General features: G+C 70.3%; 89 protein-coding genes and 2 pseudogenes (1 of these 91 only partly in view). 46 read left to right on the top strand and 45 right to left on the bottom strand.

Annotation, left to right across the window (positions count from 1 at the left end; genetic code table 11):
* The 3 genes from ACZ4O3_RS35300 to ACZ4O3_RS35290 form a co-directional block, all read left to right on the top strand.
* The coding region (locus tag ACZ4O3_RS35300) for a sigma factor-like helix-turn-helix DNA-binding protein (protein ID WP_385003339.1) at positions 1–107 on the top strand (107 nt) is incomplete at its 5' end.
* A 61-nt stretch (positions 108–168) separates the two neighbouring features.
* Complete coding sequence (locus ACZ4O3_RS35295) at positions 169–474, top strand: DUF5133 domain-containing protein (RefSeq protein WP_467726250.1); 306 nt, start codon at positions 169–171, stop codon at positions 472–474.
* Positions 475–712: 238 nt separating this feature from the next.
* Entirely contained in the window at positions 713–1,147 is a 435-nt protein-coding gene (locus ACZ4O3_RS35290) for an ATP-binding protein (RefSeq protein WP_467726248.1), read from the top strand.
* Positions 1,148–1,393: 246 nt separating this feature from the next.
* Here ACZ4O3_RS35290 and ACZ4O3_RS35285 read toward each other — a convergent pair whose 3' ends face one another.
* Both ACZ4O3_RS35285 and ACZ4O3_RS35280 read right to left on the bottom strand, forming a co-directional pair.
* Positions 1,394–1,516: a hypothetical protein gene (locus tag ACZ4O3_RS35285; RefSeq protein ID WP_467726247.1), complete on the bottom strand. Its 123-nt coding sequence runs from the start codon at positions 1,514–1,516 to the stop codon at positions 1,394–1,396.
* 62 nt (positions 1,517–1,578) lie between these two features.
* Positions 1,579–1,947, bottom strand: coding sequence for a VOC family protein (locus ACZ4O3_RS35280; RefSeq protein ID WP_467726245.1), 369 nt, complete (start codon positions 1,945–1,947; stop codon positions 1,579–1,581).
* Positions 1,948–2,009: 62 nt separating this feature from the next.
* On the opposite strand from ACZ4O3_RS35280, the gene ACZ4O3_RS35275 reads away from it, so the two are divergent.
* Positions 2,010–2,462, top strand: a complete 453-nt coding sequence (locus tag ACZ4O3_RS35275; RefSeq protein WP_385003325.1) for a MarR family winged helix-turn-helix transcriptional regulator — start codon at positions 2,010–2,012, stop codon at positions 2,460–2,462.
* 102 nt (positions 2,463–2,564) lie between these two features.
* Here ACZ4O3_RS35275 and ACZ4O3_RS35270 read toward each other — a convergent pair whose 3' ends face one another.
* Positions 2,565–3,380: a class I SAM-dependent methyltransferase gene (locus tag ACZ4O3_RS35270; RefSeq protein ID WP_385003336.1), complete on the bottom strand. Its 816-nt coding sequence runs from the start codon at positions 3,378–3,380 to the stop codon at positions 2,565–2,567.
* Positions 3,381–3,535: 155 nt separating this feature from the next.
* On the bottom strand, positions 3,536–4,294 hold the full coding sequence (locus tag ACZ4O3_RS35265; RefSeq protein WP_467726258.1) for a hypothetical protein: 759 nt from the start codon (positions 4,292–4,294) through the stop codon (positions 3,536–3,538).
* A gap of 763 nt (positions 4,295–5,057) precedes the next feature.
* Here ACZ4O3_RS35265 and ACZ4O3_RS35260 point away from each other — a divergent pair.
* From ACZ4O3_RS35260 to ACZ4O3_RS35250, 3 genes are all read left to right on the top strand, one after another.
* Positions 5,058–5,657, top strand: a complete 600-nt coding sequence (locus tag ACZ4O3_RS35260; RefSeq protein ID WP_467726244.1) for a hypothetical protein — start codon at positions 5,058–5,060, stop codon at positions 5,655–5,657.
* Entirely contained in the window at positions 5,642–6,334 is a 693-nt protein-coding gene (locus tag ACZ4O3_RS35255; RefSeq protein ID WP_467726243.1) for a VOC family protein, read from the top strand. The genes ACZ4O3_RS35260 and ACZ4O3_RS35255 overlap by 16 nt, the downstream gene beginning before the upstream one ends.
* Positions 6,335–6,519: 185 nt before the next feature.
* Positions 6,520–8,022, top strand: coding sequence for an MFS transporter (locus ACZ4O3_RS35250; RefSeq protein WP_467726241.1), 1,503 nt, complete (start codon positions 6,520–6,522; stop codon positions 8,020–8,022).
* 105 nt (positions 8,023–8,127) lie between these two features.
* Here the strand turns inward: ACZ4O3_RS35250 and ACZ4O3_RS35245 are convergent, their stop codons facing one another.
* The 3 genes from ACZ4O3_RS35245 to ACZ4O3_RS35235 form a co-directional block, all read right to left on the bottom strand.
* Entirely contained in the window at positions 8,128–8,385 is a 258-nt protein-coding gene (locus ACZ4O3_RS35245) for a hypothetical protein (protein ID WP_467726240.1), read from the bottom strand.
* Between the two features lie 236 nt (positions 8,386–8,621).
* Complete coding sequence (locus ACZ4O3_RS35240) at positions 8,622–9,650, bottom strand: amidohydrolase family protein (protein ID WP_362732767.1); 1,029 nt, start codon at positions 9,648–9,650, stop codon at positions 8,622–8,624.
* Positions 9,651–9,698: 48 nt separating this feature from the next.
* The gene (locus ACZ4O3_RS35235) at positions 9,699–11,318 is read right to left on the bottom strand and encodes an FAD-dependent oxidoreductase (RefSeq protein WP_467726256.1); all 1,620 of its coding nucleotides are present in this window, start codon (positions 11,316–11,318) and stop codon (positions 9,699–9,701) included.
* A 283-nt stretch (positions 11,319–11,601) separates the two neighbouring features.
* Here ACZ4O3_RS35235 and ACZ4O3_RS35230 point away from each other — a divergent pair, with 283 nt between their 5' ends.
* The 3 genes from ACZ4O3_RS35230 (at position 11,602) to ACZ4O3_RS35220 (ending at position 18,845) form a co-directional block, all read left to right on the top strand.
* Positions 11,602–12,906: a cytochrome P450 family protein gene (locus ACZ4O3_RS35230; protein ID WP_362720757.1), complete on the top strand. Its 1,305-nt coding sequence runs from the start codon at positions 11,602–11,604 to the stop codon at positions 12,904–12,906.
* A 756-nt stretch (positions 12,907–13,662) separates the two neighbouring features.
* Complete coding sequence (locus ACZ4O3_RS35225) at positions 13,663–16,515, top strand: TIGR03767 family metallophosphoesterase (RefSeq protein WP_362720754.1); 2,853 nt, start codon at positions 13,663–13,665, stop codon at positions 16,513–16,515.
* A gap of 107 nt (positions 16,516–16,622) precedes the next feature.
* The gene (locus ACZ4O3_RS35220) at positions 16,623–18,845 is read left to right on the top strand and encodes a TIGR03767 family metallophosphoesterase (protein WP_467726238.1); all 2,223 of its coding nucleotides are present in this window, start codon (positions 16,623–16,625) and stop codon (positions 18,843–18,845) included.
* Positions 18,846–18,934: 89 nt separating this feature from the next.
* On the opposite strand, the gene ACZ4O3_RS35215 is transcribed toward ACZ4O3_RS35220, so the two are convergent.
* On the bottom strand, positions 18,935–20,791 hold the full coding sequence (locus tag ACZ4O3_RS35215; RefSeq protein WP_467726237.1) for a hypothetical protein: 1,857 nt from the start codon (positions 20,789–20,791) through the stop codon (positions 18,935–18,937).
* A 164-nt stretch (positions 20,792–20,955) separates the two neighbouring features.
* Here ACZ4O3_RS35215 and ACZ4O3_RS35210 point away from each other — a divergent pair, with 164 nt between their 5' ends.
* A complete protein-coding gene (locus ACZ4O3_RS35210; protein ID WP_362731720.1) occupies positions 20,956–21,180 on the top strand; it encodes a hypothetical protein in 225 nt (74 codons plus the stop codon).
* A 305-nt stretch (positions 21,181–21,485) separates the two neighbouring features.
* Here the strand turns inward: ACZ4O3_RS35210 and ACZ4O3_RS35205 are convergent, their stop codons facing one another.
* Together ACZ4O3_RS35205 and ACZ4O3_RS35200 are read right to left on the bottom strand one after the other, a co-directional pair.
* Entirely contained in the window at positions 21,486–23,462 is a 1,977-nt protein-coding gene (locus tag ACZ4O3_RS35205; RefSeq protein WP_467726235.1) for a hypothetical protein, read from the bottom strand.
* A gap of 295 nt (positions 23,463–23,757) precedes the next feature.
* The gene (locus tag ACZ4O3_RS35200; RefSeq protein ID WP_362720703.1) at positions 23,758–24,666 is read right to left on the bottom strand and encodes a LysR family transcriptional regulator; all 909 of its coding nucleotides are present in this window, start codon (positions 24,664–24,666) and stop codon (positions 23,758–23,760) included.
* A gap of 135 nt (positions 24,667–24,801) precedes the next feature.
* Here ACZ4O3_RS35200 and ACZ4O3_RS35195 point away from each other — a divergent pair, with 135 nt between their 5' ends.
* A complete protein-coding gene (locus tag ACZ4O3_RS35195; protein WP_467726233.1) occupies positions 24,802–25,521 on the top strand; it encodes a type 1 glutamine amidotransferase domain-containing protein in 720 nt (239 codons plus the stop codon).
* A 131-nt stretch (positions 25,522–25,652) separates the two neighbouring features.
* On the opposite strand, the gene ACZ4O3_RS35190 is transcribed toward ACZ4O3_RS35195, so the two are convergent.
* Positions 25,653–26,210 (bottom strand): hypothetical protein, encoded by a 558-nt coding sequence (locus tag ACZ4O3_RS35190; protein ID WP_467726231.1) that lies wholly within the window; start codon positions 26,208–26,210, stop codon positions 25,653–25,655.
* 109 nt (positions 26,211–26,319) lie between these two features.
* Here ACZ4O3_RS35190 and ACZ4O3_RS35185 point away from each other — a divergent pair, with 109 nt between their 5' ends.
* The 8 genes from ACZ4O3_RS35185 (at position 26,320) to ACZ4O3_RS35150 (ending at position 34,546) form a co-directional block, all read left to right on the top strand.
* A complete protein-coding gene (locus tag ACZ4O3_RS35185) occupies positions 26,320–27,009 on the top strand; it encodes a TetR/AcrR family transcriptional regulator (RefSeq protein ID WP_362732575.1) in 690 nt (229 codons plus the stop codon).
* A gap of 1,255 nt (positions 27,010–28,264) precedes the next feature.
* Entirely contained in the window at positions 28,265–28,537 is a 273-nt protein-coding gene (locus ACZ4O3_RS35180) for a hypothetical protein (protein WP_467726230.1), read from the top strand.
* Positions 28,538–28,852: 315 nt separating this feature from the next.
* A complete protein-coding gene (locus tag ACZ4O3_RS35175; RefSeq protein WP_362725023.1) occupies positions 28,853–29,593 on the top strand; it encodes a DUF1684 domain-containing protein in 741 nt (246 codons plus the stop codon).
* 49 nt (positions 29,594–29,642) lie between these two features.
* Complete coding sequence (locus ACZ4O3_RS35170; protein WP_362725020.1) at positions 29,643–31,157, top strand: ABC transporter substrate-binding protein; 1,515 nt, start codon at positions 29,643–29,645, stop codon at positions 31,155–31,157.
* The gene (locus ACZ4O3_RS35165; protein WP_362725017.1) at positions 31,157–32,122 is read left to right on the top strand and encodes an ABC transporter permease; all 966 of its coding nucleotides are present in this window, start codon (positions 31,157–31,159) and stop codon (positions 32,120–32,122) included. The genes ACZ4O3_RS35170 and ACZ4O3_RS35165 overlap by 1 nt, the downstream gene beginning before the upstream one ends.
* Complete coding sequence (locus ACZ4O3_RS35160; RefSeq protein ID WP_362725014.1) at positions 32,119–32,988, top strand: ABC transporter permease; 870 nt, start codon at positions 32,119–32,121, stop codon at positions 32,986–32,988. Before ACZ4O3_RS35165 ends, ACZ4O3_RS35160 begins: the two co-directional genes overlap by 4 nt.
* A complete protein-coding gene (locus tag ACZ4O3_RS35155; RefSeq protein ID WP_467726228.1) occupies positions 32,985–33,785 on the top strand; it encodes an ATP-binding cassette domain-containing protein in 801 nt (266 codons plus the stop codon). The genes ACZ4O3_RS35160 and ACZ4O3_RS35155 overlap by 4 nt, the downstream gene beginning before the upstream one ends.
* Positions 33,782–34,546 carry an ABC transporter ATP-binding protein gene (locus tag ACZ4O3_RS35150; protein WP_467726227.1) on the top strand — a complete coding sequence of 255 codons (765 nt, stop codon included), beginning with the start codon at positions 33,782–33,784 and terminating at the stop codon, positions 34,544–34,546. Before ACZ4O3_RS35155 ends, ACZ4O3_RS35150 begins: the two co-directional genes overlap by 4 nt.
* A 484-nt stretch (positions 34,547–35,030) precedes the next feature.
* On the opposite strand, the gene ACZ4O3_RS35145 is transcribed toward ACZ4O3_RS35150, so the two are convergent.
* Positions 35,031–35,384, bottom strand: coding sequence for a hypothetical protein (locus ACZ4O3_RS35145; protein WP_467726225.1), 354 nt, complete (start codon positions 35,382–35,384; stop codon positions 35,031–35,033).
* Between the two features lie 153 nt (positions 35,385–35,537).
* Positions 35,538–36,986, bottom strand: coding sequence for an amidohydrolase family protein (locus tag ACZ4O3_RS35140; protein WP_362723706.1), 1,449 nt, complete (start codon positions 36,984–36,986; stop codon positions 35,538–35,540).
* A gap of 274 nt (positions 36,987–37,260) precedes the next feature.
* On the opposite strand from ACZ4O3_RS35140, the gene ACZ4O3_RS35135 reads away from it, so the two are divergent.
* The 4 genes from ACZ4O3_RS35135 (at position 37,261) to ACZ4O3_RS35120 (ending at position 41,089) form a co-directional block, all read left to right on the top strand.
* On the top strand, positions 37,261–38,073 hold the full coding sequence (locus tag ACZ4O3_RS35135; protein WP_467726223.1) for an IclR family transcriptional regulator domain-containing protein: 813 nt from the start codon (positions 37,261–37,263) through the stop codon (positions 38,071–38,073).
* A gap of 80 nt (positions 38,074–38,153) precedes the next feature.
* Entirely contained in the window at positions 38,154–39,344 is a 1,191-nt protein-coding gene (locus ACZ4O3_RS35130; RefSeq protein WP_467726222.1) for a CaiB/BaiF CoA transferase family protein, read from the top strand.
* Positions 39,337–40,179, top strand: coding sequence for a citryl-CoA lyase (locus ACZ4O3_RS35125; protein WP_467726220.1), 843 nt, complete (start codon positions 39,337–39,339; stop codon positions 40,177–40,179). The genes ACZ4O3_RS35130 and ACZ4O3_RS35125 overlap by 8 nt, the downstream gene beginning before the upstream one ends.
* Positions 40,180–40,231: 52 nt before the next feature.
* A complete protein-coding gene (locus ACZ4O3_RS35120) occupies positions 40,232–41,089 on the top strand; it encodes a dioxygenase family protein (protein ID WP_362723694.1) in 858 nt (285 codons plus the stop codon).
* Here ACZ4O3_RS35120 and ACZ4O3_RS35115 read toward each other — a convergent pair.
* On the bottom strand, positions 40,986–41,348 hold the full coding sequence (locus tag ACZ4O3_RS35115) for a cytochrome P450 (protein ID WP_467726219.1): 363 nt from the start codon (positions 41,346–41,348) through the stop codon (positions 40,986–40,988). The two genes, ACZ4O3_RS35120 and ACZ4O3_RS35115, sit on opposite strands and share 104 nt — an antisense overlap.
* A 388-nt stretch (positions 41,349–41,736) precedes the next feature.
* Here ACZ4O3_RS35115 and ACZ4O3_RS35110 point away from each other — a divergent pair, with 388 nt between their 5' ends.
* A complete protein-coding gene (locus ACZ4O3_RS35110; protein WP_467726217.1) occupies positions 41,737–42,294 on the top strand; it encodes a GNAT family N-acetyltransferase in 558 nt (185 codons plus the stop codon).
* Positions 42,295–42,328: 34 nt separating this feature from the next.
* Here ACZ4O3_RS35110 and ACZ4O3_RS35105 read toward each other — a convergent pair whose 3' ends face one another.
* Positions 42,329–43,630 (bottom strand): cytochrome P450, encoded by a 1,302-nt coding sequence (locus ACZ4O3_RS35105; protein WP_467726216.1) that lies wholly within the window; start codon positions 43,628–43,630, stop codon positions 42,329–42,331.
* A gap of 300 nt (positions 43,631–43,930) precedes the next feature.
* Here ACZ4O3_RS35105 and ACZ4O3_RS35100 point away from each other — a divergent pair, with 300 nt between their 5' ends.
* Positions 43,931–44,965: a sulfotransferase domain-containing protein gene (locus ACZ4O3_RS35100; RefSeq protein WP_467726214.1), complete on the top strand. Its 1,035-nt coding sequence runs from the start codon at positions 43,931–43,933 to the stop codon at positions 44,963–44,965.
* 58 nt (positions 44,966–45,023) lie between these two features.
* Here ACZ4O3_RS35100 and ACZ4O3_RS35095 read toward each other — a convergent pair whose 3' ends face one another.
* Entirely contained in the window at positions 45,024–45,482 is a 459-nt protein-coding gene (locus tag ACZ4O3_RS35095) for a MaoC family dehydratase (protein ID WP_362731419.1), read from the bottom strand.
* Positions 45,483–46,337: 855 nt separating this feature from the next.
* On the opposite strand from ACZ4O3_RS35095, the gene ACZ4O3_RS35090 reads away from it, so the two are divergent.
* The 3 genes and pseudogenes from ACZ4O3_RS35090 to ACZ4O3_RS35080 all read left to right on the top strand — a co-directional run bounded on the left by ACZ4O3_RS35090 (position 46,338) and on the right by ACZ4O3_RS35080 (position 47,589).
* On the top strand, positions 46,338–47,006 hold the full coding sequence (locus ACZ4O3_RS35090) for a Type 1 glutamine amidotransferase-like domain-containing protein (RefSeq protein WP_467726213.1): 669 nt from the start codon (positions 46,338–46,340) through the stop codon (positions 47,004–47,006).
* A gap of 6 nt (positions 47,007–47,012) precedes the next feature.
* Positions 47,013–47,249, top strand: a pseudogene (locus ACZ4O3_RS35085) (sigma factor); the annotation flags it as partial.
* A gap of 178 nt (positions 47,250–47,427) precedes the next feature.
* Positions 47,428–47,589: a hypothetical protein gene (locus ACZ4O3_RS35080; RefSeq protein ID WP_467726260.1), complete on the top strand. Its 162-nt coding sequence runs from the start codon at positions 47,428–47,430 to the stop codon at positions 47,587–47,589.
* 86 nt (positions 47,590–47,675) lie between these two features.
* Here the strand turns inward: ACZ4O3_RS35080 and ACZ4O3_RS35075 are convergent, their stop codons facing one another.
* Entirely contained in the window at positions 47,676–48,164 is a 489-nt protein-coding gene (locus ACZ4O3_RS35075) for a GNAT family N-acetyltransferase (RefSeq protein WP_467726211.1), read from the bottom strand.
* A gap of 293 nt (positions 48,165–48,457) precedes the next feature.
* On the opposite strand from ACZ4O3_RS35075, the gene ACZ4O3_RS35070 reads away from it, so the two are divergent.
* A complete protein-coding gene (locus ACZ4O3_RS35070) occupies positions 48,458–52,171 on the top strand; it encodes a S8 family serine peptidase (protein WP_467726210.1) in 3,714 nt (1,237 codons plus the stop codon).
* Between the two features lie 120 nt (positions 52,172–52,291).
* On the opposite strand, the gene ACZ4O3_RS35065 is transcribed toward ACZ4O3_RS35070, so the two are convergent.
* A complete protein-coding gene (locus tag ACZ4O3_RS35065) occupies positions 52,292–52,870 on the bottom strand; it encodes a hypothetical protein (protein ID WP_467726209.1) in 579 nt (192 codons plus the stop codon).
* 394 nt (positions 52,871–53,264) lie between these two features.
* Between ACZ4O3_RS35065 and ACZ4O3_RS35060 the strand changes: the two genes are divergently transcribed.
* The 5 genes from ACZ4O3_RS35060 to ACZ4O3_RS35040 all read left to right on the top strand — a co-directional run bounded on the left by ACZ4O3_RS35060 (position 53,265) and on the right by ACZ4O3_RS35040 (position 59,134).
* The gene (locus tag ACZ4O3_RS35060) at positions 53,265–53,564 is read left to right on the top strand and encodes a hypothetical protein (protein ID WP_467726207.1); all 300 of its coding nucleotides are present in this window, start codon (positions 53,265–53,267) and stop codon (positions 53,562–53,564) included.
* 82 nt (positions 53,565–53,646) lie between these two features.
* Entirely contained in the window at positions 53,647–54,270 is a 624-nt protein-coding gene (locus ACZ4O3_RS35055; RefSeq protein ID WP_467726206.1) for a hypothetical protein, read from the top strand.
* Between the two features lie 47 nt (positions 54,271–54,317).
* The gene (locus tag ACZ4O3_RS35050; RefSeq protein ID WP_467726204.1) at positions 54,318–56,273 is read left to right on the top strand and encodes a PAS domain S-box protein; all 1,956 of its coding nucleotides are present in this window, start codon (positions 54,318–54,320) and stop codon (positions 56,271–56,273) included.
* Positions 56,274–57,480: 1,207 nt separating this feature from the next.
* Positions 57,481–58,332, top strand: a complete 852-nt coding sequence (locus tag ACZ4O3_RS35045; protein WP_467726203.1) for an SCO6745 family protein — start codon at positions 57,481–57,483, stop codon at positions 58,330–58,332.
* A 457-nt stretch (positions 58,333–58,789) separates the two neighbouring features.
* Positions 58,790–59,134 carry an ANTAR domain-containing protein gene (locus tag ACZ4O3_RS35040; RefSeq protein WP_362714730.1) on the top strand — a complete coding sequence of 115 codons (345 nt, stop codon included), beginning with the start codon at positions 58,790–58,792 and terminating at the stop codon, positions 59,132–59,134.
* A 5-nt stretch (positions 59,135–59,139) separates the two neighbouring features.
* Here the strand turns inward: ACZ4O3_RS35040 and phoU are convergent, their stop codons facing one another.
* From phoU to ACZ4O3_RS35010, 6 genes are all read right to left on the bottom strand, one after another.
* Positions 59,140–59,811 (bottom strand): phosphate signaling complex protein PhoU, encoded by a 672-nt coding sequence (gene phoU, locus ACZ4O3_RS35035; protein ID WP_362714733.1) that lies wholly within the window; start codon positions 59,809–59,811, stop codon positions 59,140–59,142.
* Positions 59,812–59,964: 153 nt separating this feature from the next.
* Positions 59,965–60,744, bottom strand: a complete 780-nt coding sequence (locus tag ACZ4O3_RS35030) for a polysaccharide deacetylase family protein (RefSeq protein ID WP_467726200.1) — start codon at positions 60,742–60,744, stop codon at positions 59,965–59,967.
* Between the two features lie 49 nt (positions 60,745–60,793).
* Positions 60,794–61,930: an acyltransferase family protein gene (locus ACZ4O3_RS35025; protein ID WP_467726198.1), complete on the bottom strand. Its 1,137-nt coding sequence runs from the start codon at positions 61,928–61,930 to the stop codon at positions 60,794–60,796.
* Positions 61,931–62,139: 209 nt separating this feature from the next.
* Positions 62,140–63,096: a transporter gene (locus ACZ4O3_RS35020; RefSeq protein ID WP_362714742.1), complete on the bottom strand. Its 957-nt coding sequence runs from the start codon at positions 63,094–63,096 to the stop codon at positions 62,140–62,142.
* The gene (locus tag ACZ4O3_RS35015; RefSeq protein WP_362714745.1) at positions 63,093–64,007 is read right to left on the bottom strand and encodes an ABC transporter ATP-binding protein; all 915 of its coding nucleotides are present in this window, start codon (positions 64,005–64,007) and stop codon (positions 63,093–63,095) included. The genes ACZ4O3_RS35020 and ACZ4O3_RS35015 overlap by 4 nt, the downstream gene beginning before the upstream one ends.
* The gene (locus ACZ4O3_RS35010; protein ID WP_362714749.1) at positions 64,004–64,435 is read right to left on the bottom strand and encodes a GntR family transcriptional regulator; all 432 of its coding nucleotides are present in this window, start codon (positions 64,433–64,435) and stop codon (positions 64,004–64,006) included. Before ACZ4O3_RS35010 ends, ACZ4O3_RS35015 begins: the two co-directional genes overlap by 4 nt.
* Before the next feature lie 170 nt (positions 64,436–64,605).
* Here ACZ4O3_RS35010 and ACZ4O3_RS35005 point away from each other — a divergent pair, with 170 nt between their 5' ends.
* Entirely contained in the window at positions 64,606–65,961 is a 1,356-nt protein-coding gene (locus ACZ4O3_RS35005) for an NAD(P)/FAD-dependent oxidoreductase (protein ID WP_362714751.1), read from the top strand.
* The gene (locus ACZ4O3_RS35000) at positions 65,958–66,356 is read left to right on the top strand and encodes a hypothetical protein (protein WP_467726197.1); all 399 of its coding nucleotides are present in this window, start codon (positions 65,958–65,960) and stop codon (positions 66,354–66,356) included. Before ACZ4O3_RS35005 ends, ACZ4O3_RS35000 begins: the two co-directional genes overlap by 4 nt.
* Here ACZ4O3_RS35000 and ACZ4O3_RS34995 read toward each other — a convergent pair.
* Positions 66,345–66,893, bottom strand: coding sequence for a hypothetical protein (locus ACZ4O3_RS34995; RefSeq protein WP_467726196.1), 549 nt, complete (start codon positions 66,891–66,893; stop codon positions 66,345–66,347). The two genes, ACZ4O3_RS35000 and ACZ4O3_RS34995, sit on opposite strands and share 12 nt — an antisense overlap.
* A 580-nt stretch (positions 66,894–67,473) precedes the next feature.
* On the opposite strand from ACZ4O3_RS34995, the gene ACZ4O3_RS34990 reads away from it, so the two are divergent.
* The 3 genes and pseudogenes from ACZ4O3_RS34990 to ACZ4O3_RS34980 all read left to right on the top strand — a co-directional run bounded on the left by ACZ4O3_RS34990 (position 67,474) and on the right by ACZ4O3_RS34980 (position 69,937).
* Complete coding sequence (locus tag ACZ4O3_RS34990) at positions 67,474–68,397, top strand: sigma-70 family RNA polymerase sigma factor (RefSeq protein ID WP_467726194.1); 924 nt, start codon at positions 67,474–67,476, stop codon at positions 68,395–68,397.
* 263 nt (positions 68,398–68,660) lie between these two features.
* The gene (locus ACZ4O3_RS34985) at positions 68,661–69,032 is read left to right on the top strand and encodes a cupin domain-containing protein (protein ID WP_362714776.1); all 372 of its coding nucleotides are present in this window, start codon (positions 68,661–68,663) and stop codon (positions 69,030–69,032) included.
* Between the two features lie 80 nt (positions 69,033–69,112).
* Positions 69,113–69,937: pseudogene (locus tag ACZ4O3_RS34980) on the top strand (IS5 family transposase).
* 27 nt (positions 69,938–69,964) lie between these two features.
* Here the strand turns inward: ACZ4O3_RS34980 and qcrB are convergent.
* The 5 genes from qcrB to ACZ4O3_RS34955 form a co-directional block, all read right to left on the bottom strand.
* Positions 69,965–71,605 carry a cytochrome bc1 complex cytochrome b subunit gene (gene qcrB / locus ACZ4O3_RS34975; protein WP_467726192.1) on the bottom strand — a complete coding sequence of 547 codons (1,641 nt, stop codon included), beginning with the start codon at positions 71,603–71,605 and terminating at the stop codon, positions 69,965–69,967.
* 199 nt (positions 71,606–71,804) lie between these two features.
* Complete coding sequence (locus ACZ4O3_RS34970; protein ID WP_467726189.1) at positions 71,805–71,975, bottom strand: hypothetical protein; 171 nt, start codon at positions 71,973–71,975, stop codon at positions 71,805–71,807.
* Between the two features lie 42 nt (positions 71,976–72,017).
* Positions 72,018–72,617, bottom strand: a complete 600-nt coding sequence (locus ACZ4O3_RS34965; protein ID WP_467726188.1) for a YceI family protein — start codon at positions 72,615–72,617, stop codon at positions 72,018–72,020.
* 113 nt (positions 72,618–72,730) lie between these two features.
* Entirely contained in the window at positions 72,731–74,461 is a 1,731-nt protein-coding gene (locus ACZ4O3_RS34960; RefSeq protein ID WP_467726186.1) for an L-aspartate oxidase, read from the bottom strand.
* A 323-nt stretch (positions 74,462–74,784) separates the two neighbouring features.
* Positions 74,785–75,258: a carboxymuconolactone decarboxylase family protein gene (locus ACZ4O3_RS34955; protein WP_384988549.1), complete on the bottom strand. Its 474-nt coding sequence runs from the start codon at positions 75,256–75,258 to the stop codon at positions 74,785–74,787.
* Positions 75,259–75,492: 234 nt separating this feature from the next.
* On the opposite strand from ACZ4O3_RS34955, the gene ACZ4O3_RS34950 reads away from it, so the two are divergent.
* A complete protein-coding gene (locus tag ACZ4O3_RS34950; protein WP_467726184.1) occupies positions 75,493–76,215 on the top strand; it encodes a sigma-70 family RNA polymerase sigma factor family protein in 723 nt (240 codons plus the stop codon).
* A 7-nt stretch (positions 76,216–76,222) separates the two neighbouring features.
* Here the strand turns inward: ACZ4O3_RS34950 and ACZ4O3_RS34945 are convergent, their stop codons facing one another.
* Both ACZ4O3_RS34945 and ACZ4O3_RS34940 read right to left on the bottom strand, forming a co-directional pair.
* On the bottom strand, positions 76,223–77,080 hold the full coding sequence (locus tag ACZ4O3_RS34945; RefSeq protein WP_467726182.1) for a helix-turn-helix transcriptional regulator: 858 nt from the start codon (positions 77,078–77,080) through the stop codon (positions 76,223–76,225).
* A 78-nt stretch (positions 77,081–77,158) separates the two neighbouring features.
* Positions 77,159–78,055 (bottom strand): RNA polymerase sigma-70 factor, encoded by an 897-nt coding sequence (locus ACZ4O3_RS34940; RefSeq protein ID WP_362725305.1) that lies wholly within the window; start codon positions 78,053–78,055, stop codon positions 77,159–77,161.
* Positions 78,056–78,419: 364 nt separating this feature from the next.
* Here ACZ4O3_RS34940 and ACZ4O3_RS34935 point away from each other — a divergent pair, with 364 nt between their 5' ends.
* A complete protein-coding gene (locus ACZ4O3_RS34935; RefSeq protein ID WP_467726180.1) occupies positions 78,420–78,722 on the top strand; it encodes a hypothetical protein in 303 nt (100 codons plus the stop codon).
* Here ACZ4O3_RS34935 and ACZ4O3_RS34930 read toward each other — a convergent pair.
* Both ACZ4O3_RS34930 and ACZ4O3_RS34925 read right to left on the bottom strand, forming a co-directional pair.
* On the bottom strand, positions 78,703–78,912 hold the full coding sequence (locus ACZ4O3_RS34930; RefSeq protein ID WP_467726179.1) for a hypothetical protein: 210 nt from the start codon (positions 78,910–78,912) through the stop codon (positions 78,703–78,705). The genes ACZ4O3_RS34935 and ACZ4O3_RS34930 overlap by 20 nt on opposite strands.
* 278 nt (positions 78,913–79,190) lie before the next feature.
* The gene (locus ACZ4O3_RS34925) at positions 79,191–81,116 is read right to left on the bottom strand and encodes an N-acetylmuramoyl-L-alanine amidase (protein ID WP_467726177.1); all 1,926 of its coding nucleotides are present in this window, start codon (positions 81,114–81,116) and stop codon (positions 79,191–79,193) included.
* Between the two features lie 317 nt (positions 81,117–81,433).
* Between ACZ4O3_RS34925 and ACZ4O3_RS34920 the strand changes: the two genes are divergently transcribed.
* Entirely contained in the window at positions 81,434–81,871 is a 438-nt protein-coding gene (locus tag ACZ4O3_RS34920) for a MarR family winged helix-turn-helix transcriptional regulator (protein WP_467726175.1), read from the top strand.
* On the opposite strand, the gene ACZ4O3_RS34915 is transcribed toward ACZ4O3_RS34920, so the two are convergent.
* Positions 81,868–82,356 carry a VOC family protein gene (locus tag ACZ4O3_RS34915; RefSeq protein ID WP_467726174.1) on the bottom strand — a complete coding sequence of 163 codons (489 nt, stop codon included), beginning with the start codon at positions 82,354–82,356 and terminating at the stop codon, positions 81,868–81,870. The two genes, ACZ4O3_RS34920 and ACZ4O3_RS34915, sit on opposite strands and share 4 nt — an antisense overlap.
* A 317-nt stretch (positions 82,357–82,673) precedes the next feature.
* Between ACZ4O3_RS34915 and ACZ4O3_RS34910 the strand changes: the two genes are divergently transcribed.
* Positions 82,674–83,144, top strand: coding sequence for a cupin domain-containing protein (locus ACZ4O3_RS34910; RefSeq protein ID WP_362715031.1), 471 nt, complete (start codon positions 82,674–82,676; stop codon positions 83,142–83,144).
* Positions 83,145–83,887: 743 nt separating this feature from the next.
* A complete protein-coding gene (locus tag ACZ4O3_RS34905; protein ID WP_467726172.1) occupies positions 83,888–84,679 on the top strand; it encodes a DUF427 domain-containing protein in 792 nt (263 codons plus the stop codon).
* Between the two features lie 227 nt (positions 84,680–84,906).
* Here the strand turns inward: ACZ4O3_RS34905 and ACZ4O3_RS34900 are convergent, their stop codons facing one another.
* Positions 84,907–85,437 (bottom strand): hypothetical protein, encoded by a 531-nt coding sequence (locus ACZ4O3_RS34900; protein ID WP_467726170.1) that lies wholly within the window; start codon positions 85,435–85,437, stop codon positions 84,907–84,909.
* Between the two features lie 363 nt (positions 85,438–85,800).
* Here ACZ4O3_RS34900 and ACZ4O3_RS34895 point away from each other — a divergent pair, with 363 nt between their 5' ends.
* Positions 85,801–86,568, top strand: a complete 768-nt coding sequence (locus ACZ4O3_RS34895; RefSeq protein ID WP_467726168.1) for a sigma-70 family RNA polymerase sigma factor family protein — start codon at positions 85,801–85,803, stop codon at positions 86,566–86,568.
* A gap of 83 nt (positions 86,569–86,651) precedes the next feature.
* Here the strand turns inward: ACZ4O3_RS34895 and ACZ4O3_RS34890 are convergent, their stop codons facing one another.
* From ACZ4O3_RS34890 to ACZ4O3_RS34850, 9 genes are all read right to left on the bottom strand, one after another.
* Entirely contained in the window at positions 86,652–87,146 is a 495-nt protein-coding gene (locus ACZ4O3_RS34890; protein ID WP_362715018.1) for a cupin domain-containing protein, read from the bottom strand.
* A 205-nt stretch (positions 87,147–87,351) separates the two neighbouring features.
* Positions 87,352–88,785, bottom strand: coding sequence for an aldehyde dehydrogenase family protein (locus ACZ4O3_RS34885; protein ID WP_362715015.1), 1,434 nt, complete (start codon positions 88,783–88,785; stop codon positions 87,352–87,354).
* Between the two features lie 104 nt (positions 88,786–88,889).
* Entirely contained in the window at positions 88,890–90,257 is a 1,368-nt protein-coding gene (locus tag ACZ4O3_RS34880; protein ID WP_467726254.1) for a phosphomannomutase/phosphoglucomutase, read from the bottom strand.
* A gap of 5 nt (positions 90,258–90,262) precedes the next feature.
* The gene (locus ACZ4O3_RS34875) at positions 90,263–91,903 is read right to left on the bottom strand and encodes a glycoside hydrolase family 13 protein (RefSeq protein ID WP_362715009.1); all 1,641 of its coding nucleotides are present in this window, start codon (positions 91,901–91,903) and stop codon (positions 90,263–90,265) included.
* Positions 91,903–93,117, bottom strand: coding sequence for a Gfo/Idh/MocA family protein (locus ACZ4O3_RS34870; RefSeq protein WP_467726167.1), 1,215 nt, complete (start codon positions 93,115–93,117; stop codon positions 91,903–91,905). The genes ACZ4O3_RS34875 and ACZ4O3_RS34870 overlap by 1 nt, the downstream gene beginning before the upstream one ends.
* Positions 93,114–94,187, bottom strand: a complete 1,074-nt coding sequence (locus ACZ4O3_RS34865) for a glycoside hydrolase family 130 protein (protein WP_362715003.1) — start codon at positions 94,185–94,187, stop codon at positions 93,114–93,116. The genes ACZ4O3_RS34870 and ACZ4O3_RS34865 overlap by 4 nt, the downstream gene beginning before the upstream one ends.
* A gap of 6 nt (positions 94,188–94,193) precedes the next feature.
* Positions 94,194–95,087 (bottom strand): carbohydrate ABC transporter permease, encoded by an 894-nt coding sequence (locus tag ACZ4O3_RS34860; RefSeq protein ID WP_362715000.1) that lies wholly within the window; start codon positions 95,085–95,087, stop codon positions 94,194–94,196.
* Position 95,088: 1 nt separating this feature from the next.
* Positions 95,089–96,048, bottom strand: coding sequence for a carbohydrate ABC transporter permease (locus ACZ4O3_RS34855; RefSeq protein ID WP_362714997.1), 960 nt, complete (start codon positions 96,046–96,048; stop codon positions 95,089–95,091).
* Between the two features lie 9 nt (positions 96,049–96,057).
* Positions 96,058–97,240 carry the 3' portion of an extracellular solute-binding protein gene (locus tag ACZ4O3_RS34850; RefSeq protein ID WP_467726166.1) on the bottom strand. Its footprint extends 89 nt past the window's final position, so only the last 1,183 of its 1,272 coding nucleotides appear in the window; its start codon lies off the right edge, out of view; its stop codon occupies positions 96,058–96,060.

Raw genomic sequence — 97,240 nt, 5'->3', positions numbered from 1 at the left:
TGACCCAGAGCAGGATCGCCGAGTCCCTGGGCATCTCCCAGATGCACGTCTCCCGGCTCATCAGCCGCAGCTGCGCCCGCGTCCGGGCCGAAGCCTTCCGTCAGTGACTCACCCCCGCACGCCGCACACCCCCGTAGCTCCGCAACCCGCATCCGAGGAGACCGTCCGATGCTCATGCCCCACCCCGCGACCCTGCGCAGACTTCTCACGGAGTACGAAACCGTGCTCGCGACCACGACGGGCGCCGACGCCACCACTGCCGGGCCGCGCCTGCAGGACCTGGCCTACACCCTCTGCGTGTCGACCGGCACACGGGAGATCGCACATGCCCTCCAAGTGGCCCACGACCACCTCGACCACACGATCGACACCGCCGAGGACGCGGGAGTGCCGACCGGCACCGGCCGAGCACGGGTAGTCGTGACCCCCGGCCGTCTCCCTCGCTCCGCGGGCGCCCCGCTCCTTCACAGCTGAGGCCGTGGCGCGTCCGTGACGACCTGCCGACGACGGGAGCGACAGGGCTGAGCCGACGTGTCGGGGGTATCCGGACCAGGTCCGGGCAAGGCGTTTGGGAGAAGCGTGCCGAGCCCTGGCACGACGGAACGTGTCAAGTCCCTGGCCGGGAGCCCCAGGGCGGACGTGCGATGCCCGTCGCCGGGGAAGCTTGGTGGCCGGCGCTCAGCGCGTGCGCCCTCAACGAGGAAGGATCGCCGTGGAAGGTTCGTCGCTCCGGGCAGTGGGCTGGGCCTGCACGCTGCCGCTGAACAGCGAAGTGAAGGCAGCTCGCGACTGGGCACGTGAGCATTTGGACGCTCGGGGATGGACCACCGCCGCTCCGCAGACGGTGGACGCGGTGCTGCTCACCATTTCCGAGCTGGTGACCAACGCGCACCGGCACGCCCACAGCAGCGCCCAGTTGGTGATGACCTGTGACGACCACTGCCTGCACGTCTCCGTGCACGACAAGTCCGGTGTCCTGCCGACTCCTCGGGAGGCCGACGCGGAAAGCCTCGGCGGCCGCGGCATGCTCCTGGTGGACGCCGTGGCGGACACCTGGGAGGCACGCCCCTGCCCCCACGGGAAGTCGGTCAGCGCGTGCTTCCGCGCCCCCGGCGCGGACGCGCCGGGGGCGCGGAAACACAAGTAGATCCGTCCTGCCCGGTGTTGCGGCCGTGCCACGCGAGTGGGTCTCGGGTGAGGTCTGCTCCCGCGGCGCGTTCCTGGGGGCCGATTCGTTCCAGGTGCGCGAGGTGACGCGCCTGCCGTCCTCGCAGGCGTCCAGCGCGGCGTCGTAGTCGATCAGGCCGCGGCTGACCTCCCAGCACTGTTCCGGCGGTGTCCCGTATGCCGTTGCCACGGGGGCCGTGGGTTCCGGGCTGGTGGCGCGCGTCCCCTACTCCTTGCCGAGCGGTGCGACGAGGGTGCTCACCGGGAAGTCCCCGTAGCCGGCGATCGCGTCGATCGGTCCGTCGAAGCTGTCCAGCTCGAGCCGGACGCGGTGGAGCAGGTCCGGCACGTTCACCTCGCCGTGGCGGTCTTCCCGGCCGGGTCGGTGATCGTCCGGTGGCTGTCGGCCGATCAGGCGCGGTCGTGGAGGGTGACCTGGTAGCCGTCGGGGTCGGCGAAGGTGAACGTGCGGCCGAAGGGGCCGTCGATCGGCGCGGAGGCGATGGTGTGACCGTCGGCGACGAGAGCATCGTGAATGGCCTGTACGTCCGTGGCGTGGAGCCAGATCGCGGCACCGATGCCGGGCTGGGCGACCGATGCGAGATCGGTGCCGGGAACGACCTCGCGGAGTGCGAAGGCGATCGGCTTCGTCTCGAAGACGACGGCGTGCGGAGGTCCGGCCTGCGCGCGGACGAGGCCGAGGTACTGCTCGTAGAACGTCCGCGAAGCGTCCAGGTCGCGTGCCTGGAGCGAGATGAAGTCGGGGCCGGTGGCGGGCATGATGATGCTCCTTCATTCCGTGTCAGGTTTCTGACACAGGCAACCTATGTCAGAATACTGACATGAATCAAGACGGTGTCGACCTGGAGACGTCGCTGGGCTACCTGCTGAAAGAGGCGTCGAGCGTCCTCCGCGCGGCCATGGAGGAGGTGCTGCGGCCGCTCGGGATGAGCGTGACGCACTACTCGTGCCTCGAACTGCTGGCTCAACGGCCGGGCTTGTCGAACTCCGAGCTGGCGCGGGGCGCGTTCGTGACACGGCAGACGATGAACGTGCTGCTCCAGAACCTGGAACGAGAGGGCCACGTGACCAGGCCTGCGGAGGCACCGGTCGGGAAGGCACTTCCCACGCGGCTCACACCTCGCGGCCGACGGAGCCTGGAGAAGGCGACCGTGGCGGTCAGGTCCGTCGAGGTCAGGATGCTGGCCGGCATGACCGAGACCGAGCGGTCAGGCGCGTTCCGGATCCTGCGGAGCATGATCCATTCCCTGCGCGAGGGCAACGACGGCGCTTAGCCGGTTCCCCGGCGCAAGTCGCCGCACGCCCGGCCGACCCCAGGGCCTACTCACCTGCCGCGTGCGGATTCGAACCGCTCCTCCGGAACCCCCGGAGGCGCTCTACCGGCGGACCGCCGAGATCAGTCCGCCGGGCCGCTCCTCGTCCCGTGGCGGGGTGCCCATCGGGCGACCGTAGGCGGCAGCCTGCTCGCGCAGGGTGTGGCTGCCGGCCTCCCAGCCGTGCCCGGCCAGCCAGCCCACCGGGTCGTCGGGCATCTCCGAGATCCACATGGACGCCGGCGATCCCGGTACGGCGTCCGCGCCGAAGCGCTCGATCACGCCCCGCGAGCCCAACGTCAGCCCCATCCGGCTGCCGGGCGCCGACTGCGCGCCGATCCGGGCCAGCAGCAGTTCCACCGCGTCCTCGGGCAGATAGATCAGCAGCCCTTCCGCGATCCACACGGTCGGCGCGGCCGGGTCGTGTCCGGCAGCGGCCAGTGCGGCCGGCCAGTCCTCCCGCAGATCCACCGCGACGGTGATCCGCTCGCAGCGTGCGACGGCGCGCTCCTGCCGCAGCACCGAAGCCTTGAACTCCAGTGGCGCGGCGGTGTCGACCTCGAACAGCCGGGTGCCCTCGGGCCAGTCCATCCGGAAGGCCCGGCTGTCCATGCCGGCGCCGAGCAGGACGACCTGCCGGACCCCGGACGCGGAGGCCTCCCGCAACAGGTCGTCGAGGAACTTCGTCCTGATGACGATGGAGAACGCCACACCCAGCCGTCGGCGCCGCGCGGCCTCGTCACCGGGTCGGGGCGGTGCTGAGGGGTCCAGACCGCCGGCGGTGGCGAAGGCCTGTGCCAGCGGGTCGCGGAACAACGCGTGCTCCCGCGCGGTCTCCATCGCCCGCACCCTGGCCACCCCCACGGCCGTGGCCCACACTCCCGACGGCTGCACCCGCTCCTGCTCATCAGTCACCGCGCCAGCGTAGACGACGGGTCCCAAGGGGCCTGGTGGGGGGAGCCGGGCCCGTCACAGGTCCCGGCTCGCAAAGAGGTGCCGCCGTCGTTTTTGACTTCCGGGCTCGGTTCGGTGGATCAGCAGCGGTAGCCGGGCCAGTGAGGGTCCTCCCAGCGATCGTCGCCGGTCAGACCGAGCAGCCGTATGCGGTCGAGCAGTTCCGCTGATGCGCCGTGGGCTCGTAGCCGGGCAGGAGCGTTGCGGACCAGCCAGGCGGTCAGCTCGGTGCGGGTCTCTTCCCCGTTCTCCCGGCAGTCCCAGGGGAGTTGGTCTCCGAGCAGGTCGTACTCCCACTTCGCGACCGCTTCGGCCAGGTGGGCGTCGGCCGGCCGGTCGGTCAGCGTCTCCCACGTGGTGAGCCACGGGGTGAGCGCGGCGGACGCCTCGGTGATCATTGCCAGGACCTCGTGCGCGGGTACCGGGGGATCGGGATCGGTGAGTGTGTCGGCCCACCAGGCCCGCAGGAACTCCGCGACTGCTTCGGCTTGCCCGGTGGGCCACTGCTGCCAGTGACCGCGAGCGAACGAGCGGCCGGCTTCCTCCAGGCCGGAGAACCCTTCGACGGAGCCTTTGACGAGCTCCGTGGCGAACTGGGGCAGGATCCGGCGCAGTACGGATGCGTGGTCACTCCAGTCGGGGGCCTGCCAGGTGCGGCGCAGGAGGTCAGGGTCCAGCTCGGTATACGCGACCTTGAGCTGGGCGAGTTCCTCGGCGCTGCCCCAGTGGCACTCGCAGTTGTGCTCGTCGGGGTGAGCCGTCATCCCGCCGAAGGTGGCGGCGAGACCGTCGAGCGCGGCAACGAGGCGAAGTCGTGCGGGGGACAGGGCGGGGTTCATCATGGCGTTCGCCTTCAGGGACTCCGGGGGCTTCCGCCCTCCGAAGATCGCCAACTTACCCGGGTGGACCTCGGGCCGCCATCGGCATAGTGCATCCCGACGCCGTCCTGAGCGGGATCACCCACACGAACCGCGGGTGGAAACGACGACGGGCCAAATCCGTTGGCTCGCCGAGCCGGTGGCGTGGCAGCCTTCGCCGGCATGGATGCGAATGCGTGGAACGAGCAGGTGGCGCAGGGCTACGACGAGTCATCCGCGCACATGTACGCACCCGAAGTACCGGACCCTGCTGTCGCCTCTTGCGCCGAGCGTGCGAGGCCTTCGCGTCGCGGGCATCGAGAGGTCGCAGCCCATGGCCCGGGTGCTTGCCGAAAAGGTGGGCGGTGACGCTGTAGCCGTGACCGCCGGCGACCTGACGACCTCTCGGGCTCCTGGCGCGTTCGGCCTTGTCCACCTGGTGTACAACGCGATCACCTGCCTGCTCTCACCGGAGCGACAAGCTGCGTGTTTCCGCAACGCATGTGGGTTCCGACACCTACGACCTGGTGAACCATCAGTTGGTTCGCACCACTGCACGATCATCGAGGGCCGAGTCTCCACCTTCCTTTCGCCTCGCCGTCACGTCTGGCCCTCCGAACTCGGCACACCGTCGACCGCCGACCCGTGATATTGCCGAATCCTGCCGACCTGGTGAGCCGTGCTGAGGTCCCTTCGAGCGTTGTCCAGGTGCGGGTCGGCACGCGAAGGCGCCGGAGTCACCGAAGTGACCTTGATGAACGTGCTCGCCGACTTCGCCCGGACCGGCCGTGTCGGTCCGCTTCACCGCGGCATGCCGCTGACCGAGGCCGAGGAACTCCTGGGCACGGGACGCCCGCACCCCGCCATCCGGCCGAGACCGGACATCGACGGCTGCCCGTACGCCTGGGACGGCCTGGAACTGGTCATCACCCAGCGCGCCGTCAGCGGAATCCGGATCGCACTCCGGCCCGCCTCGACGACCAGCTTGCCGCCGCTGGTGCCGCCGGACTCGCAGTCCTGCCCGTCCACAGTGCTCCGGGAGGACCTGATCGCCCGCCTCGATGCCGCCGGCTGCCGCCACGACATCGACGACCGCCTCACGTTCGGAGAGCAGTCCAGCGTCCTGACCCGACCCGCGCACGTCTGCGCGGTGTTCTTCGCGCCCGGCCGTGACGACGATGTGCCGCACCGGGAACGCCTCTGCCTCGGCGTGATGCACAAGCACGCCGGACCGCGCGGCTGCGACCCGGGTCGAACGGCGGCGTCTTCGGGCCGATCTGGGAAGTGCCGGCAGGCGGGGGTGCGGCGGGTGGCTGCGAGGATGCGGCCATGGAGCAGACACTGAGTCGGCAGGAAGCGTCGGAAGCGGTCCAGGACCACGGGTGGCGCTTCCTGCTGGGCACGTTGCGAACGTCGGTCCGGGTCAGTTCGCTGGCTCAGGCGACAGGCTTGGCGGCGGACACCGTCCAGGTGTGCGGCGAGGACGCCGACCGGCACCTTCGGGTGGATGTCCGCCCCGACAGGGTCGTCTTCACCCTGCAGTCGTCGGACCGCGCGGCGGTTACCACCCGGGACGTCGAACTCGCGCGTCGGATCTCCGCCACCGCTGACAGGTCCGGGCTCGTGGCGGAGCCCGAAACCGGAACGGGGGCGCCGCGGTCCGTCCAGCTTCTGGAGATCGCGATCGATGCACGGGACATCGCCGGGATTCGGCCCTTCTGGAAGGCGGTGCTGGGCTATACGGACGAGGCGGGAGCCGAGGGTCCGGAGGATCCGCTCGTCGATCCGGTCGGGCAGGGCCCGGCCGTCTGGTTCCAGCAGATGGAGCGGGAGCGCCCGCAGCGCAATCGCATCCACTTCGACATCTGCGTCCCGCACGACGAGGCACCCCGGCGTATCGAGACCGCACTGGCCGCCGGAGGCCGACTGGTGTCCGCGACCCGTGCCCCCGCCTTCTGGGTACTTGCCGACCTGGAGGGGAACGAAGCCTGCGTGACCACGTGGCAGGGCCGAGACGGCTGAACCTTCCTTCGGCGGTGCCGCTCACCGTCACGGCCCCGACGGTCCCGTCGGCCGGCGGCAACCCCGGCGGCAAGGCCGTCCCGCAGCCCGGAGGACCGTGACCGGGGCTCCCCGGTCCTCGATCCCGCGGCGCGGCGCCCGGTCCCCGGCTGGTGCGACCGGGCGTGGCTGCATAGCGTGATCACATGACCACAGAAATGACCCGGCCCGCTGTCGACGACCGGCGGTGGAAGGCTCTCGCGGTCTGTCTGACCGCGGGATTCATCTCGCTGCTCGACGTCTCGATCGTGAACGTGGCGCTGCCTTCGATGGAGCGCGGGCTCGGCGCCTCCGACGCCACCCAGTCCTGGGTGGTGTCCGGGTACGCACTCACCTTCGGGCTCGCGCTGGCGCCGGCGGGGCGCCTGGGCGACGTGCGGGGCCGCCGCCAGGTGCTGCTCTGCGGCCTCGCCGTGTTCACGGCGGCGTCGGTGGCATGCGGCCTGGCCACCGGCCCCACCTGGCTGGTGGTGTGCCGGCTGATCCAAGGTGCGGCCGCCGGTGTGGTCGCACCGCAGACCTCGGGGCTGATCCAGCAGATGTTCCAGGGTGCCGAGCGGGCCCGGGCGTTCGGCTTCCACGGCAGCGTCGTCGCCGTGTCCACCGCGGTGGGCCCGCTTGCGGGCGGACTGCTGATCCACGCGTTCGGTGCGGTGGACGGGTGGCGCTGGGTGTTCTTCGTCAACGTGCCGATCGGCGTGGCGGCCCTTGTCGCGGGGAACCGGCTGCTGCCCCGTCTCCCGGTGCCGAAGGACCGGCGGGAGAAGTTCGACCCGTTCGGCGTACTGCTGCTCGGTGCGGGCGTAGTCGCCCTGCTGCTGCCTCTGATGCAGGAGCAGCAGTGGCAGGGCCGGGCCAAGTGGCTGCTGATTCCGTTGGCCGCGCTGCTGCTCGGCGCCTTCTGGAGGTGGGAGAGGTCCCAGGGCCGTCCGGGGAAGGCGCCGCTGGTCGATCTCAGCCTCTTCTCCCTGCGCTCCTTCACGCTCGGCGCTCTCATCAGCCTCATGTTCTTCGCGGGGCTGACCACCATCTTCTTCGTCCTGTCACTGTTCCTGCAGAACACCGCGGGATACAGCGCGCTCGCCGCGGGCGTGACCATCCTGCCGTTCGCGGCCGCCTCGGCGGCCGGCGCGGCTCTGGGCGGCCGGATGGTGATGCGCTACGGCCGCACCCTGGTCGTCATCGGCCTGTGCGGGGTGGCTCTCGGGCTGCTCGGTGTCGTCGTCGCCGTCCAGCTGGTACCCGGGGAGGGCGTGGGCGCGGCCATGGCGCTGCCGCTGGTCATCGCCGGAATCGGGTCCGGACTCACGGTCTCGCCCAACACGACCCTCACGCTCACGCTCGTACCGGTACGAGGCGCCGGTGCGGCCGGCGGGGTGCTGCAGACCGGCCAGCGGATCGGCTCGGCCGTCGGTATCGCCGTGGTCGGCTCGGTCTACTTCGCGCATGTCGCCAACCACGGCCGCCCCACGACAGCTCTTCAGCTCGGGCTGCTCACCGCCGTGGCGATCATCCTCGTCGCCCTGGTCCTGGCGGTGGCCGACCTGCGGGAGCGGCGGGCGCATCCCGGACGCGACGACCTCGCGGCGGCGGTGCCGCGCGGCACCGGGGAGAGCGGGGCCGGCGAGAAGGCGGGACGCGGGGCCTGACACCGGGCGGGGGCCGCGGAAGGGCGCCACGCCGGGGGCAGGCGCTCCGACTCCGAAGAAGTGCCCGGCCGCGCGATGCGGCGGGCCGGAGAGGGGCGCCGGGTGTCAGACCTTCGACGTGAAAGGCCGCCGACGCGCTTCGAACAGGGCCAATGAAATCTTCACCGCGGTCGAAATGGTCAAAGCCTGCATGAAGGGCATGCCCATGAGCCACAGTGCCACCATCATGCCGGTGAGGACGAGGAATACCGGCAGCAGCATGGTTTCCCTGACCCCGGAACGGAGAATTCTCCGGAGCGTTCGGGGCCGATCCACGGTATCGATTGCGCTGACGCGGAGATCGTCCTCGTTTACCTGAGACATTCTGTGTCCTTCCCGCGAACTCGTTTCCGCTAGCGAGCCTAGGTACGGCCGGATCAGGCTGCCACCGCTGCTACTCCGTCACCGCCCGTACCCGGCTGTCCGATCGGAACGCCGTCGGCCGTGCGGCTCGGTGAGACGAGCCGCACGGCCGACATCGGTCCGCGCCGGACGAGCCGGGCGGGGGATTCTCCGTGGCACTCACACGCACCCGGACGGGTGCGGTCCGCCGTACGTGCTCAGGCGGACGCGAGGACGGGCAGGAGACGCAGGGCGTTCCCGCGGTTGATCTCACCGCGCTCCCGGTCGCCGAGGGCGGGATCCGCGTCCAGAGCGGGAGTTGTCACATCGGCGACCACCTGGGCGGGGGTCGGCGGCCAGTCGGTGCCGTAGAGGATGCGGGAGGAGCCCGCGGCGGCCAGCAGGGTGGGGGTGGCCGACGGGGACATGGGCGCGGCGGTGTCGTAGTAGAAGCGGTGGAGGTAGTCGCGGACGCGGCCGGGATCGACGGCGGGCACGAGCTGGCGCCCGAAGACCTCGATCCGGCTCGCGATGTAGGGGAGGTACCCGCCGCCGTGCGGGAGGATGAACGTGAGCCGGGGGAAACGGTCCAGAGTGCCGTTCATGATCAGGCTCAGTGCGGCGTAGGTCGTGTCCATCAGGAAGTCGCACACGAACGGCGGTACACCCTCGGGGGCGCCGGACGTGTTCACCTGCATGGGGTGCGTGCTGATCACAGCGGCGCGTTCGTCGAGCTCCGCCATGATCGGGTCGAGCTTGGGGTCGCCCAGGAACGTGCCGCCCGTGCTGGTGCGCGCGCTGACGCCCACCGCGCCGAGCTGGTCCATCCCATGGGAGACGGACCAGCGGGAGAGCTCGGCGTCGTCGAGGAAGACGGGCGTGAAGAAGGCGAAGCGGCCGGAGTGCCGGACCGCCAGGTCGCCCACGGCATCGAGGGCGACACGCGTGCTCTCCTTGCGTGTCGCCGCGTCCTGGAAGCGTCCCAGCATGGCGACGGTGAGGATGCTGGTGCGCGTGCCGGTCAGGTCCATCAGGTCCAGGGCGGCGGCCTCGTCCCAACGGCTCCACGGCGGCAGGCTCGCGCGGTCCGCGAACCCGTTCTTCTCGGCCCACCGCACCCATTCGGGGGCGGTGTAGTGGTGGTGGACGTCCACCCGTTCGTGCCGGGCGTCGTCGGCGCTCAGCGCGGTGCGCAGGCCTATGTCGCCCGGAGCCTGCGGGTCGGTGGTGTCGGCGGATTGAGGCATGGAAGGGCTCCCTGTGGTGGAACGGTGCGAGGGCCTCGCGGAGCGGGATCAGCGGCTGAGGAGGCCTTGCAGAACGTGCGTCAGCTCGTCCTCGGGGTTCGCGGGAAGGCCGCCGGAGCGCCAGGCGACCATGCCGTCGGGGCGCACGAGCACCGCGCCCTGCGGGGTGACGCCGTGCGTGGCGGCCCAGTCCTCGACACCGGCGGCCAGGGCGGGCGAGGTGTCGAGGTCGAAGTCCGGGCCGGCGCCGGCCCGGTAGCACACCAGGGGCACGCCGATCCTGGCCGCCGCGGCGTGGGCGGCCGACGGCCACGGGCCGTCCGTGACGCCGCAGAGCAGGACGAAGGACTGCTCGTACAGGTCGACGGTCGACTTGGTCTGACCGTTGTGGACGACGTCCATGTGCGGGGCCCGGGTACCGGGGTCCGCCTGCAGGCGAAGCTCCTGCGGAATGGTCGGCGCGTCGGTGTCGGCGCCGGACACCGCCGTGGAGACGTAGCGGTAGCCGAGGGACACGGTCATCAGGTCCGTGCTCTGGCCCCCGCCCTGCGCGGCGGCGTAGCCGGGGTGCTGCTCGCGTGCCGCCTGCTCGATGGCCCGGGCACTCGTGGCCAGGGCGACCGGGCGCCGTTCCTTCTCGTAGGTGTCCAGCAGCCCCTCACCCGCCCACCCGCGCAGTACGGCCGTGATCTTCCAGGCGAGGTTGTGCGCGTCCTGGATGCCCGTGTTGGATCCGAAGGCGCCGGTGGGGGGCATCTCGTGGGCCGAGTCCCCGATGAGGAAGACGCGTCCCTGCCGGTAGCGGTCGGCGACCCGGTCCGCCGCGTGCCACGGAGCGCGGCCGGTGACCTCGACGTCCAGGTCCCGTACGCCGGCGGCGGCCCGGATGTGGTCGGCGATGCGCGTGTCGGTGAAGGACTCGAGCGTCTGGCCGCGCTCGGGGAACCACGGGACGTGGAAGACCCACTTCTCCTCGTTGTCGACGGGCAGCAGGACCCCTTCGCCCTCGGTTCCGTTCAGGTAGCACACGAGGAACCGCTGGTCCCCCACCACCTGACGCAGGAGCTTGCTGCGGAAGGTGACGCTCACGTTGTGGAACAGGTCGCCGCCGCCGCTCTGCCCGATACCCAGCCGCTCGCGCACGGGGCTGCGCGGCCCGTCGGCCGCCAGGAGGTAGGCGGTACGCATCGAGCAGGTCCGGCCGCTCTCCCGCTCGCGCAGTTCGCACGTCACGCCGTCCTGGTCCTCGGTGAAGGAGATCAGCTCCGTACCGAAGCGAACGTCCCCGCCCAGTGCGCGGGCGTGGGTCAGCAGGACCGGCTCCAGGTCGTTCTGGCTGCACGCGCACCGCCGGGTGGAGCACACGTTCGTCTCGGGGGCCTGGCCGGTCAGACGGGCCGAGAGCCATCTGCTGTCACCGCCCGACAGCTTGTCCGTCTGCATGATGCCGTGGTTGCCGGACAGGACGGCCGCGGCCTTCCTGATGTCCGGTTCCAGCCCGGCGGTGCGGAACACCTCCATCGTCCGCATGTTGTTCCCCCGGCCCCGGGGATGTTCGGAAGTGGCGGCCCGGCGCTCGGCGACCATGTGGCTGACGCCCAGCCTCCCCAGGAACACCGACGCGGACAGTCCGACCAGCGAACCGCCCACGATCAATACCGGCACCATTTCGTTGTCGCGCGTTTCCACAGCCCGTTCTCCTCCAGTGGCCCAGCGGTAGTTCGGGCAGCGATACGCATTCATGGCGGCCCTGGATCCGAACCTGTCACAGGTGCCCGGGGTCGGCAATCGAGCATTCCCCCGGACGGCACACTCCGCTTTTCCGATTCCCTGCCGTTCCGACGTCACAGGTCCGCGTCAGGGTGAATCGCGTTTTCTCTATCCGGGAGGCGTCAATGGATTCCACGCTTGAGCCGACCTGTGCCACCGTGGGAAGAGAAGAGGGCCGTCGATGACTCAGATGCAGGAACAGGAGACCGCGGACGAGACAGCCCGGGCGGTGGACGCGGCCTCCCGTGGCTGCCCGGAGTACCGGGCCAACCCGCACCCCCTCTACCGGCACCTGCGGGAGAACGCGCCGGTCTGCCGCATCACCCCGCCCCACGGTGTGCACTCGTACCTGATCACCCGGTTCGAGGACGCGAAGGCCGCCCTTGCCGACCCCCGGATCAGCAAGGACATGTACGCCGCGATCGACGCCTACCGGTCCATCTTCGGCGACTCCTCCATCGCCCTCGACGACAACATGCTGTTCGCCGACCCGCCGAAGCACACGCGGCTGCGCCGGATCGTCAGCCGCGCCTTCGTGCCCCGCCGAATCGAGGCGCTGCGCCCACGGGTCCAGGAGATCACCGACACGCTGCTCGACAACTGCTCCACCCTTCAGCCCGTCGATCTGCTGTCGGCCTTCGCCTTCCCGCTGCCCCTGCAGGTGATCTGCGAGCTCATCGGCGTTCCCGAGGAGGAGCGGCCGGAGGTCCAGCAGTGGTGCAGTGTCGTGGCGCGGACCGGTTTCAGCAAGAAGGACAAGGATCGCCTCGCCGAGGCGGAGAACACCCTCCGGGAGTACTTCGAGGTCCTGATCGCCCGTAAGCGCAAGGACCCCGAGGACGACCTGCTCAGCGTCCTCATCCAGACGAAGGACGAGCAGGAGTCGTTGACCGACGGCGAGTTGCTGTCCACGCTGTGGGTGCTGCTGTTCGCGGGCCACAAGACGACCGCCTACCTCATCGGCAACGCCGTCTACACGCTGCTCACCCACCCCGAGCAGCTCAGGCAGGTGATCGGCTCACCCGACCTCCTCCCGAACGCGATCGAGGAGATCATCCGCTTCGAAGGCTCGGTCGAGAACGCGACCTTCCGCCACGCCCTCGAGGACATCACCATCGCGGGGACGCTCATTCCCAAGGGTTCGCTGGTACAGATCGCGGTCACCTCGGCCAACCGGGACCCCGCCGTGTTCGAGAACCCCGACACCTTCGACATCACCCGGCCGGGCGTACAGAGCAAACACCTGGCCTTCGGTACGGGACCGCACTTCTGCCTCGGTGCACCGCTGGCGAGGATGGAGATGCAGATCGCCCTGACCTCGCTCTTCCGCCGCTTCCCGGATCTCTCCCTGGCGCTGCCGGCGGAGGAGGCCAAGTGGCTCACCGTGCCCTTCCCCGCCTTCCGCGGCCTGACCGAACTCTCCGTCGTCCTGGACCCCTCCAAGATCCTGGACGACTGGGCCTCCGGGATGGTCGACATCGCGTGACCTCACGGGCGCAGCCCGCGGCCCCGGCGAAGTGCGCTGCCGTACGACCGGTGCGCCTCACCGGGGTCCAGACCACCCCCAGCCGGAGCATCAGGGCACCGCGCCCACGGCTGTCCTGCACTGCGCCCCATGGGGATCGTGACCGCGAACGTCGTTGAGGACGTGGCTTCGCAGGGCACTTCAGCGGAGCCTGCCGGCGTCACGGTGGACATCGCCCGCGAGATCGGCCGCCGTCCGGGAGTACCGGTGGAGCTCGTCTGCTTCGACGCCGCGCGAAAGTCGTCCGTCCCATGGCATCGAACCGGGCGGATCTGTGTTTCCTCGCGGTCGAACCGGCACGGGAGGCGGAGGCCGCCTTCACCGCGCCCCACGTGGTGAACTCTGTCTGAGTCGAACTCTTCGGCACGCAGCCGTGGTACGTGGTGAGGAGGGCGTGGAGGTCTTCCCGGCGCGGGGCCTGGAGGCCGCGGCAGGGATCCGCCAGCCGATGACGGCGTTCGTCGCGGAACACGCGGACCGGGTCCGGCTGACCGAGGACCGGTTCAAGGAGACCAGGCAGGCCGTCGGGGCTCCGCGGAAGTGCGCACCCGAGACCGTACGTTTCCTGCGCGCAGTGCTCGAGGAACTGAAGTCGGAGGGCTTTGCGGCCGACGCCCCTGGCGCCCCGGCCGCTGGCGGACACGCCTGTGGAACGAGGCGGAACGGAATGGAACGCCCAGGAGGAGACGGGGTCGGACCTCTCCTGGGAGACATGGCGTGGGTATCTCGCGAAGAACGCTACTGACGACGACCGGAGTGGCCGTGGTGGCGGCGGCCATCGACGCGGGCGGTTTTGGTGCGGCCGCCGAGGCCGCGAGTGCGGTCGGCACCGGCAAGGCGGCGGCCGCCTCCGCGGCGGACGTACGGGTGGTGACCACGTGGGACCAGACGGTGCAGCGGGCGAGTTACGCCCAGGGCGCCGGCTACCAGCGGATCGTCGCGGGGCCGGGGGAGCCGCACACCATCCGCACCGACCTCTGGAACCGTTTCGGCCCGCCGACGCTGGCGCTGGCGGCGTTCGCGCAGATGACCGACCTGCACATCGTGGACGACCAGTCGCCGGCCCGCCTGGAGTTCATGGACCGCTACGCCGACGCCGGTGCCCCGCACTACGGCTCGTACCCCACCGATTCGGCCTACCGCGGCCATGAGTTCCTCTCGACCCAGGTCGTCGACGCGATGTGCCAGGCCATCGCCGGGATCGGCAAGGGCCCGCGGAGCAGGAAGCCCCTGCAGTTCACCATCGTCACCGGCGACGCGATCGACAACTGCCAGCACAACGAGAACCGCTGGTACATCGACCTGCTGGACGGCGGCCAGACCATCGTCCCGGACTCCGGACAGATCGGCCTGGACCAGAGCTTCGCCGGCGGCGCCCTGACCAGCGGCGGCACCGCGGACAACCACTACTACTACCCGTCGGTGCCCCCGCAGCAGGTGCCGGGCAACCAGTACACCGGCACGTCAGGGCTCGGATTCCCTTACGTTCCGGGCCTGCTGGACGCGAGCGGAGTGGTGGGCGCGGCCCGTCGTCCGTTCGTCTCCCACGGCCTGGGCATGCCCTGGTACGCGGCGTACGGCAACCACGACGGCCTGTGGCAGGGCAACGAACCCATCGACAACAACCTCGTCGACGTGCGGGGCATGACGGTCGGATCGTCCAAGACCACGGGCACCTCCGCCGACCTGCCCGACAACTACAGCGACCTCGGCACCTTCGGCAAGCTGATGGTCGCCTGGGACCTGGAGGGGACCCGGGTCGCCGCGGACCCCAACCGGCGGCTGCTCACCCGCAAGGCGTTCATCCAGGACCACTTCAACACCGCCGGACTGCCGGTCGGCCACGGCTTCCAGGGCGTCGGGGTCGACAAGGCCTACTACGCCATTCCGTCCGGCTCCGGCGACCTCGTCCGCTACATCACCCTGGACTCCACCAACACCAACACCGACGGGTTCGGCTCCGGTGCCGCGGGCGGGTCGATCGACACCGATCAGCTCAACTGGCTGGAACAGCAGCTCAGGGCCAACAGCTCCCGGTACGTGGACACCAACAACCACATCGTCACGCAGAGCGGTGTGCAGGACAAGATGTACGTCCTGTTCTGTCACCACACGCTCAACACCATGGACAACCTCGACGACGGCATCTTCGGCGGCATCTTCGGGGACCGGCACACCGGCGACGAACTCAAGTCGCTGCTGCTGCGCTACCCGAACGTGATCGCCATGGTCAACGGGCACACCCACGCCAACAAGATCGTCCCCCATCCGACACCCGCCTCCAGCCCGATATCCGGCGGCTTCTGGGAGATCTCCACCGCCTCCCACATCGACTGGCCGATCCAGAGCCGCATCATCGAGATCATGGCGAGCCCGGACGCGCAGAACGCGGGTGAGTTCGGCTCCTCCGCCGGTCCCGCCACCCTCTCGATCTTCACCACCATGGTCGATCCCGCCGCACCCCTCTCCTTCGGCGGCGACACCAGCACCCCCGCGCAACTCGCCTCCCTGGCACGGGAGCTGGCCACCAACGACCCCCAGGAGGTGAGCCACGGCATCACCAACCGCATGGGCGTCGACCAGGACCGCAACACCCAACTCCTGCTGCCGGCCCCCTTCCCGCTGCACGCGCCGCTCCCGTTCGGCTCCCCGATCGCCACGGCCCGCAACAAGGACGGGCGGCTGGAGCTGTTCGGCACGGACGCACAGGGCAATCTGTGGACCACCAGCCAGCAGACCGTCGGCGGCACCCTCCAGCCCTGGACGAAGCTCGCGACCGGTCCGGGGTGGCGCTGCGTCACCGCCGGCACCCACCAGGACGGCCGGGTCGAGGTGTTCGCCATCGACCAGAACGGCTTCGTGAACCGTCGCGCGCAGACCGGCGTGGGCAGCGCCACCTACACGGCGGCCCAGTCGTTCGACTCCGCCTTCACCTCGGTGAGCGCCGTCCAGGACCAGTGGGGCGGCATGCAGGTCTACGCGACCCGCAACGACAACACCATCCGCCACCGCTGGCAGGACTTCCTCAACGACGACACCCCCTCCAACGGCTGGTTCACGCCCTGGACCCAGCTCGGCGGCACCGCGATCCAGCTCGCCGTCGAGACCGGCTCCGACGGACGCGCCGTGCTGGTCGCGATCAAGGAGGACGGCCTCCTCATCCAGCGCAGGATGAACGTCGCCAACGCGCAGACGGAGAGCGAATGGGGCGGGGTGTTCCCGGTCGACGGCATCCTCGACTCCATCGACATGGCCCGCAACCTCGACGGTCGCCTGGCGATCTTCGGCACCAATCCCGACGGGATGCTCTGGCGCCGCTTCGAGACCGCCCCCGCCGCCGGCACCTGGCAGTCCTGGGCCCAGATCTCCACCCAGTACGGCGGCACCACGCTGCGGATGCGCCACGTCGCCGCCGAGCGCAACGGGGCCGGGAAGATCGAGCTGTTCGCCGTCGACGACACGGGCACGCTCTACCACTGCACGCAGACCGACCCCAGCAGCACCGGCTGGTCGGCCTGGGAGTCCTGCCAGTTCCAGCTGCGTGCCACGCACAGCATCATCGGCCTGTGACCGGCCCGGCGACACCTGAACCGTCCCGCTCGTCCGCCTGAACGCGGGTGGCGGCGCCGCCCAGCGGCAGGGCCGCCACCCGCGCGGGTTACCGCGAAGGAATCGACATGGCAATCTCCCGACGCAGGATCCTGACCGCCGCCGGTGTGGCCGTGGTGGCCGCGGCCATCGACGTCGGCGGTCTGCGCGCCGTCGCCCGTGCCGTATCGCCGCCCCTGGGCACCGGCACCGCGTTCGGCCTCACCACCCTGGACCAGACCGTGCAGGTCGGCCCCGATCTGGGCCTGGGATACCACGGCGTGGTCAGCGGGCCCGGCGAACCGCACATCGTCCGGAACGACTTCACCCTCACCACCTCGCCGCAGGTCACCCGGTCCCTGTTCGCCTTCGCCCAGATGTCCGACCTGCACATCGTCGACGACCAGTCGCCGCTGCGGGTCGAGTGTCTGGACCGGCTCGCGGACTACGGACCTCCGCACTACAACTCGTACCCGACCGAATCGGCCTACCGAGCACATGAGTTCCTCTCGACGCAGACGACCGACGCGATGTGCCGCGCCGTCCGGCAGGTCCTGCGCGGGCCGCGAACGAGCGCACCGCTGGCCTTCACCGTGGTCACGGGCGACGCCGTCGACAACTGCCAGTACAACGAGTCGCGTTGGTACATCGATCTGCTCGACGGCAATACGGTGCGCCCGGACTCCGGTGACCTCACCAAGGACGAGAGCGTGTCCGGCGGCCAGTTCGGGACGGAGACCCACTACTGGCATCCCGAAGCACGGCAGACTCCGCCCGACAACAACGCCCAGCACGGCTTTCCCGTCGTGAGCGGCCTGCTGAACGCCGCCCGCAGACCGTTCACGGCGACCGGGCTGGGCATGCCCTGGTACGCCGCCTACGGCAACCACGACGCGCTCGTCCAGGGCAACGTACCGATCGACTTCCTCCCCTTCGACCCGCTCAAGAGCGTCGCCACCGGCTCCACCAAACTCACGGAGATCGAAGGCGTCCCGGACGTGTTCGACAACACCGCGACGTACTATCTGGACCTGCTGGAGGATGTACTGACGGGCGAGTTCACCCTCCGGACCGCGCACGTGACGCCGGACCCGTCCCGGCGGCTGCTCGCCCGGAGCGATTTCATCGCGGAGCACTTCAACACCACCGGTGTCCCGCGTGGTCACGGCTTCACCTCCGGCAGCGACAGGGGCTACTACGCGATTCCCTCGGGGACCGGCGACGTACTCCAGTTCCTGGTGCTGGACACGACCAACACCAGCGGCGGTGCCGACGGCGCCATCGACACGGACCAGTGGAACTGGCTGAACGCCCAGCTCAAGGCGAACAGTTCACGCTACGAACTCGACGACTCCGACGGCACCAGGGCCAGGACGGTGGTCACCCAGCCCGGCGTGACCGACAAACTCATCGTCATCTGCTGCCATCACACGCTCGACTCCATGGACAACACGGACAGCGGTTCTCCCTACGGCGGCACGGAACTCCGCGAGTTGCTGCTGCGCTTCCCGAACGTGATCCTCATGGTCGACGGCCACACCCACACCAACAACATCTCGGCCCACAAGACCTCCTGGCCGTCCGCCCTCGGCAACGGCTTCTGGGAGGTGAACACGGCGTCGCACATCGACTGGCCCATCCAGAGCCGGATCTTCGAGATCGCCGAGGGCGGCGGCCTCCTGTCGATCTTCACGACCATGGTGGACTCCGACGCACCGCTGTCGTGCAACGGGGACACCAGCACCCCCGCCGCGCTGGCCTCGCTGGGACGCGAGCTGGCGGCCAACGACCTCCAGGCGGTGGCGGCCGGCATCGGCAAGCGCCGTGGAACGGCCGACGCCCGCAACACACAGCTGCTCCTTCCCGCTCCCTTCTCCCTGCCCGCCGGCCGTGGTACCCCGCTTCCGAGCGCGGGCTGGCCGGTGGTTCAGCAGGGGGCGGGCGGTGAGCGGGTCTGGACCGCGCAGCACCTGCTCAACGCCCGGGGAGCCGCGCTGAGCGTGGACGGCGCCTTCGGACCCTCCACCGGCAGCGCGGTGCGGTCCTTCCAGTCCAGCCGCGGTCTGCCCGCCGACGGGATCATCGGCGCCGCGACCTGGCGGGCCCTGGCCGTCGCCGTGCAGCAGGGCGGCAGCGGGCCCGCGGTGACGGCGTTGCAGCGCCAGCTCAACGCCCACGGGGCCGCGCTGAGCGTGGACGGCGCCTTCGGTCCGTCCACGGGGAGCGCGGTGCAGGCCTTCCAGTCCGCCCACGGCCTGCCGGCGGACGGGGTTGTCGCGTCCACGACCTGGCAGACGCTGACCGCACTGTGACGCGGACCGCCCGCGGACTGCCGGCCGGCCGGGTACGTGCGCCACCACCGTCGGGCCCGAGGGATTCTCCATCCGGTCCTGGACGTACGTCACGTCGGCCAGTAGGAGCACCGTGAGCCGGTGTGCACGGTATGGCCGAGGTGCTCGCCGATCAACGGATCAGCATCCGTGATCCGTTGCAGCGCGCGGCGGATCGCCTTGCCCACGGCGATCCGCGCTCGTTCGTCGCTCCGCGGCTCCAGGCCGGCCGCCTCGGAACGCGGCCCTGTCAGGCGACGCCGGTACTCGTCCACCGCCACCCGGTCCGGCGCCGGCTGCTGCGCCAGGGCACTTCTCCCGGCGGCACCGTCGAGCAGGGACAGCCCCGCCACCAGGTCGACGGCCCGGATCTCCTGACGCGGGTTGGCGACGAGCACCGCGAGATGGAACATGCCGATGCTGTGCTCGACGAGCAGGCTCCTGCGGCCCAGACCGATGCGCCACTTCCGGCCCTGGCGGACACATGTCGCCTCCGCCTGCGGCGGCTCTTTGTCCGGCTCGCCGGGCCGCCCGGCGTCCCGCAGCGCCGCGGCCTCCTCCGCGGCGGCGGCCAGTTCGCGCCGGGCGGCGGTGTCGTCGTCCGGCAGGGCCCGGCGGGTGAGGGCCTGCGCGAGCATCTGCCGGGAGGCCGTGACCGCGGGCCAGTGCGCCAGTGCGAGGTTGTGCCGCACGGCCGCCCGGAAGTGCCCGACGGCCCTGTGCGGATCTCCCGTGGTCAACGAAGCGACCCCGAGAGCGTGCTGCACCGAGCCGAGACAGGTGACGGCGAGGCTACCCATCATGGGCAGGTGACCGAAGGGGCTCAGCAGGTCGTACGCGCGCGCCGCCGCCTCCCCGTCGTCGAGCAGGTACGCGGCCTGCACGATGCCGTTCATGGTGACCAGCCAGGTGCTCGAACGCGGCAGACCGGCAAGGTCGCGGCCGCACAGCGTGGCCAGCGCGCCGACCGCCGTGCGCCGGTCCCCGGCCACCGCCGCCACCACCGCGAGTGCGGCCAGGGCATGGTTGTCCACCGGGCTGAGCTCGGGGGAGTGCACCAGACCCCCGAGGAGCGGCAGCAGTTCGTGGACGCGCCCCTGATACCACCGGATGGTGAGCAGTTGCCCCTCCAGCCAGACCGTGGCGTCGACGTCACCTGCGGCCGCCCCGCGCTCGGCACACGCACGTGCCAGTGTCTCGGCCTGGTCGAGGCGGCCCGCCCGGATGGCGAGCATCACCTCGATCGCGCTCACCACGAAACCGACCGCAAGGTGATCCCGCTCGGCCAGCAGGTCCCGCAACTCGGCCAGGCGGCGCTCGGCGTGCGGATCGCCGTCGAGGAACAGGTCCACCGTCTGCCAGAGGAGGCCCATCAGCAGGTCGCTGTGGCGTGCGGTGCGGAAGCTCTCCGCGACGAGATCGACCGACAGCCTTCGGCGTAAGACCCCGTGGTCCGGGCCCAGCACGCAGTGATGAGCGAGGCTGAGGGCCTCGGCCCGCGCCACCGGGTCGGCCGACAGTCTGGCCTCGTCGAGCAGGGCGAGTACCGCTGCGTGCTCACCGGCCCGGTAGTCGGTCTCCCCGGCGAGCCTGACCCGCAGCCGCAGGGCGAGCGGGGAGTCCGGGGCGAGGAGCGACAACGCGTGACGCAGCCGTGACCGCAGCAGCGCGGAACCCGCGACGGTGCGGTGTTCGTGGACCCAGAGACCGCCGAAGCCGACCGCCGCGACGGCCATCGCCTCGGCGTCACCGGTCGATTCGGCGATCCGGTAGGCCGCGTCGAACCGCTGCCGGCCGGTCCGCAGGTCACCCTCGACGACGAGGGCGCGGGTGGCTGCCGCGAGCAGCGTCTCAGGGCTGCTCGCCGGTTCGGGGCCGAGTCCCGTCGCGCCCGGACCGTCCTTGGCCGGTGCGTCCATCCCCGTCATGGCTCCACTTCGCTCCCCGCCCGGCCGCGCCCCGCCGCGCCAGATTCTGCCTCATCAGCCACCGCACGTTCCTGAGCGGGAGGGTAAATCGTCGGGACGGAGGTGGGGGCGACGGGAACCGGCCCCCATCACCCGCACCCGCAGCAGCTCAATACACTCCCACGATGGACAACATACGGTGCACCCAGTGCGGTGCGGTGGGGCTGGAGCCGGGCTTCGTCGAGGACTCCGGACAGGGCTCTCCCGGATTCGCGCGGTGGATCGCGGGCCCCCTTCGGCGAGGCCCGCTCGGCGGCGCCAGAAGGATGGGCCGACCACGCTGGCAGATCGATGCCTATCGTTGCCCCACCTGCGCACACCTGGAGCTGTTCGCCGCCCAGCGGGACTGACGGCCCCTGCGGAGAGCGTGGGTCGCAACTCCTCGTCCAGCGACCGCTGTTGACGGGCCACCCCGTCCGACACCCGTACCGGTGGGGTGTGCCGCCGGGCAACCGACACCTCTGGGCTCTTCGCCACGCCCGCATCCACCACTGAGAAGCACCGGCGTTACCCCGTCAGAAGCACGTGGCCCGCGGAGCGGATCCGCGTCGAGCGCGCCCATGCCGAGCAAGCGCGGTGGCGGCCCCTCCAGCGATGCATCGGACGGTCGGGGACCGGGCCGGCGATCGCTCGGTGGTGCACCACGCCGTGGTCGTCATTCGGGCCAGTACGAGCACCGCACCCCGGTGTGCACCGCGTGCCGCAGGTGTTCACCGATGACCGGATCGGCCGCCGCGATCCGGTCCAGCGCCCGGCGGACGGCCTTGCTCACCGCGACCCGGGAGCGCTCCTCGCCCTCGGCGAAGCGGCGGGCGCGTCCCCCCAGGCCCGTGGCACCCGCCAACTGGTTCATCAGCCAGTCGTGTTCGGCCTGGGCCGCGGCGGCGCGCTCCTGGTCGTCGGCCGCCTTGAGTTCATCCAGTTCGGTACGCAGCCGAGCCAGACGGTTGCGGTACTCCTGCGTCGCCACCCGGTCCAGTACCGGCTGCCCGGACAGGGCCGTGTGCTCGGCGGTCCCGTTGAGCGCGGCCGGCCCCGCCACGAGGTCGACGGCCCGGATCTCCTGGCGCGGGTTGGCCATCAGGACCACCAGATGGAGCATCCCCACGCTGTGCTCCACCAGGACGCTGCGCCCGCCGAAGTCGATCCGCCATTTGCGGCCCACCCGGGTACAGAACGCCTCGGGCCGCCGGCGCCCGTCCTCGCCTCGCGGACCCGCGCCCTCACGCCCGTCGATCCCCGACGGTGCCGGCGCGGCCTCCTCGGCGGTCACCGCGAACTCCTCACGGACGGCGTCGGCCTCGGCCTGCCGGCCGGCCCGTTCGAGTGTCTTTGCGAGCCGGTCCCGGGAGGCCGTCGCCGCGGGCCAGTGCGCGAGGGCGAGATTCTGCCGTACGGCGTCCCGCAGATGGGTCACGGCCCGGTCGACGTCTCCCATGGTCAACGCGGCGACGCCGAGCGCGTGGTGGGCCGATCCGAAGCAGGAGATGGCGAGACTGCCCACCATCGGCAGGTGCCCGTACGGACTCAGCAACTCATAGACCCGCGCCGCCGTGTGGGCGTCGTCGAGGAGGTAGGCGGCCTCGGCGACACCGTGCATCGTCACCATCCAACTGCTCGACCTCGGCAGGTCGCCGAGGTCACGGCCGCACAGCGTGGCCAGCGCGCTGACCGCCTTCCGCCGGTCCCCGGCCGTCACCGCGGCCACCGCCAGTGCCGCCTGGGCGTGATCGTCCACGGCGCTCAACGTGGGGGAGTTGACCACCTCGCCGAGCAGCGGCACCAGTTCGACCACCCGGCCCTGGTACCAGCGGATGGTCACCAGCTGCGCGGCATGCCACACCGTGGTGTTGACATCTCCGGAGGCCGCCCCGCGCTCGGCACACGCACGTGCCAGTGTCTCGGCCTGGTCGAGGCGGCCGGCGCGGACCGCGAGCATGACCTCCATCGCGCTCACGACGAAGCCCACCGCGAGATGGTCCCGCTCGGCGAGCAGGCCGCGCAGTTCCGCGAGGCAGCGTTCCGCGTGCGGGTCACCCTCCAGGAACATGTCGACGGTCTGCCACAGCAGGCCCATCAGCAGATCGCTGCGGCGGGAGGTACGGAAGCTCTCCGCGACCAGTTCGGCGGCCAGTTCCCGGCGAAGCGAGCCGTGCTCCGGCCCGAGCAGGCAGTGATGGGTCAGGCTCAGGGCCTCCGCACGCGCCATCGGGTTCGGCCGCGACCTCGCCTGCTTGAGCAGTGTCAGTACCGCCGTGTTGTCGCTGCCGCGGTAGTCGCCCTCCCCGGCCAGCCGGATCCGCAGCCGCAGCGCCAGGGAGGACCGCGGATCCAGCAGCTCCAGGGCCCGGCGTAGCCGCGACTCCAGGAGGACCGAGCCGGCGACCGTGCGGTGCTCGTGCACCCACAGGCCGCCGAAGCCGAGTGCGGCCACCGCCATGGCCCGTTCATCGCCCATCGACTCGGCGATCCGGTAGGCGCGTTCGAAGCGGTCACGGCCGGTGCGCAGATCACCGTCGTCGACGACGGCGACGGTGCCCTCGGCGAGCAGGGTCTGAAGTTCACTGGAGCGCGGGACGTCCGGCCCGGCCGGACCGCGCGCGTCCCGCACGGGCGCATCCACGTTGTTCACGGCTGTGCTTCTCTCCCGGGTGCACTCGACAACGCCAGGTGGAAGCCGGCCGGACCGCCGTGTCGGTCGTGATCGGTGGTCTTGCCACAGGCGGAGGACGACGGCGAATGAGCCTAGCGCAGGGAGCCTGGTGAAGAACAGCCACAAGTTGTACGGGATGTGGACATCATGTGGGGCCCGGGCCGGGGCGTTCAGGATCCCGGTGAGGCAGCCACTTCACTCCCTCCTGCCCCGTACTTCCTGCTCCTGCGCACGCGCCCCGCCGCATCCCGTCCCACCGCCTGACGTCCAGTGGTCAGAGCGGCCCCCACGTGGTGGCGTGTTCGAGGAGCCGACGTCGGACGAGTTCGACGGCGGGCTCGGCGGGCTCGGAGCGGGTCACGAGGTAGAGGGTGTTGAGCGGTGGCACCTCGGTGCGGTGCAGCTGCTCCAAGGAGCCCGCGTTGAGCGCCGGTTCGGCCAGATAACGGGGAAGGACCGAGATCCCCGCGTCGGCGATCACGGCCGTGAGGACGGCCCGCAGATCGGGCACCAGGACGGACACGGGGTTGGGCGGCCGGCGGCGGAACTCGCTTCGCCAGTACCGGCGGATGATGGGCAGTTCCGCCGCGTAGGCCACCAGCGGCAGATGTGCGAGGGCTGCGACGGGATCCTCGGCGAGCCGCCGCGGGTCGACGGAGCGGGCCGCGGTCGGCGTGCCCACGAGGAGGAACTCCTCGTCCACATAGGGCGCCGCGGTCAGACCGCGCAACTTCGCCGACGGCCGGACGGAGGACATCACCAGGTCAAGGCCGCCCTCGGCGAGGGAGACGAGCAGCGGCTCGGAGAGGCCGAGGGTGAAGTGCAGGACCAGGCCGTGGCGGCTGAGCGGGGCGAGCGCGGGCAGCAGCCGGGCCTGCGTGAACTCGCCTGGCGCGCCGAGTCGTACGGTGCCCTGGAAGGCCTGTTCGCCGGCGTCCTCGGCCAGTGCCTGGCGCAGGCCGTCCAGGTGGGGTCCGATCCGGCGGGCGAGCTCGTGCGCCTGGGCGGTGGGACGGGCGCCGTGGCGTGACCGGGTGAACAGGCTGTCGTCCAATTGCTCTTCGAGCCGGGCGAGTTGTCCGCTGACGGCGGGCTGCGAGACGCCCAGTGCACCGGCGGCGGCGGTCAGCGAGCCGCGGCGGTAGATCTCCAGGAAGGTCGTCAGCAGATCGAGGTCGGTCACGCAACCCACGATACATAAGCAATCTTATGGGCAGGACGTGATCGCAGAGCGGATCTGATGGAGGCTGGACGGCGTCACCGACCGAGGGACGTAAACAGCGAGCCACGTCCCCCTTTGAGAAGAGGTCCGTTTCCCATGGCGAAGATCCTGATGGTCATCTCGGCTTCCGACACCCTGATCCTGGCCGACGGCACCGCCCACTCCACGGGCTACTGGGCCGAGGAGGTCGCCGCCTCGCACCGCGTACTGGTCGAGGCCGGTCACCAGGTCGACATCGCCACGCCCGGCGGTGTCCGGCCGACGGTCGACCCGATCTCCCTGGACGAGCGCGGTGGCGTGGATCCGGCCGCCGGCGAAGCCTTCCGGGCGTATCTGGAGTCCATCGACGCTGAACTGGCGGCTCCGCTCGACCTGGCGGCCGTCCACGGCATCGACTACGACGCCCTCTTCCTGCCCGGCGGTCACGCCCCGATGGCCGACCTCGCCGCCAGCGCCGAGCTCGGCGCCCTGCTCACCGAGGCCGACGGCCGTGGCGGAACCATTGCCGCCCTGTGCCACGGTGTGGCCGCCCTGCTCAGCGCGGAGCGCGCGGACGGCACCTTCGTCTTCGCGGGCCGCACCCTCACCGGTTTCACCGACGAGGAGGAGCGCCAGGGCGGCCTCGGCGACGCGGCGCCGTGGCTGGTGGAGAGCCGGCTCGCGGAGCGTGGCGCGCTCGTGGAGACCGGCTCCCCCTGGTCGGACACCGTGGTCGTCGACGGCAACCTGATCACGGGCCAGAACCCGCAGTCCAGCGTCAGCGCGGCCAGGCAGGTCCTCACCGCCCTCAAGGGCACCCGCCGCCTGACGGCCTGACGGCCTGACGGCCTGACGGCCTGACGGCCTGACGGCCTGACGGCCTGACGGCCTGACGGCCTGACGGCCTGACGGCCCGTCGGGCGGCGGGCCGCCGGTCCGGGGACGGCGCGGGCCTCGGCCGGCAAGGTTCAGTGCCCGGGGGCCGAGCGGGGCAGGCGGATCGCCGAGACGAGGAAGAAGATCCCGCCGAGCGTGGCGTAACCGGCGAGGGCGGTCAGCGAGGGGTCGTCCTGGCCGGCGCTTCGGATGAAGCTCGCGCCGGCGAGGACGGAGATGCCGCCGCTGAGGATCATGGCCCACTGGCCGCCCATGGGCCGGCGTGCGACGCCCACGAGCAGCTGGATGAGGCCGGAGACGACCGCCCACGCGCCCCAGACGCGGAGCACGTCGGCGACGCCCGAGGTGCCGGCGACCGCCACGCCGATGGCGGCGAGCACGCTGACGGCCATGTTCGCGTACAGACCCTTGACCGGCCCGGAGGTGCGAGCCGACCTGGCATCGACGACGGCCGCGGCCACGTCGAAGGCGGGGTAGAGGAACAGCAGCACCTTGGCCCCGGTGGTGAGCTCGGAGCCGGCCACCAGCAGGAGCGCGGCCCAGGCGGCGGCGAAGGCGAAGCGGACGGCGTAGAGCCGACGCAGGGCGGGTGCGGCACCGATGCGCTCGGCGGGGGTCGTGGATGCCATGGGGTACTCCAATGACTGTGAGATAGAGAGAACGTTCTCTCTTAGTCGCAGCCTGGCACGCCTCGCCCAAGAAAACAAGAGAGAGCGTTCTACCCCGTACACTGGTGACATGACACAGACGGAAGCCGGGACAGGCACCGGCCGGCGGGTCTCCGAGGCCCGGGAACGGCTCTTGAAGACCGCCGGGCAGCTCTTCTACGCGGAGGGCATCCACACCGTGGGCGTCGACCGCCTGGTCGCCGAGTCGAAGGTCACCAACGCCACCTTCTACCGCCACTTCCGCAGCAAGGAAGACCTGGCCGTCGCCTACATCGAAGGCGTCGACCAGGCGATCCGCTCCCAGATCGACTCCCTGATGGCGGCGGACGTGCCCACCGAAGGCATCCTCCGGGGCATCGGTGCGTCCCTGGTCGAGCAGATCCGCTCGCCCGGTTACCGCGGCTGCGCCTTCCTCAACGCGGCAGCGGAATTCCCCGATCCCGGCCACCCGGTCCACCGTGCCGTCGTGCAGCACCGCGCCTGGTTCCTGCGGACGATCACCGGACTGTTCGCCGAGATCGCCACTGCGGAGGCCGACCACGCCGGCCGGCACTTCGTCATGCTCCGGGACGGTGCGATGAGCGCGGGTTACCTCGGCGACCCCGTCCTTGCCGGCGAGACCTTGCTGCGTGGCATCGAGGGACTGCTGCGGATCCACGCCGCCCGTGGCCTCGACGAGCGCACCGGCTCCGCACCCGGCCCGGCCTCCTCGGCGGCCACGACGGTTTCCGACATCGACTGCTCGCCGCCCGGCGCGTAACCGCGACCGGGGCGACGCCAGGCGGTCACCGCGCGTCGCAGGTCGACCTGCGGTGGGCCGCGGGCTGTTGGTGAGGGCGCGGAGGGTGAACTCGAAGCGGTCGTGTCCGGTGCCGGAGATCGGCTCGGCCGCAGGACGTCGAGTCTGCTGGAACGCTTCTCGCAGGCGGTGCCGTGAGGCGTTCCAGCAGTTCCTCGTGGCTGAGCACCCCTTCCTGATCCTGGCTCGGGCGCCGTCGCTGCGAGCAGGATCGCCAGGATTCCGGGGTACTTCAGGTACAGGTCGCGGATCTGTGCGTACACCCCGAACAGTGATCCGCTCGACGGTGATCGGCTTCTTGCGCGGTGCCGGCGCGGTGACCCCGCTCCGGGTTGGCCTGCGGCTCTGTTCCGGCGCGCCCGCATGATCGGCTCCGCCTTGTCCTGATCAGTGGCCTCTGCCTGTCCTGGTCAGTGGCCTTTGGGGAGGGGTCGGGGGAAAAGGGGGGCGTGCACATGCGCACCGCTTCACAGCAGCCGGCTCGAGCATGCCCGCAGCGCGGGGCCGGGATGCGCGGGAAGGGTCCGGCGCGCCCTGGCCCGACGGCATGGTGGGAGGCTGCTCGCCGAGGTGCGAGGTGAAGGACGGGCGGATCCTGCGCGCGCGGCGTGACGCCTCCTCGCTCCTCGCCTGTGCGGCCGCACTCGCCGTGCACGGGTTCAGGGCGGCCTCGGCGCCGGCGGTGGCCCTCAGACCGCGCCTGGCGCGGTTGCCTCTGACGCGGACGGTGTTGTACCGCGCCGACGCACCCGAGTTGTACACGCCGATCGACGAGGTCGCTCGGGTGACAGGCACCCGTGGTGTGGACGCGATCGTGGTCGACGAGCAGGTCGACGCGAGCGTCACGGCCTACGGTCTGCGCGGGCGTCGGCGGGCGACGCTGGGTCTGCCCCTGTGGGAGACCCTCACGCCGCAGCAGCGGGTGGCCCTGCTGGGCCACGAACTCGGCCACTACGGCAACGGGGGACACCCGCCACGGCCGGGTTGTCGGGACGGTCTACGGGTCGCTGACCACCTTGCGCTGCTACTTCATGCCGATCGAGGACCCCACCTTCCACGAGATGGTCGTCCACCTGCTGTTTCCGGTGCCCGGCCTGCTCCTGAAGACCGTACTCATGCTGCTGGACCAACGGACGCTGCGGGCCGCCGGCGCGCCGAGTAACGCGCCGACCGCGAGGCCGCCCGCCCCGGGTCCACCGGGGCCGCCGTGGAACCCATGGACCGGTTTCTGGTCGCGGACTCCGTCGCCACCACCCTGCGCCGCGAGCGCAACAACGCCGCCCTGCGCGGCATGCGCGAGGCCGAGGCGCGGGCGGACGAAGCGTGGGAGCGGCTCACCGCACACATGGCGTCGATTCCCGAGTACGAGTACGAGCGCCAGCGGCGTGTCGGCGCCCGGCGCGGACACAGCGTCGACGCGGCCCGTCCGCCGACGCACCTCCGCCGCGAGTGCCTGCTCGTCCACGCGCCGTGCCCGCGACCGCTGTGACGGACGGCGACCGGGAGCGCCGTGTCGCCGCGGAGCTCGCCGGTGCGCGCAGGGAGGTGGCAGGGCGGACAGTCCGGGAGGGCGTCGAGGAGCGGTGACGTGTTCTGGCGCCGCGGCACGGGCCTGACGGGGATCACGTCACGATATGCGGTGGTCCGGGGATACCGCGCGGGCGCCACGGGGGACCGTCGACCTCGTCCGTCGGCCGTCTCAGTGGGCGAGACGAGTGTTTGACATTAGGCGATCTTATGGCGGATAAAGTACTTGCTTTGGCCACGTGATGACGTTCCGTGGTGATCCAGCCCTGCTAGCCGAATGAGTACCGCCGTGTCCGACTCCTCCGCCTCCCCGGCTCCCGTCGATCCGCAGGAGGACTGGGACGCCTGGTGTGCCGGGCGCCGGCGCGCGCTCACCTCGCCGACCGGCAATCTCGCCCTCGTCGAGACCCGCTGGCTCCCGGCCGGCGAGCAGGCCGACGCCGACGCGGCCCGTGCCGGACAGCCCGCCACTGTGACGGTCACCACGCTGAGCCGCAGCGATCTCGTCACCGGCGAGCCCGAGCACGGCCTGCGCTTCTGGGACGCGGAGGCACCCGCGATCCGCCACTTCGAGGGCGTCGACACCTTCCCGTACGACCCCGCCTGGGTCCTGGAGGCCGCCTACACGCCCGTCGCGGGCGCCCGCCGGATCGCCTTCGAGCACATCCGCGACAACGGTGGCAGCCGCGACCTCGTCGTCCCCGGCGACATCACGCTCACCGTGGACGGCCGCGCGTACACCCTCAGCGCCTTCGACGACGACGGCACCCTGCTGCTCGTCTTCGGCGACCCCACCAACGGGGACACCACCTACGGCGCCGGCCGCTTCCTGTTCGTCGAGCGCACCGCCGACGACGGCCGGGTCGTCCTCGACTTCAACCGGGCCTTCGTGCCGCCCTGCGGCTTCTCCGATCAGTACAACTGTCCGATGCCGCCTCGGCAGAACCGTTTCCACCTGCCCGTAGAGGCCGGTGAGAAGCGTCCCGTCTTCCGCGAGGGCTTCCCCGCACAGCACTGATCGCCCGACGCCCCCTCCCCGTACCGCAGCACGAAAGCGCACGCACGCCATGAGACTGAACAAGCCCGCCCTGTACGCCGCCGCGACCACCGCCGGCCTCGCGCTCGTCCTCACCGCCTGCGGCGGTTCCGCGACCAGCGCCTCCGGTGGCACCTGGGACAAGAACGCCACCGTCAACATCGGCTCCCTGTACGAGCCGCAGAACCTCGACAACACCGCGGGCGGCGGCCAGGGCGTCACCGAGGCGCTCAACGGCAACGTGTACGAAGGACTCTTCCGCCTCACCGACGACGGCAAGGTCGACAAGCTCCTCGCGAAGGACTACAAGGCCAGCGCCGACGGCCTCACCTACACCTTCACCCTGCGCAGCGGCGTGAAGTTCCACAGCGGGAAGGAACTCACCAGCGCGGACGTCAAGTACAGCCTGGAGAAGGTCCTCGCGGACGACTCGCAGTCCGCCCGCAAGAGCAACCTCGAGGTCGTCAAGGACATCGCCACCCCCGACGCGCACACCGTCAAGGTCACGCTGTCCCAGCGGTCGATCTCCTTCGTCTACAACCTCTCCTACGTCTGGATCATCAACTCCCAGGCGAAGGACCTCAAGACCAGCGAGGACGGCACCGGCCCGTACAAGCTGGGCAAGTGGACGCGCGGCTCGGCGCTGAGCCTGAACCGGTTCGCCGGCTACTGGGGCGGCGCGGCGGCCAACAAGCAGGTCGTCTTCCACTACTTCAAGGACGCCACCGCCCTCAACAACGCCCTGCTGACCAACGCCGTCGACGTGGTCACCAGTGAGCAGTCGCCGGACGCCCTGGACCAGTTCAAGAGCAACCAGAACTACAAGGTCAACGACGGCAACTCCACCACCAAGCTGCTGCTGGCCTTCAACGACAAGGCCAAGCCGTTCACCGATGTCAAGGTGCGCCAGGCCGTCTCCGCCGCCATCGACGACAAGAAGCTCCTGGAGTCGGTCTGGGGCGGCTACGGCAAGCTCATCGGCTCGATGGTGCCGCCCACCGACCCCTGGTACGAGGACCTCACCAAGGTCAACGCCTACGACGTCACCAAGGCCAAGAAGCTGCTCGCCGAGGCCGGTTACGCCAAGGGCTTCTCCTTCACCCTCGACACCCCCAACTACGACCCGCACCCCACGGCCGCGACCTTCATCAAGGCGCAGCTGGCCAAGGTCGGCATCACCGTCAAGATCAACACGATCACGCCCGACGAGTGGTACACCAAGGTCTACAAGAACCACGACTTCACGGCGACACTCCAGGAGCACGTCAACGACCGTGACCTGGTCTGGTACGGCAACCCCGACTTCTACTGGGGCTACGACAACAAGCAGGTCACCCAGTGGGTCGCCCAGGCCGAGGAGGCCACCACGACCGCGCAGCAGACCGAACTGCTGAAGAAGGTCAACCGGCAGACCGCCGAGGACGCGGCCAGCGACTGGCTCTACCTCTACCCGCAGATCGTGGTCGCGAACACGAGGCTGTCCGGCTACCCGCTCAACGGACTGAACTCGCAGTTCTACGCCTTCGACATCAAGAAGAAGGACTGATGGGGCGCTACCTCCTCAGACGCCTCGCCTTCCTGGCGGTGTCGCTGGTGCTGGCGAGCGTGGTCCTGTTCGTACTGCTGCGCCTGCTGCCCGGCGACCCCGCCAACGCGCTCACCTCGGTGGGCGCCAGCCCGGAGCAGATCGCCGCGGCCCGCCACTCCATCGGCTCCGACCGGCCGCTGCCCGCGCAGTTCACCCACTGGCTCGGGCAGCTGGCGAGCGGCGACCTCGGCACCTCCTTCGTCAGCTCGCTGCCGGTCGGTCCCGAGGTGACCGCCCGCCTGAACGTCACCGTCCCGCTCACCCTGGCCGCGTTCGCGCTGGCCGTCCTCGTCGCCGTACCCGTCGGCTTCGTCGCCGCCCACAAGCGGCACACCTGGTACGGCGCCCTGCTCAGCGGGATCTCCCAGCTGGGCATGGCGGTCCCGGTGTTCTGGCTCGGCATGATCCTCATCGCGGTCTTCGCACTGAACGCGGGCTGGCTGCCGTCGGGAGGCTTCCCGCAGGACGGCTGGGCGGCGCCCGCCGACGCCGTCCGCTCACTCGTCCTGCCGGTGGTCACCATCGCCCTGGTGATGAGCTCCTCACTGATCCGCTACGTCCGCTCGGCCACCCTCGACGTCCTCGGCAGCGACCACCTGCGCACCGCCCGTGCCCTCGGCGCGTCCTTCCCGGCCGCCATGTGGCGGCACGGGCTGCGCAACGCATCCGTGCCGGTGATCTCCGTTCTCGGCATCGAACTCGCCTCGACCCTGCTCGGCGCCGTCGTCGTGGAGTCCGTCTACGCTCTGCCCGGACTCGGCTCCCTGCTCGCCACCGGCATCGCCCAGCACGACTACCCGGTGATCCAGGGCGTCCTGTTCGTCTCCACCCTCGCCGTCCTGCTCATCGGGTTCGTCGCCGACCTCGTCCAGCGGATCATCGACCCGCGACTGCGCGGCCGGCTGTCGGGAGGAGCCCGATGACCACGACGGACGTCCTGGACAAGGCCCCGGTCACCGCACCCGCCCGCGGCCGCCGCCGCTCGGTGACCCTGCTCGCCGGGTGCACCCTCACCGCACTGATCGCGCTGCTCGCCCTGGTCTCGCTGGTCTGGCTGCCGTACGCCACCGACGACACCTCCGGCGGGCGGCTCGCCGGTCCCGGCGGCGGGCACCTGCTCGGTACCGACAAGCTGGGCCGGGACCTGTTCACCCAGCTGATGACGGGCTCCCGGATCGCCGTCGAGGCCGGACTCGGGTCCGTGCTGATCGCCGCGCTGATCGGCGTCACCCTCGGGGTGCTCGCCGCGTTCGCCCAGGGGTGGCTCGACGACACCCTCGCCGCGTTCCTCGACATCCTGATCGCCTTCCCGACGCTGCTCCTCGCGATGCTCGTCGTCGCCGCCCGCTCGGCGACCCTCGGCTCCGCCGTCCTCGCCATCGGCCTGGCCCAGAGCGCGGTCGTCGCCCGCCTGGTACGGATCCTGGTCAAACGGGTCCTCACGCAGGACTACATCACGGCCGCCCGCACCTCGGGCACCTCCTGGCCGCGCACCGTCACCGGGCACGTCCTGCCCAACATCTGGCCCACCCTCGTGGTCAACCTCGCCCTCCAGTTCGGCCTCGCCGTGCTGGCCGAGGCCGGGCTGTCCTACCTCGGCCTCGGCGCGCCGCCGCCCAACGCCTCCTGGGGCCGCATGCTCCAGGAAGCCCAGGCCACCTTCACGACCGCCCCGGCCGGCGCGCTCGCCCCCGGCATCCTGCTGGTCCTGCTCGTCGTCGGCGTCAACCTGATCGCCGACGGGCTGCGCGACACCCTCGACCCGGCGACCCGACAGAGGCGGTCATGACCCTCCTCGACGTAGACGGTCTGACCGTACGCACCGCCGACGGACGCACCCTGGTCGACGACCTGTCCTTCCGGCTGGCCGCGGGCGAACGCCTCGGCCTGATCGGCGAGTCCGGCTCCGGCAAGTCCCTGACCACCCTCGCGCTGCTGGGCCTGCTGCCCGACGGGATGCGCGCGGACGGCAGCGTGAGGCTGGCCGGCACCCAGGTCGTCGGCGCCACCGAGAAGCAGCTCACGGCCGTACGCGGACGCCGGGCGGCCGTCGTCTTCCAGGAACCGCTCACCGCCCTCGATCCGCTGATGCGGGTGGGCCGCCAGATCGCCGGACCCCTCGGCCGCCGTACCGGCCTCAGGGGCAGGCAGCTGCGGGCCGCCGTGGGGGAGGCCCTGGACCGGGTCCGGCTGCCCGAACCCGAGCGGATCGCCCGCGCCTTCCCGCACGAGATCTCCGGCGGCCAGCGCCAGCGCGTCGCCCTCGCCATGGCCCTCGCGTGCGAGCCGGAGCTGCTCATCGCCGACGAGCCCACCACCGCTCTCGACGTGTCGGTGCAGGCCGAGATGCTCGACCTGCTGGACACCCTCGTGCGTGAGCGGGGGATGGCCCTGCTGTTCGTCAGCCACGACCTCGCCGTCGTCGCCAAGATCGCCGACCGCGCCCTCGTCCTCAAGGACGGCCGGGCCGTCGAGGAGGGCCCCGTCCTGGACGTCATCGGCGCGCCCGTCGCCGAGTACACCCGGACACTCGTGGCCGGTGCCCGCAAGCTGGAGGCCGCCCTGGACCTGAGGAGCGCCCGATGAGGCCCGTACTCGAACTCGACGACGTCGCCGTCCGCTACCGGGGCGCCGCCGCCGACACCGTGCAGGGCGTGTCCCTGGCCGTCGAACCGGGACAGTCGCTCGCGCTGGTCGGCGAGTCCGGCGCCGGAAAGACCACCCTGCTGCGCCTCCTGCTGGGCCTCGCCCGCCCCACGAGCGGTACGGTCCGCTTCGACGGCGAGCCTCTCGCGCCGCGCGACCGGCGACAGCTGCGCCGGTTCCGGCGGGGTGTCCAGTGCGTCTTCCAGGACCCGTACTCCTCACTGGACCCGCGCCGCCGGGTGGCCGCCGTCGTCGCCGAACCGCTGCGCTCCCTCGGCCTGGACAGCCGTACGACCGCCGCGCCCAAGGTGGCCGCCGCGCTGGAACGGGTCGGTCTGCCCGCCGACGCGGCCGACCGTTACCCGCACGAGTTCTCCGGCGGACAGCGTCAGCGCATCGCCATCGCCCGCGCCATCGTCTGCGACCCGCGGGTGCTGCTCGCCGACGAACCGGTGAGCGCGCTCGACCTCACGACCCGGGTGAAGGTCGTGGACCTGCTCGCCGAGCTGAAGCAGGAAAGCGATCTCACCCTCGTCATGGTCAGCCACGACCTGTCGGTCGTCGCCTCACTGTGCGAGCGCACGGCGGTGCTGGAGCGTGGCCGGCTGGTCGAACAAGGAACCACCGAGCGGGTGCTGGGCGCACCGGAGCACCCTTACACCCGGCGGCTGATCGACAGCGTGCCCCGGCTGCCCGTCTGAGCGGGACGGACGGCGGCCGGAGACCATCGGGCTCGTACGGTCGAGGGTGAGGGCTGGCCCTGATCCGACCCGGCGGATCGAGGAGTTCCCCAAGCCGGTGATCGTCGCGGTCAACGGCCTCGCCCACGGTGGTGGTTGCGAGATCGCCGAGACGGCCCCGCCGGCGATCGGCGCCGAGCAGGCGACTTCGCCGAGCCCGATTTCTCCCTCGGCTGTCCGCCCCCGTCCGGCGGCTCGCGGCACCTGCCGCCACACGCCGGCCGCAAGCGTGGGCTGGAGATGATCCCGACCGGTGACCCGATCCCGGCCGCCCGAGCCGCCGAACCGGCCCTGGGCAACGCCGTCGTACCGGCGCACGAACCACTGGACGCCGTACGTGCGCCGGCCGCACGGATGGGCCGGCGCACGTCGACAGCCGTAGCGGCCTGCCCGGCGCGCGGTCACCCGCGGCGACAACCTGCCCATCGGTGAGGGCCTGGCACGCCTACGGGCCCGCCGGGCCGGTGTCGTCGGCGGCTCGCGCGGCGGCCGCCCGTTCCAGCAGGGACCAGCCGTCGGCCTCCACCGGTCGTCGTTCCTCCGGCTGCCACCCGTCGGCCGGCGCCACGTCGAGCAGTACCCGGTCGGCGCCCTGCTCGTGGAGGTTGAGATCCGCACCCCGGGCGAAGCCCACGTCCCCGGAGCCGAAGGGGGCGCCGCCGGGGACGTATCGGCCGGGACCGGAGGCAAAGACAATGCGGAGCGGGCCTCCGGTGCCGGCCGGCTGCGGGGACAGGGTCAGGGTCTGGCGGCAGTCCACGGACCGGCCGGCGGCGTCCGCTTGGTGGCTGTGGCGCATCGTCCACATGTGGACGCGCCCGTCGGCGACCAGAGGGCGGGGCGACTTGGAACGTCGAGGCAGGTGCTCGAGCCTACGCGCTCCGGGACGCCCTGGCGGCGTTCAGATTCGACGCCGATGAGGCAGGACCCTCGCCGTACGCCCTCCGGTCGCTCAACGGCCGTGCGTCGAGGTGCTGCGGTAGTCGGTGTACGTGTAGGGGTTGTCGAGGACCTTGGTCTCGGGGATGTCGGGGTTCATGCCGGTCACCCAGGCCTCCTCGCCTATGGCCGACCGCAGGTGGTCCACCGTCTGCTCGACCGTGCGCCGTACCGCGCTCAGGTCGACGCCGAGCAGCCGGTGCTCGTACTTGACCACCCGGCCGTCGACGACCACGGTGTGCACGTCGCCGCGCTGGGCCTGGAACGCCACATGACCGTAGGGATTGAGCATCGGGAACGAGACCGGTGAGTGGTCGTTCTTCAGCAGGACCAGGTCGGCCTTCTTGCCCACCGCGATGCTGCCCAGGTCGTGCTCGCGGCCAAGTGCCCGGGCACCGCCGAGAGTTGCCCACTCCACCACGTGGTCGGCGCGCAGGGCGCAGTGGGTGACGGTCTCCTCCCTGGCGTGGGCGGCGAGGTGCTCGCGGGCGCGGTCGGCGCCCAGTGTGGTGCGCATGGCGGAGAACAGGTCCCCGCTCCACCAGACGCTGGTGTCCATCGACAGGGAGACCGGGATGTCGTGGGAGCGGACCGCCCAGGTGGTCGGATAGCCCTGGCCGGCGCTCTGCTCGCTCTCCGTGGAGACCGAGATGGAGCCGCCGGTCGCCGCGATGCGGTGGTAGGAGTCGGCCGACAGGGTGGAGGCATGCACGTAGACCGTCTCGGGGCCCATGAAACCGTGCGCGTGCATCAGCCGGATGCCGTCGTCGTTGGTGGCGCCCCACACGCCGGCATGGGTGGTGACGGCGACGCCCAGGTCGCGCGCGACTTCGAAGGCGGGCTTCTCGGGGAACGCGGGATCGCCGGTGACGTCGAAGGCGAGCTGGAAGCCCAGCATGTCGTCGCCGGTGATGCGACGGCGGACGAAGTCCCGGAACTCCGGTGCCGCGGTCCATTCCGCCGGCGCCTGCTGGATGTTCCCGTAGGCGAGGACGAACCGGCCGGGCACCGCCTCCAGCGCGTCCACCGCGGCGTCCGCGTGGTCGACCGTCTGCAGCCCGTGCGACCAGTCGACGACCGTGGTCACCCCGGCGTCCAGGGCTTCTACGGCGGCGAGGAGGTTGCCGGCGTGCACGTCCTCGGGGCGGAAGGCCTTGCCATGTTCGAGGTAGTACCAGACGAAGTACTGGGTCAGGGTCCAGTCGGCGCCGTAACCGCGCATCGCCGTCTGCCACATGTGCCGGTGCGTGTCGATCATGCCGGGCATCACGATGCCGCCGGACGCGTCGATCTCCACCGTGCCCTCCGGGACGGCGAGGCGCGGACCGACCGCGGTGATCCGGTCGCCGGCCACGAGCACGTCGGTGTCGGTGAGCACCTGCCGCGCGGGAGCCATGGGCAGTACCGTGCCGCCGCGGAAGACGACGGGGCGTCCCGCCTGGAATGGGGTGGACTCGCTCATCACTGGATCTCCCGCTCTGTTTCGGACGAGTGTCCGTATCGCGGCCGATAGGTTGCTGATTGATGGTCATCAGGCTGCTGGTGACTGTCAATACTGAGCGCATTCCGAAATTCACCCAGATCCTCCACCAGGTGTCCGCTCTGCGGTCGTGTGGCGGCAGATGGCTCCGCAGTGACGGCACCGAGGTCCGTTCTGCTGCGTAGAGTGGCTTCGGTGAGCTGTCCGCGAGGCGGACACCAGCAGTGCGATGTCGACGACATGCAGAGGAGCCGTCATGCCGCGTGAAGGAACCGGGCCCGATTTCATCGAGGCGCTGGCCCGGGGGCTGGAGGTCATCACCGCGTTCCAGCCCCGGCAGCCGGTGATGTCGCTGACCGACATGGCGACCGCGACAGGACTGGCCAGGCCCACCGCGCGCCGGATCCTGCTCACCCTGGTCGAGCTGGGATACGTGCGCCCGCAGGGCGGCGGGTTCGCCCTGACCCCGCGCGTTCTGGACCTCGGGGTCGCCTACGTCCGTTCGATGGGCCTGTGGGACGTGGCCCGCCCGCACCTGGAGTGGCTGGTCGAGCGGACGAACGAGTCCTGCTCGATCGCCCAGCTCGACGGCTCCGACATCGTCTACGTCGCCAGGGTCTCCGTTCCCAAGATCGTCACCCTCGCCGTACAGATCGGCACCCGCTTCCCCGCCCTGCCCACCTCGCTGGGAAAGGTCCTGCTGGCCGCGGTGCCGCCCGACGACGTGGCCCGCATCCTCGCCGAGCCCAGCCGCTCCGGCCTGACCTCGGTATGGCACCCGGACCGGGCCGAATGGGAGGCGGAGCTGCGTGAGGTGCGCGCGCGTGGGTGGGCGATGACCGACGAACAGCTGGCCCGGGGCATCCGTTCGGTGGCCGCGCCGCTGCGGGACGGCTCGGGCCGGGTCGTCGCGAGCGTCAACGTCAACGCGCACGCCGCCGAGACCTCCGTGGACGTGCTCCTCCACGACTACCTGCCGCTTCTCCTGCAGGCCGCCGGCGAGATCAGTGTGGACTTCGCCCGGCTGGAGTCCGCACCGCATGCCGTCCGCCCGGCGGGCGTGAGCTGACGTCTTGACGCGTCGGCGGCACCGGACACAGAATCACTCTCCGGACGATCGTCCGCTGTGCGGACGAGGAGGCGAGAGTGATGTCGTACAACGCCATAGCCGCTTCGCAGGGCACCCAGGCACCGCTGGCCGGGGTGCTGGTCGCGGACTTCTCGCGGATCCTTGCCGGGCCCTACGCCACGATGCTGCTCGCCGACCTGGGAGCGGACGTGGTCAAGGTCGAGGGACCCCACGGCGACGACACCCGGACCTGGATGCCCCCCACCCGCGGCGAGGTCTCGACCTACTATCTCGGCGTCAACCGGGGGAAGCGGTCGATCGCCCTCGACCTGCGTGACGAGGACGACGCCGAGGTCGCCCGGAAACTGGCCCGCCGGGCGGACGTCCTGATCGAGAACCTCAAGCCCGGCGGCATGGCCAAGTACGGACTGGACTTCGAGTCGCTACGGCGGGACAACCCCGGGCTGATCTACGCGTCGATCACCGGCTTCGGTACCGGGCCCGGCCGTCACGTCCCCGGCTACGACCTCATGGTGCAGGCCATCTCGGGCCTCATGAGCCTCACGGGCGACCCGGACGGACCGCCCTACCGGGCCGGGATATCCGTGTTCGACGTGATGGCCGGCAATCACGCCGCGATCGGCATCCTCGCCGCACTGCGGCACCGGGACGCCACGGGGACGGGCCAGCTCGTCGAGGTGAACCTGCTGTCCTCGGCTCTGACCGGACTGGTCAACCACAGCTCGGCCTACGCCGCCGGCGGCACCGTGCCGTACCGGATGGGCAACGCCCACCCCAGCGTGTTCCCCTACGAGCCGTTGCCCACCGCCGACAACGACCTCATCGTGACCGCCGCCAACGACGGCCAGTTCCGCAAGCTGTGCGAGGTGCTCGGCATACCGGAGGTGGCCGACGACCCGCGGTTCGCGCGCAACGCCGACCGCACCGCCCACCGCGAGGAACTCCGCCCGGTGCTGGTGGAGCGGCTGGTGACGCGCGGCGCCACCGAATGGTTCGAGGCGCTGGTCGAGGCCGGCGTACCGAGCGGACCGATCAACACCATCGACGGCGGGTTCGCCATGGCCGAGCGTTTCGGACTCGACCCGGTCGTCACCGTGGGGGAGGGCGACCGCGCGGTGCCCACCACCCGGCATCCCATCCGGTTCTCCGACACCCCCGCCACCTACCGGCTGCCGCCGCCCGAACTCGACGAACACGGGCAGGAGCTGCGCAAGTGGCTGAGCGCATCCGAGGAGGCCGACCGTGGCTGAGCCGACACCCCGCCCCGCCTATCCCACCGCGCTGGGCGCCTCCGACCTGAAGACCATCACCCTGCTCGGGCACGACCTGGCCGAGGACATCATGGGCACGGTCGGTTTCGGAGAACTCGCCTTCTGGCTCGCAACCCAGCGCAGGCCCACCACCGGCGAGACGCGCGTCTTCGAGGCCGTGCTCGCCGCACTGGCCGACCACGGCTTCACCCCGACGGCCATCGTCACCCGCCTGACCTATCTCTCCGCGCCGGACTCCGTGCAGGGCGCCCTGGCCGCCGGCCTGCTCGGAGGCGGCTCCCGGTTCCTCGGTGTCACCGAGGACACGGGCCGCTTCCTGCACGACGTACTGGATTCCCTGGACGGTGCGCTGCCCACCGACGAGGCGGCCTGGGACGAGCTCGCCCTGCGCACGGTCCGGGAGCGGCGCGCGGCCGGGAAGTTCGTCCCCGGGCTCGGGCATCACGTACACAAGGAGGGCGACCCCCGTACGCCTCGGCTGATGAGCATCGCACGGGAAGAGGACGTCTTCGGGCCGCATCTGCACCTGTTCGAAGCCATCGGCCGGGTCCACCCGGCCGTGCTGAACAGAACGCTTCCCCTCAACGGAGCGGGAGTCTGCGGCGCCGCCCTCGCGGACCTCGGCCTCCCGCTGCCGCTGCTGCGCGGCTTCGCGCTGCTGGCCCGCACCGCCGGACTGATCGGCCAGCTCGCCGAAGAACTGCGCCGCCCGGTCGCCCAGGACGTCTTCCTGTCCGTCGACCTCAACAACACCCCCGTGCCACCGGCCCCCTACACCGCGGAACCCCTCGCGAAGGGGCGACGCGAGGACTGACCCGCGACAGCCGCACCCCGTTCACCTCACCGCAGACCAAGGAGCCGCAACCGTGTTCGTCGACGAGGACAACATCACCGAGCTGGCCGTCCAGCGCTGGGCCACCGCGCACTCCCCGCGGCTGGGCGAGCTCATGACCGCGTTGGTCCGTCACCTCCACGCCTTCTCGCGTGAGGTGCGGCTCACCGAGGACGAGTGGATGGCCGCCGTCGAGTGGCTGACCTCGGCCGGCCAGGCCTGCGACGACAAGCGCCAGGAGTTGATCCTCACCTCCGACGTGCTCGGACTGAGCACCCTTGTCGTGCAGTTGAACAACAGGTTCGCGCCGCAGGCGACCCCGGCCACCGTGCTCGGGCCCTTCCACGTCGACGGCTCGCCGGCCGCGCCCTACGGCTTCGACATGTCGGACGGCATCGAGGGCACCCCGCTGTTCTTCACCGGCAAGGTGACCGACATCGAGGGCAAGCCCCTCCCGGGTGTGGTGCTGGACGTCTGGCAGGCCGACGCCGACGGCGCCTACGAGTCGCAACTCCCCGACATCGACGAGGCCCGTCTGCGGGCCAAGTACCGGACCAGGCAGGACGGCACGTACTGCATCCGCACCATCGCGCCGCGCGGCTACGCCATCCCCATGGACGGCCCCGTCGGCGACCTGATGCGCAGGACGGACATCAGCCACTTCCGGCCCGCACACGTCCACTTCCTCATCGACGAACCGGGCTACCGGAAGCTGACCACGCATCTGTTCCAGGAGGGCAGCGAGTACCTGGACTCCGACGTCGTCTTCGGCACCAAGGACGCGTTGATCACCCCCTTCGGCCGACGGACGGCAGGCACCGCCCCCGACGGAAGCACCCTCGACGTCCCCTACCTGCAGGCCGAGTACGACTTCGTCCTGCAGCCCGCCTGACCGGAGCCGGTCGAGTCGGCGTACCAGCCCGGTCAGTGCGATCTGGGTTCCCCGCGGGCCGCCGGAGCACAGGTGGATGCCGCTGCCGAACGCGGTGCTGGTTGTTCCGCCGGTCCGGGCCGAAGCGGTTCGGATCATGGAAGCGCTCCGGCCCGCGGCTGCCCGAGGCCGGCATGAGCGTGATCCGCGAGCCCTGGGGGATGACGGTGCCGGCGACGGTGAGGTCGCTGTACGCGGCCCGCCGGGGAACGATCCGCACGGCGAGGCAGCGTGGTGCTCCCGGACCCCGCCCCCGGCCAGTACCTGCTTGGACAGGGGAGGCCCGTCGTAGGGCTCACCCGACTCGTCACCGATCATGGTCGGCGATCCGGTGAAACCCTCGTCCCGCAGAGCGTCCGCGGCCCGCGCCCCGGCGGCGAAGCCCCGACGATGAGGGAGGAACCGGACACCGCGGACCGATGGACCGCTGAAAAATCAGCCTGGCAGCGGTCCTGATACCGGCGAGTCCTGCGATGGCCGACGAGATGTCCACAGGCCGGAGACCCGGCCCTGCGATTCCTGGAGGGCCGGAGCCAGCCGCGCCGACTCCAGCCCGCTGTCGGTGTGCCTCCGGGCTTCGCGCGCGCGGCAGCGTTATCACATAGGGTATGGCATCGTCCTGGACCGGTAATCGGGTACGTCTGCGTGCCGTCGAGCCCGACGACTGGACGGCGTTCATGCGCTTCGCCGAGGAGGACGGGCGTCCCGGACGCAGGTTGGATCTGCCGCGGTCCGCCGAGAGCCACCGTGCCTGGGCGAAGGAACAATCGGTTGCCGAGAGCGATGACGACCGCTTCCGGTTGGCAGTCGAGGCGACGGCCACGGGAGAGCTGGTCGGCACGGTGGGCTCGCATCGCACCGGCCCCCGATCGGGCTGGTTCGAGTGTGACGTCATGATCGGCGGCGAGCACCGGCGCAGGGGCTATGCGGCGGAAGCTTTGGTGCTGTTGCTGCGCTTCATGTTCACCGAGCGTCGCTATCACAAGTGCCTGGCGGCGATCTTCGCCCACAACGAGGCGTCGCTGACGCTCTTCGGTCGGCTCGGCTTCACCGAGGAGGGGTGTCTTCGCGAGCACGTCTTCTTCGCCGGCCGGCACCACGACCTGGTCATGATGGGCATGCTCGCCCCCGAGTTCGACCAGCGGCACACGGCGAGCGAGCCATGAGCCCCCGTGGCCCGGGCGGGGTGCGGAACGGCCCTCAGCCGCGCAAGGTGGCGCGCAGACGCAGGCCGACCGGTGCGAGACCTTCGAGGGTGGTGACCTGGTGGCTGGGTCCCGGCCCGGGAGGCTCGCTCAGGTGGTAGCGGCGGGCGGTCTGGGCCGTCAGGAGCGTCAGCATCGCCATCGCCAGAGCGGTTCCCTCGCAGCCGTGCGGCCCGGTACCGAAGGAGAGGAAGCCCCCGGATCTTGTCGGCGCCCCCGAATCATCGAGCCAGCGCTCGGGCCGGAACTGGTCGGGCTCGGAATACTCCCGCACGTCGCGGTGGGCGGTGTAGGGGCAGACGAGAACGGTGGATCCGGCGCCGATGGTGTAGCCGGCGAGCTGAGTCTGTCGGGGCGCGCACCGGGTCAGCAGCCAGCTCGGCGGGTACAGCCGGAGCACCTCGCTCACCAGCGCCTGGGTGTACCGCAGGCCACCGAGGTGGACGTTGGTCGTCGCGGCCGGGTCCGGCGGCAGCGAGGCGGCTTCGGCCGCGACGCGGCCCGCTGCCTGGGGGTGCCGGGCCAGGTGGAGCAGGATCCATCCGGCTGCCCGGGAGGGGGTCTCGAACGTGGCGACGGTGATTCCGGGGAGCGTGTCGAGTACGGCTTCTTCCGGCAGCAGGCCGTAGTGGGGCGATGGCCGGAGCATCTGTCCCAGCATGTCCTCACCGAGTCGGCCCGATGACCGACGCCGCCGGACGACAGGCCGCAGGGCGTCGGTGAAGGCGACCTGCTGCCGGGTGCGGAACCGCCGTGCCGGCGAGGGGATCCAGCGCGGCCATGTCCAACGGGACGGGCGTACGAGTACCTCCCGGGCCAGGAAGAGGCGCGAAGCATAGGGGAGCAGTGTGGGGGCGTCTTCGGAGAAGAGGTAGCTCACGCCGGTCTCGGCCAGTGCGTGCCGGACGAGAGGCAGCACCTCGACGTCCTGGCCCGGGGGCCACTGGTCGGCGAATCGAGCGGTCCGGGGCGCAATCTGGCCGATCCGCGCCGCGACCGCCTGCGCACGCATTCCGCGCATGCGCGCGGCGTGGGCGTACCCGCGCTGCTCGGCGGTCGGCGCTCCGCTCGACCACTTCAGCGGCGGGAAGAGAGGCGACGCCGCCTTGGGGAAGTCCTGCGCCCGGCGCAGAACCGCCTCACACGGGCCGGCCGCGGCGGCCACGTAGACACCCGGCTCCAGCTGCCAGACATCACCGCACTCCTCGGCGCCAAGGCGTGCCATGGCCAGCCGGTCACGGCTCCAGGCCGCGAAGCTGCCTCCGGGCAACGGCGGCGGCTCGTTCGTTCGCCCCATGAGACAGTCCCTGGCTGTCCGGCTGTCGTGCCTGTTCAGGCCGGTGTCGTAGGCAGCGCGGCCCGGAGCCGGTGAGCGCCCGGGGGGCGCTCACCAGCGGTGCGGTCAGTCCTGGTCGTCGCCGGCGTACGCATCCCATTCGTGGGCCCCGTACGCACCGTAGTGACGGCTGAAGGACAGCCTTCTCAGCAGCTTGGCGATCATGATGTTCTCCTCTCGCCAATCTTCAGCGCCCAAAGGCACATTCGATATACTGCCACATGCGCCATATGTGCGATATGGGAAGAATGTCGGTGACTGGTGGGATACATTCACTACCGATCACCGGTACCCAGGAACGGAACCAGTTGTTGCCGGGACAACAACCAGAAGGACATCGTGTCGAGGTCGTCGTATGCGCCATCGCGTGTCTATCGCAGTCCGCTGCTCGACAGCACGCGCTGGGATGCGTTCAGGCCCCGACGCGGGGACATCGTCATCTCCACCGCCACCAAAGCGGGCACCACGTGGGCGCAACGCATGGTGGCGTCGCTGATTTTCCGGAGCGCCCGTCTGCCGCGTCCCCTCATGGAACTGAGCCCTTGGCTCGACATGGCGATGGTCCCGCTCGCCGATGTCACGGCGTTGCTTTCCGGGCAGGAGCATCGCCGTTTCATCAAGACGCACCTGCCCCTGGACGCACTTCCGTTCCATCCGGACGTGAGGTACGTGGTGGTCGGACGTGACCTGCGTGACCTCGCTCTGTCCACGCATCATCACGCCCGCAGCATGAGCTCTGCCGGACCGCGGGCCGCCCTCGCGGCCGCCGTCCAGGCGCATGGCGGCGACAGCGGCGAGAACCTCGGATCGTTCCGGCCTCCGGAAGTTCCCGAAGACGTGCACGACTTCTGGCGGGAGTTCTTCACCCGCAGTGCCTATCCCTGGGAATCGGACGGCTGGCCCTACAACTCGCCCACACACCACCTGAGTTCCTGGTGGGAACGCCGGTCCGAACCCAACGTCTGTCTCCTCCACTACCAGGACATGCTGGACGACCTGGAGGGTCAGATGCGACGGCTGGCCGACTTCCTCCAGATCACCGTCGAGGACCGCGCCTGGCCGGACCTGGTGAAGGCCTGCACCTTCGCCGAGATGAAGACGAACGAGGCCGAGATCTGGGACTCGGGCCTCTCCGGCGCCGCCCTCGGCACGTGGAACTTCTTCCACAGGGGCACGAGCGGACAGTGGCGCGCCCTGTGCTCCGAGGACGAACTCGCCCTGCACGAGCAGGCGCTGCGGCGAATGCCCGAGGAACTCCGCTCCTGGCTCGTCCGTGACCCCACGGTCGCCGCGTGAGGAACACGCGCCCGGCGACGGGACCGGGCGGGTGACAGGCCCCGTCCCAGGCGCGGCGTCAGTCCTGCGGTCGGGTGGGCACGACGAGTTCCCGGCGCAGCGTCATCACCAGCGTACGGGCCTGGTTGTAGCCGCGGGTCTCCACGCCCACCTGACCGCGGCCCTCACGGTCGGGGATGTCGTGCTTCGCGTAGACCTCGCTCTCCGCGTAGAGGGTGTCGCCGTGCAGCAGTGGTGCGTGGTGCTCGATCTTCTCGAAGCCGCGGTGGGTGATGGCGCGCCCGGCCACGTCCGCTTCGGACAGGCCCAGGAGCAGGGAGAAGACGTAACTCCCGATGACCAGTGGTTGCTGGTACCGGGTCGCGGTCTTGGCGTAGTGGGCGTCGAGGTGCAGGGGGTGTCGCACCATGGTCAGGAGGGAGAACAGGTGATGGTCGTACTCGGTGACGGTCTTGCCCGGCCAGTGGCTGAAGACCTGGCCGACCTCGAAGTCCTCGAAATATCTGCCGAAGGTCAATGAGCACCTCTTCTGGAGCGGACACGGGGGCGTCGTCCGGGTACGGGCGATCTCGGTCACGGAGATCACTTCCACGCCCGTGCCGTCTCGAAGCCCGTGTCACCTGGTGACCGGGCGCGGCAGCGCGGCGCGGACGCGAGAAGGCCGCACACCTGCGGTCAGCTGCGTCCTCCCTGTCCTCAGGCAAGGTTTCCTGGGCGTGCCGCCACCCGCCTGGCAGCAGTACGAGCACCAGCGCGGCCGTGGCCGCACACAGGCCCGCGGAGCCCAGGCCGGCCACGTGCAGCCCGGTCATGAACGGTCGTGTGCACGGGGCTGCCCCGCAATCGCCCCGGCCACCGCGATCCCGATCGCGCCGCCGGTTGGTCGCGCAGGCCGGAACCGGCCGTGGTCCGGGAGAGCAGCGCGAGCCCGGCCCCGGTGAGAAGGAGACCCGCGACGGGGGACCCGGGGGCCGATCCGGCCGCCGAGGCCACGGGCGGGGTACGGCACGCCGGACGCCCAGGCCGGCCAGGGCCTCGGCGGCCCGTTGCCGGACGGCCGCGCTCTCGGTGCCCGGCATGCCGGTCAGGGTGCCGGCGGGGCGCGGGTCGTCCAAGGCGGTGAACACCTCGACAGCGCGGCTGCCCGAACGTGCTGAGTGCCGGAGCCGCCGCCGTCCGGGGCTCCGGCACCTGCGGCCCCAGCGCGATGAGCGTGTGCTGCGCCTCCTCGGCCACCTCGGCCGACTCCGCGTCCAGCTGAGCCACCGCGCGGGCGATCTCGTCCTCCAAGGGTGCCAGTCCGGCCGGTACGGCACGCCCGGCGCCGCCGGAATTCGTTGCGTGCCTCCGTCAGCCGTGCTTGGCTCGCCCGATGAACCTACTGCTGACGGCGAGCGGCCTGCGCAACGAGACACTGCGGGATGGACTGCGGGAGATGCTGGGAAAGCCGTTCGGATCGGCGAACGTCGTGTTCGTACCGACGGCATCGGTCGCCGAACCCGGGGACCACGGATGGGTCGTCGCGGACATGAACCGACTGCACGGTCTCGGCTGGCGGGAGTTCGACGTCCTGGAGCTGAACGGCCTGCCCCGGCAGATGGTGATCGACCGGCTGCTCCACGCCGACGTCATCTATGTCGAGGGCGGCAACCAGTACCACCTCGCGCGCAGCATCACCGGCAACGGCCTGGCCGACGGCTTCCTGGAGGCGCTGGAGAGCCGCATCTACGTGGGGGTCAGCGCCGGGTCGATGATCTTCAGCCGTCATCTCACCGGAGACTCCGCCGACGTCATCGGGGACACCAGGGACCTCCACGTGCTCGGCGCGACGACCGTGGAGCCGCCGTTCGGCCTCTTCGACTGGTACCTCAAGCCTCACCTGTACTCGCCGGACTTCCCCGAGCGTGACGACGCCTGGGCCGATCGCGTCACCGCGCGGGCGGACTTCCCGATCTACTTCATCGACGACGACACGGCCGTTCGCGTCCGGGACGGCAAGGTGGACGTCATTTCTGAAGGCCGGTGGCGGTTCCAGCCGTGACTCGAGGTGCGGGGCGCAAGTCCGGGTGTCCGGCATGATGAGGCTGAGGGCCTCGAGCCGTACCGGGGTGAGTTGGTGGCGTTCCGCCACCGGATGCCGGGGTCGTTCCACGAGGCCGAGGACCTGGTGCAGGAGACGCTGCTGCGTGCCTGGAAGGCCCGCCACCGGTACGACCCGGCGCGCGCGTCGGTGCGGACCCGGCTGTACCGGACCGCCACCAACGCGTGTCTGACCGCACGGGAGGGGAACAGGCGGCGTCCCCTGCCGTCCGGGGTGGGGAGGATGCCGAGCGACGCCCCCCGGGGCGGCGCTGACGCCGCTACGTCGAGGTCGCCGACGCCGTGCACCGCCAGGCCGTTGGGGCCGGCGGCACGTCGGTCACCGAGGTGCCCCACCTGTTCTTCGCAGACCGGGTGGGGCGGTGCGCGATCCCCTGGGCGACGTGTACTGGATCCAGACCCGTGCGGAGGACCTGAGCCCTCAGGAGATGGAACACCGCCTCGGCGAGCCGGAGTTCACCAAGGCCATGGAGCAAGTCCAGGGCGCCGACTTCTTCCCCGCCCGGGGAGCCGGTCCAGGCTGACGTCCAGGAGCGGGAAGTGGGCCTCCCGCGCCGACGGCGCGAGCCTCTCGCCGTAACGAATCGGGCACCCGCGCTGCCCGGCGATCTCAGGTGCGCGGAGCGTCGACAGCATGCTGGAGCCAGACGTAGTGGACCGGTTGAGCCGCGTTCCAACGATCGGCAAGGCTGGTGTCGACCGGTGCGAACCCGGCCGCCCGATAACAGCGCAGTGCTGTCCCGTTGTGTGGATGGACACGCATGAAGACGTCGGAATACCCGGCGGCGAGGGCCCGTGCGAGCAACTCCCGCACCAGGACCCGACCGAGCCCGTTGCCCCGGCTGTCGGGAGCGACGATGATCCGGGCGAGCTCGACCTCGTCTTCCTCGGCGTCGAGCCACAACTCCCCGTAGCCCACCACCCTCTCGTCTGCCATGAGGACGTGGGCCCGCACGTCCTCGTCGCGCTGCCAATCCGTGATCACTCGTGCGGGCAGGGGGAATTCCTTCTGCCCGCACCACATGACGGCTTCGCCGGCGGAAGTCGGCCAGGCCGCCACCGTGACGGCGTGAGCGGCGGCAAAAGGTAGGAGATCCATGCGTATCGATCCATCCGACGTCGTGTCCGTGACGGTCCCGGGCCGCGACCTGAGCGTGTGTCGTCCCGGTCGACGACCGTCGCACTCGGCAAGCGGGCCGTCCAGGGGAGTACTTGTGCCGTGTCACTCGTCAGCCTGACGCGCGGTGACGACGACCCCGGCTGCTCGTGGCGCACCTGTGTCATGGCACAAGTGCGACGTGCGCGACCCCTTGAGCGACGGCGGGGGGAGGCCGGAGGATCCAGTGATCTTTCGCTCCACGCCCGCTCTTCTCCGCGTCTCAGGAGTCATCCTTGCCCAAGGTTCCCATTCCCCGGCCCGGGCCGATCGCCCTCGCCGTGGCGGCCACGCTCATACTCGGCGTCGTACCGGCGACCGCCGCTGTGTCCGCGTACTCCACAGGTGAGGTGTCGCACAACGACGCCGGACACCGAACCCCCGGCGCCACCGGCACGCACACGGTCACCCTGATCACGGGCGACAAGGTCACCATCGGGACGGCCTCCGACGGCACCGTCGTGCGCTCCTTCCAGGCCGCGAGCGGAGTCACCACCGGCTTCCACCGTGCTGTCCTGGACGGCGCCACCTACGTGTACCCCGACTCCACGCTGCCGTACGTGAGCGCCGGCAAGCTCGACAGGCAACTGTTCAACGTGACACGGCTGATCGCCGAGGGGTACGACGACGCGCACAGCTCCCGGCTGCCGCTGATCGTGCGCTACACCGATGCCGCCGCCAAGTCCCGCACCCGCGCGAAGATGGCCGGCTCGGCCGACGTCCGCCGGCTGGACAGCATCCAGGGCGCGGCCCTCGCGCAGAACCACCGGCAGGCACCGGAGTTCTGGTCCTCGCTGACCGGTGGCGCCGGCGCGACGGCCCGGTCCGCGAAGCCGTCCTTCGCGGGCGGCGTCGCCAAGGTGTGGCTCGACGGGAAGGTGAAGGCCGACCTCGCCGACTCCACCGCGCAGATCGGCGCGGACAAGGTCTGGGCGGAGGGCGACACCGGCCAGGGCGTGAAGGTCGCGATGCTCGACAGCGGCGCGGACACCGAACACCCGGACCTGGCGGGGCAGGTGTCCGACAGCGCCAGCTTCGTGCCCGGCGAGGACGACATCGCCGACTACAACGGCCACGGTACGCACGTCGCCTCGACCATCGTCGGCACGGGCAGTGCCTCCGACGGCAAGGAGCGGGGTGTCGCCTCCGGTGCCCGGCTGGCGGTCGGCAAGGTGCTCAACTCCGAGGGCAGCGGCCAGGAGTCCTGGATCATCGCGGGCATGGAGTGGGCCGCCCGCGACCAGAAGGCCCGGATCATCAGCATGAGCCTGGGCGGCGCCGGTGACAAGACCGACCCGATGAGCCAGGCCGTCGACGAACTCAGTGACGAGACCGGTGCGTTGTTCGTGATCGCGGCGGGCAACGGCGGCCCGCACTCCATCGGCAGCCCCGGAGCCGCGGACTCCGCGCTGACGGTGGGCGCCGTCGACTCCACCGACACGCTCGCCGACTTCTCCAGCCAGGGCCCGCGCGACGGCGACGGCGGCCTGAAGCCGGAGATCACCGCACCCGGCGTCGACATCGTCGCGGCACGCTCGCACTACAAGCGCGGCTCCGGCTACTACACCACCATGAGCGGTACGTCGATGGCGACACCGCACGTCGCCGGTGCCGCCGCGCTCCTCGCCTCCGAGCACCCCGACTGGACCGGCGTACAGCTCAAGGAGGCGCTGGTCAGCAGCGCCAAGGCAACGCCGGCGTACACCCCGTACCAGGCGGGTGCCGGACGGCTCGACGCGTCGGCGGCCGTGCACTCCACGGTCTTCGCCACCACGAGCGCCTACTCCGGCTTCTACACGTGGCCGCCGAAGCCGGGGCAGACCGACGCCCGGACGGTGACGTACACCAACGTCGGCGACGCTCCGGCCACCCTTGGTCTCGCCGTCAACGGCACTGTCCCGGCTGGGCTGTTCAGCCTCTCCGCCGACCATGTCACCGTGCCCGCCCACGGCACCGCCACGGTCACCCTGACGGCGGATCTGGACAAGCTGGGTGGCGACCAGTCGGTCAGCGCCATGATCACCGGTACGGACGGCAGCGGAACGGTCCGCGCCCGAACCCTGATCGGCGCGGCCCGCGAGGGCCAGCGGCAGAACCTGACCGTCGTCGCCAAGGACCGATCGGGCAGGCCGTTGGAGGGCCGGGTCGTCCTGACCGCCGAACACCTCTTCACGGTGATGGACCTCGACGCGTCCGGCACCGGCACCGCGCGACTGCCCGTGGGCAGTTACAGCGGCTGGCTCACCGGTGACGTGCAGGGGGCCGACGGCCCGCACTCGCGCGGCATGGCGCTGCTCGCCTTCAACGACGTGAAGCTGGACCAGGACCGTACCGTCACCCTGGACGGCCGCCGGGCACGCCGGATCCTGGCACGGGTGCCACAGCAGACCACCGCCGTCGCGCCGCGCCTGGACGCCCACCGGTCCTTCACCGACAGCCTGGTGGAGACGTCGATGCTGCCGGACCCGTCGTACGACAGCATCTGGGCGCTCCCGACCGGCAAGAAGGTCACCGACGGCGAGTTCGAGACCGGCGCCCGCTTCCGCCTCGAACAGCCCGCACTGACCGTGAGCACCAAGTCGACGACGTTCAACGACCCGCTGGTCAAGCGCGCGGCGACGCCACTGCCCGCCGGTACCCGCAACCTGACGGCGGTCTTCGCCGGTGACGGCACGGCCGCGGAGCTCGCGCGGCAGAACGTGCGCGGCAAGGCCGTCGTGGTGCGCGGCGCCGGCACGGAAGGGATCAAGGCGCAGGCGGAGGCCGCCGCGGCCGCCGGTGCCCGGCTGCTGCTGGTCGTCAACGACGGCGTCGGCCGTCTGCAGCCCTGGGACGAGAACCCCTGGAGCCCGCAGAGCCCTGCCCCGGTGACCGTGGCGACGCTCAACGCCGACCAGGGCGCCGACCTGCTCGCCCGACTCCGGCACGGCGAGGTCCCGTTGAAGGTCACCTCGCACCCCACGACCGACTACGTCTACGACGTCGTGCACCACTGGACGGGCGCCGTTCCGACGGACCCGACCTGGCGTGAGGAGGCCAAGGACCTCGGTCGCGTGAACGTCTCCTTCCGCAACTACCGGCAGGGCAAGGCGATGGAGTTCCGTCCGGACGTCTGGCGCGGCTGGGCCGTCGGCAACCAGCTCACCGCGCCCGCGCAGGGCGAGCGCACCGACTGGGTCACCGCCGGCACCACGTGGCTGGACGACGCCTTCATCCAGGGCGAGACCGGGCAGCACTCGATCGACCCGCTGACCTACCCGGCGCGCAGGACCGGCAAGGTCAGCTGGTTCGGCCCGATCCAGCGGCCCCGCATGGGCCCGCTCAACTACCAACCCGTGCGTTACCTCGACACGATGTACATCACCGCGCCCGGCTGGGGCGACTCGGGATCCGGTCACGTAGGCGAGGCCGGCGCGAACTTCGACGTCAAGGACTGGATGTCGCTCTACCAGGGCGACCAGCAGCTCGACTGGGGCAACGCCGAGTACCTGCAGGTTCCCGGCCTCGGCGCGGAACGCCTGCCCTACCGGCTGGTCCTCGACAACGACCGCGGTACCTGGACCAGTCCGTACTCGACGCACACGCTGACCGAGTGGGACTTCACCTCCGCGGTCACCGGCAGCGACGCGGCGGTGTCCCTGCCGCTCATCCAGCTCGACTACGGCGTGGACACCGACAGGTCCGGCCGTGCCGACCGGCACGCCGGCCTCACGGTGACCGCCTCGCACCTGCCGGGCACCACCGCCGCCATCGGGAAGCCGACCGTCGAGGTGTCGTACGACGACGGCGCGACCTGGCAGCGGACCGACCCGGGCCGGTGCGACGGCGGATGGCGCACGAACCTGCGCGCGCCACGGTCCGCGCACTTCGTCACCCTCCGGGTCGGCGCCCGCGACAGCGCGGGCAACACCGTCTCGCAGACGATCACCCGGGCCTTCGGCCTGCGCTGACGTCACACCCGGGAGATCACCCCGGACAGCACCGCGTGGGCGGGACCGCGGCCGGCGGCCCCGCCCACGCCTCCTGGCAGGCCAACATCACCGGTCAGCGCCGACCAGCCCTCCTTCCGCTCAGGCCGAGGGCTGTGGAGTCCGCTCGCCGGCCGCGGGAGCGGCCGCCCCGGTGGCGGTGTAGAAGACGGATGTGCCCTGCTTGGTGCGCTGGGCCTGGTTCTTGGCCACGAGCCCCTCCAGCGTCGTGCGCACCACGGTCGTCTTCACCGCGCGGTCGGGATGCTGCTGCCCCAGCGCTGTGGTGATCTCGGCCGCCGACCGGGGTTCGTTCTGGCCGGTCAGGTGCTCGCGCACCAGGTCGACCAGCTTGGGCCCGGCCGGCCGCGGCTTCGCCGTGGCCGTCTTCCCGCCCGCCGTCCTCTTGGCGACACCGGTTGACGCGGCCCTCTTGCGGGGAGCGGGCACCGCGGTGGCCGGCTCGGCCGCCGGCGTATCGGGCACCGCCGGCACACCAAGTGCCTCCTGGAGGTTCAACAGGACGCTGTGGTCGTGCCGTACGGCGGTCAGCTGCTCCTGCAGTGCTTCGATCTCGGCGGTGAGGCGCTCCTGTTCCTTGCGGTTGCGTTCCAGGTCGGCGGCCACCTGGGCGCTGTAGTGAGAGGTCAACTCGGTTGTCTGGGTGGTGACTTCTGACATGGGGCTCACACTCTTCTCAGGTGTCGCAGCCGATGAGCGGCGGGCCCATGGCGTACGCGAAGTCGAAGGTCCGTGCTGTTCTGCCTGCTGCCGGGGGAGCGGCGGCAGTTACTGACGCACATCTTGGCTGTAGTGATAGTACGTAGGACGGCCGCGTTGGTCTCTGTCCCTGGCCGTGAATCGACGAATGACCGGCACCGGTGGCGACGCTGTGACCGTCACCGTCCACCGGTGGTCGAGTCCGGTGGGCTACGGTGCGGGGCTCCGAGTCAGGGCGGCAACGCGACCGCTCAGGCGTGGCGTGGTCCGATTCCCCATGACGCAGAGGGCCTCCAGGCCGTTCGTCGTCACCTGCCGCGCGTGGTCACCGACCGCTGGAGGAGCGTTCCGCCGTGTGCTGCGCGTCGACTGCCGCCAGCACGGTGTCAGCGAGTTACGCGGCGGACCGTCCGCCACCCGCGTCGGTGGCTGCTCCATAGCGGCCCGCTGGGTGAACGCGGGCACGTACCAGGGCGTCGTCATGGCCGAGACCGGCACCTTCCGGTCCGGGGTCTTCCAGGGGCCCCGGGTGCCGGGCCGGCCCGGCCGTGCTCAGGCACTCGAACCCGCCGCTCCGCCCTCGGCGCCCAGAGCGCGTGACACGATCACGCGCCCCGGTCCCAGCAGTCGTGCCGTGGTGGAGCGTGCGACCTGATGCACGACTTCACGCGGACGCGGCGTCGGGAAATCGACCGTTGCCCAAGTGGTGGCCGACAACGGTGCGGCGGGTTCTGCGCGTGAACGTGGTCGGGAGCGGTCTGGTGACGTACATGCTGTTCCCGGGTGATCACATCGTGTCCAGCCCGGTCTTGGGCTGCTACTTCGCCCAGTCCGACGTTCCCGGGATGCGCTACGGGGCTTACGCCCACGACGCTCATGTCCGATCCGGCCTCGCGCGTCCGGCCAGGGCGGCCGCCTCCCGTGTGGCCGAGCCCGTCGACACCCGGGCGGCCGTCGTCGTACGGCGCGTGAGTGCCGCCGCCTCGCTGCCGACGGGCATTCTCGGCGCGTACGACCTCAACGGGAACAGGTGGGCAGGAAGGCTGCTGCCGCGGATCGGGCAGTGCCTCGACCCGGACACGCAGATGTACTGCCACGAGCGTGGCTTCTGGGAGGGGAGGGCCAACCGCACCTGGGACGCCTCGACCGGCACACGCGCTCTCGTCCGGCCGCTGTCCGGCGGGGTGACCCAGACGTACGTCCTCCACATCGAGACACAGGCCTCCGCGCGAGCGTCGGTACCCGCGTTCCAGAAAGCCGGGCCAGCTCCGCTCGCCATACGCAACGCCGCAGGCCACCGACGGACAGGTTCGGCTGGACGGTGGCCAGTAACCGACATGCTGTCCTGTTCGGCCTGCTGATGCGGTGGGATGACCTGATTCATCGCCATCGGTGGGAGGGGGCGGACATGAACACGTTTGCCGAGTCGGGTCTGGCTTGTGCGGCGACCGAGGCGGAGCGGGGGGTCTGCCGGTGTGGCGCGGGCGTCGGCGCCGATGGCCCGAAGGCTGCCGAAGAAAGGTTCCGCGGGCTGCTGGAGGCGGCACCGGACGCCATGGTGATCGTGGACGACACCGGAACCATCAGACTGGTCAACGCCCAGACCGAGGCTCTGTTCGGCTACAGACGTGAGGAACTTCTGGATCGCCCGGTCGAGTTGCTGATGCCGCACCGTTTCCGTGGTCATCACACGGTCCACCGCGACGGGTACGCCGCCAACCGGCAGGTCCGTCCGATGGGCGCGGGGCTCGACCTGCACGGGCTGCGCAAGGACGGCACCGAGTTCCCCGTCGAGATCAGTCTCAGTCCGCTGGAGACCGTGGACGGACTGCTGGTCTCCGCCGCCGTCCGCGACGTCAGCGACCGTAAGGCGGCCGAGGCCCGCATCAACGAGCTGGCCGCACTGGTCGAGTCGTCCCAGGACGCGATCCTGGCGAAGACCCTCGACGGCTACATCACCTACTGGAACGCGGCTGCCCAGCGGCTGTACGGCTACACGGCCGAGGAGGTCATCGGCCGGCACGTGTCGCTGCTCTCCCCGCCCGAACTGCGCGGTGAGATCAGCGCGCTCCTGGAGCGGCTGCTGCACGGCGAGAAGGTCGAGCACTTCGAGACGCTCCGGGTGACCAAGGACGGCCGCCTGCTGGACGTGGACGTCACGCTCTGGCCGACCCGGGACACCGACGGCATGGTCGTCGGGGCGTGCGCCATCGTGCGGGACATCAGCGACCGCAAGCGCGCGGAGGCCGAACTGACCGCGCTGTACGAGCAGCAGCGGCACATCGCGCTCACCCTGCAGCGCAGTCTCATGGGCACCCCGCCCGCGATTCCGGGCCTTGCCACCGCGAGCCGGTACCGGCCCGCCACACAGGGTGCGGGAGTGGGCGGTGACTGGTTCGACCTGATCCCCCTGGGCGCCGGCCGGGTCGGCGTCCTCATCGGTGACGTGATGGGCCGCGGCCTCGACGCCGCCGCGGTGATGGGCCAGTTGCGCTCGGCCGCGCACGCGCTCGCCAAGACCGGCATGCAGCCCCGGCAGCTGATGCAGGCCCTCGACACCTGCGTCGAGGACCTCGACGTGCCGGACCAGTTGGTGACCTGCTGCTACCTCACCATCGCGCCGGACACGGGTACGGTCACCGTCTGCTCCGCCGGTCATCTGCCGATCCTGGTGGCCACCCCCGGCGGTACCGTCAACAGGCTCCCTGCACAGGTCAACGCGCCGCTCGGGGTCGGTGATGTGCTCTACGAGCAGTCGTCGACGACCGTGTCACCGGGCGCCACCCTCATTCTCTACACCGATGGCCTGGTGGAGACACCCGGCAGCGACATCGAGGTCCGGATCGCCGAACTCACCTCGGTGCTGCGCGGGTTCTTCGCCGCTCCACCGAGTCTGGAGACCGCCGCGGACCACGTCCTGAGCCGGCTGCTGCCGGAGACCGACAGCCACGACGACGACGTCACCCTCCTGTTCGCCCAGCTGCCGGCCGCACCCCCGGCCGCCGTCACGACCGATCTCCTGGCCGTCCCCTCGTCAGTGCCCGAGGGCCGCGCGTTCCTCAGCAAGGCGCTGCTCTCCTGGGACTGCACGGGCCCGTCGGACGAGGCGCTCCTCCTGCTCTCCGAGATTCTCACCAACGCCGTTCAACACGCGGAGGGCCCCATCGGTCTGCACCTGTGCCGAACGTCCAGCGAACTCACCATCGAGGTCAGCGACCGCAGCCCGCACCTGCCTCAGCCCCGTATCGCGGCCGGGGACGAGGAGTCGGGCCGGGGCCTGTTCCTGGTCCGCACCCTGGCCGACACGTGGGGCGTACGCCCCACCGACGAGGGCAAGACCACCTGGTTCACGCTGAGGCTCTGACGCGGGTGTCACGGACTTCGGCGCAGCCCCCCGTCGTCCTGCGCCCGGTGGAGGGCGAGCGGGAGGGTCTCCTACGTGAACCAAGACCCCTGAAGGCGAGGTGGTCTTTGGTCTCCTGGTACCGAATGACGTCACTGCTGACGTTGGCCGCGGCCGCCGGGCAGCCTGGCGAGCATCCCCCGGCCCCCGCCGTGGTCGCGGCGGCCCGGGACAAGAGCCTCGCGCTGCCGGCCGCAGAGGACTTCACCTCCGCTCCGGGGATCGGGGCCGGCGCGACCGCCGACGGCCACGAGATCTCCGCCGGAGCCACCGGGGCGGTTGCTCACCAAGCCGGGGACCGGGGCCTGCGACGCTCGGTCGTCGCGGGCCGCGGAGCTTGCCGCCGAACTGGAGGACGACGGCCGGACCGCCGCTCCGCACGGCGAGCCCGTGCACGGCCACCGGGTGTCGGGGCTGCTGCTGCGGCACCGGCAAGATCCGCGGCGTCGGCCACGCCACCCAGCTCACCACGCTCAAGGCGGAGTTGAGCGGGTCGCCCAGCTCCGGGCCGCAGGCGGACGATCCGTCTTGCTGGGGCAGGTCAACGATCCCGACGCGACCTCCGGCATCGCCCACTGGGTCACGGCCGGAGGTCCCCGACTCGCCGGTCCGCTCGAGATCCTCGGCCTGGACGCGTTCACTCCGTCCTGGCGGGCTCGTCGGTCTGCGCGAGGCGGCGGGCGTGCAGGGCGGCGGCGAGGCGGTCGTGGATGTGCCGCCACCGGCCCGGCGGCCAGGGCGATCCCACCGCCGGCCCTCCACCACAACCCGCTGGTCATGTCGGCGCCGAACTTCTTGCCGGCCGTGGCCCTCCCCCCGGCTGGTCCCGGAGCAGGCCAATTTCCGGGGCCACGTCAGGACGTACGGACCTCCGTGGCCCAGTACGCGCGGTCATCGAGCGGATTCTGCGCAGGGGGCGGGAGAACGGGCGGTTCACCGCCGGCACTTGCCTGACAGACGCCCCCTGTAGCCGGCGCGAACTGTGGTCCCACTGAAGTGAGCGGATCGTCCTGACCGCCTGTTCGGCAGGGGCGAAGCACTGCCGGAGGGAGTCGCCCCCCATCGTCCGCCGTCCGGCCCCGGACGGCTGCACTGCTTCTCCTCGGTCACCGATGAGTTGCGGTGTGCCGGACGGTCCAAGTCGGCACATCCCACAGAGGAGAACCCGATGGGCAAGACGCGCTCGCATCCGCCGACTCACACCGCCCGTCGCATGTTCGAACTCCTGGAGCCGATCTGCCTGGTCACCTTCGTCGCCGCCGAAAGCAACGAGGAACTGGCCGCACTCGGCCACCGCACCTACTGGGACGGCTACTTCGCCAGCCGCGCCGCACCACTGGGACGGGTGCCGGCCCACGTCGTGCACGCGGCCTTCTACAACTTCGCCGACGGGGAAGCCGCCCGGCACATCCCCAGTGCCTGGGAGACGATCCCGCCCGAGGCTTCTGTCGCCGCGCGGGAGCGGGGCAGCGCGGCCTCCCTACGGCGCATCCTCGGCGAGGAGATGGCCGACTCCCCGGGCCTGGTACGTGCCGCAGACCTGACCACCAAGGCCGCGACGAGTGCCCCCACCGAAGGCCGGGTGATGTACGCCGGCATGCGCAGCCTCCAGGTACCCAGCGACCCCGTCGCCCGGCTGTGGCATTCCGCGACCATGCTGCGCGAGCACCGCGGCGACGGTCACATCGCCGCTCTCGTCGGCGCGCGCATCGGCGGCACGGAGGCGCACGTGCTCTCCGCTCTGGAACGGGGCATCCACCCACCGGAGTCGTTCGGACGCATTCATCACCTGCCGAAGGAGCGCCTGGCGGCGGTCATGGACGGCCTGCGCGAACGCGGACTCGTCGACACCGACGGCCACTTCACCGACGCCGGCCGCGCGGCCAGACAACGTATCGAAACCCTCACCGACGAACTCGCCACCCCGCCCTATGAAGCCCTGTCCCTCCCCGAACTCGACGAACTGATCACCCAGCTCGAACCCATCACCGCGACCCTGGTGGCCACCGGCTCGCAGTGACACGCGGAAAGCGCTGAATAATCGTGGGATCCAGGCGGAACGCCTGGACGGAACGTCCCGCCCAGGTTCGGCTGCTGCCTTGCGTACCCCGACGGTGTGCCCGTCTTTGTCGAGAAGGCGGGCCGACTCCATTCCGCCCCGGTCGCCGTCGATCACCAGGATCCGAGCCGGCGCCGCGAGGTGCCCTACCTCATGTCCTCCTTCCTGCCCGGCGGTGGCATGTGCGCTTCCTCCGATCTCCCAGGCCGCCGGAAACCGCCACCCCGGCAGCGAAGGAGGAGATCGCTCACCACGCCTGCCGCTGCGGGACCTCCGGTGCAGTGACCAGGGTCACTGGCTTCTCTTCGGTGCGGCTTGTTGACCTGTGGATCGAGGGGTAAATGGTTGTCGTCCTGCAAGCATTTGCCCCGGCGGTGACGGCTGCCGGGCAGGGAAGACTCTCGGAGTTGAGATCACGATGGAGTACTCGGGAAACGGGCGTCCCGCGCCCAGCGACATGCCGGGTCTGGTTCGGCAGGCGGACCTCGCCAGGCAGTTGGCTCAGCTGAGGCAGGAGATCGACCAACTGCAAGAGGCGATCGCCTCGCACGCCGTCATCGACCAGGCCATCGGCGTGGTCATCTCCCTGGGTAAACTCCCCCCGGAGCAGGGGTTCGAGGTACTGCGGACGGTTTCCCAGCACACCAACACCAAGCTCCGGGAGGTCGCCGCACTGATCGTGAACTGGCCGGCCGGCGGGCCGCTTTCCGACGAGATCCGTCGGGTCCTGGAACAGGCCCTGACGGCTCTCCGTTTCCCCTGACCAGGTCACGGGGCGGGCGTTGCGGCGGCCGAGGGATCGGTGTGTTCGCCGGTGACGAGGTAGACCATGCGGCGGGCGATGGAGACGGCGTGGTCGGCGAACCGCTCGTAGTAGCGGCCGAGGAGTGTGACGTCGACCGCGGTCTCCACCCCGTGGTGCCAGCGGTCGTCCATGAGGTGCTGGAAGATGCCACGGTGCAGCTCGTCCATGCGGTCGTCGTCCCGTTCCATCTGCGCCGCTGTTTCCACGTCGCGGGTGACCAGGACGTCGGCGGCCTGTGCCATCAGGCGCTGGGCGAGCTGGCTCATCTCCAAGACGGTGCGGCGCAGATCCTGTGGCACGGCCTGGAGGGGATACCGCCGCCTGGCCACCTGGGCTACGTGCTGGGCCAGGACCGAACAACGCTCCAGGTCCGCGCTCATGCGCAGCGAGGTGACCACCACCCGCAGATCGGTCGCGACCGGCTGCTGGCGGGCCAGGACGGCGATGGCCCGGTCCTCCAGTTCTCGTTGCAGGCCCTCGACATGGCCGTGAGCCCCGATCACACTCTCCGCGAGCTCACGGTCCGCGTCCAGCAGCGCACTGGTAGCCCGCGCCATGGCGGAACCGACCAGATTCGCGATGCCGACCAGGCCCTCGCCGATGGAGTCCAGTTCCGCGTGATAAGCGTCCCGCATGCCAACCCACTCTCCGGTTGCCCGCCGTCCTGCACCCGCCACATTCCCACAACGCCGCACACCTCTGGCCCGGCATTCCCGGCATCACGCGAAGGCTTCAGTCCAACGGCGCGCCGATCCCCCGTTCGCCCGCCGGATACGTGGCGCGGTGTATCAGGGTCGGTAGACCATCCCGGGCCGGGGCTTGGCGGGGGCGAGCAGCTGCGACACCGTGACGATGGTGTAGCCCTGCTGCTTGAGCGCCTTGAGGATCCCCGGGACGGCGGGCACGGTCCCCTTGTGCAGGTCGTGCAGCAGGATGATGCCGTCCCGGTGGGTCTGGTCGAGCACCCGCTTCGTGATCAGGGCGGAGTCGGTCGTCTCGTAGTCCTTGGCGGTGACGCTCCACAGCACCTGCGCCAGGCCCAGCTCCCGGCAGACCTTGGCCACCTTGCGGCTGGTACGGCCCTCCGGCGGGCGCATCAGAACCGGCTTGGTGCCGGTGATCCTCTCGATGGCGTTCTGGGTCCGGCCCAGCTCCTGTCGGATGCCGTCCTCGTCGAGGTCGGTCAGCCGCTTGTGATACCAGGTGTGGTTCCCGATCTCCTGCCCGTCGTCCGCGATGCGGCGCAGGATGTCGGGGTACTTGGCGATGTGCCCCTTGCCCTGCACGAAGAACGTGGCGTGCAGACCCTGCTGCTTGAGGATGTCCAGCAGCTTGGGCGTGGTCGGGCTGGGGCCGCCGTCGAAGCTGAGCGCCACGCATTTCGCCTTGCGGCAGTCGACGTTCCCGGTGACCGATCCCGACGCCTCGGCCCGGGCGGCGCGCGGTGAGGTGTGATCGTAGGTCGTGACCGTCAGGGCCACGGTGACGGCGACGGCGAGGGCGACGGTCACCACGGCCACGACGGCCACGAGTATGCGCGAGCGTCTTGTACGTGCCTTGATGAGCATAGGAGTGCCTTCTTCTTTCGGAATGGGTTGGAGTGAGTGGTAGCGGGTGTTATCGCGCGCGGGTGAGCGCGGGCTTCGCGGCGTGCTCCGGTGACCGCATGTCGAGCGTCAGGCGTTGCCTCAGACGGCGTCCGAGCCGGCGCTCCACCAGGAGGTGGACGAGCACGGACAGCCCCAGCATGCAGATGACGGACAACGCCATCGCGGGCAGCGGCCCCAGCCTCGGGAAGGCCTGGATCAAGCCCTTGGCCAGCGGGACGCCGAGGCTCTGGTGGACGAGGTAGAAGGGGTAGGTGAGAGCCCCCGCGGTGACCGCCCAGCGCCATCGCACCCCGGACAGCGGGCCGGTTCCGGCGAGGACCAGCAGCACCAGGCAGAGGGTGAGTACGACCGCGCAGACGGCCCAGGAGGGACGGCCCTCCCCAGGGGGTACGGCGGCATGGTCGGCGACGCGCAGATCGAGCACGGTCAGCTGGTAGCACCAGGCGAAACCGAGCAGCAGCCAGAGGAGGAGGCTCTGTCCGAACCGGTGCATGAGGTAGAGCAGGATCCCGGCGACGAACAGGCCGGTGTACCGGGGAAGCAGGAACTCGTCGATCAGCGGTGAGTGGAGTTCAAGGGCGATGACGCCGGCCAGGAGCCAGGCTCCGCAGAAGGCCACCACCCGCCGGTAGGTCAGGCCGAAGACGAGCAGCGCGACCATCAGCAGGTAGAAGCGCGCCTCCACCCAGAGCGTCCAGCTCACGCCGTCGACCGTGGCCAGTCCCATCGGTCCCGGGGCCATCGTCAGGTTCCCGAGGACGGTGCGGGGGTCGATGCGCGTAGCGGAGGGCCAGTCTCCCAGCCGGGAGACCAGGACGAGGACCACGATCAGGAGCACGGCGCACCAGTAGGCGGGGAAGAGCCGGGAGATGCGGGAGACGGTGAACTGCGCGGGAGTCCGTCCCCAGCAGCTCATGCAGATCACGAATCCGCTGATGAGGAAGAAGAATTCGACTCCGAGCCAGCCGTAGCGGCTGATCTCGTGCAGGAACGGAGCGAAATCCCGGAGTTCGACTCTGCCCCAGTAGTGCGGGGTGGGGGTGCCCAGGAAGTGGTAGGCGGCCACCATGAGCGCAGCCAGCAGTCGGAGTCCGTCTATCGCCGTCAGGCGCGACTGGTCGTGGTGAGATTCGGAGGACAGCATGTCGCCACCGGCGCCGTGTCAGCGGACGGTGGGGAGAGATGAGCGGCCGGAGTGATGCGGGGCGCGACCGGTCTTGTGGGTGGCGTCGGCGGGCATGGCGAAACGACCTCCGTACAGGGTGAGAAGAGGGAAGAAGGCAGGGAGGAGAGAGGAGAGAGGCGTGCGAGGTGCGAGAGGTGCGGGGTGCTGCTTCCGTGCGGTCGCCGTGGTCAGACGCGGCGGTGCAGGAGCAGCACGGTGACGCCGGTGAGCAGGACGGCCAGACCGCCGAGGATCGCGGTGTCGGTCCACTGGAAGGCCCAGTAGTCACCCGCGGGATTGGCTTCGTAGAAGCGGGCGACGTAGCCGTGTGTCGCCATGCATTCCCTGAGCTGGGTTCCCGACGGAAAGGCGCAGTTGAACACGGAGTCGTGGCGGCCGGACGCGGTGATCAGGCCGTAGTCGCCGGTCGACCACTTCTCGCCCATGGGCGCCTTGGGGGTGCTGCCCGCGCTGACGTAGGTGTGCGGCGGAACCAGGAGCCGCGACCAGTGGGTCCATTCGAGCAGGAGCGCCATCGCCCCGGTCGCCAGCAGCGTCAGGCCCATCGCTTCGACGACCCTGCGGGTCAACAGGCCGAGGAGGGTGCCGGCTGCCAGGCCGAAGAGGGCGGCCGCGACCACACGGGGGCCGGAACCGCTCAGGGCCGTGTCGTCGTACCAGAACAGTCCGTAGCTGCGGTCGGCGGCTGGTCGCCACCACCAGGCGAACACCGCCGCGAGCAGGCCGGAGAGGGCTGTCGTGGTCGTCGCGGCCAGGGCGAACCGGGAGGCGAACCACTGACCGCGGCTCATCCCCTGGGCGAGGATCATGCGGTGTGTGCCCAGTTCCCGGTCGCGGCCCAGCAACGGGGCGCCCCAGAAGACGCCGATGACGACAGGCAGGACGATGTTCAGCGCCCCGAGGTACTTCAGCGGTTCGATGTCCAGCAGGAGGGGCGGGCCGCTGTCGGACCGTGTGCAGTACAGCGGCCCGGTGGCGCAGTGGTCGAACAGTCCGCTGTGCAGGGCGTCGAGCATGTCCGAGCGGTGGTACGCGGCGATCGCCACCGTGACGGCCAGGGCGGCCGCACCGACGCCTGCCGGCAGGCGTTGCTGGCGCCAGGCCAGCCAGAGAGAGCCTTTCACGCCGCAACCTCCGTCCGCCCCGCCGCGGCGGCGGGCTCCGGCTGGTCCTCCGCCCGGAGGTAGCCGATCAAGACGTCCTCCAGCCTGGGGGGTGCCGCGTGCCAGCCGTCGCGCAGCGGTCCGCGTTGCCGTACCAGGGCCGTCAGCTGTCTGCCGACGGTACGACGCTGCACGATGGTGTGCTGTGTGGCCAGGACGTCGGCCTGGTCGGCCGGCCCGGTCAGTACGGTGTGGCTCGCGCGCAGTGCCTCGGCGTCCTCGCTCAGTTCCGCGCGGCCGTCGCGGAGCATCAGCACCCAGTCGCAGGTCTCCTCCAGCTCGGGCAGGACGTGCGAGGACAGCACGATGCTCGTGCCGCGCTCGGCGGCCTCGGCCATCAGCTCCGCCATGATCTCGCCTCGTGCGACGGGGTCGAGGTCGGCCAACGGCTCGTCGAGCAGCAGGAGTTCGGGCCGCTTGCCGAGGGCCAGGGCGAGCGCGACACGAGTGCGTCGACCGGGGGACAGTTCGCCTGCGCGGGAGTGGAGCGAGATGCCGCCCTCGTGGACGATCCGCTCGGCGGCCGCCCGGTCCCACGTGGAGTTCAGCTTCTCGCCCATCAGCAGGGTGTCCGCCACGGTGGAACGGGGGTAGAGCGGCTTGTCCTGGGTGAGCAGGGCGACCCGGGTGCGGGCGTCGGCCGTGCCAGGTGTGGCACCCAGCACGCGCAGTTCCCCGGCGCCGGGTCGCAGGAGGCCGCCGGCCAGGTGCAGCAGAGTGCTCTTGCCGGCGCCGTTGCGGCCGACGAGTGCGGTGATACGACCGCTGGGTACGGTGAACTCGCAGTCCCGCAGGGCCTTGGCGCCTCGCCTTCGGTATCGGAACCCGAGTCCCGCGGCGCACAGTGCGGCTGGTGCGTCAGGCTCGGTCATGAGTGCTCCCTCCTCCGTTCCCGGTCGCCCGGGGTGATGCTGCCGTGTGCGTGGTCATGGGCGTCCAGGACCGCGGTGACCATGGCGAGGACGTCGGCTCGTTCGAGGCCTTCGGCCCGGGCGCGTGCCACCCAGTCGGTGATCTCCCGGCGCAGCGGCGAGTCGTCCTCCGCGCCGGGCCGGGCCAGTGAACGCGTCACGAAGGTTCCGAGACCGCGACGCAGTTCGACCAGGCCCGCCTGCTCCAGGTCGCGGTAGGCCCGGAGCACGGTGTTGGGGTTGATGGCGGTCGACGCCACCACCTCCTTGGCCGTGGGCAGCTTGTCCCCGACCTTGAGGAAGCCCATCCGGAGCGCCCGTTCGGTCTGCTCCACGATCTGCACGTAGGCCGGTACGCCGCTGCCGCGGTCGATCCGGTAGTCGATCACGTGGCCTTCCTCGGTTCCACCATGCTTGTACTAATGAATTAATGGAAGCATGGTGGACGTACGGCGGCGCTGTCAAACACCTGTGAGCCAGCAGACAGCGGGCACATCGTGTGTCACACCGTCCGGTCCCGCTCGGTCTAAGGAGTGTCGAACAACAAACAGAGGGTCTGATGCGAGAAATTGTGATTGTCGGTGGCGGCTATGCGGGCTTCTACACCGCGTGGGGCCTGGAGAAGAGGCTCACTGCGGCAGAGGCGCGGATCACGGTTGTCGACCCCCGCCCCTATATGACATATCAGCCTTTCCTGCCCGAGGTGACGGCCGGGTCGGTCGAGGCCCGGCACGCCGCCGTGTCCCTGCGGCGGCATCTGCGTCACACCCGGCTGATCGCGGGGACCGTGACCGCGATCCGTCACGCCGACCGGGCGATCACCGTACGGCCCGCCAGGGGAGCGGAGTACGAGCTGCGGTACGACACCCTCGTCGTCACGGCAGGGGCCGTGACCCGCACCTTCCCCATCCCCGGGCTGGCGCAGCACGCGATCGGCCTGAAGCACGTCGAAGAGGCGGTGGCCATCCGCGACCGCCTGATGACCGCCTTCGACCAGGCGGCGTCCCTGCCGCCCGGCGCCGAGCGCCGAAGGCTGCTGACCGTGACGTTCGTGGGCGGCGGGTTCTCCGGAGTCGAAGGTTTCGGGGAACTCCTGTCGCTCGCCACGGCCATGCTGAAGTCGTATCCGGAACTGAGCGGTGACGAGCTGTCCTTCCACCTGGTCGAGGCACGCGGCCGTATCCTGCCCGAGGTGGGGGACAAGCCGGGCGCCTGGGTGGTGCGTTCCCTGGAACGCCGTGGTGCTCACGTTCACCTCAACACCCAGATCCGGTCCCTCGTCGACGGCCGTGTGGTGCTGTCCGACGGGGCGGAGTTCGATTCGGCGCTGGTCGTGTGGACCGCCGGCAACGCCTCCAACCCGGTGGTGCACAACCACTCGGATCTGCCGATCGACGCACGAGGCCTGCTCGTGGTCCGGCCCGACCTGCGCGTGGGCACCGAGGGTGCGGCCGTGCCCGATGCGTGGGCGGCCGGGGACGACGCGGCCGTTCCCGACCTCGCTTCGAGGGTGCCGGGGGCCCACACGGTGCCGAACGCCCAGCACGCCGTGCGGCAGGGCAGACGCCTCGCGAAGAACATCGTGGCCGACCTGCGCGGAGGACGGATCAAGAACTACCGTCACAGCAGCCTGGGGGTGGTGGCCACGCTGGGACTGGGACGGGGCATCTTCCAGTACAAGAGGATCGTCATCAAGGGGCTTCCGGCCTGGCTGATGCACCGGGGTTACCACATGCTCGCCGTGCCCTCCTGGGAACGTAAGATCCGCGTCCTCACCGTCTGGCTCACGGCCGCCGCCTTCGGCCGGGACCTCGTCTCTCTCGCCTCCGTGCAGCATCCGCGGGACGCGTTCGTCACGAGCGGCGATCCGCGGCGACCCGAGGAGAACCCGACGAGCGCCCGCACCGCCGTATGAGCCCGGGAGAGAACGACGACCGCGGGCCCGGCGCCCTTCCTGTGGAGTGCACCACGAACACCGGTGAGGAGGCCGCACGCGGCCTGACCGACATCGAGACCTTCCTGTACCGGCACGCCCACCTGGGCGCGGCACGGCGGCGCGTGGAGGTCTTCACCACGGGGGTGCAGGGACTGACCCGGGAGCAGAGGGCGGACATCGAGAGCTGGTACCTGAGGGAACAGACCTACGTCGCGCACCTGGTGACGGACCATCTGGCCGACAGTATCGGCGAGCTGCAGCGGCAGCACCGAGCCCGTTTCACACGGTGGCTACGAGGAACGCTCACCGCGATGATCCTGGTCACCGTGGCCATGTCCGTGGGCGTCGCGGTGCTCCTGGCATCACTCGGCTGACCGGGAACGCGGGGCGCGGTAGAGGCCGCGCCCGGTCCGCCGGATGCGGGAGGCGCCGACAAGGCGATCGAGTGTGCTGCGGACCCCGTTGATGCTTCCGCTGTCGTCGTCGCGGCCCAGGGCGGCGGCCACGTCACGGGCCCGTACATCGATGTCGCCGGCCGCGGCGAAGTACTCCATGATCTGCTCGGTGAGCCGGCCGTACTTCTTCTGCCCGTCCGCGCTCTCGCCGTCCCTCTCGCTCGCAGGTTCCTGATCACGAGGCGTGGGTACGGTCGCGAGGCTCGCGGAGTCGGTGGCCGCGACATCGGCCTGAGGTGCCACATCCTTCGCGACCTCGGCCACTTCCGCGGTGGCCGGGGCACGCATCAATGACTCGAAGGTGCTGAGAGCCTGTCGCACCGAGCCGAGATGGGCCACGACCGCGGCGAGTTCCCTTTCCAGCGCCTGCTTCTGCATCTGCAGACGGGCCAAGTCCTCCTGAAGGCGTTCGGCGGTGACCGCGACGTCGCGCATCGAGTGGGTCGCAGGGACCATGCGTTCCTCTTCTCCTCTGCACGCTGTGGGACGACGCTTCGGCTGCGCGACGCTCGGTCCGGACGCGGAAGCGGTACTCCCAGACATGATATGCGCAGGTCCGGAGGGAACCGTGGCGTCCTGCCGGTCGGCATCGGCTTCCGCGCGCGTCTCACCCGGCGGCTGGGGCGAATCACCAGATCATGCGATGCGCCGCAGGACATCCGCAGCCCCTGCCGCCCGTTCAGGACCGTCCCGTGAGAAGTGAGGTCCGGCGCCCGCGCGGCCCACCGTGCGTTCCGCTCCGTGTCACACCTTATGATTCTCCTGAATCACTCGATCATGCGATGCGTTCATGCGCCACCCTGGCGAAGTATGTGCTGGTTGGTGACCCATGCGCCCCTCGGGTCGCGGGAACAGGTCGATTCGGATCTCTCGGTTCCCGCACCGCCCGAGCCCGCGCGGGACCTCATGCCCGGCGCGATGTCGGCCACGAGGAGCGCGTCGCGGTACGGCCGGCCGAAGCCGCCTGATCGCACACGGTAGCGAGGTGATTCCGGCACGCGGCAGCGCAGCCCGGAGGAACGAGGACCACAGATTCATGCATGCCAATCCGTCCCCCACGACGGGCGACCTCGACGAGGCTGTTTCCACCTTTGTGCGGTATCGGCCGCGGCTCTTCGGGATCGCCTACCGGGTGCTCGGCAGCGTGGCCGAGGCCGAGGACGTGGTCCAGGAGGTGTGGCTGCGCTGGCAGAAGACGGACCGATCCGTGGTGGTGAGCCCGGCCGCCTTCCTGTCGAGTGCGACGACCCGCCTGGCCGTCAACGTGGCGCAGTCGGCGCGGATGCGCCGGGAGACCTACATCGGGCCGTGGCTGCCCGAACCCATCGACACCTCCGTGGACCCGGAGGTGGGGGCGCAGCGGGCCGAGGCGCTGGACATGGCCCTGTTGCTGGTCCTGGAGAAACTGAGTCCCACCGAGCGGGCCGCGTACGTCCTGCGCGAGGCGTTCGACTACTCGTATCCGGAGATCGCGGAGATCCTTCAGCTCAGCGTGGTCAACGTCCGCCAGATCGTGAGCCGGTCGCGCAGACGTCTGACGGGCGAGCCACGGGCGAGCGTGGACGCGCTGGAGCACCGGCGGCTGCTGGACGCCTTCGTCTCGGCGGCCCGTACCGGGGACGTGGCCTCGTTGGAATCCGTCCTCGCTCCCGACGTCGTCAGCCTGTCCGACGGCAACGGCCTCAGAGGCGCCGCACGCCTGGCCGTGGTGGGCCCGGCGAGTGTGGCCAACCTGGCGACCGCCACTCGGCGGTTCTGGCGGGGGACCGACCTGCGACCGGTCCAGGCCAATGGCCGGACGGGCGTGATGATGTACCGCGGCGGTGCCCCCAGCACGATTCTGACGATCGCCGCTTCGAGGGACGGCATACACAAGGTGATGTGGGTGTTCCACCCGGACAAGATCGCGGCATTTCTGAAGTCGCGGTCCCGGTCCGCGCCGGTGCCCGGCCCGGCTTGATCCGCGGGGTGTGCCCGGGGGCGGGGCCGACGGTTTCCGGTTTGTGGGGGCTCCCGACTGGAGGCAGGGTGGTCTTGGAGCCACGCGCATGAGGCAGTGGACGGACGGACCGGGCTGTCGCGGTACACGCCGCCCGGCCGGCGCCGCCACGACCAGTGCCGAACCGCCGGTTCCGTGATGATCACGGAGGTGTGGCAATGTCGGCAGACAGCGCAGTGAACGAGACCGTCGGACAAGACATCGAGCCCACGGTCGGCCCGAGGATGCTGGCGGACGTCAGGCCTCCCTTCGTTCCCGAGGGAGCTTCCGGGATGACCATCTTCGTCGAATGGCCCCCCGGTCACCCGGGGACACCTCCGCACCGTCACTCGGGGCCGTGCTTCGGCTACGTCCTCGAAGGCGCGGTCCGCTGGGAGCTGGAGGGCGAGCCGGAACGTGTGATCAAGGCGGGTGAGACGTTCTGGGAGCCCGGCGGCGAAGTGATCCACTACCAGAACGGCAACGCCTCGTCGGACGCGCCGGCCAAGTACATCGTCTTCATGATGTGCGCGCCGGGTCAGCCGATGCTCACCCTGGTCGAGGAGCAGGAGCTGACCGAGCGGGCCCATCTGCGGGCTCCGCGCGCCACGGCCTGACCCGGCGGGCCCGCACAGCCCGACGCGGGCCTCGTCCGGCCCCCTGGGCCGTTTCCTTCGGATCATCTGATCGTTGGCTGATGTGTGTCGTCGCTGACGCCCAGTGGGCGGGGATCGAGCCGTTGCTGCCGGAGCGGGCACCTCGGCGGGGTGGGCGGTGGCGTGATCATCGGCAGGTGATCGACGCGATCGCGTCCACGTACCGTACCGGGACTCCGTGGATGGACCTGCCCGCACTTTGGCTCGTGGAAGGGTGCCCATAACCGGCTGCGGAAGTGGTCCGCCGACGGGACCTGGGAGACGGTCTTCACCGCCCTGCTCGCCCAGGCCGATGCCGATGCCGATCTCGACTGGGTCGTTGCTGTCGACTCGACCGTCGTGCGCGCTCATCAGCACGCCGCCGGTGCCCGTCAAAGGGGGCCCCGGCCGGCGAGCCGGCCGACCATGCCTCGGGCGGTCCCACGGCGGCCTGACCACTCACCTCGCCGCGGACAGCCACTGCAGAGCGCTCCCCTTCATCTTCACGCCCGGTCACGCACCCGCATTCACCCAGGTCATGACGCTTACGGGTGCCGAGGCCGGTCGGCAGGCACAGGACCACTCCGGAGATGGTCCTGGCCGACAAGACATACTTGTCGCGGGCGATCCGCAGCCAGCTGCGCCAGCGTGGCGTCAGGGCGGTGATTGCGCAGCCGGTCGACCAGGCCGCGAACCGCAAACGTCGCGGCCGCCTCGGCGGCCGTCCGGCTGCTTTCGACCGCGAGGCGTACAAGCAGCGCAACACCGCCGAGCGGTGCATCAACAAGTTCAAGCAGTGGCGCGGTCTGGCCACCGGCTACGACAATCGACCCCGCCACTACCAAGCCACAGTAACCATCGCCTGCCTAGGACTCTGGCTCCCCTGACATCGCGGACACGACCCAGACCGCTCCTCACCGTGGCTGTGTCCGGCGCGGGTGATCGTTCGCGATCTCCCGGTACTCCTGCGCGGTCGGTTTGGGGACCTGTGAGCCTTCGCCGTAGAGGGCGCGGCTGAACAGGACACGCAGGCGGCGGGCACGGCCGGCTCCGGCGGCCGGTCTCCCGGCGGAGCCGTCGAGGCCGGCGGCGAGGGGCGTGTACTGCTCATGCTGCGTCAGCAGATGGAGTTCCGCCGGGTCGACAGGCGCGTGCACCTCGATGAACTCGCCGTCCGGCAGGCGCTTGACGACACCGGTCTCGCGACCGTGCAGCACCTTGTCGCGGTCTGCGCGCTGCAGGCCGAGCGCACAGCGCTTCGCCACGGCGTAGGCCGCCGGCGGCGCGACGATCAGGCCGATGCGGACCGTCCACGTCACCGATTCGACCGAGACATGGAACCGGGTGGCGATGATGTCGTTCGCGGCACCCACGAGCGAAACCAGGTAGAAGGTGATCCAGGCGACACCGAGCGCCGTTCGCACGGGGCGGTTGCGTGGCCTGTCGAGGAGGTGCTGGTCACGACCGTCCCCGGTCGCCCATGCCTCCAGGAACGGATAGGCGCCCATGGCCAGGAAGAGACCGGCACCCGCCACCAGCGGGATCAGGTTGTCCAGTGCCAACGTGTTCCCCCACAGGGCGATTTCCCAGCCGGGCATGACGCGCAGCAGCCCGTCGGCGACGCCCATGTACCAGTCCGGCTGCGATCCGGCCGAGACCTGGTCGACGCGGTAGGGGCCGTACAGCCAGATGGGATTGATCTGCACGAGTGCCGCCATCGCGAGGATGACACCGGCCACCAGGAAGAAGAGACCCGTGGACTTCACCGCCCGCACCTTGGGCGGTGGGCCCACCACATTCCCGTTGGTCCGTCCCGGGCCCGGATATTGCGTGTGTCTGTGGTGGAACAGCAGGACCAGATGGGCCACGAGCAGCGCGATCATGATGGCTGGGATGATCAGGACGTGGATCGTGTTGAAGCGCGCCACCAGATCGTCGCCCGGGAACTCACCGCCGAAGAGGAACATCGAAAGATAGGTTCCGGCGATCGGCAGGGAAAGGATCGTCCCGTTCACCACGGCGAGTCCGGTTCCGGAGAGCAGGTCGTCGGGGAGGTCGTATCCGGTCAGCCCTCCGAACATGCCGAGGACCAGCAGCAGGAATCCGAACAGCCACTGGACCTCACGGGGCTTACGGAAGGCGCCGGTGAAGAACACCCGCAGCATGTGGACCAGCATGGCTCCGATGAACACCACGGCGGCCCAGTGATGGGCCTGCCGTATCAGCAGGCCACCGCGTACCTCGAAGGAGAGGCGCATGGTCGAGTCGAACGCCTCCGACACCGTCTGGCCCTGCAACGGTGTGTAAGTGCCCTTGTACTCGACTTCGTTGAGCGACGGGTGGAAGTAGAAGGTCAGATAGACGCCGGTCACCACGATGACGACGAAGCTGTAGAGACAGATCTCTCCCAGCAGGAACGACCAGTGGTCCGGAAAGACCCGACGTGCCTTGGCGCGGATCAGGCTGAGGGGACCCAGACGTCCGTCCGCCCAGCGGGCGATGCGTTCCCCGCCGCCCCGAGCGCCGGCTTCCTCTTCCTCGGTCTGATCATCCATGCCCCTCTAACCATTCTTCGTCCGGCCCGAATAGGGGCGCCACTTGAGGCATGAGCCCGGTGTGCGGGCCCATGACTGCTTCCACCCGTATGACCGGGAGCGAGGCGCGAATGTGACACGCGCGGCTCCGAAGGCTCTCAGGGCAGGCGGCCTGCCCTGAGCGGGCCGATTCCCGCCCGGCACGGGCCCGTTCGTCCGCTCAACGGGACGGAGGCTGTGGGAGAGCGGCGGAAATGGCTGCCATCCGCTCGTTGAGCACGGTGAGTTCCTCGCGGAGTTCGTCGATACGCGTCTGAAGTCGGGCGGCTTCGGCGGTCAGCGCCACGACCGTGGCCGCCAGGCCGTTGCGGTCGTCCGAGGCATGTGTCATGGGTCTTCCTTCCGGCGGATACGCCGACAGGCGTCTCGTCGGTCATCCGTCGTGTGTCTGGTCCAGCCGCACGGCCCGGATGTCGAGAGTCAGCTTCACCTTGTCGCTGATCAGAACTCCGCCCGTGGCCAGGGCCCGGTTGCCGTCGAGCCCCCAGTCGGAACGCTGGAGGGTGGCCGCGCCGGTGAATCCGACCCGGTTCCGGCGGTGAGCGTCCTCACCCGCCCCGCGGAACCCGAGGTCGACGTGGACAGGCAGTTCGATGTCCTTGATCAGAAGATGTCCCGGCAAGCGGAAGCGGCCCTCACCGGCGTGCAGGACGCCGCCGTCCGAGCGGAAGCTCATGAGCGGGAACGTCGCGGCGTCGAGGAAGTCCGGGCCCGTGACATGCGCGTCCCGCTCCGGATATCCCGTGTCGACGCTGCAGGTCTGGACACTGAGGAAGGCCTCCGACCGGGTGGGGCGCGCTCCGTCAAGCTTGAGCAGCCCCTCGAAGGCGGTGAACCGTCCGCGTACGTTCGTGACCACGCCGTACCGGACGGAGAACCCGATGGTGCTGCGGGCCGGATCGATGGCGTAGACGCCGGTGAGATTCTCCAGGGGCCGGGTGCGAGAAGCAGCGGTTTCCCTACGGTTGAACATGGCGAGCGGGCTCCTTCGTGCGGGGACCTCAGGCAGGCGCGCACTCTGCGGCCGGATCGGTGCCCAGGCAGGCCCCTGGCCGGCACCGGGGGCCGTTCGCGGGCGATGCGGCGTTACTCGGCGAGCTTGCCGTCGGTCGAGACCTCCGTCATGAGAGAGGAGATCTCGTCGGGGACGGCGGGGATGGTCTCGCGGGTGACACCGGTCGTGGGCGACCATACGAGGTTGACCTGCTGAGCGGGGTCCAGCTGGGGGTGGTCGCTGCGGTTGTGGCAACCGCGGGTCTCACGGCGTTCGAGTGCCGCTTCGAGGGTGGCCCGGGCCGACAGGGCGGCGGACTTGAGGTCGAAGGCGTGCGCGAGATCCTGGAAGCCGGCGATGTCGGGGTGGACGCCGACGTTCTCCATCCTCTTCTCGATCAGCGCGAGTTCCTCGAGCCCGGCGCGCAGGCCCTGCTCGTCACGCACCACTCCGGCATGTTCCGTCATGGTGTTGCGGATGGCGCGCTGCAGGGCGCGGACGTTCTCCGGTCCGTCGGCCACCAGAAGGTCGTCGATCTCGGCACGGGCCTGCGCGACGGCCGACGCCGACCGCGGCTGGGCGGTCAGGGACTGCGAGTAGGCGGCGGCCGCCCGGCCGGTGATGCGGCCGAAGACGAGCAGTTCGATGAGGCTGTTCCCGCCGAGGCGATTGGCGCCGTGCAGGCCGCTGGACGCCTCACCGATGGCGTAGAGCCCGTGGACGTCGGTGCTGTGGTCCTCGGGACGTACCCACACACCGCCCATCGAGTAGTGCGCGGTGGGCGCGATCTCGATCGGATCGCGGGTGATGTCCAGCATCTGCAGGTCCAGCAGCGTCTGGTAGACGCGGGGGAGACGCGTCATGATCGTCTGCCGTGGCAGATGAGAGACGTCGAGCCACACGCCGCCCTTGGGGGTCCCCCTTCCCTCCTTGATCTCCGTGTAGGAGGCCAGGGCCACGCGGTCACGGGTCGACAGCTCCATGCGTGCGGGGTCGTACCGGCTCATGAACCGCTCGCCGAGCGCGTTGCGCAGGATGCCGCCCTCACCGCGGGCGGCCTCGCTGACAAGGGTGCCGGCCGCGTTCTCGGGCTCGATGATGCCGGAGGGATGGAACTGCACCAGTTCGGGATCGCGCAGCCGGGCGCCGGCCTCCACGGCCAGACGGAACGAATCTCCCGTGTTCTCGTCCCGCCGGGAGGAGGTCCGCCGCCAGATACGGGTGTGGCCGCCCGCGGCGAGAATGACGGCGTCGGCGTGGATCAGGTACCTGGTTCCATGGGTGAGGTCGAAGCCGTAGGCCCCGAAGACGGCACCGTCGTGGACCAGGAGCCGGGTGATGTAGACACCGTCGAGCACGGGCACGTTCAGCTGGTCCGCGCGCCGGATCAGGGTGCGCTGGATCTCCAGACCGGTGTAGTCGCCGGCGAACGCGGTCCGCCTGAACTTGTGCGCGCCGAAGAAGCGCTGGGAGACCCGTCCGTCCGCCTCACGGGCGAACGCCATGCCGTAGCGTTCCAGGTCGCCGATGCCCCGAGCGGCGCCCTGCGTGACGATCTCGACGGTGCGGGGATCGGCGAGCAGGTAGCTCTCCTTGATCGTGTCGGCGGCGTGCTGCTGCCAGCTGTCCTCGGGATCCATGGTGCCGAGGGCCGCGTTGATTCCTCCGGCGGCAAGCGCCGTGTGCGCGTCCTCCTTGGGACGCTTGCCGACCGCGAGGACGTCGACACCGGCTTCGGCCAGTTCGATCGCCGCTCGCAGCCCGGCACCCCCAGTCCCGATCACCAGCACTGTGGTGGAAACACGTTGTTCGGTGACAGCCACGTTCTACTCCGGTCGATGAGGGATTGTCACTCAGTAGGACCGGGATGCCGCGGAACCTGTGACACCTGTTGTGAAGGCACTTGTGTCAGACACCCGGGCGGCGCGCGGGTGCCGGGCGAGGGTCGTCACCCGGTCCCGTGCCACGGGACCGCGGTGCCACGACAGCGCACCGCCGTGAACGGGTTCACGGCGGTGCGGCCCCGAGCGACGGTGCGCGGGAGTCCCCGGAGGACCGGGAGCCCACTTGTCGAGGACGGTCGTTCCCGAGGCGCCCTGGGGAACGACGGCTGGCTCCATGTCCGCCGGTGCGGGTCTGCCTGGGCTCAGCCGAACATGCCGACCTTGTAGTTGCCGGCGGGCTGACGCGTGATGATGTTGATGCGGTTGTAGGCGTTGATGACGGCGATGAGGGTGGTCAGCGCGGCGAGCTGGTCCTCGTCGAAGTGCTTGGCGGCGTTCGCCCAGGCCTCGTCGTCGACACCGCCCGCGGCGTCCGCGACGCGGGTGCCCTGCTCGGTCAGTTCCAGCGCGGCGCGCTCGGCCTCGGTGAAAACGGTCGCCTCCCGCCAGGCGGCGATCAGATTGAGCCGTTCCGGGGTCTCCCCGGAGTGCGTGGCCTCCTTGGTGTGCATGTCGGTGCAGAAACCGCAGCCGTTGATCTGGCTGGCGCGCACCTCCACCAGATGCTGAACGGTGGTCGGAAGATCCGAGCCCGCCAGCACCTTGCTGACGGCCATGAGGTTCTTCATCGCCTTGCCCGCGAGCGGATTGGCGAAGTAGTTGAGTCGTGCGTCCATCGGTGCCCTCCTGGCAGTGCTGTTACGCACTACTGACCGGACGGGCCGCCCGAACGTGACAGCAGCCTTTCTGCCGCACAGTGCCAAGGGCTGTCACGAGGTGCCGGCGGGTCGCGCAGGACTACCCGCCGGGACGCGGAGCGGGTCAGGAGCACCGGCCGGTGTCACACGACGCGCGCGAGGTCTGTCAATGGACTGGGGGGATGCCGTGTCTCCGGAGGGGGAGGACATCGGATGGAACACGCGGAAGTGCTGCCGGTCACGGAGTTGCTCGACGAGCGCCGGCACCTGCTGGAAGTCGCCTGCGGGATGCTGGGCAGCTCCGGCGCGGCCGAGAGCGTCGTCGGAGACACCTACCGCCGGTGGTACGGGCTCTCCGAGGCGGAGCGCGTGGAGGCCTCGACTCCCCGGAACTGGCTCGCGAAGACCGTGGGGGAGATCTGTCTGAGCCTGCTCGCTCACCCGCGCCCGGGTGGGAGCTCCGTCGTGGGACGCCCGGAGGCCGAGTGCGTCGAACTCGCCGACCGCGCCCGCCACAGCGTCCGGACCCGTCGCTCCCGCTCCACCTCACCGGCCGAGCACGATCTCCTCGCCCGAAGCGTCCGCGAGGCCTGTGCGAACGAGGACGCAGAACTGCTGGAGTCGCTCCTGTGCCCGGACGCCACGGCGTTCTTCGACGGCGGCGGCAAGGTTCGCGCACCGACCAGGCCCGTGCACGGCAGCCGTCACGTCGCTCGAGGTCTGCTCGTGCTCCTGGCCCGCCATCCCCGTACGACCCTCACCGCCCAGTCCGTCAACGGGCGTACCGGACTCGTTGCGCACTACGACCGCGAGGCCGCCGCCGTCATCAGCTTCGACGTCGCCGCACAGCACGTGGCACAGGTCTGGATCGTCCTCAATCCCGACAAGCTGCGTTCCTGGAAGCACCTGCCGGCTCCGGGCGACCGCGGCTCCTGAACGTGCCTCAGCCGTGGGACGGTTCGGCGGGAGGCGGTGTGTCCGCCGGTGACGCCGGCGCGTGGAGGCGGGTGAGGCTCACGGTGCCCGGTGCGGCCGTGTAGACGACGAGGCGTTGGGACCGGTCGGGGTCGAGGAGCGTCTGGCAGTCGAGTTCCAGCAGTCCGAGCCGCGGGTGCACGAAGCGCTTGGTCGCGCAGTGGGGTCCCGGCACGAGATGCGCCCGCCACAGGGCGGCGAACTCGGGGCTCTCCTGGTTCAGCGCGTCGACCAGGCGCGCCGTGGGCGAGTCGGCTCCGTCGTGGGTGTAGGCGTCGCGGAGGTCGGCCGCCATCAGACGACTCTGTACGGCATGCTCGCTCTCGGGACGGATGAGCCGGGAGGCCGGGTCGGTGAACCAGCGGTAGTGCGCGCTGCGCGCCAGCCCGGCGTGGGCGCTCTCGTCGCCGAGCAGCGCCGTCGCGGGGCGGGTCTGCGCGAGAGTCTCACCGAGACGGTTCATCACCTGGGCGGGCGTGTCCCCCAGCCGGTCGAGGATGCGCGACATTCCGGCACTGATGTGGTCTGCGCGCCGCTCCCGTCGAGGTGTGGCGTGGCCTGCGGTGCGGAACAGATGGTCCCGTTCCTCCGGCGACAGGCGCAGGCCCCGGGCTATCGCCGCGAGCACCTGCCCGGAGGGGCGGGGGCCCCGCGGCTGTTCGAGACGGCTGTAGTAGTCGGCCGACACGTCGCACAGGGCCGCCACCTCCTCACGGCGCAGGCCGCGGGCACGTCTGCGGCGTCCGCGGGGCAGACCGACGTCCTCGGGCTGAAGGGCCTCCCGGCGGGTCCGCAGGAACGCCGCCAGTGCTGCTCGGTCCGCCATGGCTTCTCCTTGTCCATACCGATTGTCCACACCGAAGACCCCGCTCGCTCGCGCCCGGCGGCAGGGCCGGCACGGAGTTCATTCGTTCAGGGATGCCGCGTACGGCAGCAGCTTGGCGGGGTTCATCACCCACATGAGCCGGTCGATGCCGTCCACGGAGACGTCGACGGTCAGCAGGGCCACGGCCTCTGCACCGGAGGACAAGAGCACCGCGGGCCGGCCGTTCGCCTCGACCCAGCGGATCTCCTTCCCCGGCCAGAAGCGTGGCGCGAAGGCGGCGAGATACCGCGAGACGTGGGTCCGTCCGACGACCGGGATCTTGGACGCGCCGCGAAGTCCGTTGCCGTCCGCGTAGCTGACGACGTCCGTGGTGAGCACGTCCTCCAGAACCGTGAGATCGCCTGTCTGCGCGGCGGAGAGGAACACTTCCAGGAAGCGCCGGTGGGTTGCCGGGTTGACCCGCTCCCTGCGCTCGGCGGCCAGGTGCCGGCGCGCACGGCTCACGAGCTGGCGGGCGTTGGACTCGCTCGTCTCCAGCATCTCGGCGATCCGTGCGTAGGGATAGTCGAACGCCTCCCGCAGCACGTAGGCGGTGCGCTCCACCGGGTTCAGCTTCTCCAGCAGCAGCAGAACGGCCATCTCGACGGCCTCGGCCCGTTCGGCACCCAGCTGGGGGTCGTGCGTGGTGTCGACGGGCTCGGGAAGCCAGGGGCCGATGTAGGACTCCCGCCGGACCCTGGCCGACTGGGCCAGGTTGATCGCCAGGTGGGTCGCGGTCGTAGCCAGGAAGGCCGCGGGTTCGCGGACCTTCGAACGGTCGGTGTTCTGCCACCGCACCCAGGTCTCCTGGACCACGTCCTCGGCCTCCGCCGCGCTGCCCAGGACGCGATAGGCGATACCGAAGAGTCGCGGTCGTGCCGCAAGGAAGTCCCTCGTCGCTTGATCGAGAGTGTCGGGCCGCGCGCCGGCGTGCATGGATCGTCCCCTCTGGCCTCGTCACCGACCATGCTACAAGCGTGTCCCGATCACCTGCTCGAAGGGTGTGACTTCCGAGGAATGGGGCGCGAAAACGTACACACGCTGTCACTAGGTGTGTCCATGTGTTCTGGCCGGGGACCGACGTGCCCGGGGAACAGGCGTCCCGGGGCACCCCGCGCGAAAGTGCCGCGCTCTCGGCAGCGGAGCAGGTGGAGGAGTGGGCCCCCGCGGACGAGCACAGGACATCCGGGCTGTCACAGCGTCGCGCGCTCGACGGTCGCATAGGCAGAGGCATTTCGCTTCCGGCCCCGGAAGCGCCCCGGAAGCGGATGCGAGTCGTGGACGAAAGGAGAGGATTCCCATGTTGCTCGAGATGGACCGTCCTCTCGACGGGCCGGCGCTGCGGCATCCCGAGTGCTCTGTCGCCACGCAGAAGTGGCTGGTGGGACTGCCGTTCCATGCTCGCGGCTGCCAGACCGTCTGGATGTACTACCTCGTCGACCGGGTCCGGGACCGTCCGCAAGCGGTGTGGGCGGCCAAGGCCCGGGCCGGCAGAGAGGCGGACGGCCGGTGCCGGGGCGGGCCGGCCCCGGAGGCCGGCCCGGTCGAGGTGCGGAGAATCATGGAGGACCCCATAGGGAACGTCACTCTGGGCTGTTCTTGAGGTCATCGCGCATCGGCGTGGCGTCGTCCTTGCCGGAGTACTCCGTGCCGCGCAGCCGCGCCAGCCTCTCCGCCGTCGCCCGCATGTCCGCATCGAGCATGTCGAGGGCCTCCCCGAGTACGAAGGCGTGGGCCTCGAGTTCGGCGGCCCGGGCGGCCAGGGCCCGCCTGGCATCGGCGTCGAAGTGCATGGCGCGCGTCCTTTCGGCATCAGGGACCTGGGCGGCCGTCGCCGACCGTCACCCACACTGACCGTGCAGACCGCGAAGCTGTGACACGAGGATGCTTCCAGCGGGGCGAGCGTCTGCGCGGGACGCGGGCCACATCCGCAGCGTCCCGGGGTCTCTGACGGACGGCCGGGTGTGGAACCCGCTCACCGACCGCGTCCGGCAGCGGGCGGGCCCTCGGTGCGGCTCAGGTGTGCGCTGAGCCGCACCGAGGGTGGGGAGGGAACCGCGCCTTGTCGGCGTCAGTCGTCCTCCCAGTGATGTGTGGCCGTGGTCGTGCCGACTTCATCGGCGTAGACGAGCGCCACACGGTGGTTGTACTGGATGGTGTACATCTTCCTGCCGCCGATGACGACGGTTCCGGATGAGGCGAAGTAGTCGTCCGTGGCCGTCGGCGGCCGGGTGGCCACGTAGGCCTGCCCTGCCGCGACCGAGTACATGCTCAAGGGAGCTTGCGTGGACGCCCCCAGACCGGCCGGGTACTCGTCCTTGTCCGGATAACTGGACCCGTAGACGCCCACCGGGGAGGTGGCGGCCGCTTTGACGATCTTCACGCCGTAGGTGAGTCGGGTGTTCTCGCCGCCGGGGTTGTGGAACCACACCTTCGCGCCGCTGTACCAGATGGCGGTCCAGTCGCCCTGGACCCCGGCCACGACGAACTGCTGGCCGGTCTGGGCGGTGCTGCCCCAGTCGTTGATCCGGTCCGTGCCGGCTCCGCTGCCGTGGATCGCCTGGTCGCCGAAGAGCGGCGCGTCCTCGTCCGGTGCGGTGCGCAGGTAGACGGAGTTCGACGCCTGCCGTACCTCGGTACAGGCCTTGGTGGCACCGGTCGGATCGTCGCCGGGACAGATCTGGACGGTCTGCACGTTCTCGTCGAAGGCCGGATCGACGGTGACCACCGAGCCTTCGGACGGCACGGCGTGCTGCCCGCTCAGAGGGTGGCCGAGCAGGCGCATGAAATGGTCCCAGTCCCAACCCGTGCCCGGGTCCCAGTGCATGCCGGACACCAGCGAGGAATTCGGCCCCGCCACGCCGTCATGGCCCAGGACGTGCTGACGGTCCAGGGGAATGCCGAAGCGGGCGGACAGGTACCTGACGAGGTCCGCCGTCGCCCGGTACTGCTCCTCGGTGTACCAGGCAGCGCCCTGAACGGCGTATCCCTCGTGCTCGATACCTATGGAGTGCAGGTTCGTCGAGTAGTTCCCGGCGTGGAAGGCGATGTCCTTCGTCGGCACCATCTGGGTCACGGCGCCGTCCGCGGAACGCATGACGTAGTGCGTCGAGGCGGTGTTCTTCGGATCGGCGAGCCCCCCGACCCCGGAGTCGTAGGTGCCCTCCAGGTCGTGGATCACGATGGTGTCGATCCGGATGCCGTTGGCGGGCCTGTTCGACACCTGGCCGCCGGCCGGAGAGCCTTGAAGGAACGTGCAGGCCACCGTCGACGGGCACTCGGTTCCGGCCTCCGTCGCAGTCCGCAGACGCAGACGGCCGACCTGCTCGCGCGCGGTCCGTACGGAGGGGCGTGCCTTCAGCCGGATCCGCTGCCCGTCATGGGTCGTGCGCGCGGCGCCGTCGCGGATGGTGCCGTAGACACGGTCCGCGAAGCGGACGGCCGCCTGCTGCTGCGTCGACTGGCTGTAGCGGGCCACGGCGCCATACCACTGAGCGGGGTCCGCCGGCGTACTGTCGGTCACCTGGCGGGCATAGGAGGCGAGCAGCGCCGCGCCGCCCCGGATGTTCGCCGAGGCATCCGTTCGCAGCGTTCGGGCGGAGAGCCCGGTCAGCTTCGCGGCGGCCTGCACGGTGTGCAGGGCCGGATTCGCGGCGAGGCCGGCGAGGTCGCCGTGACCGGCGGCACCCGCGTCGCCGCCGGCCAGCATGGACGGAGTGACGTCGGTGAGGTGCATGGGTCCGAAGCCGCCGTCGGTGCTCGGCTGCGCATCATGCGCCTCCCACGCGGACTCCTGGTAGGCGACGCCCAGCAGGATGTCGAGGGGTACGTGGTATTCGGCCGCGGCCGCGGCGAAGTCGTGCTGCCGCGAGTCCTGGCCGCGGTCGCCGGATCCGTCGGCGAGCGCGGTGAACGGGAGGGTGGCCAGGGCCCCTGCGGTCAGGGCACCCAGGGCGATGGCGACGGTGGGACGTAGCCGCGATTTTCTCTTGTGCAAGGTGCTTCTTCCTCGGGCGAGTTGAGCTGGAGTCGAATGCTTCGCCGGGCGGCCGCCGGCACACGTGGGCCACGGTTCCTGACGACGACACCTGTATGACCCGCCAGTGCCGGGGGTTGTGACAGCGACATCACAAGGTGCGCGGCTGATGGGGCAATTGACCCGGAACGCCTCGCCCCGGTTCACATCCGGCTGCGTTTCCATCGGGCCGTGGGAGACCGCGGTGTCACACGGGACGGAGCTGCCCGGTCCTCCCACGGGGGGATACGGGAGAGCCCAGCGAGCTCTTCTGCCCTGTCAGGCCGCCAGGAGGACCGATGCACGCATCCGCCGGGCTCAGCCGACGTTGGAAGGTCCTCGACAGCCTTCACCGGCGCGTCGCGTCACGGATCGAACAGCAGCTGTACGAGGAATTCGGTGTCAGCACCCGTGAGTACGACGCTCTCGCCGTTCTCGCCGGGGGAGCGGGCGTCGCAGGCCAACAGGTCCGTACCGTGGCGCGGGCGATCGGCCTCAGCCCGTCCGCCACCAGCCGCCTCCTCTCCCGCCTTCGCGACCGTGATCTCATCGCCGTCCAGGTCGGCCATCGTGATCACCGCACCCTGGACATCCAGTTGACCCCTGCGGCACACGAACTCCTCCGCAGGGGTCCCGCCGCGCTGGAGAGGATCACCACGGCCGCGATCGCAGCGCTGAGCGCCGCGGACCACGACCCGGGCCTTGTGGAGTGGCTGCGGACCGACAGGCCCTACTAGCCGGGGCCGGGAACCCCGGCCCGTGCGGACAAGCCGGATCCGGGGGCCGTGCCGGCCTTGACTCCCCTGAGCAGACCGGTGGACTGACCCACCTCGATGAGGTAATCGTCCGGATCGCGCAGGTAGCAGCGGAGCTCGGAGCCACGGTCGACCGGTTCGGAGAGAAAACGGGCACCCTTCGCGACCGCGTGGGCGTAGAACGCGGCCATGTCGGCGACGCGCACGTTGAGGAAGCCGGAGACCGGCGAACCGCTCCGGGGCACCTCCAGCGTGACGTCGGGTTTGTCGGGGGTGGGTCCGCCTCCGGGATTCATGATGATCCAGCTGTTGGCGACCTTCAGGATCACCGGGTTCTCCTCCATCACCACCTCGCCGCCGAAGACGTCCGCGTAGAACTGCCGCGAGGCGGCGACGTCCCGCACCGTGAGGAAGTGGGTGAGGAGAAGGCCGTGCTCGGGGGCGGGGAGACCGCCGTGGGCTGCCATCGTTCGTCGTCCTTTCGTTGCCGGTCGGTCGGGGGTGTGTGGACCGAGGCGGCGCACCGGCCTCATCACATGCGGTGCGCCCTGCGGTGACACTGACCGTGTGCGGACTCCTTCTGTGACGGGTCGTTACGGGGGACGGCAAGGCAAGGGGACGGAACGGTACTGGTCCGGCCGGCTGAGGCCGGGGTCTGTCACAGATCCGACGCGTGCTCGGTCAGTCCCCCTGGAAGCAGGTGGTCCTGAAGTCCGGCCACCATCGTGCGCCGGACGGCCAACGTGCCGGTGCGGTGCGCTCGAGCCAGGGAAGGTGCGTCAGAGTGTCAGAGAATGGACAGCACAGTGACGGTCACGGTCACGGAGGCCACGGTCACGGGACCGGCGATGCGGACGGCCCGGGCTGGACCAGGGCGGCCAAGCTCCTCCAGGACGCCGCGCCGATCACCGTGCCGGAGGGTGCCTCGGCGATGACCATCCATGTCGCGTGGGAGCCCGGTGACCCCGGCACTCCGCCGCACCGCCACTCCGGGCCGGCGTTCGGATACGTCACCAAGGGCGCGGTCCGCTTCGAGCTCGAGGGTGAACCGGAGCGCATCGTCGAGGCCGGCGGAACATTCTGGGAGCCCGGCGGCGATGCCATCCACTACCAGGACGGCAACGCACTGAGCGACGCCAGGACCGAATTCGTGGTCACCATGATGTGTGCTCCGGGCAAGCCCATGCTCGAACTCGTCGACGAGGAAGAACTCAAGCAGCGCGCACACCTGCGCGCCCCACGGCCCACCGCCTGATCCCCGGCCGGCCGACGGTTCCGGACATCGGATACCGCTCAGGACGAGGAGACGAGCGGACATGAACGCCTCCGACCTGGTTCACGTGATGCTCACCGCGCTCTTCGCGGCCGCCGCCGTGAACGGGGTGCGCCGAGCGGCATCCGGTGCGGCGGGACGGCGCGGACGCGGAGGCCAACTGCTGCATGCCGCCACGGCTTCAGGCATGGCGGTCATGCCACGGAGCCAGGGGAACCTGCCGCGGCACCCCGCCGCACCGGTGTTTTTCGCGGTCGCGGCCCCCTCGTTCCCGCTCACCGTCATCCGTCGGCACCAGGAGTCCGGCGTAGCCGTCCTCGTCAGGCGACTGCCCGCCACGACCGGTATGGCCGCCACGACGCGGATGGCATGCCCGGCCCACGCGGCAGGGCGCCGGACCCCCGGCCGCCGCACACCACAGCACCGTGCCGGGCCGCCCGGCACACCTGTCGTCCGCCGCCCAGGCGGTCACCGCCGTACTGGCCCTGCATTTCCTGGTGTACGCCCTGTCGAGACCGGTCCGCGTCATGCCCGGTCTGTGCGCCCGGAGGGGCCCTTCCGCCGACCCGCTCGACCGACACGAGCCCTACGCGTCCTTCTGGGGCGGATCGACGGCGCTGGGCAGGCCATCACGCTGCTCGTGCCCCACTGACCCGCACCGCACCGCCGTCCCGCTCGTCGTGTCGAAGCCCATGATCCCGACTCGATTCCCGCGAGGTACCACCATGGCAAGTGAAAGCGTTCTGCACCCGAGCCTGATCGTCCCGGCCGGGCACGTCGAGCCCGTCCCGCGCCGCGTCCGGGGTCTCATCGGAGGAAGCGTCGTCTTCGACAGCCGCCGCGTGCTCTACGTGTGGGAGTGGCGTGCCTACCCGCAATTCAGCATCCCGGTCGAGGACATGGTCGAAGCGATGCTCGTCGACGACCATCACACCGAGCACCGCGGTGCGGGTCCTGCACGCCGTCACACGTTGCGGGTCGGTTCCGAAGTCCGAGAGGGCGCGGCCTGGGTGTGGGACCGGGGCGCCCCGGACGCGCTGCAGGGTACGGTGCGATTCGAATGGAATGCGCTGGACTCCTGGTTCGAGGAGGACGAACCGGTTTTCGTACACCCCAGGAGTCCGTACTCCCGGGTGGACGCCCTGCGTTCGTCGAGCAGTGTCCGGGTGGTGGTGGACGGGGTCGTGCTGGCGGACGCGCCCAACTGCGTGAAACTGTTCGAAACAGGGCTGCCGACGCGTTACTACGTCGAGCGCATGTACGTCGACTGGACCAAGCTGCGGCACTCGGCGGTGGTCACCCGGTGCCCGTACAAGGGGACGACGAGCGCGTACTGGTCCTTCGACGGCGCCAGCGGTGCCCACGAGGCCATCGCCTGGGCCTACGACTTCCCGACCATCCACGCCAACCGCGTGGCGGGCCTCGTCGCTTTCTACAACGAACACGTCGATCTGTACGTCGACGGCGTGCTGCTGCCGCGGCCCGCCGATCCCTTCCGCGAAGCCGTTCCCGAGTAGCGCCCCTCCGGAGCGTGCGCCCGGTCCTGTCCGTCGGTGTATGATGAACACATCGTTCACAACATCATGTTCGACACGGTTACCGTGATGATGTTGTGACGTGCCACCTGCCCGGAAACCGAGCGGGTGGGGTGCGCCGGGTGTCGTCTCTTCCCCCGGAGGCGACGCCCGGCGCCACATGGCCGGGCGGGAAGCGACCGAGGCTCTCATCGCCCGGACGAGGGCTGTCAGGGCCGCTTCGCACGGTAGAGGCCGCGGCCCGTCCGCCGGACACGTGAGGTCCCGACCAGCCGGTCGAGCGTGCTCCTGACCGCGTTGATGCTCGCACTGTCCTGGTCGCGGCCCAGAGCCGCGGCGATGTCCCTGGCGCGGACGTCGGCGTCACCGGAGTGGTCGAGGTACTCGAGAATCTGCTCGGTCAGTCTGCCGTAGTGCCTGCCGCCGGTACGAGGCCCGGTCGTACCGCTGTTCACGTCGGGTTCCGGGGAAGGCGTGTCCTGCCGAGCCTCGGCAGACGCTTCAGGACGGTCATGACCCGTGACTGCCGCACCGGCTGATCTTGGTGTCGGTCGCTGCGCCGCGTCGTGCACGAGGGTCTCGATGGCGTCGAGTGTCCGCCGTACGGAGCCGAGATGGGCCACGACCGCGGCGAGTTCCCTCTCCAGCGCCTGCTTCTGGATCTCCAGGCGAGCCAGATCCTCCTGGAGGTTCTCGGCGGTGATCTCGATGTTGTGCGTTGCGTGGCTTGCGGAGACCATGTGTCCTCTCGTCCTCGACGCTTTTCGCTGCGTGCCTGTGCGGCACACCTCCGTTGTGATGCGACCCATGAGCCGCGGACCTCGTGCACACAACATCATAGGGCGGACGATGCACCGTCGCCGAGGGATCGTGCTGGGCGGTGAACCGCCGATCCTACGAGGTGATCACGGTGGTACGGCTGAGTGAACCGCCGAACGTCACACTGTCTGTGCCCGGCGCAATCGATTCGATGCAGGCACCGGAACACGATGTGCGAGATCCTCTGGCGTGGGACGTGCAGACGGTGCAGACTCCGTACAGGCGGTCGACCCGCAGGCATGTCACCGCGTCCAGGGCGCCGCCGTGGGTGTGGAGGGGTGCGGATGGATTCCGTCGGCGATGTGCTGTCAGTCGCGGAGATGGTGGAGGAGCGGCGGCTCCTGGTGGACGTCGCGCATCGGCTGCTCGGCTGCAGGATCGCGGCCGGGAGCGTGGTCGACGAGGTGTATCGGCGCTGGTACGGGCTGTCCGAAGGGGAGCGGGCGAAGATCGGGCAGCCGCGTTCCTGGCTGGTGACGAACGCCCGTGAGGTCTGTCTGCCGCGACTCGCCGGACCGCCGAACGAGCGTTCCGGTACGCCCGGGGAGTCCGCCGCGCGGTGGTTCCGGGTGCGGGAACGTGTCGTACAGCCGGAGCCGGAGCCGGAGCCGGAGCCGGAGTGCGACGACTACGAGTGCCCCGACTGCGTGAGTCACAGCGCGCGGACACGGCACACACGGCCCACGACGCAACAGCACGCCGCGCTGAGCGGCGCCCTGCGGGATGCCTGCATGGCGCAGGCCACGGAGGCTTTGGCGGCCCTGCTCGCACCGGACGTGAGCGTCTTCTTCGACGGGGGAGGCAAGGTTCGGACCCTCGCCCACCCCGTCCATGGCAGCCGGCGGGGCGCCCGGAGTCTGTCGATCCTGCTGGCCCCGCAGCGCCGCACTGTCCTGGACACCCGTCCCGTCAACGGACGGACCGGTCTTGTCGTCCGTTACGACCGTCAGACAGCCGCGGTCCTCACGCTCGACGTCGCCGGCTCCCACGTCATCCAGGTCTGGGTCACTCTCAACCCCGACAAACTCCGTTCATGGAACCGGCCCGCCTGAGTTCCGACCGGCCGGGTTCGGGCCGAGCCAGGGCATCCGGGGACGGTGCGCCCGCTGACAGCCCGTCCTCGTCGCTCGCGCCCCTACTCCACGAAGTAGGAGTCGTGTCTGTCGAAGAACGCGGACCGTTCCTCCTCCGAGGCGTTCCCCAGCCGGGACACCTGCTCGAAGTACTCCTCACGCGGGGCGCCCGGAGTGAACAGCAGCAGCATGTCCGCAGGCGCGTCGGAGTCGTTGCGGAAGGCGTGCAGACCGCCCTGCGGTACATGGAGGAAGTCACCCTTGCGGGCGTCGACCCACTGCACGCCGTCGAAGACACGCACCGTGCCCTCCAGGATGTAGAACGACTCCGAGATGCGCTTGTGGAAGTGCGTCTTGGGCCCGCCCGCCCGGGGTTTCATCTCCACCCGGTACAGCCCGAACTCTCCCCGGGTCACGTCCGTGGTCGCCAGGTAGTGGAGGGCGTCCTTGCCCGTCCCGCTCTCCCCGAGGTCCGGTGGGGTGCTCGCAGGGCGGAAGACGGCGCTGACCTCACCGTTCTCGCCCCAGTACTTCTGTTCGGGGTAGGGGTACGACATGGCTTGGATCCTTTCCTGTCGCGTACGTGGGTGACGTGTCGGTGCGGTCCACTGAGCGGCACCTCCACCCATCAGACCGTCTGGCGCCGGCCGATGTGACACCGGGACTCTTCGGTGGCCGCCAGGGCGCCTGCTCTCGCCGACGATGCGGCGGCCGGGCGTGGCGGCGGTCGCATCGTCGGCCCGCGGACGAGGCCGACCGCGGTCAGCGGGTGATCGCCTTGGTCTCCAGGAACTCCTCGATGCCGGCGTGACCCATCTCCCTGCCGTTGCCGGACTGCTTGTAACCGCCGAACGGCGCCTGGAAGTTGTGCTCTCCGCCGTTGACGTCGACCTGGCCGACGCGCAGACGCCGTGCGATCGCCATGGCGTGTTCCTCGTCCCCGGTGACGGCGGCGTTGAGGCCGTAGACGGTACCGTTGGCGATCTCGACGGCGTGGTCGTCGTCGGTGTAGGGGATGACGGTCAGAACGGGGCCGAAGATCTCCTCCTGCGCGATGACGGAGTCCGGGTCGACGTCGGAGAAGATCGTCGGTCTCACGTAGGCGCCGGTCTCGAATCCCTCCGGCCTGCCGGGCCCTCCGAACGCGAGGGTGGCGCCGTCGGCGACACCGCGCCGAATGTAGCCGTCGACACGCACGCGTTGCGTCTCCGACGCGACCGGACCGATCCGGGTCGTCTCGTCGCCGGGCGCACCGACCGTGTATGCCGGCGCGGCGGCACGCAGCTTCTCGACGACGGCCCGCTGCAGGTGCTCGGGTACGAGCATGCGGGTGTAGGCGCCGCACGCCTGGCCGGCGTTGGCCCAGGCGTAGGCCAGCCCGCGCCGGACGGCGAAGTCGAGGTCCGCCTCGGGCAGGACGATGTGGGCGGCCTTGCCGCCGAGTTCGAGGGCCACCCTCTTGACGGTCTCGGACGCGGCGGCGGCGACGCGCCTGCCGGCACGGGTGGAGCCGGTGAACGAGATCATGTCGATCTTCGGATGGCGCACGAGTGCTTCACCGACCACGGGTCCGGTGCCCTGCACCACGTTGAACACACCGTGCGGCAGACCGGCCCCGGCGGTGATCTCCGCGAACATCCGGGCGCTGGCGGGGGACAGCTCCGAGGGCTTGAGCACGACGGTGTTGCCTCCCAGCATCGCCGGGACGACCTTGGTCACCACCTGCTGGAGCGGGAAGTTCCACGGGGTGACGGCTCCCACGACGCCGATCGGCTCACGGACCACGAGCGAGTTCTCCACCACCCGCGTCCACTCGTACGTCTCGGCCGCGGTGACCGCGGCGAGTGTCGAGGCGACGGGAAAGCCGACCTGCGCCTGCCGGGAGAAGCTGATCGGAGCGCCCATCTCCAGGGTGATGGCGGCCGCGAGTTCCTCGGCACGCTCCTGCATTCCCCGCGCCAGGCCCCGCATGATCGCGAAGCGGCTCTCCGGCGGGGTGGACGACCACGTGGGGAAGGCGGCGAGCGCGGCTTCCACGGCCTCGTCCACCTCCTCGGCCGTGGCCTCGTGCACGACGGCGCTCACGGAATCGTCAGCCGGGTTGACGACATCGATGAGGGGCCCGCGGCCGATCACGGGGCGCCCATCGATCCAGTGGGACGGTACGGGGAGGAGATCTTCACGGTGGGTGTTCATGCCGCCAAGACAACCGTGCACGGGAGGAGGGATCCATGTTCCCCCAGAGCCATGATCCACGTCACTGCGTACCCGGGCACCAGCGCGGCACGGTGCGGTAGCTGTCATGCGCGGACGAGTGCCAGTACCTCGTCTCGTATGCGGTCGAGGGTCGATGACTCCGTCGCTTCCACGTTGAGCCGCAGCAGCGGCTCGGTGTTGGAGGGACGCAGGTTGAACCACCATGTGGGGGCGGAGACGGTCAGGCCGTCGAGTTCGTCGGTGGTGACACCGGCACGCCCGGCGAAGTGCTCGCGCACCGAGACGAGGGTGGAACGCGTGTCGCGGACGGTGGAGTTGATCTCCCCGGATGCCGGCATGCGCTGATAGCGGCGCATCAGACCCGACAACGGCTCCGCTTGGGAGCCCAGAGCCGCGATCACATGGAGGGCGGCGAGCATACCGGTGTCCGCGTTGTAGAAGTCCCGGAAGTAGTAGTGGGCCGAGTGTTCGCCGCCGAACACCGCGTTCGTCCTGTTCATCTCGGCCTTGATGAACGAGTGACCCACACGTGTGCGGACCGGCGTGCCGCCGTGCTCGCGGATCACCTCGGGCACCGTCCTCGAAGTGATCAGGTTGTGCAGCACGGTGCTTCCCGGACGGCCGGCGAGCAGCCGGACGGCGATCAGCGCGGTCACCGCCGACGGGGTGACCGCCTCACCGCGCTCGTCGACGACGAAGCAGCGGTCGGCGTCACCGTCGAAGGCGAGGCCCAGGTCGGCTCCCTTCTCCCGTACCGCGTGCTGGAGGTCGACGATGTTGGCCGGGTTCAGCGGATTGGCCTCGTGGTGGGGGAACGTCCCGTCGAGCTCGAAGTAGAGGGGGACGATGTCGACCGGCACGTTGCTGAAGACGGCCGGCGCGGTGAGCCCGCTCATTCCGTTGCCGGCGTCCACCACGATCCTGAGCGGGCGGATACCGGAGAGGTCCACGAGCGAGAGCAGGTGGGCCGCGTACTCCTCCAGCATGTCGCGCTGCCTGATCGAACCCGCCGGACGGCGCGGTGCGGGCAGTTCCCCGCCCGCGGCCCAGCGTTCCACGAGGGCGCGGATGTCCAGCAGTCCGGTGTCCTGCCCGATCGGCGCCGCGCCCGCACGGCACATCTTGATGCCGTTGTAGCGGGCGGGATTGTGGCTGGCCGTGAACATCGCACCGGCCTGCCCCAGGCTGCCGCTGGCGAAGTACAGCTCGTCCGTGGAACACAGGCCGATCTCGGTGACGTCGGCTCCCTGGCCGGCGGCGCCCCGCGCGAAGGCCGCGGCAAGGCCGGGTGAACTGGACCGCATGTCATGGCCCGTCACGATGGCCTCGGCGCCCGTCGTCTCGACGAAAGCCGCGCCGAACAACTCGGCAAGCGCCTCGTTGAGTTGTTCGGGTACGACACCTCGGACGTCGTACGCCTTCACCACTGCGGACAGGTCGGTGACTGACAGGTCTCTCACTGCGGGTACTCCTCAAGAACGATCCAGACGGCGGTGTCCTGCGGGACGTCCCGGCCGTCGAGTGGTGCGCTGGACAGCAGTACCCGGGCACGGTCGTCCAGCCTGACAGGTCGCGCACCGAAGTTGACCAGGCACCGCAGGCGGGCCGACCGGTCGAAGGCGAACCATTCGCCGCTCGCGGGACCCCGCACCCGCAGCCCGGTGCGCATGGGCGGATGGGCGCGCCGCAGGCGCAGTGCCGCGCGGTACAGCGTGAGCATGGAGAAGGCGTCGTCCCGCTGAGCCGCCACGGTGAGAGCGCCCCAGTCCGAGGGCTGCGGAAGCCAGCAGCTCTCGGGGTCGGCGTCGCTGAAGCCGTACGGCGGGACACTGCCCGTCCAGGGCAGGGGCACCCGGCTGCCGTCGCGTCCTCGGTGGCGGTGCCCGGAGCGTTCCCACAAGGGGTCGCGGATCCGGTCGTCCGGCACGTGGGCCTGCGGCAGGCCGAGTTCCTCGCCCTGGTACACATAGGCCGCCCCGGGAAGGGCGAGCATCAGCAGCGCCGCCGCACGAGCGCGCCGCTCGCCGAGCCGGCCGCCTCCGTAGCGGGTGACCGGACGCACGGCATCGTGACTGGACAGAACCCAGGTCACGGGAGCGCCCACCGCGGACATGCCGTGCACGGACTGCTCGATCACGTCGCGCATCGCGGCTGCGTCCCAAGCGCACTCCAGGAAAGCGAAGTTGAAGATCTGCTGCATCTCGCCGGGCGCGACGTAGCGGGCCAGCCGCTCGCGGTCGAAGACGCCCGCTTCGGCGACCATCACCCGCTCGTGCGGCGGCACCGCCCCCACGGGGGCGGGGTGGCGGTCCAGAAGGGCCCGCCACCTCCGGAAGAGCGGGTGCAGCTCCTCCTGGTCGTAATAGGGCATCAGATGATTGCGGTGGACGTCCTGGTGCTGGCCGGGGCCCGCGTCGGGCAGGCCCTCGGCCTTGAACAGGGTGTGCGCGACATCGACGCGGAATCCGTCGACGCCCTGGTCCAGCCAGTGCTCGAGTATCCGCTCGAACTCGGCGGCCACCTCGGGGTTGCGCCAGTTCAGGTCGGGTTGCTCCGGGGCGTGCAGGTGCAGGTACCACTGGCCGGGGAGGCCGTCCGCCTCGTCGATCCGGGTCCAGGCGGGACCGCCGAAGGCGGACTGCCAGTCGTTCGGGGGCAGTTCACCCTTCTCTCCGCGGCCGTCCCGGAAGATGTAGCGCGCTCTGGCCGGAGTTCGCGGGTCGGCGGCGACCGCCTCGCGGAACCAGGGGTGCTGGTGCGAGGTGTGGTTGGGGACCACGTCCACCAGGACCTTGATGCCGAGCGCGTGTGCCTTCGCCACCAGGGCGGCGAAGTCGGCAGGGGTTCCGAGGTCGGATGCCACACCGGTGTGGTCGGCGATGTCGTAGCCGCCGTCCGCCAACGGTGAGGGATAGAAGGGGGTGATCCACACGGCGTCCACGCCCAGTTCGGCCAGATGCTCCAGCCGGGCGGTGGCGCCGGGCAGATCGCCGACGCCGTCGCCGTCGCCGTCGGCGAAGGCTCTGGGGTGGATCTCGTAGCAGACCGCCTCCCGCCACCATGGGGAAGGCGGGACAGGCGCGGGTGTCAGCGTCATCACGCTTCTCCGGAGAGGACGGGTGCGGTGACCGTGACGGTCCGGCCGTTCCGTGCGGAGCGGGTCGCGGCGTCGGCCACGGCGACCGCGGTCAGGCCGGACGTGGCGTCCGCCTGCGGGGTGCCGCCGTGTTCCGCGCTGTGCAGGAGGTCCGTCATCGCGGCCCGCACGCTCTCGGCGTACACGTGCTGCTTGCGGGCCTCCCCGCCGAGGCTGACGACACACTCCACCCGGTGCGGCACACTGCGTTGCACACCCCGGCCGCGGGCCGGGCCGGGCGACCCGGCGTCGCGGGTCACGGACACCGTCACACGCTCCTGCCCGTGCGGCCGCAGACCGTCGACGGCGAGCAGCTCGGCGGCCCGTGCGGGCAGCGCCTCCCAGCGGGCCGCGCCCGCCTCGTCGGTCCACGCGGTGATCGTCGCGTGGGTGGGGATCCAGCCGGTGACACGTGCCTCGGCGAAGCCGTAGTCGAGACGCATCAGCTGACGCTCCGCGCGGTGGGCGTGCGTGAAGGAGTGGGTGTGGGTGGCGACGGCCCCGCCGGGGTGGACGGCGGTGGCGACCACGATGTCCACCGGGCCGTCGGTGCGCCGCACCTCGGTGCCCTGCACCTGGAACGGGACGCTGCCCATCAGGGCGTTGGCGGCGTCGAAGAAGTGCACGCCGTGCTCGACGTGGATGCCTCCGCTGCGCGCCGGGTCCCAGAACCAGTGGCCGGGCCCGAGGTCCTCGTCGGAGGCGTCGTTCTCGAAGGCGAACCGCCGCAGCGGGTCGAGCAGTTGTTCCTGCCCGAGCCGCTGCAGCAGCCGCAGGAGAGGGTTGTAGCGCAGGACATGGTCGATCACGAACACCCCGCGCGAGCCGCGGGTTTCCGCCTCGACTCGCGCGGCGTCCGCCACGCTGAGCGCCATCGGCTTCTCGCAGAAGACGTGCTTGCCCGCCCGTAGCGCGGTGACCGCGGCGTCCGCGTGCGCGGCCGGCGGGGTGGCCAGCACGACCACATCGACGTCTGTCGCTGCGGCGACGTCCTCCACGCTCGCGTGGACGGCCGCGCCGTACCGGTCGGCGAGCACCTGGGCCCGCCGCCGGTCGGCGTCGGCGCACGCGACGACCCGCAGCGCGGGGATGTCGTGTATCGCGTCCAGTACGAACGTGCCGAAGGCTCCGCAGCCGACCAGAGCGACGCGGCGCCCGGTGCGGCCGGAGGTCACTCGGACCGGTCCAGGCGGGCGACGCCGATGTGCGCGTCGGCCATGCCGTAGAAGACGTACCGTACGCCGTCGATCTCCTCCACGGCGGTGGGGAAGACCACGTTGGGCACGGTGCCGGAGCGCTCTTCCTCGGTCTCCGGGGCCATGAGCGGCTCGGCGGTGCGGGCGATGACACGGGCGGGGTCCGCGGGGTCGAGGATCATCGCACCGGCCGCGTAGTTGACCGTCTGCACCTGCGCGAAGGGATCCTCGATGGTGCCGGAGACGCCGTGGTGGATGAGCAGCCAGCCCTCGTCGACCCGGATCGGAGCCGGGCCGGCGCCGATCTTGAGCTCCTCCCACGCGTACTCGGACAGCGCGACCAGACGGTGGTGGCGCGGCCGTGTCAGGGCGCCGAGGTCCTGCTTGACCTCGTCGACCGGAACGTAGGAGATCCAGATGCCCGGGCGCTCGTCGGTCACCCCGGCCGGCAGGTGAACCCCCTCGCCGGGCCGGAACCAGCCGAGGTCCCACATCGGGCGGTGCAGCATGGCGTAGTACATGGCGCCGTCCGGGCCCGGTACGGGCTCGGGGAAGTGCACGACGTCCTTGTTGGGGAAGAGATTCAGATCGGTGTCGAGGTCGGGCTGGTAGGCGAACTGGATGGGGCCCAGACGCTCCCAGTGGACCAGGTCCTCCGAGACGGCGAGGGCGGGCTTGGGCCCGAGCGGCCCGTAGGCCACGTAGGACATGACGTGCCGGCCGAGGTCCTCGATCCAGGTGGTGCGGGGGTCCTCCACACCGGCGTTGTTCTTGCCGCGCTCCCAGCCGGCGTCGGGGGCGAGAACCACGCCGCGGCGCTCGACGCCGGTGGGCACGCCGTTGTCCAGGGTGACCTCGGCGAGGCCGACGCGGGAGACGTTGCCGTCGGAGACCAGCCGCGGCAGCAGGTGCAGCCGGCCGTCGGGCGTGCGGCCGGAGGCCGGGTTGAGCACGCCCTCGACCTCGTTGGCCTCGCCCGGCAGTGGGGACATCACGACGCCGACCCGGGTCAGGGTGTAGGGGACGGGGGTGGTGGTGCTGTGGGACACGGAAGGTCAGCCCTTCGTTGCTGAGTCGATGTCGGTGGAGTTGAACCGGCGCTGGAAGACGAGATAGAGAGCCACCGCGGGCGCGGCCAGGACGCAGGCTCCGGCGAGGATGGTGCCGAAGGGGTTGGCGGCGGCGGACGCGACGGTGCTGATGTAGTTGGCCAGCGAGACGGCCAGCGGCTGCATGTCCTGCCGCTTGGTGACGAGGAACGGCCAGAGGAACTCGTTCCAGGGGCCGGTGAAACTGAGCAGCACGACCGACAGGAGGGCCGGCTTGCACAGCGGCAGCGCGATGCGCAACAGGATCTGCAGTTCGTTCGCGCCGTCGATGCGGGCCGCCTCGAACATGGCGGCCGGCAACTGGAGGAAGAACTGGCGGAAGATGAACACGGCGCTCGTGTTGATCGCGAACGGCAGGATCATGCCGAGGTAGGAGTCGGCGAGTCCGTAGTCGCGGACGATCAGCACGTACAGCGGGATCAGCAGCAGCTGGAACGGCACGACCTGGACCAGCAGCACCAGGGCGAACGTGGAGCCACGGCCGCGGAACTGCAACCGGGCCAGGGCGTAGCCGGCCAGCAGGCCGAACACGGTGGTGCAGAGGATGACACCGCCGGTGAAGATGCCGGAGTTCACCAGCGAACGGCCCAGCGAGATCGCCGAGTCGATCGCCGCGTAGTTGTGCAGGGTCAGGTTGGACGGATTGGGGAACGCCCCGGAAGGACTGGAGTCGGGCTCCTTCTGGAGGGATCCGATGATCATGTAGTAGAAGGGGAAGAGGAAGGCGAACGCCCCGATGAGGAGGGCGACCCGCGATCCGATCGCCCGGCTTCGGCGGCGCGGGGTCCGGTCGGTGCCGGGGCGCTCGTCGGTGGGGCGGGCTGCGACGTCGGTGGTCATCTCAGTCCCTTTCCACGAGGCGTCGGTAGGCGAGTGAGATGGCGGTGATCAGCACGACGAGGATCACGCCGATCGCCGCGGCCTCGTCCGGGTGTCCCTGCTGCAGACCCCGCTGGTACATCAGCAGCACGGGCGAGGTCGTCGCGCCGTCGGGTCCGCCGCCGCTGGTGAGCAGGTAGGGCTCGGTGAAGAGGTTGGCGCCGGTGATCGTGGCGAGGATCAGGACCAGCAGGGTGGCGGGCCGCACCGCGGGCACCGTGACCGAGCGGAAGATGCGCAGCCGTCCGGCCCCGTCGATGGCCGCCGCCTCGTAGAGCTCGTTCGGCACGTTCTGCAGTGCCGACAGGTACAGCACCACGAAGAAGCCCAGTTGCTTCCACGCCACGAAGATCGCCACGACCGGCATCGCGAGGTGGGAGTTGACCAGCCAGGACGGGCTCGGGGCCAGGGGGCCCAGCGCCTGGTTGACCAGCCCGTCGTTGTTGAACAGGAACAGCCACACACCGACGACCGCCACGCTGGCCGTGATGTAGGGGATGTAGTAGGCGGTGCGGAAGAAGGACCGCAGGGGCAGTTTCTTGTTGAGCGCGTTGGCCAGGACCAGCGAACCGACCACGGTCAGCGGCACGTTGATGACCAGGAAGACGGCGATGTTGAGGAAGGAGCGCCAGACGTCCGGGTCGGTCAGCACCGTCGTGTAGTTGTCCAGGCCCACGAAGGGCCGGTCGACCTGCACGCCGGGCGCGGCGAAGTAGTAGTCGTGGAAGGACATCCACACGGCGAAGCCGAGGGGATACACGAAGATCGCCGCGAGGTAGATCAGGTACGGGGAGACGAAGAGCATGCCGATGGGCTGGTGGCCGCCCAGCCTCAGCCGCCACGGTGAGCGTGGCGTGGGCGGCTTCGTCGTCCCCCCGCCGGCGTGGCGGCGCCGGCGGGCGTCAGAGGTGGTGGTGGACATGGCGACTGCTCACTCGCCCTGCGCCAGTTCGTCCACCTTGGCGGCGGCGGCCTTGAGGGTCGCGGAGACGTCGCCCTTGCCGAAGATCACGGCCTTGGAGTACGCGTCACGGAAGGTCTGCCAGACCTCGACGGAGTTGGGGACGTTGGGCGCCTCGATGGTGTGTTCCGCCTGCTGCGCGAAGGCCGCGTACTGCTTGTGCGAGGCGAAGTAGGCCGGGTAGGCGCTCGTCAGGCCGGTGCGCATGGGCATCTGGCCGGTCGCCTCCAGCAGCTGACCGTCCTGGTCCTTGCTGGTGGCGAACTTCATGACGTCCCAGGCCGTCCCGCGGTTCTTGCAGGCCGTGAACATGCCGATGGACTTCTCGTCGCTGAAGGTGCCCTTGCCCGGGGCCCCGTCCGCGGTGGGCACCGGTACGGCGCCCCACTTGACCTTGTCACCGTAGACGGAGACCGCCCAGGGGCCCACGGTGGCCATGGCGGCCTTGCCGTCGGCGAAGGCGTCGCCGTTGTACGTCTCGTTCGGTGCCAGGTGCTCGGAGTACATGGTCTTCCACAGTTCGGCGGCCTTGATGCCGTCGGCCGAGGCGAACTGCGCCTTGCCGTCCTCGACCAGCTGCTTGCCGGTCTGCGCCGTGAACATCGGGTAGTAGTCGAACCAGGACTGGTAGAACTCCGACGACGGAGCCGGCCAGATCGCCGCCTTGGCCGCCTTGGCGGCGACCAGCTTGCGCGAGGTGTCGAGGAAGTCCTGGTAGGTGGAGAGCCTGGGGTGCTCCGGGTCCAGCCCTGCCTTCTTGAAGAGCGCCTTGTTGTAGAAGATCATCACGGGGTTGCTCTTCCACGGCATCTGGTAGTACTTGCCGTCCGGTGACGCGTACTGCGACAGCTTGTCGCCGACCCGGGCCTGCAGGTACTTCTTGCCGTCGGGGAAGTCGTCGAGCGGGACGAGGCCGCCCTGCTTCTGGAACCCGGGCACGGCGGCCGGGGCGGTGTTGAGGACCAGGCAGGGGGCGTTGCCGGCGGTGATGGCCGCGCCGATGACCTCTTCGGAGCTCTTGCCCGCCGGAATCTCCTGGGCGGTGACCTTCTCCTTGGGGTGGGCGGCGTTCCAGGACGCCACCATCTTCTTGCCCCACGCGACTTCCTGCGCGTTGTTGGAGTACCACACGGTGATCGGTCCGTGCGCGTCG

The sequence above is a fragment of the Streptomyces sp. NPDC026515 genome (assembly GCF_055567595.1).
Note: the sequence above shows the minus strand (reverse complement) of the source record. Positions and strands in the feature narration are given on the sequence as shown.

Bases quoted from the DNA above. Each gene is read 5' to 3' on its own strand.
- ACZ4O3_RS34900 (WP_467726170.1), bottom strand. From the start codon at position 85,437: ATGGTCTCCGCAAGCCACGCAACGCACAACATCGAGATCACCGCCGAG.
- ACZ4O3_RS35265 (WP_467726258.1), bottom strand. From the start codon at position 4,294: ATGAACCCCGCCCTGTCCCCCGCACGACTTCGCCTCGTTGCCGCGCTC.
- ACZ4O3_RS35160 (WP_362725014.1), top strand. From the start codon at position 32,119: ATGACCACGACGGACGTCCTGGACAAGGCCCCGGTCACCGCACCCGCC.
- ACZ4O3_RS34985 (WP_362714776.1), top strand. From the start codon at position 68,661: ATGCTGGCGGACGTCAGGCCTCCCTTCGTTCCCGAGGGAGCTTCCGGG.
- ACZ4O3_RS34855 (WP_362714997.1), bottom strand. From the start codon at position 96,048: ATGTCCACCACCACCTCTGACGCCCGCCGGCGCCGCCACGCCGGCGGG.
- ACZ4O3_RS35215 (WP_467726237.1), bottom strand. From the start codon at position 20,791: ATGACGGGGATGGACGCACCGGCCAAGGACGGTCCGGGCGCGACGGGA.
- ACZ4O3_RS35030 (WP_467726200.1), bottom strand. From the start codon at position 60,744: ATGCTCATCAAGGCACGTACAAGACGCTCGCGCATACTCGTGGCCGTC.
- ACZ4O3_RS35250 (WP_467726241.1), top strand. From the start codon at position 6,520: ATGACCACAGAAATGACCCGGCCCGCTGTCGACGACCGGCGGTGGAAG.
- ACZ4O3_RS35235 (WP_467726256.1), bottom strand. From the start codon at position 11,318: ATGGTGCCGGTATTGATCGTGGGCGGTTCGCTGGTCGGACTGTCCGCG.
- ACZ4O3_RS35045 (WP_467726203.1), top strand. From the start codon at position 57,481: ATGGGCAAGACGCGCTCGCATCCGCCGACTCACACCGCCCGTCGCATG.
- ACZ4O3_RS35280 (WP_467726245.1), bottom strand. From the start codon at position 1,947: ATGCCCGCCACCGGCCCCGACTTCATCTCGCTCCAGGCACGCGACCTG.
- ACZ4O3_RS35005 (WP_362714751.1), top strand. From the start codon at position 64,606: ATGCGAGAAATTGTGATTGTCGGTGGCGGCTATGCGGGCTTCTACACC.
- ACZ4O3_RS34875 (WP_362715009.1), bottom strand. From the start codon at position 91,903: ATGACGCTGACACCCGCGCCTGTCCCGCCTTCCCCATGGTGGCGGGAG.
- ACZ4O3_RS35245 (WP_467726240.1), bottom strand. From the start codon at position 8,385: ATGTCTCAGGTAAACGAGGACGATCTCCGCGTCAGCGCAATCGATACC.
- ACZ4O3_RS34955 (WP_384988549.1), bottom strand. From the start codon at position 75,258: ATGGACGCACGACTCAACTACTTCGCCAATCCGCTCGCGGGCAAGGCG.
- ACZ4O3_RS35220 (WP_467726238.1), top strand. From the start codon at position 16,623: ATGGCAATCTCCCGACGCAGGATCCTGACCGCCGCCGGTGTGGCCGTG.
- ACZ4O3_RS35065 (WP_467726209.1), bottom strand. From the start codon at position 52,870: ATGTCAGAAGTCACCACCCAGACAACCGAGTTGACCTCTCACTACAGC.
- ACZ4O3_RS34995 (WP_467726196.1), bottom strand. From the start codon at position 66,893: ATGGTCCCTGCGACCCACTCGATGCGCGACGTCGCGGTCACCGCCGAA.
- ACZ4O3_RS35275 (WP_385003325.1), top strand. From the start codon at position 2,010: ATGAATCAAGACGGTGTCGACCTGGAGACGTCGCTGGGCTACCTGCTG.
- ACZ4O3_RS35165 (WP_362725017.1), top strand. From the start codon at position 31,157: ATGGGGCGCTACCTCCTCAGACGCCTCGCCTTCCTGGCGGTGTCGCTG.
- ACZ4O3_RS35240 (WP_362732767.1), bottom strand. From the start codon at position 9,650: ATGCCTCAATCCGCCGACACCACCGACCCGCAGGCTCCGGGCGACATA.
- ACZ4O3_RS35170 (WP_362725020.1), top strand. From the start codon at position 29,643: ATGAGACTGAACAAGCCCGCCCTGTACGCCGCCGCGACCACCGCCGGC.
- ACZ4O3_RS35000 (WP_467726197.1), top strand. From the start codon at position 65,958: ATGAGCCCGGGAGAGAACGACGACCGCGGGCCCGGCGCCCTTCCTGTG.
- ACZ4O3_RS35075 (WP_467726211.1), bottom strand. From the start codon at position 48,164: ATGGATCTCCTACCTTTTGCCGCCGCTCACGCCGTCACGGTGGCGGCC.
- ACZ4O3_RS34860 (WP_362715000.1), bottom strand. From the start codon at position 95,087: ATGACCACCGACGTCGCAGCCCGCCCCACCGACGAGCGCCCCGGCACC.
- ACZ4O3_RS35130 (WP_467726222.1), top strand. From the start codon at position 38,154: ATGTCGTACAACGCCATAGCCGCTTCGCAGGGCACCCAGGCACCGCTG.
- ACZ4O3_RS35295 (WP_467726250.1), top strand. From the start codon at position 169: ATGCTCATGCCCCACCCCGCGACCCTGCGCAGACTTCTCACGGAGTAC.
- ACZ4O3_RS35015 (WP_362714745.1), bottom strand. From the start codon at position 64,007: ATGACCGAGCCTGACGCACCAGCCGCACTGTGCGCCGCGGGACTCGGG.
- ACZ4O3_RS34940 (WP_362725305.1), bottom strand. From the start codon at position 78,055: ATGCACGCCGGCGCGCGGCCCGACACTCTCGATCAAGCGACGAGGGAC.
- ACZ4O3_RS34885 (WP_362715015.1), bottom strand. From the start codon at position 88,785: ATGAACACCCACCGTGAAGATCTCCTCCCCGTACCGTCCCACTGGATC.
- ACZ4O3_RS35210 (WP_362731720.1), top strand. From the start codon at position 20,956: ATGGACAACATACGGTGCACCCAGTGCGGTGCGGTGGGGCTGGAGCCG.
- ACZ4O3_RS35140 (WP_362723706.1), bottom strand. From the start codon at position 36,986: ATGAGCGAGTCCACCCCATTCCAGGCGGGACGCCCCGTCGTCTTCCGC.
- ACZ4O3_RS34920 (WP_467726175.1), top strand. From the start codon at position 81,434: ATGCACGCATCCGCCGGGCTCAGCCGACGTTGGAAGGTCCTCGACAGC.
- ACZ4O3_RS35145 (WP_467726225.1), bottom strand. From the start codon at position 35,384: ATGCGCCACAGCCACCAAGCGGACGCCGCCGGCCGGTCCGTGGACTGC.
- ACZ4O3_RS35195 (WP_467726233.1), top strand. From the start codon at position 24,802: ATGGCGAAGATCCTGATGGTCATCTCGGCTTCCGACACCCTGATCCTG.
- ACZ4O3_RS35185 (WP_362732575.1), top strand. From the start codon at position 26,320: ATGACACAGACGGAAGCCGGGACAGGCACCGGCCGGCGGGTCTCCGAG.
- ACZ4O3_RS34915 (WP_467726174.1), bottom strand. From the start codon at position 82,356: ATGGCAGCCCACGGCGGTCTCCCCGCCCCCGAGCACGGCCTTCTCCTC.
- ACZ4O3_RS35135 (WP_467726223.1), top strand. From the start codon at position 37,261: ATGCCGCGTGAAGGAACCGGGCCCGATTTCATCGAGGCGCTGGCCCGG.
- ACZ4O3_RS35050 (WP_467726204.1), top strand. From the start codon at position 54,318: ATGAACACGTTTGCCGAGTCGGGTCTGGCTTGTGCGGCGACCGAGGCG.
- phoU (WP_362714733.1), bottom strand. From the start codon at position 59,811: ATGCGGGACGCTTATCACGCGGAACTGGACTCCATCGGCGAGGGCCTG.
- ACZ4O3_RS35190 (WP_467726231.1), bottom strand. From the start codon at position 26,210: ATGGCATCCACGACCCCCGCCGAGCGCATCGGTGCCGCACCCGCCCTG.
- ACZ4O3_RS35255 (WP_467726243.1), top strand. From the start codon at position 5,642: ATGGAGCAGACACTGAGTCGGCAGGAAGCGTCGGAAGCGGTCCAGGAC.
- ACZ4O3_RS35025 (WP_467726198.1), bottom strand. From the start codon at position 61,930: ATGCTGTCCTCCGAATCTCACCACGACCAGTCGCGCCTGACGGCGATA.
- ACZ4O3_RS34945 (WP_467726182.1), bottom strand. From the start codon at position 77,080: ATGGCGGACCGAGCAGCACTGGCGGCGTTCCTGCGGACCCGCCGGGAG.
- ACZ4O3_RS34930 (WP_467726179.1), bottom strand. From the start codon at position 78,912: ATGCACTTCGACGCCGATGCCAGGCGGGCCCTGGCCGCCCGGGCCGCC.
- ACZ4O3_RS35155 (WP_467726228.1), top strand. From the start codon at position 32,985: ATGACCCTCCTCGACGTAGACGGTCTGACCGTACGCACCGCCGACGGA.
- ACZ4O3_RS34890 (WP_362715018.1), bottom strand. From the start codon at position 87,146: ATGTCGTACCCCTACCCCGAACAGAAGTACTGGGGCGAGAACGGTGAG.
- ACZ4O3_RS34990 (WP_467726194.1), top strand. From the start codon at position 67,474: ATGCATGCCAATCCGTCCCCCACGACGGGCGACCTCGACGAGGCTGTT.
- ACZ4O3_RS34935 (WP_467726180.1), top strand. From the start codon at position 78,420: ATGTTGCTCGAGATGGACCGTCCTCTCGACGGGCCGGCGCTGCGGCAT.
- ACZ4O3_RS35175 (WP_362725023.1), top strand. From the start codon at position 28,853: ATGAGTACCGCCGTGTCCGACTCCTCCGCCTCCCCGGCTCCCGTCGAT.
- ACZ4O3_RS34905 (WP_467726172.1), top strand. From the start codon at position 83,888: ATGGCAAGTGAAAGCGTTCTGCACCCGAGCCTGATCGTCCCGGCCGGG.
- ACZ4O3_RS35180 (WP_467726230.1), top strand. From the start codon at position 28,265: ATGGACCGGTTTCTGGTCGCGGACTCCGTCGCCACCACCCTGCGCCGC.
- ACZ4O3_RS34895 (WP_467726168.1), top strand. From the start codon at position 85,801: ATGGATTCCGTCGGCGATGTGCTGTCAGTCGCGGAGATGGTGGAGGAG.
- qcrB (WP_467726192.1), bottom strand. From the start codon at position 71,605: ATGGATGATCAGACCGAGGAAGAGGAAGCCGGCGCTCGGGGCGGCGGG.
- ACZ4O3_RS34950 (WP_467726184.1), top strand. From the start codon at position 75,493: ATGGAACACGCGGAAGTGCTGCCGGTCACGGAGTTGCTCGACGAGCGC.
- ACZ4O3_RS34970 (WP_467726189.1), bottom strand. From the start codon at position 71,975: ATGACACATGCCTCGGACGACCGCAACGGCCTGGCGGCCACGGTCGTG.
- ACZ4O3_RS35230 (WP_362720757.1), top strand. From the start codon at position 11,602: ATGACTCAGATGCAGGAACAGGAGACCGCGGACGAGACAGCCCGGGCG.
- ACZ4O3_RS35040 (WP_362714730.1), top strand. From the start codon at position 58,790: ATGGAGTACTCGGGAAACGGGCGTCCCGCGCCCAGCGACATGCCGGGT.
- ACZ4O3_RS35105 (WP_467726216.1), bottom strand. From the start codon at position 43,630: ATGGGGCGAACGAACGAGCCGCCGCCGTTGCCCGGAGGCAGCTTCGCG.
- ACZ4O3_RS35150 (WP_467726227.1), top strand. From the start codon at position 33,782: ATGAGGCCCGTACTCGAACTCGACGACGTCGCCGTCCGCTACCGGGGC.
- ACZ4O3_RS35090 (WP_467726213.1), top strand. From the start codon at position 46,338: ATGAACCTACTGCTGACGGCGAGCGGCCTGCGCAACGAGACACTGCGG.
- ACZ4O3_RS34965 (WP_467726188.1), bottom strand. From the start codon at position 72,617: ATGTTCAACCGTAGGGAAACCGCTGCTTCTCGCACCCGGCCCCTGGAG.
- ACZ4O3_RS35110 (WP_467726217.1), top strand. From the start codon at position 41,737: ATGGCATCGTCCTGGACCGGTAATCGGGTACGTCTGCGTGCCGTCGAG.